Origin of the sequence: Bacillus changyiensis, from assembly GCF_027706145.1 — a bacterium.
Lineage (GTDB): Bacteria > Bacillota > Bacilli > Bacillales > Bacillaceae > Bacillus > Bacillus changyiensis.
The window spans coordinates 1-115,343 of record NZ_JAQFWW010000004.1 but is presented as its reverse complement, the minus strand read 5'-3'; the positions used below and the strand labels follow the sequence as shown (position 1 = coordinate 115,343).

General features: G+C 38.2%; 132 protein-coding genes, 3 pseudogenes and 1 riboswitch (1 of these 136 running past the window's edge). Of the genes and pseudogenes, 113 read left to right on the top strand and 22 right to left on the bottom strand.

What is annotated here, in order from left to right:
* The 16 genes from PDT38_RS13605 to PDT38_RS13530 form a co-directional block, all read left to right on the top strand.
* A protein-coding gene (locus PDT38_RS13605) for a glycoside hydrolase family 113 (protein WP_270802350.1) crosses the window boundary here: on the top strand, window positions 1-21 show its end. Its footprint begins 954 nt before the window's first position; 21 of the gene's 975 nt are visible here — the last part of the coding sequence; the start codon falls outside the window, past its left edge; the stop codon is at window positions 19-21.
* 2 nt (window positions 22-23) lie between these two features.
* Entirely contained in the window at window positions 24-986 is a 963-nt protein-coding gene (locus PDT38_RS13600) for an alpha/beta fold hydrolase (RefSeq protein WP_270802348.1), read from the top strand.
* A 40-nt stretch (window positions 987-1,026) separates the two neighbouring features.
* Window positions 1,027-1,932 (top strand): ROK family protein, encoded by a 906-nt coding sequence (locus tag PDT38_RS13595; protein ID WP_270802346.1) that lies wholly within the window; start codon window positions 1,027-1,029, stop codon window positions 1,930-1,932.
* Between the two features lie 72 nt (window positions 1,933-2,004).
* A complete protein-coding gene (locus PDT38_RS13590; protein ID WP_270802345.1) occupies window positions 2,005-3,081 on the top strand; it encodes an AI-2E family transporter in 1,077 nt (358 codons plus the stop codon).
* A gap of 333 nt (window positions 3,082-3,414) precedes the next feature.
* A complete protein-coding gene (gene alaS / locus PDT38_RS13585) occupies window positions 3,415-6,051 on the top strand; it encodes an alanine--tRNA ligase (RefSeq protein ID WP_270802344.1) in 2,637 nt (878 codons plus the stop codon).
* 82 nt (window positions 6,052-6,133) lie between these two features.
* Window positions 6,134-6,400 carry an IreB family regulatory phosphoprotein gene (locus PDT38_RS13580; RefSeq protein ID WP_172296583.1) on the top strand — a complete coding sequence of 89 codons (267 nt, stop codon included), beginning with the start codon at window positions 6,134-6,136 and terminating at the stop codon, window positions 6,398-6,400.
* A 2-nt stretch (window positions 6,401-6,402) separates the two neighbouring features.
* Entirely contained in the window at window positions 6,403-6,819 is a 417-nt protein-coding gene (ruvX, locus tag PDT38_RS13575; RefSeq protein ID WP_270802343.1) for a Holliday junction resolvase RuvX, read from the top strand.
* Window positions 6,820-6,831: 12 nt separating this feature from the next.
* A complete protein-coding gene (locus PDT38_RS13570) occupies window positions 6,832-7,113 on the top strand; it encodes a DUF1292 domain-containing protein (protein WP_172296579.1) in 282 nt (93 codons plus the stop codon).
* A 184-nt stretch (window positions 7,114-7,297) separates the two neighbouring features.
* Window positions 7,298-8,386, top strand: a complete 1,089-nt coding sequence (gene mltG / locus PDT38_RS13565; RefSeq protein WP_270802340.1) for an endolytic transglycosylase MltG — start codon at window positions 7,298-7,300, stop codon at window positions 8,384-8,386.
* Window positions 8,387-8,617: 231 nt separating this feature from the next.
* The gene (locus tag PDT38_RS13560; protein ID WP_394356281.1) at window positions 8,618-9,220 is read left to right on the top strand and encodes an O-methyltransferase; all 603 of its coding nucleotides are present in this window, start codon (window positions 8,618-8,620) and stop codon (window positions 9,218-9,220) included.
* On the top strand, window positions 9,207-10,136 hold the full coding sequence (locus PDT38_RS13555; RefSeq protein ID WP_270802337.1) for a peptidase U32 family protein: 930 nt from the start codon (window positions 9,207-9,209) through the stop codon (window positions 10,134-10,136). The genes PDT38_RS13560 and PDT38_RS13555 overlap by 14 nt, the downstream gene beginning before the upstream one ends.
* A 14-nt stretch (window positions 10,137-10,150) precedes the next feature.
* Window positions 10,151-11,419: a peptidase U32 family protein gene (locus PDT38_RS13550; protein ID WP_270802335.1), complete on the top strand. Its 1,269-nt coding sequence runs from the start codon at window positions 10,151-10,153 to the stop codon at window positions 11,417-11,419.
* A gap of 6 nt (window positions 11,420-11,425) precedes the next feature.
* Window positions 11,426-12,061: a uridine kinase gene (gene udk, locus PDT38_RS13545; protein WP_172296569.1), complete on the top strand. Its 636-nt coding sequence runs from the start codon at window positions 11,426-11,428 to the stop codon at window positions 12,059-12,061.
* A gap of 235 nt (window positions 12,062-12,296) precedes the next feature.
* A complete protein-coding gene (greA, locus tag PDT38_RS13540; protein WP_270802333.1) occupies window positions 12,297-12,773 on the top strand; it encodes a transcription elongation factor GreA in 477 nt (158 codons plus the stop codon).
* A 53-nt stretch (window positions 12,774-12,826) separates the two neighbouring features.
* On the top strand, window positions 12,827-14,581 hold the full coding sequence (locus tag PDT38_RS13535; protein ID WP_270802332.1) for a peptidoglycan D,D-transpeptidase FtsI family protein: 1,755 nt from the start codon (window positions 12,827-12,829) through the stop codon (window positions 14,579-14,581).
* 63 nt (window positions 14,582-14,644) lie between these two features.
* Window positions 14,645-15,358 carry a YrrS family protein gene (locus tag PDT38_RS13530; protein WP_270802331.1) on the top strand — a complete coding sequence of 238 codons (714 nt, stop codon included), beginning with the start codon at window positions 14,645-14,647 and terminating at the stop codon, window positions 15,356-15,358.
* A 48-nt stretch (window positions 15,359-15,406) separates the two neighbouring features.
* On the opposite strand, the gene PDT38_RS13525 is transcribed toward PDT38_RS13530, so the two are convergent.
* Complete coding sequence (locus PDT38_RS13525) at window positions 15,407-15,604, bottom strand: DUF2536 family protein (RefSeq protein ID WP_270802329.1); 198 nt, start codon at window positions 15,602-15,604, stop codon at window positions 15,407-15,409.
* Window positions 15,605-15,781: 177 nt separating this feature from the next.
* Between PDT38_RS13525 and PDT38_RS13520 the strand changes: the two genes are divergently transcribed.
* From PDT38_RS13520 to PDT38_RS13490, 7 genes are all read left to right on the top strand, one after another.
* Window positions 15,782-16,429: a class I SAM-dependent DNA methyltransferase gene (locus tag PDT38_RS13520; RefSeq protein WP_270802327.1), complete on the top strand. Its 648-nt coding sequence runs from the start codon at window positions 15,782-15,784 to the stop codon at window positions 16,427-16,429.
* 14 nt (window positions 16,430-16,443) lie between these two features.
* Window positions 16,444-17,142 carry a 5'-methylthioadenosine/S-adenosylhomocysteine nucleosidase gene (gene mtnN, locus PDT38_RS13515; RefSeq protein WP_270802325.1) on the top strand — a complete coding sequence of 233 codons (699 nt, stop codon included), beginning with the start codon at window positions 16,444-16,446 and terminating at the stop codon, window positions 17,140-17,142.
* Between the two features lie 42 nt (window positions 17,143-17,184).
* Window positions 17,185-18,108: a PLP-dependent cysteine synthase family protein gene (locus PDT38_RS13510; RefSeq protein WP_270802323.1), complete on the top strand. Its 924-nt coding sequence runs from the start codon at window positions 17,185-17,187 to the stop codon at window positions 18,106-18,108.
* A gap of 1 nt (window position 18,109) precedes the next feature.
* Complete coding sequence (locus PDT38_RS13505; RefSeq protein ID WP_270802320.1) at window positions 18,110-19,252, top strand: bifunctional cystathionine gamma-lyase/homocysteine desulfhydrase; 1,143 nt, start codon at window positions 18,110-18,112, stop codon at window positions 19,250-19,252.
* A gap of 82 nt (window positions 19,253-19,334) precedes the next feature.
* Complete coding sequence (locus tag PDT38_RS13500; RefSeq protein ID WP_270802318.1) at window positions 19,335-19,568, top strand: YrhC family protein; 234 nt, start codon at window positions 19,335-19,337, stop codon at window positions 19,566-19,568.
* A 377-nt stretch (window positions 19,569-19,945) separates the two neighbouring features.
* Window positions 19,946-20,095, top strand: a complete 150-nt coding sequence (locus PDT38_RS13495) for a YrzI family small protein (RefSeq protein WP_270802316.1) — start codon at window positions 19,946-19,948, stop codon at window positions 20,093-20,095.
* A gap of 160 nt (window positions 20,096-20,255) precedes the next feature.
* On the top strand, window positions 20,256-20,399 hold the full coding sequence (locus PDT38_RS13490) for a hypothetical protein (RefSeq protein WP_270802314.1): 144 nt from the start codon (window positions 20,256-20,258) through the stop codon (window positions 20,397-20,399).
* A gap of 185 nt (window positions 20,400-20,584) precedes the next feature.
* Here PDT38_RS13490 and PDT38_RS13485 read toward each other — a convergent pair whose 3' ends face one another.
* Window positions 20,585-20,734, bottom strand: coding sequence for a YjcZ family sporulation protein (locus tag PDT38_RS13485; protein WP_270802311.1), 150 nt, complete (start codon window positions 20,732-20,734; stop codon window positions 20,585-20,587).
* A gap of 304 nt (window positions 20,735-21,038) precedes the next feature.
* Here PDT38_RS13485 and PDT38_RS13480 point away from each other — a divergent pair, with 304 nt between their 5' ends.
* The 3 genes from PDT38_RS13480 to PDT38_RS13470 all read left to right on the top strand — a co-directional run bounded on the left by PDT38_RS13480 (window position 21,039) and on the right by PDT38_RS13470 (window position 28,058).
* The gene (locus PDT38_RS13480) at window positions 21,039-24,116 is read left to right on the top strand and encodes a S8 family peptidase (protein WP_270802309.1); all 3,078 of its coding nucleotides are present in this window, start codon (window positions 21,039-21,041) and stop codon (window positions 24,114-24,116) included.
* Window positions 24,117-24,311: 195 nt separating this feature from the next.
* Window positions 24,312-24,884, top strand: a complete 573-nt coding sequence (locus PDT38_RS13475; RefSeq protein ID WP_270802307.1) for a TetR/AcrR family transcriptional regulator — start codon at window positions 24,312-24,314, stop codon at window positions 24,882-24,884.
* Between the two features lie 57 nt (window positions 24,885-24,941).
* Window positions 24,942-28,058, top strand: a complete 3,117-nt coding sequence (locus PDT38_RS13470) for a bifunctional cytochrome P450/NADPH--P450 reductase (RefSeq protein ID WP_270802539.1) — start codon at window positions 24,942-24,944, stop codon at window positions 28,056-28,058.
* Window positions 28,059-28,082: 24 nt separating this feature from the next.
* Here the strand turns inward: PDT38_RS13470 and PDT38_RS13465 are convergent, their stop codons facing one another.
* A complete protein-coding gene (locus PDT38_RS13465; protein WP_270802305.1) occupies window positions 28,083-28,451 on the bottom strand; it encodes a YoqO family protein in 369 nt (122 codons plus the stop codon).
* Between the two features lie 511 nt (window positions 28,452-28,962).
* The gene (locus tag PDT38_RS13460; protein WP_270802304.1) at window positions 28,963-29,916 is read right to left on the bottom strand and encodes a cupin domain-containing protein; all 954 of its coding nucleotides are present in this window, start codon (window positions 29,914-29,916) and stop codon (window positions 28,963-28,965) included.
* Window positions 29,917-30,009: 93 nt separating this feature from the next.
* Here PDT38_RS13460 and PDT38_RS13455 point away from each other — a divergent pair, with 93 nt between their 5' ends.
* From PDT38_RS13455 to PDT38_RS13445, 3 genes are all read left to right on the top strand, one after another.
* Window positions 30,010-30,834, top strand: coding sequence for a uroporphyrinogen-III synthase (locus PDT38_RS13455; RefSeq protein WP_270802303.1), 825 nt, complete (start codon window positions 30,010-30,012; stop codon window positions 30,832-30,834).
* 280 nt (window positions 30,835-31,114) lie between these two features.
* Complete coding sequence (locus PDT38_RS13450; RefSeq protein WP_270802302.1) at window positions 31,115-31,417, top strand: NUDIX hydrolase; 303 nt, start codon at window positions 31,115-31,117, stop codon at window positions 31,415-31,417.
* Between the two features lie 350 nt (window positions 31,418-31,767).
* Window positions 31,768-32,142, top strand: a complete 375-nt coding sequence (locus PDT38_RS13445) for a hypothetical protein (protein ID WP_270802300.1) — start codon at window positions 31,768-31,770, stop codon at window positions 32,140-32,142.
* A gap of 124 nt (window positions 32,143-32,266) precedes the next feature.
* On the opposite strand, the gene PDT38_RS13440 is transcribed toward PDT38_RS13445, so the two are convergent.
* Window positions 32,267-32,941, bottom strand: coding sequence for a Type 1 glutamine amidotransferase-like domain-containing protein (locus PDT38_RS13440; protein WP_270802298.1), 675 nt, complete (start codon window positions 32,939-32,941; stop codon window positions 32,267-32,269).
* A 312-nt stretch (window positions 32,942-33,253) separates the two neighbouring features.
* Window positions 33,254-33,399: riboswitch (cyclic di-AMP (ydaO/yuaA leader) on the top strand.
* A 170-nt stretch (window positions 33,400-33,569) separates the two neighbouring features.
* Here PDT38_RS13440 and kdpF point away from each other — a divergent pair.
* From kdpF to kdpDN, 5 genes are read left to right on the top strand one after another with little or no spacing between them, the layout of a single operon-like run.
* The gene (gene kdpF / locus PDT38_RS19490) at window positions 33,570-33,701 is read left to right on the top strand and encodes a K(+)-transporting ATPase subunit F (protein ID WP_394356280.1); all 132 of its coding nucleotides are present in this window, start codon (window positions 33,570-33,572) and stop codon (window positions 33,699-33,701) included.
* Window positions 33,702-33,728: 27 nt separating this feature from the next.
* Window positions 33,729-35,396: a potassium-transporting ATPase subunit KdpA gene (gene kdpA / locus PDT38_RS13435; RefSeq protein ID WP_270802538.1), complete on the top strand. Its 1,668-nt coding sequence runs from the start codon at window positions 33,729-33,731 to the stop codon at window positions 35,394-35,396.
* A gap of 25 nt (window positions 35,397-35,421) precedes the next feature.
* Window positions 35,422-37,491, top strand: coding sequence for a potassium-transporting ATPase subunit KdpB (kdpB, locus tag PDT38_RS13430; RefSeq protein WP_270802296.1), 2,070 nt, complete (start codon window positions 35,422-35,424; stop codon window positions 37,489-37,491).
* A gap of 17 nt (window positions 37,492-37,508) precedes the next feature.
* On the top strand, window positions 37,509-38,072 hold the full coding sequence (kdpC, locus tag PDT38_RS13425; protein ID WP_270802294.1) for a potassium-transporting ATPase subunit KdpC: 564 nt from the start codon (window positions 37,509-37,511) through the stop codon (window positions 38,070-38,072).
* Between the two features lie 47 nt (window positions 38,073-38,119).
* Window positions 38,120-39,268: a KdpD-like non-kinase potassium sensor gene (gene kdpDN / locus PDT38_RS13420; protein WP_270802292.1), complete on the top strand. Its 1,149-nt coding sequence runs from the start codon at window positions 38,120-38,122 to the stop codon at window positions 39,266-39,268.
* 152 nt (window positions 39,269-39,420) lie between these two features.
* On the opposite strand, the gene PDT38_RS13415 is transcribed toward kdpDN, so the two are convergent.
* From PDT38_RS13415 to PDT38_RS13400, 4 genes are all read right to left on the bottom strand, one after another.
* Window positions 39,421-39,522: a YjcZ family sporulation protein gene (locus tag PDT38_RS13415; protein WP_172296523.1), complete on the bottom strand. Its 102-nt coding sequence runs from the start codon at window positions 39,520-39,522 to the stop codon at window positions 39,421-39,423.
* 581 nt (window positions 39,523-40,103) lie between these two features.
* Window positions 40,104-40,367, bottom strand: coding sequence for a hypothetical protein (locus tag PDT38_RS13410; protein ID WP_270802288.1), 264 nt, complete (start codon window positions 40,365-40,367; stop codon window positions 40,104-40,106).
* A 42-nt stretch (window positions 40,368-40,409) separates the two neighbouring features.
* On the bottom strand, window positions 40,410-40,592 hold the full coding sequence (locus PDT38_RS13405) for a hypothetical protein (RefSeq protein WP_270802287.1): 183 nt from the start codon (window positions 40,590-40,592) through the stop codon (window positions 40,410-40,412).
* Window positions 40,593-41,010: 418 nt separating this feature from the next.
* Window positions 41,011-41,298, bottom strand: coding sequence for a PLP-dependent aminotransferase family protein (locus PDT38_RS13400; protein WP_270802286.1), 288 nt, complete (start codon window positions 41,296-41,298; stop codon window positions 41,011-41,013).
* A 211-nt stretch (window positions 41,299-41,509) separates the two neighbouring features.
* On the opposite strand from PDT38_RS13400, the gene PDT38_RS13395 reads away from it, so the two are divergent.
* The 6 genes from PDT38_RS13395 to PDT38_RS13370 all read left to right on the top strand — a co-directional run bounded on the left by PDT38_RS13395 (window position 41,510) and on the right by PDT38_RS13370 (window position 45,138).
* A complete protein-coding gene (locus PDT38_RS13395; protein WP_270802285.1) occupies window positions 41,510-42,070 on the top strand; it encodes an SdpA family antimicrobial peptide system protein in 561 nt (186 codons plus the stop codon).
* Entirely contained in the window at window positions 42,055-42,987 is a 933-nt protein-coding gene (locus PDT38_RS13390; RefSeq protein ID WP_270802284.1) for a sporulation-delaying protein SdpB family protein, read from the top strand. Before PDT38_RS13395 ends, PDT38_RS13390 begins: the two co-directional genes overlap by 16 nt.
* Before the next feature lie 56 nt (window positions 42,988-43,043).
* Window positions 43,044-43,667 carry a sporulation delaying protein family toxin gene (locus PDT38_RS13385; protein WP_270802283.1) on the top strand — a complete coding sequence of 208 codons (624 nt, stop codon included), beginning with the start codon at window positions 43,044-43,046 and terminating at the stop codon, window positions 43,665-43,667.
* Window positions 43,668-43,723: 56 nt separating this feature from the next.
* On the top strand, window positions 43,724-44,113 hold the full coding sequence (locus PDT38_RS13380; protein ID WP_270802281.1) for a thiol-disulfide oxidoreductase DCC family protein: 390 nt from the start codon (window positions 43,724-43,726) through the stop codon (window positions 44,111-44,113).
* A 105-nt stretch (window positions 44,114-44,218) separates the two neighbouring features.
* Window positions 44,219-44,473: an autorepressor SdpR family transcription factor gene (locus PDT38_RS13375; RefSeq protein ID WP_270802279.1), complete on the top strand. Its 255-nt coding sequence runs from the start codon at window positions 44,219-44,221 to the stop codon at window positions 44,471-44,473.
* Between the two features lie 23 nt (window positions 44,474-44,496).
* On the top strand, window positions 44,497-45,138 hold the full coding sequence (locus PDT38_RS13370) for an SdpI family protein (protein ID WP_270802277.1): 642 nt from the start codon (window positions 44,497-44,499) through the stop codon (window positions 45,136-45,138).
* Between the two features lie 1,153 nt (window positions 45,139-46,291).
* Here the strand turns inward: PDT38_RS13370 and PDT38_RS13365 are convergent.
* Window positions 46,292-47,623, bottom strand: a complete 1,332-nt coding sequence (locus tag PDT38_RS13365) for an aminotransferase class I/II-fold pyridoxal phosphate-dependent enzyme (RefSeq protein ID WP_270802275.1) — start codon at window positions 47,621-47,623, stop codon at window positions 46,292-46,294.
* 170 nt (window positions 47,624-47,793) lie between these two features.
* Here PDT38_RS13365 and PDT38_RS13360 point away from each other — a divergent pair, with 170 nt between their 5' ends.
* The 13 genes from PDT38_RS13360 (at window position 47,794) to PDT38_RS13300 (ending at window position 61,416) form a co-directional block, all read left to right on the top strand.
* Window positions 47,794-49,056, top strand: coding sequence for an ATP-grasp domain-containing protein (locus PDT38_RS13360; protein ID WP_270802274.1), 1,263 nt, complete (start codon window positions 47,794-47,796; stop codon window positions 49,054-49,056).
* A 174-nt stretch (window positions 49,057-49,230) separates the two neighbouring features.
* Window positions 49,231-49,644: a YjdF family protein gene (locus PDT38_RS13355; protein ID WP_270802272.1), complete on the top strand. Its 414-nt coding sequence runs from the start codon at window positions 49,231-49,233 to the stop codon at window positions 49,642-49,644.
* 193 nt (window positions 49,645-49,837) lie between these two features.
* On the top strand, window positions 49,838-50,311 hold the full coding sequence (locus PDT38_RS13350; protein WP_270802270.1) for a GNAT family N-acetyltransferase: 474 nt from the start codon (window positions 49,838-49,840) through the stop codon (window positions 50,309-50,311).
* A 107-nt stretch (window positions 50,312-50,418) separates the two neighbouring features.
* Window positions 50,419-50,964: a PadR family transcriptional regulator gene (locus PDT38_RS13345; protein ID WP_270802268.1), complete on the top strand. Its 546-nt coding sequence runs from the start codon at window positions 50,419-50,421 to the stop codon at window positions 50,962-50,964.
* Window positions 50,965-51,107: 143 nt separating this feature from the next.
* Entirely contained in the window at window positions 51,108-52,268 is a 1,161-nt protein-coding gene (locus tag PDT38_RS13340) for an MFS transporter (protein ID WP_270802266.1), read from the top strand.
* A gap of 203 nt (window positions 52,269-52,471) precedes the next feature.
* Window positions 52,472-55,261 carry a sigma 54-interacting transcriptional regulator gene (locus PDT38_RS13335; protein ID WP_270802264.1) on the top strand — a complete coding sequence of 930 codons (2,790 nt, stop codon included), beginning with the start codon at window positions 52,472-52,474 and terminating at the stop codon, window positions 55,259-55,261.
* A 194-nt stretch (window positions 55,262-55,455) separates the two neighbouring features.
* Window positions 55,456-55,890, top strand: a complete 435-nt coding sequence (locus PDT38_RS13330) for a mannose/fructose/sorbose PTS transporter subunit IIA (RefSeq protein WP_270802262.1) — start codon at window positions 55,456-55,458, stop codon at window positions 55,888-55,890.
* The gene (locus PDT38_RS13325) at window positions 55,887-56,375 is read left to right on the top strand and encodes a PTS system mannose/fructose/N-acetylgalactosamine-transporter subunit IIB (RefSeq protein ID WP_270802260.1); all 489 of its coding nucleotides are present in this window, start codon (window positions 55,887-55,889) and stop codon (window positions 56,373-56,375) included. The genes PDT38_RS13330 and PDT38_RS13325 overlap by 4 nt, the downstream gene beginning before the upstream one ends.
* 15 nt (window positions 56,376-56,390) lie before the next feature.
* Window positions 56,391-57,188, top strand: a complete 798-nt coding sequence (locus PDT38_RS13320) for a PTS mannose/fructose/sorbose transporter subunit IIC (protein WP_270802259.1) — start codon at window positions 56,391-56,393, stop codon at window positions 57,186-57,188.
* A 22-nt stretch (window positions 57,189-57,210) separates the two neighbouring features.
* On the top strand, window positions 57,211-58,038 hold the full coding sequence (locus PDT38_RS13315) for a PTS system mannose/fructose/sorbose family transporter subunit IID (protein WP_270802258.1): 828 nt from the start codon (window positions 57,211-57,213) through the stop codon (window positions 58,036-58,038).
* A 342-nt stretch (window positions 58,039-58,380) separates the two neighbouring features.
* A complete protein-coding gene (locus PDT38_RS13310) occupies window positions 58,381-59,574 on the top strand; it encodes an FAD/NAD(P)-binding oxidoreductase (RefSeq protein WP_270802256.1) in 1,194 nt (397 codons plus the stop codon).
* A 25-nt stretch (window positions 59,575-59,599) separates the two neighbouring features.
* Window positions 59,600-61,024 (top strand): MBL fold metallo-hydrolase, encoded by a 1,425-nt coding sequence (locus PDT38_RS13305; protein WP_270802255.1) that lies wholly within the window; start codon window positions 59,600-59,602, stop codon window positions 61,022-61,024.
* A 119-nt stretch (window positions 61,025-61,143) separates the two neighbouring features.
* Complete coding sequence (locus PDT38_RS13300) at window positions 61,144-61,416, top strand: hypothetical protein (protein ID WP_270802254.1); 273 nt, start codon at window positions 61,144-61,146, stop codon at window positions 61,414-61,416.
* A 751-nt stretch (window positions 61,417-62,167) separates the two neighbouring features.
* On the opposite strand, the gene PDT38_RS13295 is transcribed toward PDT38_RS13300, so the two are convergent.
* Both PDT38_RS13295 and hpaB read right to left on the bottom strand, forming a co-directional pair.
* Window positions 62,168-63,538 carry an amino acid permease gene (locus PDT38_RS13295; protein WP_270802250.1) on the bottom strand — a complete coding sequence of 457 codons (1,371 nt, stop codon included), beginning with the start codon at window positions 63,536-63,538 and terminating at the stop codon, window positions 62,168-62,170.
* A 732-nt stretch (window positions 63,539-64,270) separates the two neighbouring features.
* Window positions 64,271-65,716 carry a 4-hydroxyphenylacetate 3-monooxygenase, oxygenase component gene (gene hpaB / locus PDT38_RS13290; RefSeq protein WP_270802249.1) on the bottom strand — a complete coding sequence of 482 codons (1,446 nt, stop codon included), beginning with the start codon at window positions 65,714-65,716 and terminating at the stop codon, window positions 64,271-64,273.
* 345 nt (window positions 65,717-66,061) lie between these two features.
* Here hpaB and murQ point away from each other — a divergent pair, with 345 nt between their 5' ends.
* From murQ to PDT38_RS13270, 3 genes are all read left to right on the top strand, one after another.
* Window positions 66,062-66,955 (top strand): N-acetylmuramic acid 6-phosphate etherase, encoded by an 894-nt coding sequence (murQ, locus tag PDT38_RS13285; RefSeq protein WP_270802537.1) that lies wholly within the window; start codon window positions 66,062-66,064, stop codon window positions 66,953-66,955.
* A 26-nt stretch (window positions 66,956-66,981) separates the two neighbouring features.
* Window positions 66,982-68,403: a PTS transporter subunit EIIC gene (locus tag PDT38_RS13280; protein ID WP_270802247.1), complete on the top strand. Its 1,422-nt coding sequence runs from the start codon at window positions 66,982-66,984 to the stop codon at window positions 68,401-68,403.
* A gap of 878 nt (window positions 68,404-69,281) precedes the next feature.
* Complete coding sequence (locus PDT38_RS13270) at window positions 69,282-70,121, top strand: alpha/beta hydrolase (protein WP_270802245.1); 840 nt, start codon at window positions 69,282-69,284, stop codon at window positions 70,119-70,121.
* Window positions 70,122-70,836: 715 nt separating this feature from the next.
* On the opposite strand, the gene PDT38_RS13265 is transcribed toward PDT38_RS13270, so the two are convergent.
* A complete protein-coding gene (locus tag PDT38_RS13265) occupies window positions 70,837-70,944 on the bottom strand; it encodes a YjcZ family sporulation protein (protein ID WP_172296457.1) in 108 nt (35 codons plus the stop codon).
* 545 nt (window positions 70,945-71,489) lie between these two features.
* Here PDT38_RS13265 and PDT38_RS13260 point away from each other — a divergent pair.
* The 3 genes from PDT38_RS13260 to PDT38_RS13250 all read left to right on the top strand — a co-directional run bounded on the left by PDT38_RS13260 (window position 71,490) and on the right by PDT38_RS13250 (window position 75,131).
* The gene (locus PDT38_RS13260) at window positions 71,490-72,539 is read left to right on the top strand and encodes an NAD(P)/FAD-dependent oxidoreductase (RefSeq protein ID WP_270802242.1); all 1,050 of its coding nucleotides are present in this window, start codon (window positions 71,490-71,492) and stop codon (window positions 72,537-72,539) included.
* A gap of 430 nt (window positions 72,540-72,969) precedes the next feature.
* A complete protein-coding gene (locus PDT38_RS13255) occupies window positions 72,970-74,355 on the top strand; it encodes an alkaline phosphatase (RefSeq protein WP_270802240.1) in 1,386 nt (461 codons plus the stop codon).
* Between the two features lie 68 nt (window positions 74,356-74,423).
* Complete coding sequence (locus PDT38_RS13250) at window positions 74,424-75,131, top strand: hypothetical protein (protein WP_270802238.1); 708 nt, start codon at window positions 74,424-74,426, stop codon at window positions 75,129-75,131.
* Window positions 75,132-75,379: 248 nt separating this feature from the next.
* Here PDT38_RS13250 and PDT38_RS13245 read toward each other — a convergent pair whose 3' ends face one another.
* Complete coding sequence (locus tag PDT38_RS13245) at window positions 75,380-76,207, bottom strand: MerR family transcriptional regulator (RefSeq protein ID WP_270802237.1); 828 nt, start codon at window positions 76,205-76,207, stop codon at window positions 75,380-75,382.
* Between the two features lie 92 nt (window positions 76,208-76,299).
* Between PDT38_RS13245 and PDT38_RS13240 the strand changes: the two genes are divergently transcribed.
* Complete coding sequence (locus PDT38_RS13240) at window positions 76,300-77,511, top strand: MFS transporter (RefSeq protein ID WP_270802235.1); 1,212 nt, start codon at window positions 76,300-76,302, stop codon at window positions 77,509-77,511.
* A gap of 23 nt (window positions 77,512-77,534) precedes the next feature.
* Window positions 77,535-78,059, top strand: a complete 525-nt coding sequence (locus tag PDT38_RS13235; protein WP_270802234.1) for a GNAT family N-acetyltransferase — start codon at window positions 77,535-77,537, stop codon at window positions 78,057-78,059.
* A 410-nt stretch (window positions 78,060-78,469) separates the two neighbouring features.
* Here the strand turns inward: PDT38_RS13235 and PDT38_RS13230 are convergent.
* The 5 genes and pseudogenes from PDT38_RS13230 to PDT38_RS13215 form a co-directional block, all read right to left on the bottom strand.
* Window positions 78,470-78,868 (bottom strand): annotated as a pseudogene (locus PDT38_RS13230) (sigma-70 family RNA polymerase sigma factor); the annotation flags it as partial.
* Complete coding sequence (locus tag PDT38_RS13225; RefSeq protein WP_270802232.1) at window positions 78,865-79,386, bottom strand: ImmA/IrrE family metallo-endopeptidase; 522 nt, start codon at window positions 79,384-79,386, stop codon at window positions 78,865-78,867. The gene PDT38_RS13225 and the pseudogene PDT38_RS13230, both read right to left, overlap by 4 nt.
* Before the next feature lie 102 nt (window positions 79,387-79,488).
* Window positions 79,489-79,593 (bottom strand): annotated as a pseudogene (locus PDT38_RS19485) (excalibur calcium-binding domain-containing protein); the annotation flags it as partial.
* 180 nt (window positions 79,594-79,773) lie between these two features.
* A pseudogene (locus PDT38_RS19480) lies at window positions 79,774-80,220 on the bottom strand (thermonuclease family protein); the annotation flags it as partial.
* A gap of 589 nt (window positions 80,221-80,809) precedes the next feature.
* A complete protein-coding gene (locus tag PDT38_RS13215) occupies window positions 80,810-81,181 on the bottom strand; it encodes a helix-turn-helix domain-containing protein (protein WP_270802230.1) in 372 nt (123 codons plus the stop codon).
* A 170-nt stretch (window positions 81,182-81,351) separates the two neighbouring features.
* On the opposite strand from PDT38_RS13215, the gene PDT38_RS13210 reads away from it, so the two are divergent.
* The 52 genes from PDT38_RS13210 to PDT38_RS12955 all read left to right on the top strand — a co-directional run bounded on the left by PDT38_RS13210 (window position 81,352) and on the right by PDT38_RS12955 (window position 111,994).
* The gene (locus tag PDT38_RS13210; RefSeq protein ID WP_270802228.1) at window positions 81,352-81,603 is read left to right on the top strand and encodes a helix-turn-helix transcriptional regulator; all 252 of its coding nucleotides are present in this window, start codon (window positions 81,352-81,354) and stop codon (window positions 81,601-81,603) included.
* A gap of 98 nt (window positions 81,604-81,701) precedes the next feature.
* A complete protein-coding gene (locus PDT38_RS13205) occupies window positions 81,702-81,866 on the top strand; it encodes a hypothetical protein (RefSeq protein ID WP_270802227.1) in 165 nt (54 codons plus the stop codon).
* Window positions 81,838-82,527 carry an ORF6C domain-containing protein gene (locus tag PDT38_RS13200; protein WP_270802226.1) on the top strand — a complete coding sequence of 230 codons (690 nt, stop codon included), beginning with the start codon at window positions 81,838-81,840 and terminating at the stop codon, window positions 82,525-82,527. Before PDT38_RS13205 ends, PDT38_RS13200 begins: the two co-directional genes overlap by 29 nt.
* Window positions 82,528-82,594: 67 nt before the next feature.
* A complete protein-coding gene (locus PDT38_RS13195) occupies window positions 82,595-83,155 on the top strand; it encodes a helix-turn-helix domain-containing protein (protein ID WP_270802225.1) in 561 nt (186 codons plus the stop codon).
* Complete coding sequence (locus tag PDT38_RS13190) at window positions 83,152-83,409, top strand: YqaH family protein (RefSeq protein WP_270802223.1); 258 nt, start codon at window positions 83,152-83,154, stop codon at window positions 83,407-83,409. Before PDT38_RS13195 ends, PDT38_RS13190 begins: the two co-directional genes overlap by 4 nt.
* Window positions 83,410-83,539: 130 nt before the next feature.
* Window positions 83,540-83,737 carry a YqaI family protein gene (locus tag PDT38_RS13185; RefSeq protein ID WP_270802221.1) on the top strand — a complete coding sequence of 66 codons (198 nt, stop codon included), beginning with the start codon at window positions 83,540-83,542 and terminating at the stop codon, window positions 83,735-83,737.
* Between the two features lie 103 nt (window positions 83,738-83,840).
* On the top strand, window positions 83,841-84,029 hold the full coding sequence (locus PDT38_RS13180; RefSeq protein WP_270802219.1) for a hypothetical protein: 189 nt from the start codon (window positions 83,841-83,843) through the stop codon (window positions 84,027-84,029).
* Window positions 84,029-84,979 carry a YqaJ viral recombinase family nuclease gene (locus PDT38_RS13175; RefSeq protein ID WP_270802217.1) on the top strand — a complete coding sequence of 317 codons (951 nt, stop codon included), beginning with the start codon at window positions 84,029-84,031 and terminating at the stop codon, window positions 84,977-84,979. Before PDT38_RS13180 ends, PDT38_RS13175 begins: the two co-directional genes overlap by 1 nt.
* Complete coding sequence (locus PDT38_RS13170; protein ID WP_270802215.1) at window positions 84,979-85,842, top strand: recombinase RecT; 864 nt, start codon at window positions 84,979-84,981, stop codon at window positions 85,840-85,842. The genes PDT38_RS13175 and PDT38_RS13170 overlap by 1 nt, the downstream gene beginning before the upstream one ends.
* A 185-nt stretch (window positions 85,843-86,027) precedes the next feature.
* On the top strand, window positions 86,028-86,264 hold the full coding sequence (locus tag PDT38_RS13165; RefSeq protein ID WP_172292414.1) for a DUF7667 family protein: 237 nt from the start codon (window positions 86,028-86,030) through the stop codon (window positions 86,262-86,264).
* A 48-nt stretch (window positions 86,265-86,312) separates the two neighbouring features.
* Complete coding sequence (locus PDT38_RS13160) at window positions 86,313-87,152, top strand: replication protein (RefSeq protein ID WP_270802549.1); 840 nt, start codon at window positions 86,313-86,315, stop codon at window positions 87,150-87,152.
* Window positions 87,040-87,858, top strand: coding sequence for an ATP-binding protein (locus PDT38_RS13155; protein WP_270802212.1), 819 nt, complete (start codon window positions 87,040-87,042; stop codon window positions 87,856-87,858). The genes PDT38_RS13160 and PDT38_RS13155 overlap by 113 nt, the downstream gene beginning before the upstream one ends.
* Entirely contained in the window at window positions 87,855-88,004 is a 150-nt protein-coding gene (locus PDT38_RS13150) for a hypothetical protein (protein WP_270802210.1), read from the top strand. The genes PDT38_RS13155 and PDT38_RS13150 overlap by 4 nt, the downstream gene beginning before the upstream one ends.
* Window positions 88,004-88,213: a hypothetical protein gene (locus tag PDT38_RS13145; protein WP_270802208.1), complete on the top strand. Its 210-nt coding sequence runs from the start codon at window positions 88,004-88,006 to the stop codon at window positions 88,211-88,213. The genes PDT38_RS13150 and PDT38_RS13145 overlap by 1 nt, the downstream gene beginning before the upstream one ends.
* Window positions 88,214-88,306: 93 nt before the next feature.
* On the top strand, window positions 88,307-88,732 hold the full coding sequence (locus tag PDT38_RS13140) for a RusA family crossover junction endodeoxyribonuclease (RefSeq protein ID WP_270802206.1): 426 nt from the start codon (window positions 88,307-88,309) through the stop codon (window positions 88,730-88,732).
* Between the two features lie 307 nt (window positions 88,733-89,039).
* Complete coding sequence (locus PDT38_RS13135; RefSeq protein WP_270802204.1) at window positions 89,040-89,216, top strand: hypothetical protein; 177 nt, start codon at window positions 89,040-89,042, stop codon at window positions 89,214-89,216.
* Complete coding sequence (locus PDT38_RS13130) at window positions 89,203-89,367, top strand: hypothetical protein (RefSeq protein WP_270802202.1); 165 nt, start codon at window positions 89,203-89,205, stop codon at window positions 89,365-89,367. The genes PDT38_RS13135 and PDT38_RS13130 overlap by 14 nt, the downstream gene beginning before the upstream one ends.
* Before the next feature lie 83 nt (window positions 89,368-89,450).
* Window positions 89,451-89,654 carry an XtrA/YqaO family protein gene (locus PDT38_RS13125; protein WP_270802200.1) on the top strand — a complete coding sequence of 68 codons (204 nt, stop codon included), beginning with the start codon at window positions 89,451-89,453 and terminating at the stop codon, window positions 89,652-89,654.
* A gap of 31 nt (window positions 89,655-89,685) precedes the next feature.
* A complete protein-coding gene (locus tag PDT38_RS13120; RefSeq protein WP_270802198.1) occupies window positions 89,686-89,907 on the top strand; it encodes a hypothetical protein in 222 nt (73 codons plus the stop codon).
* Window positions 89,904-90,104 carry a hypothetical protein gene (locus tag PDT38_RS13115; RefSeq protein ID WP_270802197.1) on the top strand — a complete coding sequence of 67 codons (201 nt, stop codon included), beginning with the start codon at window positions 89,904-89,906 and terminating at the stop codon, window positions 90,102-90,104. The genes PDT38_RS13120 and PDT38_RS13115 overlap by 4 nt, the downstream gene beginning before the upstream one ends.
* Before the next feature lie 197 nt (window positions 90,105-90,301).
* Entirely contained in the window at window positions 90,302-90,433 is a 132-nt protein-coding gene (locus PDT38_RS13110) for a hypothetical protein (protein WP_270802196.1), read from the top strand.
* A 160-nt stretch (window positions 90,434-90,593) separates the two neighbouring features.
* The gene (locus tag PDT38_RS13105; protein WP_270802194.1) at window positions 90,594-90,992 is read left to right on the top strand and encodes a hypothetical protein; all 399 of its coding nucleotides are present in this window, start codon (window positions 90,594-90,596) and stop codon (window positions 90,990-90,992) included.
* Window positions 90,993-91,056: 64 nt separating this feature from the next.
* Window positions 91,057-91,299, top strand: a complete 243-nt coding sequence (locus PDT38_RS13100; RefSeq protein WP_270802193.1) for a hypothetical protein — start codon at window positions 91,057-91,059, stop codon at window positions 91,297-91,299.
* Window positions 91,300-91,560: 261 nt separating this feature from the next.
* Complete coding sequence (locus tag PDT38_RS13095) at window positions 91,561-91,827, top strand: hypothetical protein (RefSeq protein ID WP_270802192.1); 267 nt, start codon at window positions 91,561-91,563, stop codon at window positions 91,825-91,827.
* A 33-nt stretch (window positions 91,828-91,860) separates the two neighbouring features.
* Window positions 91,861-92,196, top strand: a complete 336-nt coding sequence (locus tag PDT38_RS13090) for a hypothetical protein (RefSeq protein WP_270802191.1) — start codon at window positions 91,861-91,863, stop codon at window positions 92,194-92,196.
* A 91-nt stretch (window positions 92,197-92,287) separates the two neighbouring features.
* Window positions 92,288-93,046 (top strand): hypothetical protein, encoded by a 759-nt coding sequence (locus tag PDT38_RS13085; RefSeq protein ID WP_270802190.1) that lies wholly within the window; start codon window positions 92,288-92,290, stop codon window positions 93,044-93,046.
* 118 nt (window positions 93,047-93,164) lie between these two features.
* Window positions 93,165-93,293, top strand: coding sequence for a hypothetical protein (locus tag PDT38_RS13080; RefSeq protein WP_270802189.1), 129 nt, complete (start codon window positions 93,165-93,167; stop codon window positions 93,291-93,293).
* Window positions 93,294-93,305: 12 nt separating this feature from the next.
* Window positions 93,306-93,770, top strand: coding sequence for a helix-turn-helix transcriptional regulator (locus PDT38_RS13075; RefSeq protein ID WP_270802188.1), 465 nt, complete (start codon window positions 93,306-93,308; stop codon window positions 93,768-93,770).
* A 214-nt stretch (window positions 93,771-93,984) separates the two neighbouring features.
* Window positions 93,985-94,530 (top strand): terminase small subunit, encoded by a 546-nt coding sequence (locus PDT38_RS13070; protein ID WP_270802187.1) that lies wholly within the window; start codon window positions 93,985-93,987, stop codon window positions 94,528-94,530.
* Window positions 94,511-95,788 carry a PBSX family phage terminase large subunit gene (locus PDT38_RS13065; protein WP_270802534.1) on the top strand — a complete coding sequence of 426 codons (1,278 nt, stop codon included), beginning with the start codon at window positions 94,511-94,513 and terminating at the stop codon, window positions 95,786-95,788. Before PDT38_RS13070 ends, PDT38_RS13065 begins: the two co-directional genes overlap by 20 nt.
* Window positions 95,789-95,800: 12 nt before the next feature.
* Window positions 95,801-97,315 carry a phage portal protein gene (locus tag PDT38_RS13060; RefSeq protein WP_270802186.1) on the top strand — a complete coding sequence of 505 codons (1,515 nt, stop codon included), beginning with the start codon at window positions 95,801-95,803 and terminating at the stop codon, window positions 97,313-97,315.
* Window positions 97,312-98,439: a phage minor capsid protein gene (locus PDT38_RS13055; RefSeq protein ID WP_270802185.1), complete on the top strand. Its 1,128-nt coding sequence runs from the start codon at window positions 97,312-97,314 to the stop codon at window positions 98,437-98,439. Before PDT38_RS13060 ends, PDT38_RS13055 begins: the two co-directional genes overlap by 4 nt.
* Window positions 98,439-98,570 (top strand): hypothetical protein, encoded by a 132-nt coding sequence (locus PDT38_RS13050; protein WP_270802184.1) that lies wholly within the window; start codon window positions 98,439-98,441, stop codon window positions 98,568-98,570. Before PDT38_RS13055 ends, PDT38_RS13050 begins: the two co-directional genes overlap by 1 nt.
* A gap of 78 nt (window positions 98,571-98,648) precedes the next feature.
* Window positions 98,649-99,263, top strand: coding sequence for a hypothetical protein (locus tag PDT38_RS13045; RefSeq protein WP_270802183.1), 615 nt, complete (start codon window positions 98,649-98,651; stop codon window positions 99,261-99,263).
* A gap of 14 nt (window positions 99,264-99,277) precedes the next feature.
* On the top strand, window positions 99,278-100,165 hold the full coding sequence (locus PDT38_RS13040; protein WP_270802182.1) for a hypothetical protein: 888 nt from the start codon (window positions 99,278-99,280) through the stop codon (window positions 100,163-100,165).
* Between the two features lie 14 nt (window positions 100,166-100,179).
* Window positions 100,180-100,329, top strand: coding sequence for a hypothetical protein (locus PDT38_RS13035; protein WP_270802181.1), 150 nt, complete (start codon window positions 100,180-100,182; stop codon window positions 100,327-100,329).
* Window positions 100,330-100,354: 25 nt separating this feature from the next.
* Window positions 100,355-100,759 (top strand): head-tail connector protein, encoded by a 405-nt coding sequence (locus PDT38_RS13030; RefSeq protein ID WP_270802180.1) that lies wholly within the window; start codon window positions 100,355-100,357, stop codon window positions 100,757-100,759.
* On the top strand, window positions 100,752-101,099 hold the full coding sequence (locus tag PDT38_RS13025; protein ID WP_270802179.1) for a putative minor capsid protein: 348 nt from the start codon (window positions 100,752-100,754) through the stop codon (window positions 101,097-101,099). Before PDT38_RS13030 ends, PDT38_RS13025 begins: the two co-directional genes overlap by 8 nt.
* The gene (locus PDT38_RS13020) at window positions 101,096-101,446 is read left to right on the top strand and encodes a minor capsid protein (RefSeq protein WP_270802178.1); all 351 of its coding nucleotides are present in this window, start codon (window positions 101,096-101,098) and stop codon (window positions 101,444-101,446) included. The genes PDT38_RS13025 and PDT38_RS13020 overlap by 4 nt, the downstream gene beginning before the upstream one ends.
* A gap of 11 nt (window positions 101,447-101,457) precedes the next feature.
* Window positions 101,458-101,868, top strand: coding sequence for a minor capsid protein (locus PDT38_RS13015; RefSeq protein ID WP_270802177.1), 411 nt, complete (start codon window positions 101,458-101,460; stop codon window positions 101,866-101,868).
* Window positions 101,855-102,325: a phage tail tube protein gene (locus PDT38_RS13010; RefSeq protein ID WP_270802176.1), complete on the top strand. Its 471-nt coding sequence runs from the start codon at window positions 101,855-101,857 to the stop codon at window positions 102,323-102,325. Before PDT38_RS13015 ends, PDT38_RS13010 begins: the two co-directional genes overlap by 14 nt.
* A 31-nt stretch (window positions 102,326-102,356) precedes the next feature.
* Complete coding sequence (locus PDT38_RS13005) at window positions 102,357-102,749, top strand: hypothetical protein (protein WP_270802175.1); 393 nt, start codon at window positions 102,357-102,359, stop codon at window positions 102,747-102,749.
* 6 nt (window positions 102,750-102,755) lie between these two features.
* Window positions 102,756-103,385 carry a Gp15 family bacteriophage protein gene (locus tag PDT38_RS13000; protein WP_270802174.1) on the top strand — a complete coding sequence of 210 codons (630 nt, stop codon included), beginning with the start codon at window positions 102,756-102,758 and terminating at the stop codon, window positions 103,383-103,385.
* Window positions 103,385-105,955, top strand: a complete 2,571-nt coding sequence (locus tag PDT38_RS12995) for a phage tail tape measure protein (RefSeq protein WP_270802173.1) — start codon at window positions 103,385-103,387, stop codon at window positions 105,953-105,955. Before PDT38_RS13000 ends, PDT38_RS12995 begins: the two co-directional genes overlap by 1 nt.
* Window positions 105,955-106,689, top strand: a complete 735-nt coding sequence (locus tag PDT38_RS12990; protein WP_270802172.1) for a distal tail protein Dit — start codon at window positions 105,955-105,957, stop codon at window positions 106,687-106,689. Before PDT38_RS12995 ends, PDT38_RS12990 begins: the two co-directional genes overlap by 1 nt.
* A gap of 15 nt (window positions 106,690-106,704) precedes the next feature.
* Window positions 106,705-109,413, top strand: coding sequence for a phage tail spike protein (locus tag PDT38_RS12985; RefSeq protein WP_270802171.1), 2,709 nt, complete (start codon window positions 106,705-106,707; stop codon window positions 109,411-109,413).
* Window positions 109,414-109,423: 10 nt separating this feature from the next.
* A complete protein-coding gene (locus PDT38_RS12980) occupies window positions 109,424-109,912 on the top strand; it encodes a hypothetical protein (RefSeq protein ID WP_270802170.1) in 489 nt (162 codons plus the stop codon).
* Complete coding sequence (locus tag PDT38_RS12975; RefSeq protein ID WP_270802169.1) at window positions 109,890-110,186, top strand: hypothetical protein; 297 nt, start codon at window positions 109,890-109,892, stop codon at window positions 110,184-110,186. Before PDT38_RS12980 ends, PDT38_RS12975 begins: the two co-directional genes overlap by 23 nt.
* Window positions 110,186-110,371: a hypothetical protein gene (locus PDT38_RS12970; protein WP_270802168.1), complete on the top strand. Its 186-nt coding sequence runs from the start codon at window positions 110,186-110,188 to the stop codon at window positions 110,369-110,371. The genes PDT38_RS12975 and PDT38_RS12970 overlap by 1 nt, the downstream gene beginning before the upstream one ends.
* An 83-nt stretch (window positions 110,372-110,454) precedes the next feature.
* Window positions 110,455-110,724, top strand: a complete 270-nt coding sequence (locus tag PDT38_RS12965) for a hemolysin XhlA family protein (RefSeq protein ID WP_270802167.1) — start codon at window positions 110,455-110,457, stop codon at window positions 110,722-110,724.
* Window positions 110,725-110,742: 18 nt separating this feature from the next.
* Window positions 110,743-111,006, top strand: coding sequence for a phage holin (locus PDT38_RS12960; RefSeq protein ID WP_270802166.1), 264 nt, complete (start codon window positions 110,743-110,745; stop codon window positions 111,004-111,006).
* 61 nt (window positions 111,007-111,067) lie between these two features.
* Window positions 111,068-111,994, top strand: coding sequence for a peptidoglycan-binding protein (locus PDT38_RS12955; RefSeq protein ID WP_270802165.1), 927 nt, complete (start codon window positions 111,068-111,070; stop codon window positions 111,992-111,994).
* A gap of 95 nt (window positions 111,995-112,089) precedes the next feature.
* On the opposite strand, the gene PDT38_RS12950 is transcribed toward PDT38_RS12955, so the two are convergent.
* Genes PDT38_RS12950 through PDT38_RS12940 form a run of 3 tightly spaced genes read right to left on the bottom strand, consistent with a single transcriptional unit; the run spans window position 112,090 to window position 115,233 of the window.
* Window positions 112,090-112,389: a contact-dependent growth inhibition system immunity protein gene (locus PDT38_RS12950; protein ID WP_270802163.1), complete on the bottom strand. Its 300-nt coding sequence runs from the start codon at window positions 112,387-112,389 to the stop codon at window positions 112,090-112,092.
* Window positions 112,390-112,394: 5 nt separating this feature from the next.
* The gene (locus tag PDT38_RS12945; protein WP_270802162.1) at window positions 112,395-114,956 is read right to left on the bottom strand and encodes a T7SS effector LXG polymorphic toxin; all 2,562 of its coding nucleotides are present in this window, start codon (window positions 114,954-114,956) and stop codon (window positions 112,395-112,397) included.
* Complete coding sequence (locus PDT38_RS12940) at window positions 114,943-115,233, bottom strand: DUF5344 family protein (RefSeq protein WP_270802161.1); 291 nt, start codon at window positions 115,231-115,233, stop codon at window positions 114,943-114,945. Before PDT38_RS12940 ends, PDT38_RS12945 begins: the two co-directional genes overlap by 14 nt.
* Window positions 115,234-115,343 lie beyond the last annotated feature (110 nt).

Here is a 115,343-nt window from a genome sequence, read left to right as displayed (position 1 = left end):
TATCAAGCAGGAGGGGAATAGTCGTGCATATTGATATGCCACTTGAACAATTAAAAAAATACATGGGGAAAAGCATAAAGCCAAATGATTTTGATATATATTGGGAAAAGGGGCTTCGCGAGGTACGCAATTTATCGACAGAATATGAATTGATACCTGCTTCAATAAAGTCTGATGTTGCTGATTGTTATCATCTTTATTTTACTGGAACAGGAAATGCTACAATCCATGCCAAATTCGTTCGCCCCAAACAAGTAAAACCGGAATCTCCAGGGCTTGTCATGTTTCATGGGTATTCGGTTGACAGCGGTGATTGGCTTGATAAGCTGCCATATGCGGCACAGGGGATTACTGTACTTGCGATGGATTGCCGCGGCCAGGGAGGAGATTCAGAAGATACGCTTACCATTAAAGGGCCGACTTTGCGCGGTCATGTGATTCGAGGTATTGAAGACCCAAATCCAAACCAGCTCTATTATCGACACGTCTTTCTCGATACAGTGCAGTCTGTCAGGGTGTTACAGTCAATGGAACATATCCATGCAAGCCGAATTGGTGCCTGTGGAGCATCTCAGGGTGGGGGGCTTGCACTAGCATGTGCAGCTCTTGTCCCGGAAATAAAGGAAGTTGCAGCTGTGTACCCGTTTTTAAGCGATTACAGGCGTGTGTGGGAAGATATGGACATTCAACAATCAGCTTATGAAGAAATTGCTACTTATTTTAGAACACGTGATCCTAATCATGATCATGAAGATGAAGTGTTTCAGAGACTTGGATATATTGATATTCAACATCTCACACCACGTATTAAAGGACATGTTTGGTGGGCGTTAGCAATGAAAGATATGATTTGTCCACCTTCTACACAATTTGCAGCTTACAATAAAATATCTGCATCAAAAGACATGCTTCTGTTTCATGAATATGGACATGAGCACTTACCAAGTGTAGCGGACTTGATGTTTCAACAGATGAGCCGCTTGTAATACTAGCATGAGATATGAATCTAATGGGGGGTAACACACAATGAGTTATGCAGTAATTGATCTTGGCGGTACATCGATTAAATATTCAATAATGGATAAAAATGGAACGATGCTTCATTCTGGTTCAACACCAACCCCAGTTCAAGGAAGTGGCGAGACATTTTCTGCTTTAAGAACAATTGTTCAAACGTATCAAACAGAATATGATATCAAAGGGATTGCACTTAGCATTCCGGGAGCAGTTGACTGCGAAACTGGCTATGTCTATTTCGCCGGTGCAGTTAAAGATATTGAACATCACTCCGTTAAAGAAGAACTTTCAGATCTAAAGCTTCCTATAGAGCTTGATAATGATGCTAATTGTGCCGCTGCTGCGGAAAAATGGAAAGGGAACGCGCGTGGATGCCAGAACTTTGTTTGCTTAACAGTTGGAACTGGTATCGGAGGCGGTATTTTTATAAATGGTGAAATGGTTCGTGGACGAAATGGATTAGCCGGTGAATTTGGTTTAATGACGCTCCAGTTCGATGACCAGCTTCATACGGTCGTTGATCGTTACTCATTTAGCAATCTCGCTTCAGCGCGCTCTTTGACAGAAAACTTTTACAATAAAACAAAGCAAAGAGTAAACGGAATTGAATTGTTTGAGTTGGCAGCTCAAGGGGATGCTGATGCGCAAGCGGCAATCGAGTCTTTTTACAATGCTCTTGCAGTGGGGGCAGTCAATATTATTCATTCATTGGCACCAGAAAAGATCCTGATCGGCGGGGGGGTTAGTGCTCAGACGAGTGTTATTGATGAAGTGGTACAACGGGTCAAGCAGATTTGGCCAGAAGCCGTACAAACGACAGAGATTGATAGATGTTTTTTTGAAAACGAAGCGGGAAAAGTTGGTGCATTGTGTCACTATTTAAAACAGCAACAAGCAGAGGACAATCAAGATTAATCGGTTAAAAAGAAAAAAATAGAGCAAAATAATACCTCATATTCCTCAAACCATATAGAGGAGGTGAGGGTGATGCTTCAAAAACCGGTTCAGCTATTATTATGGGTGGCCATTTGCTTACTGGTTCTTTTAACAGTATACGTATTTATGATGCTTGATATATTATGGTCACCGTTCTGGCTTATCATAAAATCAATTTTTATCCCTTTGATCATCTCTATTTTTATATCTTATTTATTGCTTCCGATTACAGAGTGGTTGCATGGAAAAGGTCTCCCCAGAACGTTGAGTATTCTCATTATCTATATTCTTTTTTTCGGGGGAGTGGGCTGGGCTTTATATAAAGGAATACCGATTATCATGAAACAGTTAACAGACCTGTCTGAAGGCATTCCGATTTTTGCAGCATCATATGAAAGAATGTTGGACGAACTTCATCATCACACAGATGGTTGGCCTGATGGAATGCATAACAGAGTTGATAAGTTTGTCAATCAGATGGAAGAATTCATCGCAAATTGGGTAGAGCACGCAATTAAAAGTATCCGTTATGTTTTGGATTATCTATTGATAGCAATCGTCATCCCATTCTTGGTTTTTTACATGGTAAAGGATATTGAAACAATGAAAAAAGCTGTCTGGTATTTGACGCCCCCTTCATGGAGGAAAAAAGGCGGTGAATTCATTCGGGATGTGGATGATTCTCTTGGTGATTACATAAGAGGGCAACTGTTTGTATGTATGGCAATTGGTCTTGGAGCGAGTCTGTCTTTCTGGTTTTTTGATATTCCATATCCACTTATTCTAGGTCTTATTATAGGAGCAACAAATGTCATCCCATATTTTGGACCTGTTATTGGGGCAATTCCAGCTGTGATGATTGCTGCAGCCTTATCAACAAAACTGGTCTTGATCGTTGTGATAACCATTTTAATTTTGCAATTTATTGAAGGGAATATTCTCGGCCCGTTTGTTGTTGGAAAAAGTCTTCACATGCATCCTATCGTGATCATGTTGGGGCTGATTGCAGGCAGTGAACTGGCTGGTATTAGTGGGATGATTCTTGCAGTCCCAGTAATGGCCGTATTAAAAGTAACAGTCATCCATTTTTTAGTTGCAAGAAAAAAGCTTAATTGTGTTGAAGATTGACATTACTGTATTCGTTGTCTATAATTTCTGAGAATAGACATATACGTATCTCGATTGACGGATCCGAGTATACTGAAGCCCTGCTTTTAGAGAAAAGCTCCATTAGCGCTGAAAGAGCTTAAGCAGACGGTCAGTAGAAGCTAATCCTGAGTGCAGGCGAAATCCTGCCGTTTTTATCCGGCGTTATTTGGATTTTAAGGTGATGGGCAACATTTCTTTTGTCCATAATCAGGGTGGTACCGCGAGAGAAGTTCTCGTCCCTGTGTAAACGCATGTTTGCATAGGGCGGGAGCTTTTTTATATTGCTGTGATCATGTAAAGGAGGAAAAACAAGTGAAGACATTAACATCCGCAGAAGTGCGTCAAATGTTTTTAGATTTTTTTACAGAGAAAGGACATGCTGTAGAACCGAGTGCTTCACTCATCCCGCATGAAGATCCGTCTCTACTTTGGATTAACAGCGGGGTCGCAACATTAAAAAAATATTTTGATGGCCGCATCGTCCCGGAAAATCCGCGGATTTGTAACGCGCAAAAATCGATTCGAACAAATGATATTGAAAATGTTGGGAAAACAGCGCGCCATCATACGTTTTTTGAGATGCTTGGAAATTTTTCAATCGGTGATTATTTTAAAGAAGAAGCGATTGAGTGGGCATGGGAGTTTTTAACAGATGAAAAATGGATTGGTTTTGATCCAGAACGCCTATCTGTGACAGTCCATCCCGAAGATGATGAAGCTTACGATATGTGGGCGAAGAAAATCGGTATTCCAGAAGAACGTATTATTAGGCTAGAAGGGAATTTTTGGGATATCGGCGAAGGTCCAAGCGGTCCGAATACAGAAATTTTCTATGACCGTGGTGAGGCTTATGGAAATGATCCTGCTGATCCTGAACTTTATCCTGGTGGAGAAAATGAAAGGTATCTTGAAGTTTGGAATCTCGTTTTTTCTGAATTTAATCACAATCCTGATGGATCATACACACCACTGCCAAAGAAAAACATTGATACCGGGATGGGCCTTGAACGAATGGTTTCTGTTATTCAAGATGCCCAAACCAATTATGATACCGATTTGTTTATGCCGATAATTGAAGCAACCGAATCAATTTCTGGAGAAAAATACGGAATATCCAAAGAAAAGGATACCGCTTTTAAAGTTGTGGCCGACCATATTCGCACGGTCGCTTTTGCAGTAGGTGATGGAGCCCTCCCGTCTAACGAAGGTCGCGGATATGTCATCAGAAGACTCCTGCGCCGGGCTGTGCGTTATGCTAAAACAATTAATATTCATCGCCCATTTATGTATGAGCTTGTTCCAGTCGTGGCTGAAATTATGGCGGCATTCTACTCTGAGGTAAAAGAAAAAGCTGAATTTATCGCTAAAGTCATTAAAACAGAAGAAGAACGTTTCCATGAGACCCTTAACGAGGGCTTGGCTATTCTCTCCGAAGTCATTCAAAAAGAGAGAGCGAAAGGAAGCAGCGTCATTTCTGGTGTTGATGTTTTTAAACTTTATGATACGTATGGATTCCCTGTCGAATTGACTGAAGAATATGCTGAAGATGAAGGCATGCAAGTCGATCATGCCGGTTTTGAACATGAAATGACAAAGCAACGTGATCGAGCTCGTCAAGCTCGTCAAGATATTAGAAGCATGCAAATTCAAGGCGGTGTGCTCCGTGATCTAACGATTGAAAGTGAATTTGTCGGTTATGCAACACTTCAATCTGACACGAAAGTTGCTACAGTTCTTCAAAATGGAGAACTTGTTGAGGAGGTTCACGAAGGGAAAACAGTTCAACTTATTTTAGAAAAAACTCCGTTTTATGCTGAAAGCGGCGGTCAAATTGGTGACAAAGGTTGGGTTAAAAGCGAAGAAGTCACTGTTCGCATCACAGATGTAAAAAAAGCACCGAACGGACAACATCTCCATGAAGGGATTGTTGAAAGTGGGACGATTGCAAAAGGGATGCAAGTAGTAGCAGAAGTGACAGAACGTCTTAGACAGGATATTGTCAAAAACCATACAGCGACACACCTTTTGCACCAAGCTTTAAAAGATGTGTTAGGCGCACATGTGAACCAGGCGGGATCACTTGTGTCAGACAGCCGTCTCCGTTTTGATTTCTCTCATTTCGGACAGGTAACAAAAGAAGAGTTGGAACGAATTGAAACAAAAGTCAACGAAAAAATTTGGGAATCAATTTCGGTTGACATCGATTTGAAACCGATTGATGAAGCAAAGGCACTCGGTGCAATGGCTTTGTTCGGCGAAAAATATGGAGACATCGTTCGTGTTGTTAAAGCAGGAGATTACAGTATTGAACTATGTGGAGGATGCCATGTGAAAAACACGGCTGAAATCGGACTGTTCAAAATTATATCTGAATCAGGTATAGGTGCTGGAACACGTCGGATTGAGGCTGTAACTGGCAAAGGTGCTTATCAAGAAATGAGTTCCAAACTTGAACTGCTTGAGGATGCAGCAAACATGTTGAAAACGAATCTGAAAGAAGTTCCAAAACGGATTGAAGGATTACAAGCTGAATTGAAAAATGTGCAAAGAGAAAACGAATCTCTGCTAAGTAAGCTCGGCAATAAAGAAGCTGGAGAAATCTTGGCGAAGGTAAAAGATATAAATGGTATTCACTTGCTTGCAGAAAAAGTAAATGCGAAGGATATGAATCATCTTCGTACAATGGTTGATGAACTGAAGGTCAAGTTAGGGTCTGGTATCATTGTCCTTGGAGCTGTTCAAAATGAAAAAGTGAATATTTCTGCGGGAGTTACAAAAGATTTAATAGAAAAAGGTTTTCATGCAGGAAAACTTGTTAAACAAGTTGCCGAAGCGTGCGGTGGCGGCGGTGGCGGTCGCCCTGATATGGCGCAGGCAGGAGGAAAACAGCCTGAAAAGCTGGAAGAAGCTTTATCTTCTGCTGAAGAATGGGTGAAATCCGTTTTATAATCAGTCGAACTAGTGTAGAATGGTGATAGGAAGAATCCAGGCTAAAAGTTTGCCTGCGAATTTGGGAAAGAGGTGCAAAACGGTGAGCTCATTTGATAAGACAATGAAATTTAACTTTTCCGACGACTCAATGGAAACAAATGTGAATGAAGTGCTAATTATCGTTCATGATGCACTTCAGGAAAAAGGCTACAACCCGATCAACCAAATTGTCGGATACTTACTATCAGGTGATCCCGCTTATATTCCAAGGCATCGAGATGCACGTAATTTAATCCGGAAAATTGAAAGAGACGAAATAATCGAGGAATTGGTTAAATCGTATTTAGAACAGCATAAAGAGGCGTAAAAATGCGAATATTAGGTCTTGATTTAGGTTCAAAAACGCTCGGTGTGGCAATGAGCGATGAAATGGGTTGGACAGCACAAGGAATCGAAACCGTTAAAATCGATGAAGCCAGTGGTGATTATGGGCTGAACCGTCTTGCCCAATTAACGGAAGAATATACAATTGACAAAATTGTACTTGGGTTTCCTAAAAATATGAACGGTTCGATCGGTCCGCGGGGTGAAGCTAGCCAAAAATTTGCGGAGCTCTTGGAAAACACGTTTCACATTCCTGTCGTTCTTTGGGACGAGCGGCTGTCAACAATGGCGGCTGAAAAGATGCTGATTTCAGCTGATGTAAGCAGACAAAAACGAAAAAAAGTAATTGACAAAATGGCAGCTGTCATGATCCTTCAAGGGTATCTTGACAGCCTAAACTAACGAGGTGAAGAAATGGAACACGGAGAAAAAAATATTACGATTGTAGATGATAAAGGGAATGAACAGCTTTGTGAGGTGCTCTTTACGTTTGACAGTGATCAGTTTGATAAATCATATGTCTTGTATTATCCGGTTGAGGCCCAAGAAGACGAAGAAATTGAGATCCATGCTTCAAGCTTTGTTCCGAACGAAGACGGTGAAGACGGTGAATTAATGCCGGTTGAAACAGATGAAGAATGGGAATTAATCGAAGAGACGCTCAATACGTTTTTAGCCGACGAGGAAGACGAGTAAAATAAAAACTGCACCCCAATTGTTAGCTCCTTCTAACAAATTGGTGGTGCAGTTTTTTTATGATATAAAAATTGATTGTCTATATTCCAAAAAACCCATATTAAGAGAAGGGAGCTTTAAGAAATCTTTTGTAAATAATTGCAGAATCATGTAGTATATAGCTTGGAAGGAGAGGAAAAACTACATGTTTGCAGATCAATCTAAAAAAAAGCCACGTAAAAATAAACTGAAGCTTTGGATAGCTGTGGTGGCACTGCTCTTCATTGTTATTGCAGGTGGCTTATCCTTTTACGTGAAATCGGCACTTGAACCTGTCGATCAAAATAATAAAAAAGCCGTTAACGTTTATATTAAAGAGGGCTCATCACTTTCAAAAATTGCGGCCAAATTAAAAGAGCAACATTTAATTAAAAATGAAAAAATATTTATTGCTTATGCAAAATTTAAACATGCATCAAGGTTTCAAGCTGGAAACTTTCAGCTCAACCAAGCGATGGAACCAACTGAAATCATTGACAAACTGACAAATGCTTCAAATGTACCTGCTTTTAAACTTGTGATTCCAGAGGGGAAACAGCTTAGTCAAATTGCTGAAATTATCGCCAAACAAACCAGTTACTCTGAAGAAGAAGTGATGAAAAAACTTGATAATAAACAGTTTATCAGCAAATTAAAGCATAAGTATCCGAATCTGATCACAGGAGAAATTTTAACTAAAAAAGTGAAACATCCTTTAGAGGGATATCTCTATCCAGCAACATACCCATTTCATGATCCAAATACGACATTAGAAACGATTATTGAAACGATGGTTAAACCAACTGCTCATCTGGCAGACAAATATAAATCGCAAATGAAACACAAAAAACTGTCTGTGCATAAAACACTAACAATGGCTTCATTGATAGAAGAAGAAGCAACTGAAAAAGTAGACAGGCACAAAATTTCGAGTGTGTTTTATAATCGTTTAAGTAAAAAAATGCCACTGCAAACCGATCCGACTGTTTTATATGCAATGGGAAAACATAAAAGCCGTGTCGTTTATAAGGATCTTAAAGTAGATTCCCCTTATAATACGTACAAAAACGCAGGAATTCCACCGGGACCGATTTCTAATGCTGGAGAAACAGCCTGGGAAGCAGCTTTAAATCCTGATAAAACGGATTATATCTATTTCCTTGCTAAGAAAAATGGAGAAGTTGTTTTTACAAAAACATTAAAAGAGCATAATAAAGCTAAAGACAAATATATCACGAACAATCAGAATCATTAGCTACTAAGGAGAGTAAAAAATACTCTCCTTTTGTTAGCATATTTAAAGGTTTTGTGGTAAAATATATCGGGTTGTTTATTAGAGGAAAAGACATTCACTGCTTTAGGTAGTTCTAAAACTTCTGACCTAAAGCTCTTTTTATGAAAGGGAGGCCATCTGCCCGTGAAAATCGAATATCAAGAGCTGACCGGCTATTTGGAACAACTCATAAAGCCGAGGCCGGCAGAAGTGATGAAACTTGAGGCTTATGCGAAAGAGCACAATGTACCGATTATGGAACCGACAGGCATCGAAGTATTGTTACAGCTATTATCACTTAAAAGCCCGAAAAAAATTCTTGAGATTGGTACGGCGATTGGATATTCAGCCATTAGAATGGCGCTAAAACTCCCGCAGACGGAAATTTTCACAATCGAGCGTGATCAAGAAAGATACCAAGAAGCGATCAAAAATATTCAGGCATTTCAGCTGGAAGACAGGATCCATGTGTTCTTTGGAGATGCACTCAACGATTCCGCTGCCGTCCAATCGATGGCCCCGTATGATGCCCTGTTTATTGATGCTGCAAAAGGACAGTATCAGAAATTTTTCAATTTATATGAACAGATGCTGTCAGAAGATGCGATTATTTTCACTGATAATGTTCTGTTCAAAGGACTTGTCCCGGGAGATCATAGTCAAATTGAAAACAAACGAATTAAAAAGCTCGTTGAGAAAATAGATCTTTTTAATCATTGGCTAATGGAACATCCCGATTATGAAACAACGATTTTACCGATCGGAGATGGCTTAGCCGTTAGTAAAAAAGAGGTGAACAAATATGAAAAAGCCTGAACTACTTGTGACACCGACAACTGTTCGTGATATCAAACCTTTGGCCGAAGCCGGCGCTGACGCTTTTATAATCGGTGAACAAAAATATGGCTTACGCTTAGCAGGTGAATTTTCCAGAAACGATGTAAAAGAGGCGATTCATTTGGCCCATAAAATGGGTGCAAAAGTCTATGTTGCAATGAATGCCATTTTTCATAATGATAAAGTTTCGAAATTAAATGATTATCTGTCTTTCTTGGAGGAGGCAGGTGCTGATGCAGTTGTATTCGGTGATCCAGCCGTTTTAATGGCTGCAAGAGAATCAGCACCAAACATGAAGCTCCACTGGAACACAGAAACAACAGCAACCAACCACCATTCTTGCAATTACTGGGGAAGAAAAGGTGCAAAACGTGCAGTATTGGCAAGAGAACTGAATATGGACAGCATCATTGACATTAAAGCTCATGCTGAAGTTGAAATTGAAATTCAAGTGCATGGCATGACATGTATGTTTCAGTCAAAACGGTCATTGATCGGAAACTATTTTGAATACCAAGGGAAAGCCATGGATATAGAAGGCAAGAAAAAAGAAACAGGCATGTATCTCCATGATAAAGAACGCGGCAATAAATATCCGATCTTCGAAGATGAAAACGGCACCCACATTATGAGTCCGAATGATGTATGTATCATTGATGAACTTGAGGATTTAATTGATGGCGGAATTGATTCGTTTAAAATAGACGGCATATTAAAATCAGCAGACTATTTAACGAAAGTTACAGCAATGTATCGTGAAGCCATCGACCTATGCATCTCAAACAGAGATGCATATGAAGATAAAAAAGACCAATGGATTGAGCAGATCGAAAGCTTGCAACCCGTTAACCGCAATCTTGATACCGGGTTCTTTTTCAAAGAGACAGTATATTAAAAGGAGGGATAACCATGTCTGCAGTTCAAGATAAAATTTCCAAAATTATGAATGGAAAACGCGTCATTACAAAAAAGCCTGAACTACTTGCTCCAGCAGGCAATTTAGAAAAGTTGAAAATTGCCGTTCATTATGGAGCAGACGCTGTGTTTATCGGCGGACGTGAATATGGACTCCGTTCAAATGCAGATAATTTTTCAACAGAAGAAATGGCTGAAGGTGTTGAATTTGCAAAACAGTATGGCGCTAGAATTTATGTCACAACAAACATTTTTGCACATCAGGAAAACATCGATGGCCTTGAGGACTATTTGAAAGATTTACAAGGCGCAGGCATCTCAGGAATTATCGTTGCCGACCCGCTGATCATTGAAACATGTCGGAGAGTGGCACCGAAGCTAGAGGTTCACTTAAGCACCCAGCAATCCCTTTCAAACTGGAAGGCTGTCCAGTTCTGGAAAGAGGAAGGCTTAGAACGCGTCGTACTGGCACGGGAAACAAGTGCACTTGAAATTAGAGAAATGAAAGAAAAAGTAGATATTGAAATTGAAACTTTTATTCATGGTGCTATGTGTATTGCCTACTCAGGACGCTGTGTACTAAGCAACCATATGACAGCTAGAGACTCAAACCGCGGCGGATGCTGTCAATCATGCCGCTGGGATTATGATTTATATCAAGAAGAAGGCGAAAAATCGCTTGCACTTTATGAAGAGGAAGATGCTCCGTTTGCGATGAGTCCTAAAGATTTGAAACTGATTGAATCAATTCCGCAAATGATTGAAATGGGAATTGACAGCCTGAAAATCGAGGGACGAATGAAATCGATTCACTACATTGCAACAGTTGTTAGTGTGTACAGAAAAGTAATTGATAGCTACTGTGCAGATCCTGAAGGATTTGTGATTAAAGAAGAGTGGCTGAAAGAACTTGATAAGTGTGCGAACAGAGACACAGCACCGGCTTTCTTTGAAGGAACACCTGGTTATGAAGAGCAGATGTTCGGCACTCACGGAAAAAAAACAACGTACGATTTTGTTGGGCTTGTTCTTGATTATGATGAAGCAACCAAAATGGTGACACTCCAGCAGCGGAACTTCTTTAAAACTGGAGACGAAGTTGAATTTTTCGGTCCGGAAATCGAGAATTTCACAAGTAAAATTGAAACGATATGGGACGAAGAAGGCAATGTAATCGATGCAGCCCGCCATCCCCTGCAAATCGTCAAATTTAAAGTGAACCAAAAGATTTATCCGAGCAACATGATGAGAAAGGGGCAGTAACCGGCAATGGGGAAGAAACCGATAGTCATTGGTATAGCGGGAGGTTCAGGCTCTGGTAAAACAAGTGTCACAAGAGCTATTTATGAACAGTTTAAAGGTCACTCGATTTTAATGCTTGAACAAGATTTATATTATAAAGATCAAAGTCATCTGCCATTTGAAGAAAGGCTGAATACAAACTATGATCACCCGCTTGCATTTGATAATGACTTTTTGATTGAGCATTTAAAAGAATTGCTAGAATATCGCCCAATTGAAAAGCCGATTTATGATTATAAATTGCATACTCGTTCAGAAGAAGTCGTGCATGTTGAGCCGAAAGATGTTATTATCTTGGAAGGAATCCTTGTTCTTGAGGATGAGAGGCTTCGCGAGTTAATGGACATCAAACTTTACGTCGATACGGATGCAGACCTTCGCATCATCAGAAGAATGCTCAGGGATATCAAAGAAAGAGGCCGTTCAATTGAATCTGTTATCGAACAATACATTTCTGTCGTTCGGCCGATGCATAACCAATTTGTTGAGCCCACCAAACGTTATGCTGATATCATTATTCCCGAAGGTGGCCAAAATCGGGTTGCAATCGACTTAATGGTCACAAAAATACAAACAATTCTTGAACAAAATGCGATTTTATAATAACATAGCATAGACAAACACAACTCTGACCATATTATGTATAGAAATTGAAGGGATCTCGTGCGCCCTTCTTTAACTGTATATGCACGATTTATCGGAACCCTTCCATCCGGTACACGATTCTTTACAAATATGGGGGAGAAGAAGGGGACATAGGTTGTCCTCATTCTTGTATATTTCAGTCTATACTCTCACATACAAGTGATGAGGGACCAACTAGAAGGAGTGAAGGAACATGGCACAAGAGAAAGTTTTTCCGATGACAGAAAAAGGGAAACAAAAACTTGAAGAAGAACTAGAGTATTTGAAAACGGTTAAACGTAAAGAGGTTGTTGAACGAATCAAAGTCGCAAGAAGTTTCGGCGATCTTTCCGAAAACTCCGAGTATGATTCAGCAAAAGAAGAGCAGGCCTTTGTTGAAGGGCGTATCACAACACTTGACAATATGATTCGAAACGCAAAGATCATTGAAGATGATGGTGAGAACTCAAACATCGTTACACTCGGTAAAACCGTTACTTTTACAGAACTACCTGATGGAGAGGAAGAATCCTACACGATTGTAGGGAGTGCAGAGGCAGATCCGTTTGAAGGGAAAATTTCCAACGATTCTCCGATTGCCAAAAGCCTTCTCGGTAAACAGGCAGGAGATAAAGTGACTGTTCAAACACCTGGTGGAGAAATGCTTGTAAAAATTGTGAAAATTTCATAAAATCCGTTTAGTAACGAAGACCCTCGTCCACAATGTGGATGAGGTGTTTTTATATGAAATTACGAAAGCGAATGATATGGATATCGATTTTGATCACGTCCGCACTTTTTCTTTTACTTGTCAGACTTGCTGAAATTCAATTGTTTTTCACCGAATCATTTTCTAAATGGAATGTCAACTTAATTCAGGAAAGTGTTAAACAGCGTACAGAAGAGGTTCAAATATCTGATGGGCGAGGTGCTTTTCTAGATCGTAACGGAAAGCCCCTAACGATTAGCCAGAAACCTGCAATTGTGCTATTTCCTTTTTTGAACAAGCAACCATGGCCGATTAAGGAGGCAGCCGATATTTTAAACATGTCGGAAATGGAGATTCACCATAAACTAGAACAAGCAAAAAAACCGATCATTCTCACCAAAAATGAAAAAGGCTCGATTTCGAACATGATGCTTGAAAAAATTAATAAATTGAAATATCCCGGAATATATGGCGTATACATAGAAAAAACCAAAAAAAGCAGATTGGCTTCCCATACGATTGGGATGACAAACCAAGACCCACAACTCCTCCGCAACAAGTATCCGCACAAAAAAGATTTATCGATCTCAACGAAAATTGGCACCTTTGGTTTGGAACGGACATTTGATGAATTCTTACTTCCTGAACAAGACACAAAACTGTTGTATCATGTTGATGGATTAGGTAACCCTTTGTTTGGCATGGACGTCAAATATACTGCAGATGCAAATCCATTTTATCCATTACAAATTAAAACAACATTAGATAAGGAAATGCAAAAGTCGCTAGAACAAATTTTGGATGACCATCATTTAAAAAAGGGTGGCGCGGTTCTTCTCGATATCGAAAAAAGCAGTGTGTTGGGGATAGCTAGTAAACCTAATTTAAACATGGCATCGCAAAAAACGAGACAAAACTACATGTTGACCCCAATGTATCCGGGTTCCGTTTTTAAAACTGTCATTGCTACAGCAGCGATCGAAACTGGATTAGATCATCCTTCAAAAACATTCAACTGCAATTTGAATCTTTACGGCAAACCTGGAGAAGACAAAGGTAAACTGAATCTGGAAGAAGGTTTTGCGCAAAGTTGCAATTATACATTTACGAGCCTAGCACAGCAGTTGATGAAAAAAAATGACGCTATTATTGAGGACACCTCACGTAAACTGGGGCTAACTGAGCAAGTCGGCTGGGAAGGGTCTCTCTTTCATCAAGATGACTTTAAGCAACTTTATCATGAAGGAACCGGGGCAATCTGGGGAGATCAACACGATAAGAAAGTGAAGAAAGCGATAGCGCAAACCGCCATTGGACAAAAAAATGTTAAGCTAACTCCTTTAGAAATTGCCAATATGATGGCAACCATTGCAAGAGGTGGTGAGAAAAAACAAGTTAAAGTTGCTGATCAGATCGAATATAAAAATGGTACATTGATGGCCTCGTTTAAAGATCAAGACTTGTCTGGAGACACAATCGATCGTTATACAGCGCAAAGGCTACAAAAACTACTTAGAAAAGTTGTGACATCTCGTAAAGGGACAGGCCGACGTTTCCGTGACTTACCCTATAATGTATCTGGGAAATCAGGAACAGCGGAAACAGGTAAGCTGACAAAAGATAAAAAAAGGCTTTACCATAAGTGGTTTGCTGGTTATTTTCCGGCTGACAAACCAAAATATGCGCTTGTTGTTGTTGATATGGACACACCAGAGGGCAAGGCTGCGACAAATGCTATATTTTATGATATTGTTAAAATAGTATATAAAATTGAAAAGAACAAGACATAGAAGAATGCCTCAGGTGATGGTAAAATAAAGAGTGAGGCGTAAGGGAAAAAGGAGTGCAAAGAATTGAGCAAAACTAGGGAATCTCGATTTGAAAATCGTGATAAGCGCAGAAAAGCAAATCTTGTGCTTAACATTTTAATAGGTGTGGTATTGGTTTTAATTGTCGTCGTTGCCACCAGCCTGTTGATGAACAGCCCGAAAGAGCAAGCGCAACAGGACGACGGTTCTAAAAACGATACGAAACAAACAACAGAAGCACCTGCTTCAGATAAGAAAAATCAAACATCTGATGAAGATGTAAAAGACAAAGCAAAAACGGATTCCAGCGATAAAGAAAAAAATGACTCTGCTTCAGATGAGAAAGAAAAAAGTGATTCAGATTCAAAAAAAGATAAAGAGACAGCCTCAGATGATGAAAAAGACAAAGCAAAAGATCCGTTTGAAGGAGCCAAAATCACAGAAGGAGGCTCTAGCCCTAACGTTGAAAAAACGATTATTAATCCAGACTGGAAGCCAGTCGGTACAAAACAGAGTGGGGCACATACAGCAACATATGATTCATCATCCCAAGACTGGGCGGAAATGTTAGAAGCAATCTCATATGCAACAGGGGTTTCCAAAGACAATATGACAGTGATTTGGGTTGGAAATAATGGTACTCCTCAAGATGCAAAAGGAACAATTCAAGCGACCGACAGCGGCGAGAAATATCAGGTAGCCATTACATGGGTTGATGGTAAAGGGTGGAAGCCAACAAAGGTTGAAAAGTTGAAATGATAAAAAAGCGGCGGGTTTACGAACCAGCCGCTTTTTAATTTTTAACTATTATGCTTTAAAATGAACGACTGCACTGTACAAAACACGGTTATCAATCACTGCTGTGTGGTGAGAAACCGAATGGACCTTTAGTAAAAGTGCTTGGTTGTTTTCAATCTGTTGATTCACTTTCTTTTCAAGCTCTTCCAAAGTCATTGCTTCAAAAAACTCGATTTTATCTTTGATTAGGTCTAGTTCAAACGGCATCATCTCATCCTCCAATACTTCAAGTCAATCCTTATTAAAGCAAAGAAGTTTGTCTCTGACAAGAAGTAAACACATTTTACTACCTAAATAAAAGTTCGATATGTTATGATAAGAACTAATTGATCATTAAATTCATACTATACTTATAGGTATTATAAAGATTGGAGAGTGAAACCAGTGGGAAGAGAGTTCATTCCTTTATTTGAGAATTGGGCAGAATCCTATGATGATACAGTGGCTGGCCATGATATTCAATATCGAGAGGTATTCCGCAACTATGATAAGATTTTGAGTGATGTTGTCAAACATTCGGGCTTTAACGTTCTCGAATTTGGTGTTGGAACTGGAAATTTGACAGCGAAATTAGCCGCTGCTGAAAAACAAGTATTAGGGATTGAACCGTCAAAAACAATGAGGGAAATCGCCAAACAAAAGCTACCTGAACATGTAGTTGTTACAGATGGGGATTTTATTGATTTTCCATCACCACCGTTTTCTCCTGATACAATTGTCAGCTCATATGCTTTTCACCATTTGACAAATCAAGAAAAACGAGAAGCGATAAGGAGATATGGAAAAATCCTTAACGAGCATGGTAAAATAGTGTTTGCTGATACTGTCTTCAGGGATCACAAAGCCTTCATAGCTGCGATCGAAAATGCAAAAAAGAAAGGCTTTTATCAACTGGCAGAAGATCTTGAAACAGAACATTATCCAACGATTTCTGAAATGGAAGAGATCTTTACTTCAGAACATTTTAGGATCGCCTTTCAACAATATAATGATTTTGTCTGGGTCATGGAAGCAGTAAAAATGAAAACTTGAAGGGATGTTAACATATGAAGATCGCCATTATCGGAGCAATGGAAGAAGAAGTGACAATTCTACGAAGCCAATTAAAACAATCAAAAACAGAAGTGATAGCAAACTGTGAATTTACAAGCGGAAGCTATGAAGAAAAAGAGATTGTCTTATTGAAATCAGGCATCGGTAAAGTAAATGCTGCCATGAGTACGACGATTTTACTTGACCGCTTTAAACCGGATTATGTCATCAACACTGGATCAGCCGGAGGGTTTCATCATGCATTAAATGTCGGTGATATTGTGATTTCTACTGAAGTTCGCCACCATGATGTTGATGTTACAGCTTTTGATTATGAATATGGACAGGTCCCTCAATTACCAGCCGCTTTTCAGGCTGACAATCAATTAATCAAAATAGCTGAGGAAGAAGCTAGAGAGCTTTCACATATTCAAATTGTGAAAGGGACGATTGCTACTGGTGACTCCTTTATGAGCGATCCTGAACGAGTAGCATTCATCCGCAGTAAATTTGAAAATCTGTATGCTGTTGAAATGGAAGCAGCAGCTGTTGCACAAGTTTGCCATCAATTCACTGTTCCGTTTGTTGTGATTAGAGCACTTTCAGATATTGCTGGAAAAGAGTCGGAAGTGTCGTTTGATCAATTCCTGGAACAGGCTGCACAACATTCAACAGAACTTGTACTTCGGATGGTAAAAAAAATCAATGAATAGAGAGGGAGCTCTTCCCTTTCTTTTGAAAAGGAGGAGAAAACTTTGAATGTGATTACAGATATCACACAATTAATAGGGCAAACACCACTTTTACAACTGTTACATTTTCAAACGCCTCAAGGTGTTAACGTCTATGCAAAACTTGAAATGATGAATCCGGGTGGGAGCATTAAAGATCGGTTGGGAGACATGTTGATTTCAGATGCACTCACTTCTGGAAAGTTAACATCAGGCGGGACTGTAATTGAAGCTACGGCTGGTAATACAGGAATCGGCTTAGCGCTAACTGCCAGAAAGTACGGTCTCAACTCGATTTTTTGTGTTCCTGAACATTTTAGTATGGAAAAACAAGCGATCATGAAGGCACTAGGTGCGAAAATTGTTCATACACCAAGAAATGAAGGGATGAAAGGGGCAATTGCAAAGGCGCTTGAGCTTGAGAAAGAGATTGACAATTCCCATTGTTTTTTGCAGTTTAAAAACCAAGTAAATCCATTGGTTTACTATAAGACGCTCGCTCCTGAAATCTGGAATGATCTTGATGGCAAGGTTGATATATTTGTTGCTGGTGCCGGATCAGGTGGTACATTTGCCGGGACTGCACGGTTTTTAAAAGAAAAAAGATCGTCCATTAAAACGGTAATCGTTGAACCGGAGGGTTCAATATTAAACGGGGGAGAGCCGCATGGGCATAAAACCGAAGGGATCGGAATGGAATTCATACCTGAATATATGGATCAAAGCCATTTTGATGAGATTTATACCGTTTCCGATCAAGATGCTTTCCGTCTTGTGAAAGAGGCAGCGGAAAAAGAGGGGCTTCTAATTGGAAGTTCATCAGGTGCCGCTTTATTTGCCGCATTAAAAGAAGCTGAACATGCGAAAGAAGGCACAAATATTGTGACGATATTTCCTGACAGTAGTGACCGTTATTTAAGCAAAAAAATATATGAAGGAGGCATTTAGTATGAAACAAAAAACAAAAATGATTCATGGTGGAATCACAGGTGATGAAACAACCGGTGCTGTCTCAGTTCCCATTTATCAGGTTAGCACCTATAAACAACCAAGAGCAGGGATGCACACAGGATATGAATATTCAAGAACAGGAAACCCAACAAGAGCCGCACTGGAATCATTAATCACAGAGCTTGAAGGGGGAGCGGCAGGTTATGCGTTTAGTTCCGGAATGGCGGCCATAAGTGCGGTGATGATGCTATTTAACCATGGCGACCATGTCATTTTAACAGATGACGTATATGGTGGAACATACCGAGTCATGGCGAAAGTCTTCAACCGTATGGGCATTGAAACAACATTTTGCGATACAAGCAGTATGGATCAGATTGAAAATGCGATCAAACCAAACACAAAAGCTATTTACATTGAGACACCAACAAATCCACTTTTAAAAATTACAGATTTGCAAATGGTCTCTGAAATAACCAAAAAACATCAGCTCTTCTTTATCGTTGATAATACGTTTAATACACCATATTTTCAAAACCCGATTTCATTTGGTGCTGACATTGTTCTTCACAGTGCAACTAAATATTTGGGGGGTCACAGTGATGTCGTTGGCGGACTAGTCGTGACTGCTACTAAAGCATTAGGGGAACAGCTTCATTTTATTCAAAACTCTACAGGAGGCATTCTTGGGCCTCAGGACGCTTGGTTACTCATGAGAGGCATGAAAACATTAGCCTTAAGAATGGAAGCTCATGAGCAAAATGCTCGAAAAATTGGCCAATTTTTAGAAAGTCATAAAGCTGTACAAAAGGTGTATGACCCAGGTTCTCCGTCCCACTCCGGTCACAAGGTTGCCAAACGACAAAGCAGAGGATTTGGTGGAATGCTTTCTTTTGACATTGGGAAGGAGCAACATGTCGACCTTGTTTTAGAAAGACTAAAACTGTTTACGATAGCCGAAAGCTTAGGAGCCGTTGAAAGCTTAATCTCGGTACCCGCACGAATGACTCATGCATCGATTCCGCAAGATCGTCGTCTTGAGCTGGGGATTACTGATGGCTTGATTCGCATTTCCGTTGGGATTGAAGATATTGATGATCTCCTAGAAGACTTAAAGCAAGCATTAGCTCCGCTTGCTTGATTACCTGAATTTACATGTCCAGCAAACTGTTATGCTATGTTATTCTAAATGATATCTTATATGAATCTAAATAGGTGATCATATGCATAAGAAAAAAGTAAAAGCTTTGATGGAAGATTACAAGCAGTTTGCCTTTACACTACTCAGTGTCAGTGCTTTTTTGTATATCGGCACCATCATCCCTAATCAAGGGCTAACATTATTCCAACAATCGGTGATGATGTTTGCGACATGCATTTTTTTAGCTGGTGCTTTCTTTTGTGTGAAGCGTTCACTCAAATATAAAAAACAATTAGATAAAATGGAAGAATCATAAACAGAGAGTCTTAAGGCTTTCTGTATTTTTTTGTGTCCATTTTTTGAAAAAAAGGTTTACAAACAGGAAGTTGATGGATATACTTACAAAGTAATCAAAAAAGTAAGGAGGTTGATGAACATGAAATCGGAATTGGCTACATACACTAGACTTTGTGAATATATGTTTCATTCAACCTGTGGGAGAGATTGTGCCCTTCCTTAACCATTGCTTTTTACAAAATACGTTAGGAAGTTAGAACACAATATGCTTTCCTTCTCGCAAGATAAAGACGTCGTTTTGTTTTTGTCTGGCGGTTTTTGTTTGCACCCGCAGGTTTGTCAAATGATCTGCGGGTTGTTTATGTTTTGTAGCGAACTTTAAAGGAGGTGAGTGATATGACGATTAATTTATTCTTCTTAACACTAACGATTCAAAAAAAATTCAAAAGTCCAGAAGAGTATGAACGAGAACATCAGATTGAACAGCTGTACAATGAAATGAAAGAGCGACAGTTAAAGTATCTTTATTTGAATAGCCAACGCTAATCAAAACGAGAATGAAAGGAGAGATTGCTATGATGTATAGAAGGGAACTACTGGCACATTATACACAGGAGAAAGATCAAGTATAGTTATTTCTTAAATAGGTCCATCCTTCAATGATCTGCATATGAATATTAAAAACATAAGAGAGGGATGCAGATTCATGATGAAAGATCACAGAATGTCTTTTATCGGTCATGGTTATTCATCTATGCCACATTCTTTTAAGCATGGTTATGGTAATCCATATCGCCGACAAAGAATTGAAAGAACTCGACGAGCCGGTTTGTGGTTGCCTTATTGGTAATTCAGTAGGAATCCCTGACCGCTTTCTACATGAAAAAGGAACAGAAAACGTCGTTTTCTGTTCCTTTTCGGATTAGATGCGAGCAAATCCTCAGCAAAGCGCCGTTAAAGACAAGATTTAGCCTCCTACGGAAAAAGAGAAATCAATCTCGTTATGAGCAGCAATGACAGGATAAGATTTCCTAATTAGTACACCCAGCATGCGCCTACAATGATCAAGAGAATGAAAAGAACGACGATTAGCGCGAATCCACCGCCATAGCCAACTCCGCCGCCATAACCGTATCCACCGCCATAACCGCAGCAGCGACCTGGATATCCAAAACCGAAGCCCATAAAAAAAGCACCACCTTTTTAAAGTTAAATTTCCATACATCCTATGCATTTATAAGAAAAATTGATAGGGCGGATAGATCACTTCACGAAAAAAGATCTTCCAGTTTGCCGCGCCCTGCCCATTCACTTTCTGTTATATATACACGATACATAGGTACAAATGACCGTCTGGCACTATGAATTCTAATAGCCCTATTAGTACATATGTTGGCTTTTAACAGAAAACTATTCCAATAAGTTGATAATCATGGTTTAATATTAGCAAAGTGAATATGTTTAACTAAATTTGGCGGAGGTGTGCCATATGGAAAAAAGAAAGGTTTGTGTTTTCTTTGTTTTCATCCTCATGTTTACACTTGTATTTGGACAGTTTCCCGCTGTAAAGGCCATGGCGGCAGAAAACCAATCATCTTTTGAAGAAACGACACTAACAAACAGTTCACCAGTGAATACAGTATTTAAAAATCAAGAAAAAGAACATTGGTATAAAATAGAGCCTCAACAAAAGGAAATCGCAAATTACACACACTTTCGCATCAAACTCCAATCAGAAAAAGAGCTGACTATCTCGATTTATTCCAGCATAGATCATGCTGTTAAAGGCCATACATTTGGTCGGTATATCGGTTATTCCTATTCAAAGCATCCCGCAGTCATTGACTTTCCAATCGCCTGGAAAGGTCCCTACTATATTAAGATTGAAAATAATCAAGAAGAAACTCTACAACATCAAGACATTCCATACACCATCAGTTATCAAGGCGTCACCCTTTCACCATCAGACCAACAGGAAGAAGAATTAAGCACACCAGAAAAGACAAGCTTCAAACATTTGAGCATAATCAGAGATCATTTATTTAAAAAAACTGATAAAGGAAACAAATGGTCTTCCGTATATGATAAAGCTGCTCCCTTCATAGGTTCTAAATTGCTGTCTAAACAATCAATCCGGAATACGGTGTCTAGCGATTTAGTTCAATTGAAATCGCTGTTTGCTGATATCGCAAAAAACGGACAGGCGAGTCAATACACGATAACAAAAGAGGACCAAAAAGCGATCCATCGCCTTCATAAAACAGTACGTGCTGCCGTTCCTCAATCACTCAAAAAGCAAATGGATCAAATCATAAAAGATATTAAAATTGAAGATTTGGCAGGTAGCAAAGTGTCAACAGTACTAGAAAGAGCAGGTCTTACAGAAAGTCTGAAAATCGCAGCAAAAAATCGCTATATTGTGAAATTAAAAGATAACAAAAGATTGCATTCTTTCAAAGCAAAAGTGAAATCTTTTGGGGCTGGCACTGTCGACTCCCTCTCAAAAAGTAAAATGTTTAAAAATATGTATGTGGTGGAGATGGATCAACATCATACAAACGGCTATCACACAGCCGCTACTGGTAAAATATCGAGGTTGCCTGAGGTGGAATTTATCGAACCAGTTCGGCAGTATCATGCGTTATCAGCTGATGTTCAGTATCCTTATCAATGGTCACTTAAAAATAGTAGCAAGCCTATAGATATTCAATTTGAAAAACTTCAGAAACTTCTGGTCAACAAACCGCTTCAAGATACAGTGATTGCTGTTGTTGACACAGGTGTTGACCATACACTTCAAGATTTAAGTGACAGTGTCGAACAAGAATCCGGATTTAATTATATTAGCCGTAATGGGGATGCAATGGATGATAACGGACATGGCACACATGTTTCCGGGATTATCGCAGCTGCTGCTGATAATCATTATTCAATGGCTGGAATTAATCCGCATGCGAAAATTCTCCCTGTGAAAGTTTTGGATCGTTCAGGGGAAGGAGATACTGAAAAAATCGCCTACGGGATTATCTATGCTGTCGATCACGGGGCAAAAGTCATTAATCTAAGTCTTGGCGGGCCGTACAGCAGGGTGATTGAATATGCTTTGAAATACGCAGAAAGCAAAAATGTGACGGTGATTACTGCAAGTGGAAATGAGGGCGCTTCAGAACTCTCCTATCCCGCATCTTCAAAATATACGATTTCAGTTGGAGCAACCAATCAACTAGCCCTTGTCTCAGACTATTCCAACTATGGTAAAGGGCTTGACCTGGTCGCGCCAGGAAGTGATATTCCAAGCCTTGTTCCTGATGGCAATGTCGTTTATATGAGTGGAACATCAATGGCAGCACCGCACGTTTCTGCTGTCGCCGGGCTTCTCATTTCACAACATCCGTCATTAAAACCGAACCAGGTAGCAAAGATTTTAAAGGAAACAACTGCTGATGTCACATTTAATGAAGAGGATAATCCTTATCGTGATGACATTGATTTTGATGGAGAACCCGACAAACAAGTACCTGGATATCATATCATTTCTGGCTGGGGCAAACTCAATGCATTCTATGCGTTTAGTGTCTTTGAACTCAACTTGAAAGTCAACCCTGTGTTAAATCACCAATCAGCCGTTACGGGTACGGCTAAAAGTGGTTCAACTGTGAAAGTAATCAGCGGAAATAAAACATTAGGTGTAGGCAAAGCAGGGAACTCTGGAACGTTTAAAGTGAACATCCCGGTACAGCAAACAAATCAAGTTCTCCATGTGTTGGCTTCAGGCGGTCAGGCGGAAGCTACACTCAGAGTCGTTGTTGAAAAAGCACCGCAAAAACCATCAGTGAAACGCGTCACTAACAAAGATAATTATGTGACAGGCAAAACGTTACCAGGTTATACAGTTCAGATTAAAGATCAATCCAAAAAAATCATTGCGACCGGAAAAGCTGATTCTTCAGGTATATTTAAAGTAAAAGTCAAGAAACAAACAGAGTATACGGTTTTATATGTTTCTGCTTCTGCAGATGTTTACAGGGAAAGCGGCGATGTCAAAGTCATAGTGGCTGACGCTATTCCACCAAGTGCACCAAAAATTCATTCAGTCACTGATAAAAGTAAGGTCATCACAGGTAAAACGGAAGCCAACGCGTTAGTTATAGCAAAAGTAAAAGGGAAAACAATTTGTACTGGTAAAGCAAATGGCAAAGGTGAATTTCGTCTGAAAGTCAGCAAACAAAAAGCAGGAACAACAATTACAGTGACAGCAAAAGATAGAGCAGGAAATATCAGCAAAGCGGCGAAAACGACCGTAAAAGACAAAACACCGCCTTCTGCACCAAAGGCTTATACCGTCACTAATAAAAGCACCACTGTAAAAGGAAAAGCTGAAGCAAATGCCAATATAAGGATCAAAGTTGGTAAAAAAACAATTGGCACTGGTAGAGTGAATAAAAAAGGCCAATATGTTGTTAAAATCAAAAAACAAAAGCCAAAAACTGTTTTGACAGTTATCGCAATTGACAAAGCTGGAAATGCGAGCAAAGCGAGCCAAGTCAAGGTCAAAAAAGCAAAATAGGTTTAGCAGAGGGAGCTGTCTTAAAGCAGCTCTTTTTTTGATGGCTGATTTAAATAAGCAATAATGCCTATGAACCAACATAATGAAAATTTCCTGATTTTACTTTTTTGCTTTTTTAAAAAAGGTTTTTTAAAAGTGGCTGTCAAATTAAAAACGGAATGAACGTTCATTCCGTTCCGAAGGAGGTTACTTTTAATGCCCGAAACCAAATATGACAAAATCATTGATGCTTCACTCGCCCTGTTCGCAGAGCGCGGTTTTGATGCAACAACGATTCCGATGATTGCTGAGAAGGCAAATGTCGGAGCCGGGACGATTTACCGCTATTTTGATAGCAAAGAAGATCTTGTGAATGTGCTATTTCAACAAAGTGTCAAGCGCTTCATGAAAAAATTAAAAAAAGGGTATCCGGCACAATCAGGATGTGTTTACGAACAATTTCAGCACATTTTTCGCAGTCTATTCAAGTTTTCTCAGGAAAATGTTGATGCGCTCTATTTTTTAGAAATTGATAAAACCGCGCATTATTTAACAGAGAAAAGCCGCGAAGTTCTCAATGAACTATTGAATTTTATCTATTTATTTTTTGAAAAAGGGAAACAGGCAAACATGATTCGTTCACTGCCTTCCCATATTTTGAGCGCTATTGTCTTCGGTATCTTTGTGAATATTCAAAAGCTCGTAAGGGCTGGGGAAATCCAAATTCCCTGTGAGTTAATTGAAGAAATTGAAGAGAGTTCTTGGAATGCCATTAAGCGTCATGGATGACATAGTGTTTTTTAAAAGAAAGGATGATTTGAAGTGAATCAACTAAGCGAAATTCCTATGCCAAAAACATACGGGCCGCTTGGGAATCTTCCATTGCTTGACAAAGGGAAACCTACTCAGTCCTTATGGAAAATTGCAGCTGAGATGGGACCGATTTTTCAATTTAAGTTTTCTGGCACTGATGTCGTATTTATTTCTAACTGTGAATTAGCTAGTGAGGTTTGTGATGAATCTCGATTTGCAAAAAACTTATCTAAAGGACTTCAGAAAGTTCGGGCTTTTGCAGGTGATGGTTTATTCACTAGTTGGACAGAAGAGCCAAACTGGCGGAAAGCACACAACATTCTGTTGCCAAGCTTTAGCCAAAGAGCGATGAAAGGCTACCATTCGTTGATGCTTGATATTGCCATGCAGCTCATCCAAAAATGGTCTCGGTTAAATGAGAACGAGAGTATTGATGTGCCTGAAGACATGACCCGACTCACATTGGACACGATCGGTTTGTGCGGTTTTAATTACCGTTTTAACAGTTTTTATCGAGAAAAGATGCATCCTTTCATCATCAGTATGGTACGTGGTTTAAATGAGTCGATGCGACAAATGAAACGTCTGGCTTTGCAAGATCAGCTGATGTTCAAAACAAGGCGGAATTTTAACCGTGATATTGAGCTGATGTTTTCTTATGTTGATCAGATTATTGCTGAGCGCAAACAAAACGCCGACAAAACCGGGAATGATCTGCTCTCTCTGATGCTGCATGCAAAAGATCCTGAAACAGGAGAAAAACTTGATGACAAAAACATTCGCTATCAAATGATTACTTTCTTAATTGCAGGACATGAAACAACGAGCGGTTTGTTATCCTTTGCACTCTATCTTTTGCTGAAGCATCCCGATATTTTAAAAAAAGCGTATGATGAAGCCGATCGCGTCCTGACAGATCTTCAACCTTCTTATCAACAGGTAAAGCAGTTGAAATACATTCGAATGATCTTAAACGAATCATTAAGACTGTGGCCGACAGCTCCAGGTTTTTCACTCTATGCCAAAGAAGAAACCGTGATCGGTGGGAAATATTTGATTCCTAAAGGACAAAACGTGACGGTTTTAGCTCCGGTTTTGCATCGGGATCAGAGCGTTTGGGGAAAAGATGTCGAAGCATTCCGTCCTGAGCGGTTTGAGCAGATGGAAAACATTCCGCCGCATGCCTACAAACCGTTCGGAAATGGTCAGAGGGCCTGTATTGGTATGCAATTTGCTCTTCATGAAGCAACAATGGTACTCGGTCTGATTTTTCAACACTTTGAGCTTAACGATTATTCAAATTACCAACTCAAAGTCAAAGAGTCATTAACGATCAAGCCAGAAGGATTTACGATGCGGGTGAAACCGAGAAACAAAAAGGTACAAAGTAAGCAAACAGAAGAACGCAGATCACAACAGATGGAAAAACATGCCCATGGAACACCACTTCTCGTTCTCTACGGATCAAACCTTGGAACCGCTGAAAGCCTTGCGGGAGAGATTGCCGACCAAGCGAATGTTCAAGGATATAAATGCAAGGTGGCTGCTCTTGACAAATGTATAGGAAAGATGCCGCAAGAGGGGGCGGTGATTGTGATCACCTCTTCTTATAATGGGAATCCCCCTGACAATGCACGTGAATTTGTAAATTGGCTTGAACAGGAACAAAAAGAAAATTTGAACGGTATTCAATATGCTGTATTCGGATGTGGAAATCGTAACTGGGCAAGTACTTATCAGCGGATTCCCCGTCTGATAGACAGCCTTTTTGAAAAAAAAGGTGCGACAAGGCTGCAAATGCTCGGAGAAGGTGATGTAAACGCTGACTTTGAGCATCAGTTTGAAACGTGGCGAAACAGTTTATGGTCAAATTTGCGGGAGATATTCTCATTACATGAACATGACCAAGCAAAATTAGACAGACACTCTCTATCGATTGAGTGGATCAATGCAACACCCGCCTCACCGCTTGCACAAACTTACGATGCTTTCACAGCCCAAGTATTAACAAACCGTGAACTTCAGCAAGAAAAGAGCGGAAGAAGTACCCGTCATATTGAAGTATCTTTGCCTGAAGGAATCAAATTTTCTGAAGGTGATCATCTCGGTGTCTTGCCAAAAAATAGTCCTAAGCTGATGAACCGAGTGCTTAGGCGTTTCGAATTAAGTGGAAATGAACAAATCCAGATTAATAGTAGCCGCGATGTTTCTCATTTACCTTTAAACCAACCGGTCGATCTCATCAATCTGTTTGAAAACTGTGTTGAGTTGCAAGAACCTGCAACAAGAGTACAAATACGGGCATTAGCTGTTCATACAACATGTCCACCCCATAAACGAGAATTGGAAGAACTGTTAAACGATCAAACTTATCAAGAGATTGTCTTGACCAAGCGCTTATCAATGCTTGATTTGCTAGAACAATACCCGGCTTGTGAACTGCCATTTGCCCGTTTTCTCGCACTTTTACCATCACTTAAGCCAAGATATTATTCTATTTCAAGCTCACCACGGCAAAATCAGCGGCAAGCAAGTATTACTGTTGCCGTTGTCAACGGTCCAGCATTGAGTGGGCACGGTCATTATGATGGAGTTGCCTCAAACTATCTGGCGATGCTTTCTTCTGGAGACAGCGTGACTTGCTTTATTCACCAGTCTCAGTTTGGTTTTCAACTACCTAAAGATTTTGAAACACCGATTATTATGGTTGGACCGGGAACAGGGATTGCTCCATTCCGTGGCTTTCTTCAGGCACGGCTCAACCAAAAACAAGCGGGGGCAAGTCTTGGTGAAGCTCACCTTTACTTTGGTTGTCGACATCCTAAACAGGACTATCTCTATCAAGATGAATTGGAAAAGGCGGTACAAGATGGGATTGTGCATCTGCACACAGCTTTTTCTCGTCTTGAAGATCGTCCGAAAGCATATGTCCAAGATCTGATGAAGGAAGATGAAGAAAGACTTATCGATTTGCTCTGCAATGGTGCATATCTCTACGTTTGCGGTGATGCCAATCAGATGGCCCCTGACGTTGAGAAAGTGCTTCGAGATGCTTATCAAACCATCTTTAAAACAGATGAGGTTGAAGCAGAAAACTGGTTGAATAAACTGCAAACAGACATGCGTTATGTGAAAGATGTATGGAGCTAAAAAGCACAAAGAGACATTCTTATATTAAGATGTCTCTTTCTTTACATTCTCCAGCTTGTTATTTATGTATGATATCGGAATGGATATTAAGATCAACACGAATAAAATATAAACGATTTTAGCTAGGGTTTCCCAACCGTTGAGAAAGGTAAAACTTGAAATGAATTTCTGGCCTTCCATGATCACAAATGCCAGTAAAAACGCTGAAATAACAACCGTAATCCCTTTTAAGACAAGTACATGTACAGTATCTTTTTTAATCAAATCCCACAAGTACAACAAAATAAAAACAAAACTTGCTATGGACATGAGATCACTTACAAAGTTGTCCGTTAAAAATATGTTCAATAAGACAGAGGACAAAAATCCATAAAGACCAATTTTTTCAATCAACAGTATCCCCCCCTCATGATTATAGGCAGGTATAAGGGAAAAAGCCAGCATGGTATACTGCATGTCTTACTTGGAAAAAGAAGGATTATCGAGGGGGAACAACCATACTGGCTTTGATTTATGTATCGGCATTTTATAAAGAAAGTTTAGCTTAGCAACAATCCATTTTTTATTCAAATATTTACGGAAAATGACTCGAATGTCTAAAATGCCAACTAAACAGAAGACTACTTTAATTTATCAAAATGTCAAATCATTCAAAAGGTCGTCTATCATTTGGTGAAAAGCCTAGAATTAGGGTTAAATATTGGATATCTTCAAAATCGTTGTAGTACGCCAGCCACGGAAAGCTTGATCAAAAATTGCTTGGTGCAGTCAAGTATGGGCTCTCTACTCTGTCCATATAACCCCAATGCCTTTCAAGCACGAGCCGAAAACAAGTCTATACTATTGAAGCAAAAAAAGCAGGAAGACAGGCTACTCTTTTCGAACTTCCTGCAAAACTGTTTGACTACTTTTCTTCATAAAGTTGAAATTGAATATCCAATGTGCGCAAATATGTGTGCAGACCCGCATCTTGAATGGGAATAATATAAGCTGGTTCATCTGATTCATTATGATGGGAGTGCCATAAGCCAGGTGGTGTAATAAAGGCTTTACCAGTTACCCAGTCTATTTTTTGCGGATTGATGATCTCTTTTGTAATCGGATCAATTTGATTTCCAACAAGTGTATACGTACCGGGTGCCGCATGTGCTACAAAGTCGAGAGCTACTGATTTATGGCTATGAGGAGCTTGCTTGGAGCCTGGTGGAACGATGCCAAACATAGCCCAAAGCACATGTGTGATCGTTAATGTTTGGTCAAAGATCTCATTGTTTAATAGAACGGAAATACGATTACGAAAACGGGCATTAGGGGATTCAGCTACTTCAGTCAATTTGGCTTTTGCTTTTTCAGCGTTGTAAAGGGTCGGTTTGAAGCGTGCTTTAGCAGGTTTCACTCCTAAATAATGAAGGAGTGGCGAATCTGTAATATAATAGATTGCTGCATCTTTTTCTGCGGTATGACGGCTATTTGAATTAGCGGGCAATGTTAAAAAATCGCCTTTTTTCCAATGAATTGTTTCCCCGTCTACTTCAGTCACACCACGACCTTCGATCATGTAATATAATTCACTTGTTGCTTGTGGTTCAGTTTTGATCGTATCACCAGAGCGAATGTTAATAAATTGAGCAAGTAATGAAGGGCTTGTTGCCGGATAGTCTGTTTTAAGTTCTTTAGAGATGTCTAATGAAATGATCCGTGTATGGCCTGATTGATATAATTCGGGACCAAACTCTTTCATTGGCACCGGATTGATCACACCGCTACCAATCGGATCACTAGCAGTGGTATACTCGAGAAAACGAGCATGTTTTAGCCAATGTGCTGCTTGAGTATCAACGTGTGATTGACTTGTCATGAAAGAAAACCTCCTGTCATATTTTGATAACTTTATCGTATCTCATATGGAATATGTTAGCAATATTCAAATTGAATGAAAGAGGGGCTGTTTATGGGAAAAGGATTAAATGGTAAACGGATTGTCATTGGCGCATCACGAAAACTCGAAGATATGTGTACACTTATTAAAAAACAAGGGGGAACCCCGATTGTTCGCTCATTACAAGGAACTGTATTTTTAGCAGAAAAACAAGTCGGTCCTGATTTACAGGCATTTGTTGAAAAAGGTGCAGACTGGGTGATGTTTACGACTGGAGTTGGCACAGAAGCACTTGTTAGTCTTGCTGAGAAACTCGGAATGAGAAACCGTTTTATACAAGTGATCAGCGAAGCAAAAGCGGCAGCAAGAGGCTACAAAACAATCGCTGCTCTAAAGAAGCTTGGCATCACTCCGGAAGCAATAGATGAAGATGGGACGACAAAAGGGCTGATAAAGTCACTTGAGCCGTATGATTTAACAGGGAAACGGGTTATGGTACAGCTTCATGGTGAAAATGCCCCAGATTTGCTCACTTTTTTAAAGGCGAAAGGTGCAACTGTAGTCCCACTTCTCCCCTATCAGCATGTCGCTCCAAATCAAGAAACCGTTGCCTTATTGTGTCAAGAATTACAGAACCATGAAGTGGATGCGGTTTGCTTCACAACAGCTATTCAAGTTCGCTCACTTTTCAATTTTGCCCGTGAAAAAGAAATCGCTCCGCACATTGTTCAATCTTTTCATGAACAAGTTTTACCTGTCGCAGTCGGAAAGGTGACGGCAGAAGCATTAAAAGAGGTAGGCATCAACGAGATTGTCACGCCTCAGCTTGAACGAATGGGCGCAATGATTGTTGAACTGAGCCGGTATTATGAAAAAGAGAGGAACACAATCATATAAAAAAAGAAGAACTACTTCTGCAATTCATTGAGATTTTTTCAAAAGTTACTTTCCACCATAAAGTATCGCTTCCTTTTTGTGGTTCGCATCTCTATGACATTTATGCGGAAAGGTGATGTTAGTTGAAAAATGTAAAAAAAGTTCATAGACCGTTTGGTGTTTACGGTGTCACTTTGAAAAATGGCAAATGATTAGTCATACAATCTTCCAGGTGGAAGTTTAGAAGTTAATGAAGATTTAAACCAAGCTATAATGAGAGAATGAAAAGAAGAAACCGGCTATGATATTAAAATTAAAGCTTGTATCGGTATTTCGGATTTTATCTTACCTTGGTCATGGGATGATTCTGATTAATACTCAGCATATTTGTGCTTTTTATAGTGTTGTTATTTGCTCAGGGAATCTAGAGTCTCATCCGTTACAATTTAGTGGACAAGATTCTAACAGAGCTAAATGGGTAGAGCTTAACGATTTAAATATTCAAAACTTATCTCTTTTAGTATTAAAAATAGTAGATTATATGACAAAAAATCATTTTAATCCTCAAAGTATATACTATAAAGAATGGACGGTATATGTTTGATAAAGTTAAGACAACAACATCAATCCCAATGATAAATTTCATTGGGGTTCTAATTTCAATGATAAAACAAAAATATACGGTATAATAACTATAAATGCAATAGGATAATACATGATATGTTTGCGTCTTTAAGTATAATAAGCACAATAGCTGTGGGTGTCTTTTTAGTTTGTGGTGTTATATTTCTGTTTAAAAAACGGGGTAAAAAAGCACTTATGCATTTTGGGTTTATGTTGGTTTCTTTATGTTTTTTGGTAATATTTACCTTCACTTCTTATAGTGACGAAATAACTACTTAAATATCAAATGTGGAAGTATCAGGAATCCCTGAATCTGAAGAATTGATTCATTTGAAACTTCATGATGCGAAATATAACAAACCAAAAGGTATTGTCACGATAACATGTAAAACGAATATACAAGATCGAACAAAGATAGAATTCCGTTTATATGAAAAGTTAGAAGAGAAGAAGTTTATAGGCGAAGCTACTGTTAAGGACGGGAAAGTAAGTCTCAAAGTGAGAGATAGTGATTTAATTAAAAATGGGAAGTTTGAAATTGGAGCATCTATTAAAGTCAATGAGAAAGACAATGTAACGTTTAAAAAGAGATATGGTGATGAGCAAGAAATCGAAAATAACATTGAAATTGAAGGTGGCTCGGTCTCTTCAGTTGATGATGGAGGATATGTTGTCCATTTTGATCATCTTGGAAAAACGAAATAACGAATGGTTAAAAGAAAGAAAAATGAAACAATCATCCAAAGTCATGGAAGATCAGTATGCGGTCAATCTAATAGTGCTTAAACATTATAAAATAGCTGGTTAATGAGTAGTCATGATGTCCTGCTCATTTGTTAATAAAGTCCCCGTCTTTGATCATAACAGAGTTTCTGTCTCTTTTATAAACATAGGCGGGCTTATCGCCAATCATATGCAAACGCTGACCGCACATCAAAACACCTGTTTCTTCAGGTAAAGCAATAACCGGGGTTTTATACATTTCCAAATACTTTTGAATCAATGAATCATGATTATGTTGATAATGACACCATATCGAATATTCCCCAACAAGCCCTAAGCCTTTAAAACAGTTCAATCCTACAGTATTGTGGTCCATGTGTGAACATGTCATGATATTTTTGCCAAAGATAATGGCACCTGCACTCCCACCATAAACGACACCGCCATGTTCAGTATACCTGTTCAAAATCTCGATAAAATCGGTGTTAATCAGCTGGTTTAATAATTGAAAAGTATTTCCTCCACCAATGTATATCGATGAAAACCCCTCTACATCTTGAATGTTTCGATCATCCAAATTCGTCCACATCGTGATGTTTTTGATGCCTAATCGATTAAAAAGGCTACTGATCCACTCGTAACAATCATCAAATCGTGATGCATGCATTGCAACTGGTATATATAATAAAGGCTTTTTTCTGTCAATTTCTTCTGTAAAACGCTGATCTAGTTTTTGGGTTTGATCGGCATCTCCGCCACCAGAAAGAAATAACTTTTTCATAGAACCTCCAAACGATCCTGTTACGTTATCACTATGACATGATATTCGCATCATACCACCTTCTTTTAACATTTTCTAGTTAAAAATTTTTTATAGTCAAATATCGATTTTATCCGACGTTATTCACCATAACAAATGTGTATTATTATGAGAAAAAGTAAGATATTTAAAGATAATAGAAGTAAATAACAAATAAAGTTCACTAAAACAACAATAATAGGTTAATATCATAAAATCCGATTATTTTTCGAACTTTACATGATTATTTAACGAGCGTATTATAGTTCTCATCATCAAAACTGAATGAATTTTCCATTTGAATCGCTGAATTCCAGTTAGGAAACGGGGGAACCATTTTTTGTGGCCTGAGCCGCTAGGGGTGAATCCTTTTTTAGGTAAGGTGACTCTTCCCACCTGAATCCGACAGCTAACCTCGTAAGCGTTTGAAGAGAACCCAAATACGTGCAAAAAGCATGGTTTCTTTAACTATGCCAAAAAAAGCCGTAAGAGGTTTGTTCTCTTACGGTTTTTTTTCGTGCTCAAAAACAGAGGAGGCGAACAAAATGTTAGATATTGTCATGTTGGTAATTATCTCATTTTTAACGGCAATACTACTTCTATTGGTGAAATGGTCGGAAAAAGTGACCCGTTAAGCAAAATTGACTTTGAAAGGATGAGTGACATGATTCTACTGGGAGTAGTCGTCATCGTTATGTTTATTTACTTAACCTATGCTTTATTAAATCCAGAAAAATTTTAGTTTTAAAGATTGGGGGATTAGAAGATGATAGCATTTCTGTCTATCTGTATGATTTTGCTCATCGTGTTGTTGATAGCTAAACCAATGGGGCTATACATAGCTAAAGTATTTGATTATGCCCCATCTAAACTTGATCGGGTCTATCTTCCGATGGAACGTTTTTTTTATCGAATTGGCGGTGTAAAAGGAGAAAATCAATCATGGAAAAAATACGCTACAACTTTAATCTTAACAAACATGGTGATGATCTGTATCGTCTATCTCGTCTTTCGTTTACAAGGAATATTGCCTTTAAATCCAACAAATGTACCGGGGATGGAGCCGACGCTAGCCTTTAATACAGCAATCAGTTTTATGACGAATACGAACCTACAGCATTACAGTGGTGAAAGTGGTCTTTCACTTTTATCACAAATGATTGCCATTATCTACTTAATGTTTGCTGCACCTGGAACAGCATTAGCAACAGCTATTGCGATGATTCGAGGACTTGCTGGAAAACCGTTTGGTAACTTTTTTGTCGATCTGATTCGTGGGATCACTCGAATTTTATTGCCATTATCCGTAATTGCGGCTCTTGTGTTTGTCGGCTTAGGTGTCCCGCAAACAATTGATGCCACTGTTACGGCACACACGATAAGCGGTCAAGACCAATCGATTTTACGAGGACCTGTTGCATCCTTTTTATCTATAAAAGAGCTAGGAAATAATGGTGGGGGATATTTTGGTGTTAACTCTGCCCATCCCTATGAAAACCCGAACATCTGGAGTAATGCCGTCCAAATATTATTAATGTTGCTTGTTACGATTTCTCTGCCATTTACATACGGAAAAATGGTCGGTAATCGAAAACAAGGTCGCATTCTGTTTGTTTCTGCCGGCTTATTATTTGTCCTTATTGCAGGTGCAGCCTTTATGACAGAATCAAACGGTAACCCTGTGATCAATCAACTAGGAATTCACCAGGATACAGGCAGTATGGAAGGAAAAGAAGTACGTTTTGGAACCTTGCATTCCGCATTATATGCAATGGTTACTACCGCAAGTGAGACAGGTGCAGTTAATACAATGCATGATACCCTTTCACCTTTAACAGGCTTGCTGACATTGCTCAATATGATGCTGAATACAGTGTTTGGCGGGATTGGTGCCGGGTTTATGAACATGCTTTTATATGCGATGGTTGCCGTCTTTCTTTCTGGATTAATGGTTGGAAGAACACCGGAGTTTTTAGGAAAGAAAATAGAAGGAAAAGAAATGAAGTTAATTGCGCTCACTTTGTTGATTCATCCTTTATTAATTTTAGGAGCATCAGCACTTGCCATGTTTACGCAAGTTGGTCGTGAAGCGATCTCAAACCCAGGTTTTCATGGGATCAGCCAAGTTTTATATGAGTATACATCATCCGCAGCAAATAATGGTTCTGGATTTGAAGGATTGGGAGATGCAACACCGTTCTGGAATATTTCAACAGGTATTGTGATGATGATCGGTCGATATTTCTCAATTGTTACACTGTTGGCTGTCGCAGGGTCCTTACTGAAGAAACAAACTGTGCCAGAAACGACCGGGACTTTCCGAACAGATTCAAGTCTGTTTGGTGCGATTTTTATTACCGCGATCTTGATTGTTGGGGCTCTAACGTTTTTCCCTGTTCTTGTTTTAGGACCGGCCGCAGAGTACTTAACATTATAACCTTGCAGAAAAGGAGGCTTTATCAATGAATGATTTACATGCTAATCCGCAAGTTACTCCGGATTCAGGAGTGAAATCAACTCAAACACTTAATGAAACGATCATAAAAGATGCGATAAAGAATGCTTTTTTAAAACTAGATCCGCGAATGATGGTTAAAAATCCGATTATGTTTGTCGTAGAAGTCGGATTTATCATAACGGTTTTGCTTTCCATTTTTCCGCAATTCTTTGGCAGTACAACGGTCCCTTGGTTTAACCCAACAGTCTCGGTTATTTTACTGTTTACTGTCTTATTTGCCAACTTTGCCGAAGCGCTTGCTGAGGGAAGAGGAAAAGCGCAAGCCGGCGCATTAAAGCAAACGAAAAAAGGTGTATGGGCGAATAAAGTCGCCAATGGGAAAACAGAAAAAGTCTCAGCTGAAGACTTGCGAAAAGGAGACATTGTCATTGTCTCTCAAGGAGAAATGATTCCTGGTGATGGTGAAGTGATCGGGGGTCTTGCATCAGTTGACGAGTCGGCGATTACGGGTGAATCAGCACCAGTCATTAAAGAAGCTGGAGGTGACTTTAGCTCTGTCACAGGCGGAACTCGAGTTGTCAGTGATTCCATCAAGGTGAAAATTACAAGTGACCCAGGAGAAACTTTTCTCGACCAAATGATCGCTTTAGTTGAAGGAGCAGAAAGACAAAAAACACCGAACGAAATTGCTTTGAATACGGTTCTAACAAGTTTAACGATCATTTTTCTTATCGTTGTGGTAACACTTCCAGTTTTTACTGGCTACCTCGGGTTTCAAATTGACCCGGCTGTGTTAATTGCCCTTTTGGTTTGTCTGATTCCAACAACGATTGGTGGTCTTTTGTCAGCTATTGGGATTGCGGGAATGGATCGTGTGACCCGCTTTAATGTGTTGGCTATGTCAGGGAAAGCCGTAGAAGCTGCTGGTGATATTAACACAATCATTCTTGATAAAACAGGAACCATTACTTTTGGAAATCGGATGGCCAGCGAATTTGTACCAGTCGGTCAAGAAACGCTTCAATCTGTTGGTGAATATGCAGCACTTAGTTCGGTTCGTGATGAAACACCAGAAGGAAGATCTGTCATTGAACTTGCAGGAAAAAAAGCGATCCAGTATCATTCCTCAGCCGCTGAAGAGGGAGAGTTTATTGAGTTCAAAGCAGAAACAAGAATGAGTGGAGTCGATCTGCCAGATGGAAGGAAAGTTCGAAAAGGCGCGGTCGATGCTGTGAAAAAATGGGTCGAACAAAATGGTGGAACGATTCCGGCAGATCTTGATCAACAAAGTGAACGAATTTCAAAAGAGGGAGGGACACCGCTGGCTGTTGCAGTTAACAATCAAGTTTTCGGTTTGATTTATTTGAAAGACACTGTCAAACCAGGGATGAGAGAACGGTTTGCAGAGCTTCGAAAAATGGGGATTAAAACGATCATGTGTACAGGGGATAACCCATTAACAGCAGCGACCATTGCCAAAGAAGCTGGTGTCGATGACTTTATTGCAGAAAGTAAGCCGGAAGACAAAATTAATGTGATCAAACGTGAGCAAGCAGCAGGCAAGCTTGTCGCCATGACAGGAGATGGTACGAATGATGCACCAGCATTGGCACAAGCGGACGTAGGGCTTGCCATGAATAGTGGAACAACAGCTGCCAAAGAAGCGGCAAATATGGTAGATCTCGACTCTAACCCAACGAAAATCATCGAAGTGGTCTCAATCGGAAAACAGTTGTTAATGACCCGCGGTGCTTTAACAACGTTTAGTATTGCAAATGATATTGCTAAATACTTTGCGATTATTCCTGCAATGTTTATGCTGGAGATCCCTGAAATGAAATCGTTGAATATTATGGGACTGGCATCACCTGTTTCAGCCATTTTGTCGGCATTGATTTTTAATGCGGTCATTATCCCGTTACTTGTTCCGTTAGCAATGAAAGGTGTCACATATAAACCGCTGAGTTCCAATGCTTTGCTGTTTCGCAATGTCCTGATTTATGGAGTTGGCGGGATGATCGTTCCATTTGTTGGAATAAAACTAATTGATATGATCGTTCAAATCATTGTTTAAGGAGGGTATATATTATAATGAAAGAACTAGGTACAATCATGAGAGTTAGTTTGCTTTTAATGATCGTTTGCGGTCTTGCTTATCCATTGGCACTCACTGGTATCTCTCAAGTGGTCATGCCTGACAATTCCAATGGGAGCCTTGTTTATAACAAAAAAGGAGAGGTTGTCGGTTCTAAATTAATCGGTCAGTCGTTTACGGAGCCACGCTTTTTTCATGGCAGGGAATCAAGCATCAACTACGATGCTTCTGGATCTGGTTCGCCAAATGAGGCACCATCAAACCCCAATTTTCTAAAAAGGGTCAAAATAGCAATGCAAAAATGGGAAAAAGACAACCCCGATGTTTCTGCAAAGCAATTGCCAGATGATGTCCTGACGAACTCTGCTTCTGGATTGGATCCTGATATTACACCTGACAGTGCACGAGTACAAATTCCAAGAATCAGCCGATTGACAGGATTGACACAAAAAGAACTTAAACATTTAGTTGATCAACGTACTGAAAAAGCTTCTCTTTTCAATGAAGCACGTGTTAATGTATTGCTCCTCAATATAGATTTGCAAGAGAAGTTAAAGTAAAACACTGCCCCAATGGATATTGGGGCGATCAAATGGAGATGTTAGCCATGCGAAAAAATAACTATCGACGAAAAAAACCAGAAGAGATTTTAGCAGAAATCGAACAGTTAAAAAGAGGACACTGGACCATTTATATCGGTTCAGCTCCAGGTGTAGGGAAGACATATCGAATGCTGCAAGAAGCCCATGATGTAAAACGTGAAGGTATTGATGTGGTCATCGGCTTAATTGAAACCCACAATCGGAAAGACACAGCTGCATTAATAAGGGATTTAGAGATCATTCCCATGAAGAAAATTGACTACAAAGGAAAACAACTTGAAGAAATGGACGTCAATGCTATCATGACACGGAAACCCGACCTTGTCATTGTTGATGAACTTGCACACACAAACATGCCTGGATCAAAAAACGAAAAACGTTACATGGATGTCGAGGATATTTTGAAAGAAGGTATTAATGTTTTGTCAGCGGTCAATATTCAACATGTTGAAAGTGTCCATGATATCGTTCAACATGTCACCGGTGTTAAAGTACGAGAGCGAATCCCTGACCGCATCTTAGATCTTGCCAATGAAGTCATCCTTATCGATGTGACACCAGAAACACTGCAAAAGCGCTTAAAGGACGGAAAAGTGTATGAAAAACATAAAATACAGCAGGCATTAACTCACTTTTTCACTAAAAATAATCTAGCTGCACTAAGAGAACTTGCCTTGCGTGAAGTTGCCGATGATGTTGACGATAGGTTGGAACGTATAAACGGGCTAAATGGAAACTCGCGGCCAAGGGGGACAAACGAGAAAATCCTCGTTTGTGTCCAGCACGGAAAAAATGCTGAAAAATTGATTCGTCGTGGATGGAGAATTGCCAGTCGGCTGAAGGCTGACTTGTTTGTCTTAACCGTATCGCGTAAAACAAAAGAAAAAATGACAGCGGCTGAAAGAAATAAAATCAAACAATGGAAACGGCTTTGTGCTCAACTTGAAGCTGAATTTATTTTCAAACTCGCTAGAAGCCGCTATATCTCAGATACCATTACTGTTATAGCCAAACAAAAAAGTATTACACAGATCGTTTTAGGACAATCTGCTCGTTCAAGATGGGAAGAAATTAGAAAAGGGTCAATTGTCAATACGATTATGCGTCAAACAGATGGTATTGATATTCACATTGTTGCTGATGATAAAATATAGATCAGTGGAGGAGGTTGGCTTTTGAGGTTGAAACGTCAGTCAGAATAGAAGCTGGAAGTTTTGTAACGAACAGCTTTATTCTGATAACTAACGTTTCATTTGTAAATAGACACAGCTCTTACTACCCTATCATTGTGGATTTAAGTCACGCCTTAGTAGACGCCACCACCATAACCCCAAGAAGCACCAACAATGATTAATAGGATAAACAGAACAACAATTAAGGCAAATCCTGTTCCATAACCTCCGCTCATCGTGTTCACCTCCTCTTAGTCAGAACTGGTTTATACTATGTTTATAAAAAGGGTTTGGTTTACACATTTGCGGATCAAGAAATTGAATCAATAAAATGGGCTTTTCCTGAATGATTAAATGTTTAACAAATATTGAAACTGCTGATAGGTGTTGCTTTGTTGAAGATGCATGCGGAACAAATCCCCACCCCAATTTCTTGTTCCATTCATTTTATATCATTTGAAGATGTGCGTGGCAATCATTCAAATTTTTCATCATTAGTGATTGTAGCACCTCGTTCACTTTATCATTAACTGTTTAACAGTTTTATCTCGGTTGAAGAGGTGGAACTTCAAATCGTTGATGGTTTGGATCAATAAATTTCAACATCACCCGGATATGCATCTGCATGACAATGAATTGAATAGTTGTGACTTTGGAGTTGTAGCATTTTAACTTGCTAATCATTCCTTCGTGAGTTGATAGATGCTCAGCCATCAGGCCAAGATCAATAGCAGGAAAAATCATATATTTTCCATTGTGCAAATCAATAACTAAAAAAGGCAGCCGCCGCTGCCTCTCAACATATGAATATAGATGTTTATCCAGGGATATTAGTAGGATATGGCCAGTTATTCATAGGGCTTTGCATCGGCATGTTCATATTCATGTTCATATCATTGTCCAGATGTTTTTTGTGCATTCCCATATACAATGCTTCTACATGTTGCACATGCTCAAAATATTTCTGATAAAAATGGATGTGTTTGGCTGGATCGACATACTCATATTTTTTGGCTAGTAATCCGTAAAGATTGGCTTGCATTAAATGATGCTCAAGCTGGCTTGACATTTTGTGTGGCATTAGATGACCTCCTAACCATTAATCAATATCAGCGTATGTCGGTCAGTCATTCGCCGTGTCGTCAAAACCGCCTATTTTTTTTACCTTTTTTTCAATCGAATCTACTTTTTGATTTAAATCCTCTAGCATTTTGATCACCTTATCTAGTTTTTCTGTTCCCATTTCTTTATAAATGATATCGCGATTGTGATGTGGGAAGTAAAAAGAAGGATAATAATAATACAAATGATACACCTCCTAACTAAGCTGTTTTTCACTGAATATAAAGGAGAAGAGCATTGAGACCAATTCGGGAGTTTTTATAGGAAGAATCATATATGTGGAGCTAAAAACTATAAAAAAAGTCTTACAGCTATTTCATCTTTAAGTGGGGAAAATACTATTTCAAACATATTTAAAGGCACAGCTGACAAGCAAATAAAAAATAAGGTTGAAAGACTATTAAATACACAAAAAAATAAACAGAAGACCAGAAAAGGTACTATACTTCTTGCAAAAAAGTCACCCTTTGATCTATGCATATTGTGAGGTGAAGACATTATGCATGCTTTGTAATAACTTTTTTGAAGTCATCCCATTCCGGTCCAATTGTGAAATAGCTGTTGAGATGTCAAATCTTTTGTCCCAATGGACAAGTGTACCTCTAGATTTTTTCTTTCGTCAGTTCAACAGCCGCCTGATAAATTGTATCAAACAGCGTTTTGATGTCCGACTCCTCAATACATGAAAAAGCAATTCGTAAATCGCTGTCATTGATCGCGATTGTCCCGATTCCATATTGAGCTAACAGATGATTTCTCAGCTCTTCTGCATGAACATGATGAAGTCTTAAACACATAAAATAACCTGAATTAAAGGGATAGTGATCCCATTGGTCATGATACTTTGTTTCCTCGGTGAGCACGTCTTTTACTTTTTTTGCTCTATTCAATAAAATATTGATAATTTCTCATTCTATTCTTTTTTAGTGGTGGCTTCTTTTAGGCTAAGTAAAAATCCTTTCGGAGAATATATTTTTCGATGCTTGAATTTAGTGGCTAAACTCCATTTGCACTTTTTTGTTATATATGTTAGGATCCTCTATAAGGTAAAAATATGAAAAAAATACAATTTAAGCAAAAGGGATTTTAGAGCTACAAAAGGTGGTGTTTGTAATTTCAGGTATGAAAAGATCAAATAGTTATATATTTACCTTATTTATTTCTTCCGCGGTATTATTTATAATCTTTTTCTTCTCACTACTCAATGCACTTCCGCAGAATGTATTAAATGCATCGAACACAAAAAATGTGATGCTGAAAATATTTCCACAAGGGTGGTCATTTTTTAGTAAGTCTCCACGAGCAGAAGAATTTTTAATTTTAGATACTCAAGGAAATTTAGCAGTGGATTGGCCTAATAATAGTATGAAAAACTTATTTGGAATTGATAGGCATGGTAGAGCACAAGGAATAGAAGCTGGTGTATTGGCATTTCAGGCGAATAAAGATTTATGGAAAAAATGTGAAGGGAATATAAATAAATGTGTCGAGGAATCAGACAATATAGTACAAATGGAGAATCCCTCTCCTAATCCTACATTGTGTGGACGGTACACCATTATAAGAAGAAAACCTGTTCCTTGGGCTTGGGCAAATATAACATCACCTTCAGATCAACCATCTTCATTTGTGGAGGTTGAAGTGAAATGTTCAATAGATTAAGTAATTTTATCTATAATAGTTCACTAACCAGTAATCCATGGACTAATGTTTATGGATTGGCTAGAACAATTATTGCTTTATCTACTTTGATCACTTTATTAGTAAATGACATTTACACATTCTTTCGTCCATTGGCCGGTGTTAGTGAATATCCTAATTGTAGTGTTTACTCTATTAGTATTTTTTGTATGGCGCCACAAAATTACCTTCCTCTTATAAAGTGGATTGTAATTATATTAATAGCAGTCATTGCTTCAGGCTGGAGACCTCGATATACAGGACTCATCCATTGGTGGATTGCAACATCCTTACAAAATACAGGGGCATCACTTGATGGTGGTGAAGAAGTAGCTGCTGCTATAACATTTTTGCTCATTCCTATAACTCTATTAGATAATCGAAAATGGCATTGGCAAAAAAAACAATATAACAATTCTATTCTAGAGGTTAATTGCAGGATAATTTCAAATGTATTTCTGTACGGCATTAAGGCTCAAATGTCGATTATTTATTTTAATGCTGCGATTGTTCGCTTAAAGAATCCTGAGTGGATTGATGGTACTGCTATTTATTATTACTTTAACAATCCGATGCTAGGTTTAAATGAAACACTATTAACATTACTTAATCCAATATTAACTTCACCAGCAGTGTTTTTCGTTACTTGGGCGACTACAATAGTTGAAATAATATTAGGTGCTGCTATTTTAGCTCCAATAAAGTACTATAAAATTTATTTTTATATAGGAGTAGTTTTGCATATGGGAATAGCCACCTTATTAGGATTATATAGTTTCTCAGCAATTATGATAGCTGGCTTAATTCTTTCTTTTCAATCCACTGAAAATGAGTACCATTTGTTTAGAAAAGTAATAAATAAAATCAGTGAAAAAAATGTAAAGACAAAGTCAGCATAATTATCTTTGTTTTAAACCAACTTATCCCCAAATATTTTGAAAGGAGCTGCTTTGTTGTGAAAAAAATTTTAGCCTCATTAATGGCTCTGATATTTGTGTTTGGTTTGTCATCTGCAAACCTTATAACAACTAAAGCGAAGGTTAATGAAAACCATACTAATTACTCCGGCGAAGAATTATTTAAAGGATTATTTTTAGGACAGGGAGAAGTTGCAAAACGTATTCCTGAACTTCCCGAAAAAAAAGAAATAAACACTAAAGAAGCTAAAGACTTCGGAAATGAACTTACTGAAATGATAAAGAAAAAAGATGAAAAATATTTTGATGAATTGAAAGAATCAGTATATGCTAATAATCCAAAAAAGATAAGCAATATGTTAGAAAAAGGTGCCAATCTAATTACCTCAGTGATTCCCGAGATGGATGGATATAATATTAAAAAGAAGCCTAATCCAGATGAAGCAACTGGACAGTGCGTTGTATGGACACTAGGAGTTGTAGTTGTTTATTATGCGGGAGCTGCAGTTCAAGTCGCTGGTGTAGCTGCTTATGTTCTAGAAGCAGGTGTATACCTCACCACAGCAACAGTTCAAACTCAATATACGGCTTCAGCTTCTGATACGGATGTTAATAGTCTAACGAAAGAAGTATTTGTAAAGAGTATTGTGGAAAATTTATAGACTGTTTTAAATTTTAGGGGAAAGTTGGTTTAAATAAATTTTAAGGAAGTGTATAAATGAGGAAAAAGTTATATTTAACAGTTCTATATGATTCTTGGTGTCCATTATGTAAGAGAACAAGTAAAATTATTCGTTATTTAGATGTCTTCAATCTGATCAATTTAACTAGTTTTAGAGAAAAAAAGGAAAAAATACTTTCTCCAATTTCAGTAGATTTATTTGAAAAAAAAATGTACAGTATCAATGCGCAAAATAAGATTTATTCTGGTTACGATACTATTCTACAAATCGTTGTAAGAACTCCATTAATTATAATATATCCTTTTATGTATTTGATGAAAATAACTAAAATAGGGTATATCCTTTATGGATTAATTGCTAGAAACCGAAAAGTAATTTGTAAAGAAAGTTGTTGTCACATTCCAAATTGTTCTGAAACACCATAGATGATATTACCTCTATGTAATTTAGGGGGTGTTAATATATATTGGATAATATTTAGAAAATTTTCTAAATGTCTAAATAATATTGATATGAGCTGGTGATTAAAAGTGAATGATTTATTTAGGGCTTTGTCAGACCCTATTCGTAGAAAGATACTTGATTTCCTTAAAGATAAGGACATGACTGCTGGAGAAATATCTCACCACTTTAATATTAGTAAACCCAGTATTTCTTATCATTTGACGATTTTAAAGAATGCTAAATTGATTGAAGGAGAAAAAAAAGGACAACATATCTATTATTCATTAAACACAACAGTATTTCAGGATGCGATCCTTTGGTTACTAAAGCTCCAAAATTAACAGTTATCAAGGAGTGAATCGGAATGAAAAAAGATTTCTTACCAACTGGTGTTATTTTAGTAAGTATAATAGTAGGGATTATTGCGTTTCCGGGCTTACCACATGAATTACCCATTCACTGGTCAAACGGTGAACCTGATAAATATACTAATAAAACATTGGCTATTTTGTTAATACCTATTCTAATGTTGATATCGAATTTTTTGGCGCTATTTTTTTTAAAAACAAAACAAGTAAATGGGAATTATGATAATATGACTATATTGAATAAAATCAATATGGTGATGCTGAGTTTATTGTTTGTCATACACTTGGTCATCATTGCTTTTGGCTTAGGTTTCGAGTTTAATATTCACTTTCTTATCGGAGCTTTACTTGGACTTTTTATCATCATTGTGGCTAATTTCATGCAAAAAACAAAACCTAATTATGCTTATGGATTGAGGACACCATGGACATTAAAAGATGAAAGAGTGTGGAAACAGGCAAACCGTTTTGGAGCAAAGATGTTTGTTGTCATTGGCTTTCTAATAATAGGATTATCTTTTGTGATACCTCAGTATATAACAATAGTTATAATTGGTTTGTTATTGGGAGGTGTATTAATAGCGGTTTATGCTTCATATTTAATCTATAAAAAACTAAATACTGATAGTGATCAGTGAGTGTGGGATAAGTTGGATTTTTCTCACATTTGGAAAAGGTGCTGTCCAGTAAGTCGATTTTTGGCTATTGGACGCTCTTTTCATAAGATTTTTTTCAAAGTTGTGATTTAGTTTTTGGAGGGAGGGGGGTACCCCTCATATACCTAATGAAGTTGTTCAAAAGAGGAGTGATTATGGTTAATCTCTTTTTCTACTTCATATTGACGATACTGATTGTAAATAACCATTGTAATTTTGCCCATACTGATATCAAGGGCGCTACATGTTTCATTTATTCCTCTCCTTTTTAGCCAACCATAGAAGCCTTCACATGACCTTATCGATTCCATTTTCTTATACACGATCTCCGAGGAGCCAACATACTAAACTGATTCATATAAGGGGGTGAAGTTGGTCTGTTTATAGTGCGGACTCTAAATGGTCTCAGAGACTGTTCGACCTTTCTTCACTGCTACTATAAAAAATAGTAGCACAAACCGTGGCCTTGGTCTGTGCTACTAATATTAGTATGTTTCCAAAGAGTTTATAGCGTGGTAATAAAAAACCGCGCTTCTGGGCAGGATAAAGTTTGTTTTCCGACCACTTCATCTCACAATAGATGGAGGTATACTATTGTGAAGGTAAAGAAAGCCTGAAACGAATGTAGAAGAAAGTCAAACATGACTTCAAGGAAGACGCCATTTCCAATAGAATATCGGATTAAAAAACTGGACCAGTATCTAATCGGATAGTGTGGATATTTTGTATTAGCAGTACGAAATCAATCTTTAGAGAGATTGGACCCTGGACCCGAAGAAAGCTTCGCATGTGTCTATGGAAGAACTGAAAGAACCCAGAGACTAAAGTGCGAAATCTCATCAGGCTAGGAGTACCAAAAGGGCGTACTTACGAACGGGGCATAGAAGGAAAGGCTACTGGCGTATCTCGAAAAGTCCAAAATTAAACAAAACCCTCGGAAACTCTTATTGGAGTATCCAAAGGTTGAAAAGTCTACAAGATCGTTAAAGAATTTTGCGTCATTCATTTTAATTGGACAGCAGTATAACGAACTTTACTGCTTGTTTCAAATCAAAAAAAGTCTACCCTTTTCGTTCATGATATACCGGGTTTCTTATACTTTTTGCTTTGGGGTTAGTACCTTAACTTATCTCTTTCATATAGAGTCATTTCCAGCTAGAATTTGAGGGAAGTGCTTTTCTTTCGTCAGTTCAACAGCCGCCTGATAAATTGTATCAAACAGCGTTTTGATGTCCGACTCCTCAATACATGAAAAAGCAATTCGTAAATCGCTGTCATTGATCGCGATTGTCCCGATCCCATATTGAGCTAACAGATGATTTCTCAGCTCTTCTGCATGAACATGATGAAGTCTTAAACACATAAAATAACCTGAATTAAAGGGATAGTGATCCCATTGGTCATGATACTTTGTTTCCTCGGTGAGCACGTCTTTTACTTTTTTTGCTCTATTCAATAAAATATTGAACTTATCTGTTTTTTCCTTTTGGAAAGATGTATGTTTTAACGCGTTCAGCACGATCGTTTGAGAGGGGTGTGCTCCGCTTGAAATCGTTGATCTGATGATGCCAAGCACTTTTTTCTCAAGAGCCTCATTCACATCTCGATCCAAATTTGGAAAAGTTAAAAAGCCTACTCGTAAACCCCAAACAAATTCTTCTTTTGTAGCGCCATCCAATTTGACTGCAAATACATTTGGATGAATATGGACGATTTTAGAAAAAATCGATTCTTTCATGGAATCTTCATAGAATAGACCAAAATAGGCATCGTCAACAATCACAAGCAATTTTTTACCTGCAGCAGCTTGTGTTCGTAAAACATCGGCAAGTTGATTAGCCTCTTCCTCAGTAGGTGTATAACCGGTTGGGTTGTTAGGGAAATTGAGCAATATGATTAATTTTTCATCAGCTGATTTTTCAATCGTTTCAGCTAATCCTTTAATATTAAATTGCTTGTTTTCGTTGAAAAACGGGAAGTAAGCAAATTGAGCATCTCTTCTAGTCTCAAATGTTAATTTATAGTTTCCCCACAGTTTATCAGGGACGATGACTGTATCATGACTATCACAAAACAGATCGGCTACAATACTCAATCCATGGGTGATAGCATGAGTCACAATGGGAAGATGAATATCTTGTTCCGCTAACGAACTGTTATCCTGGATTAATTTATTTTTCCATTCCTGTCTTAGCTCCATTTTTCCACCGGGAGGTGCGTATGGAAAGACATCAGTCGGTTTTAGATTCAGCTGTTCACTTACCCCTTTCAAGTGCATCGGTTCCCCATGCTCTGTCGCAATGCCGATCGTAGCGTTCATTTTGTAAGCTTTCTCTTTTGCTTCTGCCGCTTGCGTTAGAATTCCTTTCGGGAAAAAAATCTTTTTGCCTAGATTTGATAATAAACTGAATACAAATGGGTTTTTCTTTTGAATGGTTTCATTTAATTCTGCAGCTAGTTTGTTCATTTGAACCTCCTTTTGTTATTTGCATTTATCGTCTAAAATGGTATATTTTCAATATAGTTAAATATTTTAGCATAAAAAGGATGGTTTTGCTATGCGCATTTTGTGTGACATAAGGGCTAGTGTGCTGGTTTGACTAGTTTGAAAATAGGAAGAAAAGGAGTTTGTTTGTTATGAAGTGTGAAACCAAAACGATTTTATACATGAACTTGAGATCTCATCCTGTCGAAAGGGTCGAACCACTTAAACAAGCAAGAAAATTAGGTTTGAGAGTGGTGTTGTTGGCTGATAAAAAACCTGATATAGACCTTTCATTAATCGATGATTTCATTTTATCCAACACCTACTGTCAAGAAACAGTCTTAAAAGATGTGCTAAAATACCATGAAAAACATCCGATCTCAGGTGTATTGACATGGTCTGATAAGGATGTGGAGCTCGTTTCCTATATAACCAATCAATTAGGATTACCTGGTCCACGTGCCAGTGCTGCAAAAAATGCAAGAAATAAATATCTCATGCGAAAGTCATGGGAACATGTACCAGGTCTCTCACCAAAATTTATGAGAGTGACATCCTTTGAAGAACTAAAATCGGCTGCAAAAAAACTAACTTTTCCGTTTATTTTCAAACCGGTTGGAGCTTCTGGTAGTAAATCGATATTAAAAATTGAATCTATGGATCAACTGGAAAAAGCCTATCAACAAATGCTGAACTTAACATCACCAGACAAAGATAAAATATATTCATATTTTCCAAACGAATACATTGCAGAGGAATATTTGGCCGGCCCAGAAGTAACAGTAGACGGTCTTGTTCAACATGGAAAAGTGTATATTGCAGGAGTGACTGATAAACATGTAACACCAGACTACTCACTGGAATATTTCGCACAGTTTCCTTCTGCAAAACCGCAAGCGGTGATTCGTGAAATTGAAAAGAAGGCTGAGCAAGCCGTCAAGGCACTTGGGCTTAACGATAGTGCATTCCACCTAGAGTGTAGAGTTACAACAAACGGAGTCAAAATGATAGAATGTGCCGCAAGACCTGGAGGCGGTTATATTGCATCACATTTAATTAAAATGGCTACAGATCACTCTTTTCAAGCAGAAGTGATCAAAATGGCAGTCGGTGAAACAGTCTGTTTCGATCAGTTAAGAGACTATAAAAGATTTGCAGGAATGATTATTCTTTTACCCGAAAAAGAAGGTTTGATTACATCTATTCAAGGTGTCATTCAGGCTTTGGAAACCGATTGTGTTACTACATATATTCCTGTCAAACAGGTTGGCGATCAAGTAAAACGACCACCGAAAGATTTTTCAAGTTATTATGGGGTCATCCTTGGGGAATCCAATGATGCGGAAAAGTTGGAGAATGCTTTATTTAAAGCTAAAGATACAATTTGTTTTACAGTGAATAAGGACCATGTTTAAAAGAGTTCGATTTATTATTCTTTTCTTTCATGAAAAGATTTGTTAAAATTTACATTGAAGAAGAATGAAAAAACACAATCCGGTTGGTAGTCCGGATGCATTTTTAAATGTCAGTAACCTTCCCCTCCTCGGGATGTCCATCATTCTTTAGTCATTTTAGAGGAGGGAATTGTTATGAAATTAACAATTTACTATGATGGTCAATTTTGGATAGGAATTATTGAAGTTGTAGAAAACGGGAAATTAAAGGCATATCGTCATATGTTTGGTCATGAGCCCAATGATGAGCAAGTCATCGATTTTATTCATCATCAGCTGTTACAAATCATCTCTCAGTCTGAACAAGAAGGAATGACGATAAAAACAAGATCTAAAAAGAAAATCAACCCAAAAAGATTACAGCGGAAAATTTCTAAAGAAATGAAGAACACCGGTGTATCAACAAAGGCTCAACTAGCTATAAAACAGGAATATGAAGCCAAGAAGGAACAGAAAAAGAAACACAATAAACAACTGCGAGAAAAAATCAAAGAACAAAAATATTTATTGAGAAAACAAAAAGCTAAAGCAAAGCATAGGGGAAAATAGCAACAATTAGAGCTTTTAAACGAGTGCGAGTGTTTTTCTCATTTTACAGTGGAGAAGAACCGTTTGCTGAAGTTTTAAATCCTCTATTTACCTTTTGGGAAAATTGGATTATATATAATTTGAATATGTCCATTAGATTTCAAAAAGCAGAATATATTATAAGAGAAGCGTTTTGGGATGTATATAAACCTAGGTGATTGTAGTTGTAGGTCATATTATTTACTCGAAAGCAAAAGTGGTTCATGATGATGGTGAGTTTGACATTTTATGTATGGGGCCTTTGGCTGTCTTGCCCTCATATCAAGGAAACGGCATTGGCAGTTTGCTTATGAATGATTCGATTGAAGCTGCAAAAGCTTTAGGTCATCGAGGAATCGTTATTTTTGGAAACCCCAACTACTACCATCGCTTTGGTTTTGAAAATGCAATGAAATACAATATTCAAACAGCTGAGGGGACCAATCTTGAAGAATTCATGGTTTTAGAGTTGTATGAAGGTTCTCTTACAGGAATTCACGGAAAATTTTATGCAGATTCCGTTTTTTCAGTAGATCAAGAGGAATTGGCGAATTTTGAAAAGCAATTCTCTAATCTCTGCAATTGGATAATGAGGGAAGCCTACACGGCTTCTCTTTTTTATTACAATCATGACTTGAACTCAAAATAACACATTCGGTTTTTGTTTAGACCCTTTACAATTTGTTAAGAGAACATTACGATTAAAGAAACATTACAAATTTAAGATGATACATAAAGATTGAACGGAGTGATAAAATGACAATTGTAATGGTTCTAGGTTTGTTGTTAAAGTATGGTCCAATGTCTGGTTATGAAATTCAGCAGAAAATGCAATCTGCTCAAACAGATAAGTGGGCATATGTTCAGCCAGCCTCGATTTATCATGCTCTAAAAAAACTTGATAAAGATGAATTGGTAACCCTGCAGACATTAGAGCAGACGGGGAATCGTACAAGAGCCATTTACTCCATCACTTCAAAAGGAAAAGAAGAATTTCATAGAATGTTGATTCATTCATTTAAAAAAGAATCGGTTGTTTTTCCAACCCCATTATATACGGTCCTAACATTTATGGATGAAGCACCTCTTGAAGAAATCATTGAAGCCTTAACTGTTCAGCAGCAGGCGATTCAAAGTATTTATGATGAAATGGTGGAAGGACAAAGAAAAAAAGAGGAAGTTGGTGAAATTCCGAAAAACGTCATGTTTATCTTCAAAAACATGTATGATCAATGTGATTTACAATTGAAATTTTTAGAGGAATTGAAACAGGACTTATTAAAAGATCAATCAAAACATTAAACGATATTTCCACCACCGTCTGATTATGACGGTGGTTTTTTATTTAAAAGCTTTACTTTATTTTATATTCAATATATAATACTTATATATTAATACTAAACATTTAGTATTAAATATTAAATAAACAGGAGAGGGAACGGTTGATGAAATCACTGTATTCATCCAAAAAACGAGTACTTAGTGTTGTGATGGTTGCAATTTTTACAGATATGTTGATGTATGGTTTAGTGGTGCCATTTTTGCCTATCTATGCAGAAGCATTGGGAGCGAGCCAATCAAAGATCGGACTTTTATTTGCAAGTTATGCTATTGCTTTATTGATATCAACACCAATTTTTGGGGCTTTAGCAGATCGAATTGGCAGAAAGAAACTATTGGTTTTTGGGCTTGTAAGTCTTGCTATGACGACAATGGTTTATGCACTTGCAGTAAATTTTTGGGTTTTGGTTCTTGCTCGTTTTCTACAAGGTGTAGCAGCATCTATTCCTTGGACAGCTGGTCTGTCACTACTAGCTGAGAATTTTCCTCGAGAAGAGCGTGGGAAAGCAATGGGAACTGCAATGTCAAGTCAAGCAGGCGGGGTATTGCTAGGACCGCTGATTGGTGGCTGGCTATACGAATGGGGAGGATATCAAGCGCCATTCTTCGTAGCTGTGGGAATTGCCCTTATTGCTGCCATACTAAGTATCGTTTTTTTGAGGAGTGTAAATGATTCTAGGGCAGAAAACTTTTCTTCACCTTTTCATGTTTTGCGTAGAAAACAGGTACTGATGATAGTCGGTGTTGCAGTCATTGGGTCAGCAGTGTTTGCAAGTATTGAGCCAACACTACCTATCCACTTATATGAACATTTGAATCTAAGTCCTGGAGTGATAGGTACGATGTTTATTGTTGTCACTTTAGCTTATGGTTTGTCGGCTCCTTTAATTGGGGCGTTCTCAACAAAATTTGGGTATGTGAAAACGATGATGGTAGGTGTTATTTTAGTAGCCGTTACTTTACCATTGAATGCACTCCCAACTCAATTATGGTTACAAATCGTTACTCTTGCCATGTTAGGTATCAGTCTAGGCGTTGTGTTAACACCTGCGCTTCCGAAATTAGCTGAGATTTCTGATCAAGTAGGTGTTGTTTCCCAAGGTGTTACATTTGCTGTTTATAACACCGGTTACTCATTTGGCATGATGATGGGGCCACTTTTGGCAAGTGGGATAGCTGGGAGTTTCGGTTTGAAAATGGCTTATCTGATATTAAGCGTTATATTCCTTATCTATTTAATTCCCTTAAATAGACTAAAGTCCTGATCATTTAGCAAGTCAACCGGAGTTTACCGGTTGGCTTTTTTACGCTTGGAAGTTAACTTGAAAAGCTTACAACTGGCATGTATGATTAAACAAACTATTATTATTTTAAAAGTTTCTGAAAAAAGGGTCTTAGGAGTGATATTTTAAAGAAGACTTGATCTTTAAATTTGAAGCATCATGATCACTGGCGAAGGGTGACAGATATGAAAAGAATTGAAAAAATTTATCAGCAATTATTTCATAATTTTAATGAAATGAGCTTAGATCAACTTTTAAAGATACAAGGAAATACAGCACAGGAAATCGCTGATCAATTGGAAATGGAGCGCTCGAATGTCAGCTTTGAATTAAACAATCTTGTTCGTTCCAAAAAAGTAATGAAGATTAAAACGTTCCCGGTTCGTTATATCCCTGTAGAAATAGTGGAAAGCGCGTTTAACCAAAAATGGAATAACAAATTGATGGAAGTAAATGAACTGCAAGAGCTGCTTGGTCAGCAAAAAAGAGTGAATCAAACCATTTCTACAAATCCGCTGGAATTAATGATCGGAGCAAAAGGGAGCTTAAAGAAAGCAGTATCTCAAGCGAAAGCAGCTGTTTTTTATCCTCCACATGGTTTACATATGCTACTTTTAGGACCAACGGGTTCAGGTAAGTCCCTTTTTGCAAACCGCATTTATCAGTTTGCCATTTATTCGAAAATATTAAAGTCAGGTGCTCCGTTTATCACATTTAATTGTGCGGATTACTATAACAATCCTCAGCTCTTGCTATCCCAATTATTTGGACATAAAAAAGGGACATTCACAGGTGCCAATGATGATAAAGCTGGTTTAGTTGAGCATGCCAATGAAGGTATTCTTTTTATGGATGAAATACATCGTCTTCCCCCTGAAGGACAAGAAATGCTATTTTACTTTATTGATAGCGGTATGTACAATCGATTAGGTGAAACAGAACATAAAAGAACAGCAAAAGTATTATTTATTTGTGCTACAACAGAAAACCCAAGCTCTGTCTTACTTAAAACATTTTTGCGAAGGATTCCGATGACAATCCACATACCTTCACTTGAAGAAAGATCTCTCAAAGAAAAAATTCAGTTGACTACTTTTTTATTAGGAAAAGAAGCCGAGCGATTACAGAAAAATTTAAATGTGCATATTGATGTCTATAATGCTTTAATTCATTCTGCAAAGCTTGGGAATGTAGGACAGTTGAAATCAAATGTACAATTAGTTTGTGCACATGGATTTTTGAATAACCTCGATAGAGAGGATGTTGTAGAATTAACGGTTCGAGATCTTCCAGATGAAATGAAGCAAGAATGGATCTCAAGTAGCAAAAATATTGAAAGAAGCAAAATGATTTCTGAATATGTAAATATTACAACCATTATCTCGCCAATTATAGAAGATGAAACAACAAAAATTGATGATGAGCTTTCATTTAATTTGTACAATTTAATAGAGGAAAAAGTAGAAATATTGAACAAAGAAGGCTTAACAAAACAGGAAATCAACCAATATATTTTAACTGATATTCATTTGCATGTCAGAAGTTTTTTCAATCAGAAAGCTTACCATAACTATCATTTATTAAAATTTGTTGAAGATGATGTCATCCAGCTGACAAAACAATTAAAAGAAGTGGCTGAGCAAGAATTAAATTGCAAATTTGATCGTAGATTTATCTATTTTTTAAGTATGCATATTGATGCTTTTTTAAAGCGCGGAAAGCATATTGATGTTTTAAATACGCAAGAGACTGATGAAATCCGTCATACTCATGTGAAAGAATATCAGGTAGCAATGATATTCAAGGATCAAATTCAAAGTTATTTTAAATTGATTGTTCCAGAAGTTGAAGTGATCTATTTCACGATGTTGATTCATTCAATCAAATCATTAGAAGAGACCAAAAGAGTTGGCATTGTTGTGGCTACACATGGAAATAGCACAGCAAATTCAATGGTTGAAGTAGCAACTGAACTTTTAGGACATACACCGATTGTAGCAGTTGATATGCCTCTTACTGTTTCTCCATCAGAAATCATCGACTGTTTAACAACAAAGATTAAGCAGGTAGACGAAGGAGAAGGTGTTTTAATGCTTGTTGATATGGGATCTCTTGCTATGCTTGAAAGTAAGCTTCAACAAAAAACAGGTATCAATATAAAGACAATTAGTCATGTTACAACGTCAATGGTACTGGATGCCGTCAGGAAAGTGAATTACCTTAATTTAAATTTACATGCCATATATGATTCGGTAAAAAAAGATTTTGTAGAATTATTAGTTAGGCAGCCGATATCGACCGGCAAAAAGAAGGCTTTGGTGTCAATTTGTACGACTGGAAGCGGCACTGCAAAAAAACTGGAAGACATCTTAACAACCATCACTCAGAAAGCGACCGATGATTCAATAAAAATCATGACTGTATCTTCTATTAAACTAGCCAATCGGATAAAAGAAATTGAAAAAGAATATGAAATCCTTGCCACAGTAGGGACGAAAAATCCAAAGATCAGTGCGCCGCATATATCTTTAGAAGTGTTAATTGAAGGTGAAGGCGAAAAAGTGATTCAACAAGCCATCACAACAGGTGATACTTCTAAGCTTTACGGATTAAATAGTCAACACATAATTGTTAGGGAGCTTTGCGAGGATAACTTGAAGAAGTATTTAGTGTTTTTAAATCCTTATCATATTATAGAGATTTTAATAGAGTGGTTGGAAGTAGTGCAAGACGAATTAGAGGTCAGTTTAAATAACTCAACGATGATCAAAGTCATCATGCATACGGCTTTTGCTTTTGAAAGAGTGATTAAGCAGAACCCGATCGCTTTTACTGAAGAAGAAGAAATAAATGATAAATTTTTAAAAGCCTATAAGATCACAGAGAAAACACTAAAACCTTATGAGGAAAAGCTTGGACTAAATATTAGCAATGATGAAAAACGCTTTATCGCAACAATATTCGCTGAAGAATGACGATGACCTGTTTTAAAAACAATATATGAAATTGAACCTGTATTAAAAGAGTGTCCATTTTAATACAGGTTCTTTTTTTTATTTGAAAGTGTTTCAAGAAAAAAGAAATCAGCTCCTGCAAACCGTCAAAACAATTTGTTGGCACGAAACTTGCATTATAAATGGATGAATAAAAAGAAAGGAGCAAACATGAGATGATTTCAGTCATTATTAGTGGTCATGGACATTTTCCCACAGCATTAAAAGAGTCTTCTGGAATGATATTCGGTGAAGAAGACAGCCTATTGGCAGTACCGTTTTTTAAAGGAGAAGGGGTTCAAACATTACAAGAAAAATTTGATGAGACACTAAAGTTAATTCCAAAAGAAAGTGAAGTGCTTTTTTTAGTCGACATTTATGGAGGAACACCATATAATGCGGCTGCTCCATATATTTTGAAAGGTCAAAAAATGGATATGGCTACTGGAGTTAACTTGCCGATTTTACTTGAAGTATTAAGTTTAAGAGAACATTTGTCACTGAAAGAATTGCTGAATAAATTAAAAAAAGTGAGTCAAGAAAGCTTCCAAATATGCAGTGAACACTTAAAGAAAGTAACAACAAAAGAAAGAAAGGATGAATTACTATGAAAATTGTGTTAGCAAGAATAGATGATCGTTTTATTCATGGCCAAGTATTAACAAGGTGGATTAAAATCCATCAAGCTGACCGCATCATCATCGTTTCTGATGATGTTGCTCAAGATGAAATGAGGAAAACGTTGATTCTCTCTGTTGCACCTTCAAATGTGAAAGCCAGTGCAGTCTCTATTTCGAAAATGGCAAAAGCATTTCATAGTCCGCGGTATCAAGACACAACAGCGATGCTGCTCTTTGAAAATCCACAAGATATTGTTTCTCTTATTGAAGCAGGTGTCCCTATTGAAATAGTCAATGTTGGGGGAATGCGCTTTGAGAATAACCGTAAGCAAATTACAAAATCAGTCAGTGTGACAGAAAAACATATGACTGCGTTTGAAAAATTAGCTGAATTAGGTGTCAAATTAGAATTGCGGCAGCTGCCTTCAGATTCCAGTGAAGACTTTATTCAAATTTTAAGAAATGTAACAAAATAATAAGGAGGAGCCAAAATGTCTTCAATACAAATTATTTTGTTGTTAATCATTGCAGCAATTACAGGGATAGGAAGTGTGTTGGATGAAGGACAAACACACCGTCCATTGATTGCTTGTACATTAGTAGGTTTGGTACTCGGAGATTTAAAGACAGGTATTATTCTAGGGGGAACACTGGAACTGATGGCGTTGGGCTGGATGAATGTGGGATTAGCGATGGCGCCCGATACAGCGATTGCCTCTGTTATTTCAACAATTTTGGTGATTACCGCTGACCAAGGAATTGGTGAAGGAATTGCTGTTGCTGTTGCTTTGGCAGCTGCAGGACAAGCCCTAACTATTTTTGTTCGTACCATCACTGTATTTTTAATTCACCGGGCTGATCAATATGCCAAGGATGGAAATCTGCGAGGAATTGAAATCATGCATATAACAGCGATGGTTTTTCAGGCTTTGCGGGTGATGATTCCAACATTAATTGTAGCCTTAATTAGTGTTAGTGCCGTTCAGGCCTTCTTAGGAAATATTCCTGATGTCATTACAAAAGGTTTGCAAGTGGGCGGAGGAATCATTGTTGTTGTAGGGTATGCCATGGTCATTAATATGATGAATATCCCCTATTTAAAGCCATTTTTCTATATTGGTTTTCTGTTAGCTGCATTTACCGATTTCAATTTAGTAGGTTTTGGTGCACTTGGTCTCTGTCTTGCCCTTTTATATCAACAGGTGATGCAAAAAAATCAAGGACAACAAGCCGTACCAGCAACTGCAGGTCACAATACACTTGATGATGACGATGATCTTGATGCTTAAATCATAAGGAGGGTTGATAAGAATGGAACCAGAAAAAAGATTAACAAAAAAAGAGATTTTTAGTATGTTTATTCGTTCGAACTTTTTACTCGGATCATTTAACTTTGAACGTGTACAGGCTCTAGGCTATTGTTATGTCATGATCCCGGCTATTAAAAAATTGTATGGTCCAGGAGCACAAAGAAGTGAAGCACTCAAACGCCATCTCGAATGGTTCAACACTCATCCGTGGTTAACAGCACCGATTTTTGGTGTTACAGCTGCCATGGAAGAACAGATGGCGAATAAGAAAAAAATTGATGGCAAAGCGATTAGCGGGATGAAAATTGGTTTAATGGGGCCATTGGCCGGTGTTGGAGACCCTATTTTCTGGGGAACGCTTCGCCCTGTATTAGCAGCTTTAGGAGCATCTCTTGCTTTAGGAGGAAATATCGCTGGACCTTTGCTCTTCTTTTTCCTTATTAATGCGATCAGATTAAGTACAAAATATTTCGGTTTAAAGTATGGTTATGTTAAAGGAATGGAAATTTTGCAAGACTTAGTCGGCAATAAAATTCAAAAATTAACGGAGGGTGCATCCATACTAGGATTATTTGTGATGGGAGCTCTTGTTTCAAAATGGACAACAATTAATATTCCAATTGTTGTTTCCAGGATTAAAAATGATGCTGGAAAAGTTGATGTCCAAACATTGCAAAATGTCCTAGATAGTATCATGCCGGGGATATTACCATTAGGGTTAACATTATTGGTTGCATGGATGTTGCGTAAAGGAGTTAACCCTCTCCTCATTATTTTAGGTATCTTTATTTTAGGTATTCTTGGCTACTGGAGTGGGTTTTTAGCATAAGAAAGCAAGAGTTGATGATGATAAGCGTGAATTCACACAAGAATTCACGCTTTTTTCCCTTGCTATGGTGATAAAACGTTTAAGACACAATCAGATGATGGAGGCGCAAATACCCCTTCAGAATGTTTGTTAGAAATTCCAATAAATATGATATAAAAGACTATTATTGGAAACCATTAAAAAAAGCTGTTAATAGTGGTTTCTTTGGAATGTAGACAACCTTTTTCCTATTTACTGTAAAGTAATTATATGGTAATGTAATAGTGGTAATCAGGGAGACACCCTGCTTCGTCAGTCCAACTCTTTTACGGTCATTTATGCGTTTCTAGAGGAGGTTTTGAGATGAAGAGACATTATAAAGTTTTAATTGTTGGAGGAGGTACGGCTGGAATTACAGTAGGTGCGCGGCTTTTACGAAAATTAAAAGCTTTACGTGGAGAGATTGCTATAATCGACCCCAGCGATCACCATGATTATCAACCTCTTTGGACTTTAGCTGGAGCAGGAGTTGTAGAAAAAACAAAAGCACGGCGAGATATGAGCTCAGTCATACCAAATGGGGCAGACTGGATTAAAAAAACCGTTCAATCGTTTGACCCTGAAAATAACAGGCTTACAACATCAGATCAGAATCGACTTACATATGATTACTTAGTCGTAGCTCCTGGTATTCAACTGAACTGGGAGGGTGTAAAAGGTTTAACAGAAACATTAGGCAAACATCAAGTTTGCAGCAATTATTCCTATGAACACGTTGATTATACATGGCAGACAATTCGAAACTTTAAAGGCGGGAATGCTATTTTTACTCATCCTAATACACCTGTTAAGTGTGGGGGAGCTCCGCAAAAGATTATGTATTTAGCAGAAGAAGCATTCGCGAGAGCGGGGATTAGAAGTCAAACAAATGTTATTTTTCAATCAGCGAATCAGGCGATTTTTGATGTACCTAAATATCGGAACGTTTTAGAGAAAGTCCTGCAACGAAAGAACATTCAGACGGACTTCCGCAGACACCTTGTGGAAGTTGATGGTGAGAAAAAAGAGGCGATTTTTGAAGATTTAGAAACTGGAAAACTGATTTCGCGTTCATTTGATATGCTCCATGTTTGTCCACCTATGGAGGCACCAACATTTATTAAAAATAGTTTGCTAGCTGATCATTCAGGCTACATCAATGTTGATAAACATACACTTCAACATGTTCACTATTCAAATATCTTTGGTCTTGGTGATGCAAGTCATTTACCAACTTCTAAAACAGGTGCAGCGATTCGAAAACAAGCTCCTGTAGTAGCAGAAAACATCGTCTCTTTAATGAGGGGGCGTCCTTTAAGTGCAAAATATGATGGATATACTTCATGTCCTGTCGTGACAGGCTACAACAAGGTCGTACTGGCCGAGTTTGATTATGATAAACGGCCGAGAGAAACGATGCCATTTAATCAAGCGGTTGAACGCCGAAGCATGTATTTTTTGAAAAAAAACCTACTGCCGATTATTTATTGGAAAGGTATGTTAAAAGGAATCATGTAAAAAAACACGAAAGAAGGATCATGATATGCTACTAAAATATTTTTATGATGAGAAACTTGCTCAAGCTTCTTATATGATAGGATGTCAAGCAACAAAAGAGGCTGTGGTCATAGATCCAGCTCGAAATATCACACCCTATATAAAAGAAGCTAAAAGAAATGGGTTGAAAATTGTTGGAGCTTTAGAAACGCATATTCATGCCGATTTTGTATCAGGAGCCAGGGAACTTGCAGTTACGCAAAAATCTTGTCTATATATATCAGATGAAGGAAATGAAAATTGGAAGTATGAAAATATTGATCACCTTCGACACAATCTATTAAAAGACGGTGATGAATTTCTGATCGGTCGGTTGACTTTTCGGGTATTGCATACGCCTGGGCATACCCCGGAGAGTATTTCATTTCTGTTAACAGATGGCGGTGATCAAGCAGATCAGCCAATTGGGATCTTTACAGGAGACTTTGTGTTTGTAGGGGATGTTGGGCGTCCAGATTTATTAGAGAAAGTGGCAGGTGCACAAGGTACAGCTGAAAAAGGTGCCTATCAGATGTTTGAATCTTTGAAAAGGTTTAGAGAACTTCCCGATTATTTACAAGTATGGCCGGGGCATGGAGCAGGAAGTGCCTGTGGAAAATCTCTTGGAGCCATACCCTCTTCCACCGTTGGATATGAGAAAAGGTTTAATTGGGCTTTACAGCACACAAACTGCGATGTATTTGTAAACGCTTTACTAGACGGTCAGCCTGAACCACCTAAATACTTTGCGATCATGAAACGTGTCAATAAAGTAGGAACACATTTGTTAGGTGATTTACCTGAGATAAAAACAATGACCGAAATCGCGCTGTTAGAAGAAAGAATTCGAAACGGTGTACAAGTCATTGATACTCGCGAGTCTGCACAGTTTGCCCAAGAACATATTGAGGGTACAATCAATATACCGTTTGGCAGCTCATTTGTGAACTGGACAGGTTGGCTTGTCGACTATGAACGGCCTCTGGATTTACTGGCAAAACCGGAAGAGATTAATGAGATAAAAGAAACGCTTTATTCTATTGGTATTGATCACATTAATTATTATATGAATGTTGATAAGGCAATTGCAGCGGCATCAAGATGTGAATCATATCAAAACATTCCTCCTCAAGAAATAGATGCAATCATGAAAGAAAAGAACGCCCAGCTTCTCGATGTTCGGAACTTAAGCGAATGGAACGAAGGGCATATTGAAGGGGCAAAGCATATGATGCTTGGCACGATTGCTAATCGCATTGATGAAATAGCTCTTCAATGTCCAGTGATTGTTCAATGTGGATCTGGTATTCGTTCGGCTATAGGAGCAAGCTTGCTACAAGCAAACGGAATAAAAGATGTCTATAATATGTCAGGCGGGTATGCTCAATGGAAAAAAGACGTTCAACATAAAAATGTAACTTCGGAAGGCTAGAGGTTTTACCTCAGCCTTTTTTATATTCAATTATTCAATTAAATTAGCAATTTCCTCTTAAACTTTGACTACGGATTGCCGATGATATATATGTTTAAGAAAATGAGGGGGAACTTGCATTGAAAAAGAATTTACGTTGGTTAAAGTTTATGATAATGCTAATCATTATTGGCACCATGGTTAAAATGATTAATGTTTATTTTGACCATTTAAATATCCTGCTACATAACATTTTTCTTTATTTACTATTAGCATCTCTATTATGTATCTTTCTAGGTGTCATCAATCCAAAGCGTTTTGGTTTATTCAAAAAGAAAAGTAGAGTAACCGGTGGCTTAGGATATGCTCTCATCGCAATTGTTTTTTTTATTTTGTTTGGTATGACAATTTAAGATCAATTGTTAAAAATCCACTAAACGTGGGTTTTTTGTTTTTTGTGTTGCAAGGAATGCTTGATATGCTGTTAGCTCCTCAATTTCAGTGTGCTCAAATCGTTTTAAAACAAAAATAGACTTCATCAAAATATGCACCACCTGAGAAAATCATGTTTCGTAGTCTACCTTCTTCTACGAAGTTGAGTTTTTGATAAAGGGCTGAACATGCTTGATTGAATGAGTAGATACAAGTTGTTATATTAGTATGGTTAAAATCATATCTTGTCTATAGTCTTTGTCTCTGAAATTCTAGAAAAATAAAATGTTCCATTTGTAAGATCACAGTCAACTGTACTAAATGGGCATGTCTTGTACATGGGTGGTTGGTCCAACGCCAGTTATTGACCGTTTATTTGAACATAAAGATGTAGAAAGATTATGGTACAAGTTCATTGCAGCAGAGTGGTTCAGACACTAACAGAAGCATCTAGAAAAGGGCAGAACCAGGCGAAAAGGTAAGGTATTGAAGCAGATAGCAAGCTGGAATATACCGAAGGGGGGATTTTTTATTTGGCTTAAAATCATACCGCCAATCTCGATGAAATCACTTTTTTCCAAAGCAAGATCAAGCGGAATTCTCCTAAATCCGGGGAGCATCTATGCCAATCCTATGCACCGCAAAACAGGAATTTATAAATTAAGTTTGATGATTAAAGAGTTAGCAAACTAAAAAAGGCTAATGAAAAATCGTTAGCCTTTTTTAGGAAAGTCATGCATGTTTTTTTATTTTGAGCTTGTAAATGATAACTAATAATATAAACCATACAGGAGTTATAAATAAAGAAACACGAGTATCTTCCGCTAGTGCCAATACAACAAGAATAAATGCTAGGAAAGCAAGAATTAAGTAGTTGGAAAATGGATAAAACGGTAACTTAAATTTATTCACTTTCGCTAAATCTGGTCTTGTTTTCCGATATTTCAAATGGCAGATCACAGTAATTCCCCATATATAAATGAAACAAACGGTAGAAATACTTGTAATAAGCGTAAAGACTGCTTCTGGCATGATATAGTTCAAACAAACACCGATTAAAATAACGATAGTTGAAAAGAACAGAGCATTGCTTGGTACTTTATGCGAAGTCAGTTTCGCCATGGCCGCAGGTGCATTTTGATCTTTGGCGAGTGAGTAGACCATTCGGCTCGTACTAAAAACAGCGCTGTTACAGGCTGAAGCCGCTGATGTTAACACAACAAAATTAATAATGCTTGCTGCGGCAATAATCCCAACTGCGGCAAAAACTTGAACGAACGGGCTTTCACTCGGATTGATCGCATCCCACGGATAGATACTCATAATGACAACTAGAGCGCCAATATAAAAAAGTAAAACCCGAACAGGGATATTGTTGATTGCTTTTGGAATGACTCTTTCCGGATCTTCAGTTTCACCTGCAGTAAGTCCAACAAGTTCGATGCCAACAAAGGCAAAGACAACCATCTGGAAAGACAGAATAAAGCCATGTAAACCGTTTGGAAACATGCCGCCATGATTCCAAAGATTTGTGAAACTGGATGTACCAGAATCAGTAGAAAAGCCTTTTATAATCATAAAAATCCCGATTACAATTAGCGCCAATATTGCAATAACTTTAATTAAAGCAAACCAAAATTCCATTTCTCCAAACAGTTTTACAGTTGCCAAATTCATTAATAACAAAATAACCAGGGCAATTAAACCAGGTATCCATTGTGGTACATGAGGAAACCAATACTGAGTATATAGTCCAACTGCTGTCAAGTCAGCCATCGCAATTGAAATCCAGCAAAACCAATATGTCCATCCTGTGATAAACCCAGCCATATCACCTAAATAATCGCTGACAAAGTCAACGAAAGAGTGGTATTCCAAATTAGTTAAGAGCAATTCACCGAGTGAGCGCATAATTAAAAAGCAAATAACCCCAGTAATCATGTAAGCAAATAAAATAGATGGTCCTGCTAAATGGATCGATTTTCCCGATCCGAGAAATAATCCTGTCCCAATAGCACCACCAATAGCAATTAACTGTACGTGTCTGTTTTTAAGACCTCGCTGTAATTTTTGTTCTTGATTTTGAGTATGATCGTCTGTCACTTCGAATATGCCTCCATTGAAAATTTGTTAGTTTGTCAGCTCATTTAAGACGCTAGGCTCTCACTAATTTTATGTATAAAATTGATTATAACACCAAATAGGAAATAGAGGCTAGGTTTATTTCATCACACCAGCCTCTTGTTTAACCAATATATCTTAGCTTTGGTCTATTTTTCCCTCTCTATTCAGCGCTTTTTTCTAATTTTGTATGATTGACGCATTTGTGGCTTTTTTGAAAACTTTTGTTTTGTAGTCTTGCTTTTTATTAAGGTTAAGTTTGAAGTATCTTCATATAACGATAGCACTTGATGGTTAGGAACTGTTATTACTGAGACATATTTAGGGTGAACAGAAAAAGGATGATACAAACATATAAATAGTAGCATTTAAACAAATATCAATATATTGAAAAAGGTAAACTAACAATTTAAAAGTAGATTGAGCAAAACAGCAGGTGTTTGTGAGCATATATAGGGAATGTACTACTTTTATGATATTTTAGACAATGATTGCCGGAATGGTTCATTTTTTTATAGACACACTGTCAAGAGTATGTAATATTGAGAGCTGGTCTGTGTTCATGTCTCTTTGTTGGTTTTATTTTGTACAACAAAAAGGATTGAAAACGTTTTATTAGGCAGAATGAAGGCAATGTAAAAAGAAAAATATCCAGCCCATTTTTAGATCGTTAATCATCCAAAAAGGGCATTTGTGTTTTGGATCAATCTAAGTTTATTTTTCTATATTTAAAAATTCCTGAACAGTCTTCACTTGTTTATCTGTTGGATAGGAGTCATATAGTCGGCTTGCCAAACGAATGGGATCTCCAAAGAAATACCTTTCATATTGAGTTTGCCTTGTACCGAAAGCGCTCATCGTGAGATCCCATGCTAAGCGAAAAATTTTCACTCGATCTACGCCAATTGTATTGGTTCCTTGGAGATAATGGTTAAGGTCCTCCTTAAGATCAGAATCAAAAGCGTTTTCGGTCGGTAATGTAACGATTCCACTAGCGCCAATTAATTGGATGATCTCTGTAAAACGGGGATATATTTTTGGAAAGACTGTACTTATCACTTTAAGAGGAATTAAACTTGGACGCATATATCCCCATTCATCTAGAGTCGCATCATTTTCTGCCTTTTCCAAAAGTGCTTTAATTGTTTCGAGGCCGATGATGATTTCTGACAGTTTTTCTTGGATATGTTGGTATTCAGACACATTAATCGTATCGACAAGAAGTTGAGCGATTCCTAAAAGAAATTCGGTTTTGACAATTTGTCTTGTGACGACTTGATGAATTGTGAATGCATGGAAAGAACTTTGGGCGACAAAGTCATTGGCAGCCTCTACATGATTATAAAAAAATACTCTTTCCCATGGAACTAATACATGATCAAAGACAACAATGGAATCCATTTCTTCATATCGTGAAGCAAGGGGGTGATTAAAGGTAGATTCACTTAAAACAAACGATTCCCTACAAATGAATTTTACACCTTTCGTATTAGAGGGGATTGAAAAAGCAAAAGCTTCATCCTGATCAAGATAAGACCTTGGAGCTGAAAAAATTAAAATTTCATCTGTTAAACCGCCTTGAGTAGCGAGAAGACGAGCCCCTTGAATAACGATTCCTTCTTTATTTCTCTCAATAACTTTTGCGGATATTGGCTGTTCTGTTTGCAATAAATTGATTTGTGATCGATTTAACTGTGGCGTAATAAATGTATGGGTAAATGAAAGGTCTTGTTTCATCGCTTGATCGTACAGTGCACGAATATGTTCTGGAAAGCAATTTTCCCGATTATTTAAAAGTGAGGCTGAAGATGCAAAGCTCATGATGGCTGTATTCATGTAATCAGGACTTCTTCCCATCAATCCATGTGTATGTCTTGCCCAATGTTCAATCATTGTTCTTCGTTTTATTAAATCTTCCTTTGTTTTGGGCTGTAAGTAAGATAAGCCAATAGGCTCCGTTTTTCCCGAGGGAAGAAAAGTCATTTCATTAATCAAGTTTTCGTTCATTTGTAAATCATAAAGAGTACTCTTTGTTTTAAGCAGGCCTTTAAATGCATAGTGTTCAGAAATAGGGCCTTCGATTTTTTTTCCATCAAACCAAATGTCATTTTGAAGCTGGTTTATTCGGTTAATAAATTCTTTTCCACTAATAATCCCCAAGATAATCGCTCCTTCTGCGGTAACGGTCGGCACTAATAATATATTAGTGATATTCCATACCTGTTCAAAAAGTTTGTTTTGGATGAGCCTGTTTTCATGATACTTCTAAAACTAAGTTGACATTGTTCGTTCAATCGCTACTTCTATCTTCATGAACGGAATCATATCTTAAACATAAAGAATCCCCAATGGAGAGACATCATTTTAAATGGTATAGACAACTAGTGGTATGATACTCTATACTAGTGTTAGCGCTTTCAATGAAGGCCCATTTGACTATAAAGTTTATTAAATTTTAGGGTATATCGATTGAAAGAAGCCATTAATTTTAAAAAAACAAGGGTGATGATGATGTTTGAGAATTTAACAACAGAAACTCGTAATGAAAAAACGATGAATGTAGACGAAATGTCAACAATCGAATTATTAACAGTTATGAATGAAGAGGATGAAAATGTTGCAAAAGCAGTGAAACAACAGTTACCACAAATTGCAAAAGCAGTTGAAGCCATCATAGCCGCAAAAAAGAAAGGGGGACGTTTAATTTATATAGGTGCTGGAACGAGTGGTCGTATTGGTTTATTAGATGCTGTTGAATGTCCTCCAACGTTCGGGACAAACCCGGAAGAAGTCATCGGATTAATTGCTGGCGGAGAAAAAGCGTTTATTAAAGCAGTAGAAGGTGCTGAAGATCGTAAAGAATTAGGTGTTGATGATTTGAAAAACATTCATTTATCAGATCAAGATATTGTAGTCGGTCTCGCAGCAAGTGGGAGAACACCATATGTAATCGGTGGTTTAGAATATGCTAACTCAATAGGAGCGTCAACAGTTGGAGTCTGTTGCAACAAAGATACAGTCATCGGAAAAATCGCAAACATTTCAATTGAGGTTGTAAATGGACCGGAAGTATTAACAGGCTCAACACGCTTAAAATCAGGAACATCACAAAAATTAATTTGCAACATGCTTTCAACAGCTTCAATGATAGGCATTGGAAAAGTGTATGGGAATTTAATGGTAGATTTGAAGCTGACAAATAAAAAACTAGTAGAACGGGCAAAACGGATTGTGATGGAAGCGACATCTTGTGATTATGAAACAGCAGAGTGTTACTTATTAAAAGCTGACAACAAACCAAAAGTTGCAATTGTCATGATCCTAGCAGGTCTTACGAAAGAAGAAGCGGTTCAAAAATTAGCAGAAACACAAGGATTTGTTCGCCGATCCATAAAATAAACAAACGCTATTTAGGAGGAGAGGTTATGAGTAAATATAAAAACTTAGCTCATCAAATATTGGAAGCGGTTGGCGGAGCGGAAAATATTGCTTCATACACAAACTGTATGACACGTCTTCGTTTAACTCCAGTAAATCGTAGTTTAATAAATGAAGAAACTTTAAAAAAAATTGATGGAGTTCTTGGGATAGTTGATCATGAAACATATCAAATTATCCTTGGACCGGGTGTTGTGACAAAGGTAGCTGAGCAAGTAGGCCTTATATTGGCAGAGGGGACAGGGACATCTAGTCAATCAGTAACTCTTTCTGCAGAAAAGTTGCAAGAAAAAGGGGCTGATATAAAAGCCGAATTAAAGAAAAAGAACAACACACCACTTAAAAATGTCTTGAGAAAAATTGGAAACATTTTCATTCCTCTTATTCCCGCATTTGTTGGGGCAGGATTAATTGCAGGTATCGGGTCTATTTTATCAAATAATATTACTGCAGGTCATTTAAACGGAGATACATGGAACCAGTACGTCACCATATTATCTGTTATTAAAAATGCGATTTTCCTCTATTTGGTTATTTATGTCGGTATTTATGCAGCAAAAGAGTTTGGAGCGACACCAGCACTCGGTGGAGTCATTGGTGGAACAACACTTTTAACAGGGATGATGCCAGAAGCTCCGATTCAAAATATCTTTACTGGACAACCATTAATGAATGGGCAAGGTGGAGTCATTGGCGTATTATTAGCGGTCTGGATTTTAGCACTGTTAGAAAAGCAATTACGTAAAGTGATCCCTGACGCAATTGATATAATTGTGACACCTACCATTATATTACTTATTGTCGGTTTAATCACAATTTTCTTGATCATGCCTTTTGCCGGATTTGTTTCACATCATTTAATTGGTTCGATTGAATGGGTGTTAGCTCGTGGCGGTGTCTTTGCCGGATTTGTCCTTGGCGCAACATTCTTGCCACTTGTCATGTTAGGATTACACCAAGTATTAATCCCCATCCATATGGAGATGATTCATACATCAGGAATGACACAATTGCTTCCAATTCTTGCAATGGCAGGGGCAGGACAAGTTGGAGCGGCTATTGCCTTATGGATACGCTGCCGAAAAAATAAATCTTTAACAAATATGATCAAAGGTGCACTTCCTGTAGGTATTCTTGGAATTGGTGAACCATTAATTTATGGGGTAACTTTACCATTAGGTCGTCCATTTATAACAGCATGTATCGGTGGCGGTATTGGCGGAGCAGCAATTGGATTATTTAGCCAAGTTGGAGCGATGGCGATCGGACCATCTGGTGTGGCCTTAATTCCACTTATTCAAGGTGGAATCTGGAAATATATCATTGGTCTAGTTGTAGGTTATGTTGGTGGCTTTATCACAACATACTTTTTCGGTGTACCGAAAGAAGCAATGATGAGACAAGAATAATTTAAACTCTCTTACAAGTGTTGAGAGACAAGGCCCTTTTAGTACAGGGCCTTTCATTATTTATTTGAAGTATACTTGGCATTCGGTTGTTTATAAGAAAAACAGGCTTCTGGACATTCAATGATGGAAAAAAGTATCATCATTCTCGTCTCGCCCCTATTAAAACGTCTGTTTGCGAGTTTCCAAAATAGGGATATTTTCTTCTTCACTATACTCTGAAATAGTCTTACAATTTAAGGATATGCAAATGGCGGACAGAGTTTTGAATTTTACATCCTTCGTTTTTAACATCGATAAATTAACACTTGTTACCCGAACTTTTTTCGATCATTCATTTAATGACACCTTCCGTTTGGCCATTATCCTGTCTAATCGAACAATTATTTTCTAACTTAACTGAGATCCCAAGCTTTAAAATATAGGCTTTCCCATCATAACAAGTGAACCACGTAAATAACCGGATAACAATTTCCTCTATATATAGATTAAATAATCCGCCAATTATACTGATAACAAGCTTTAGAAAGCCGAAATATAAAATAAATTTGCTGAAAATTGTAAATATAGAAACGATCTTAATGTCGTTGATTTTGCCATCCTCCTTTTCATTTTGATGCAAAATTTCTATTTTTAAATTTTCATAGATTAGATAACAGAAAGGTGAATCGTTTTTCCTGTCCTCAAGCATTTTCAAACTGAATAGAAGTAGTTGTATAATGAAAGGAATAATAATTTAAGGTTAAGAGAAAGGGGAGTGAATTTGTTGGAACTGCCAAAATCTCTTTTAAAGGTGCTAGGGAGCACAAACATGTCGTGTTTTTTGATATAGATGACGCAGACTCCAAAACAACATGGCTAAAGAAGAAAGGTGTTTTAAATTGAGACGAATAATCAAATGGGCAGCATTAGTTACAATATTGCTAGGTTTATTCGGATGTACGGCAGATAAGGATAAGGAAGAGGAAACGGAAAATATTCATTATGCAAAAGATGACAAACAAGTATTAGATATTTATACACCACAGACGGCTAACAAAGAAAAACATCCTGTTCTCATCTACATTCATGGAGGGGGATGGACGGGCGGAGATAAGAGCAATGTTGCATCAAAGCCGGCGTTTTTTACAGAAAACGGCTATGTTTTCGTATCTGTAAATTATCGACTGCATCCAGATGCTCAGTATAATGATATGGCCTATGATGTTGCTAAGGCAATTAAATGGGTGATGGACCATGCAGATGACTATCAAATGGATCAAACAAAAATAAATGTCATGGGGCATTCTGCTGGAGGGCATCTGGCAGGCTTAATTGCCACAGATCCAAGATATTTACATCGTGTTGGTCTTGTACCCGCATCACTTCAGTCGATTGTTGTATTAGATGGGCCTATGAATATGAAGCAATTCATCGAAGCGATTCCGTCTTATAAAAAGGTGTTTGGCACCAATCAAAAGGTGTGGACAGAAGCATCACCGCTTACCTATATGAACAATTCAAACTTGCCTCCGGCTTTTATGGTTACGCGCTGGGAAAATCCTTCTGTCTATCAATTTGCCAGAACTTTAAACAAGGCAAGAGGATCTGATTTTGTTTATCAAGTCAAAAATTTATCTCATAGTGATTTAAATAAGATGTTCGGTTCTCCAGATGCACCAAAAGAAGCGCAGGATATGACAAAAGCGGTTATGACGTTTTTAAAGAAGAAAAATAAATAAGCTTGAAAGGGCTGGTAGCACCGGCCCTGTAATATGTTGTTGAGTTAACTTTTTGTTTGTAGTTTTGGAAGGTTTATTGAGGTTCAGTGGAGTTATAATGTATGCAGTGAACAATCTTAATAAAATGATTGAAGTTGATTTCTGAATTTTCATTTAATATATTGGGTTATATTCAGGTTTTTCGTCACTTTAATCTCATGTTAGAACAGCTCAAAAACAATTTTGCAATAAATAGAGAAAGAATACTAGTTTTAGATGAGCGCTTAAAAAGTGTGTAAGTACATACATAAAGGAGAAAAGGGCAATGAAGGAAGGAACTGCATATGGCCTCACATGAATCTCCCTCCGTGCAGAAAAGAGAGATTTCATTCTTTTCATTCAATCGATTTTTCAACCCACTAGTTTTTCGACACGAAAAGATATTTTCCTTTCTTAGTTTTACATTTGTTTGAGACAGACAGTCTTTGATATGACTTGGAGGTTTTACGGCTCGCTGTGATCTAGATGGTACACTAACAGATGCACTCAAATAGAAAAAATGACACTTAAGGAGCAGCAGACAGGCCTAAAGAGTCATGACTCACGCTATTGTTAAGTGTTGTCACCTTATTCTTAAACTCGTGATTAATTGTTCTGATTCGGTGATGAATAGATTTTTAATATGACATAAAAATATGAAAAAGACAGACTACTAAGGTAGTCTGCCTCTAACCAATTAGTAGAAACCACCGCCGAAACCACCGACGTAAGAAGTACCAACGATGATTAAAAGGATAAACAGGACAACAATTAGTGCAAAACCTGCTCCATATCCACCACTCATTTGATCCACCTCCTCTTTTCAGGGGCTTATATAGTTTATGGTAATTCCATATAAATGGTTGGACAGTTACTCCCCAATTTTATAATAGGGCACCCAAATTTGAGTGCCCTTGGAGGTAAAAACATGGTAACAGAGGAGATAGTTTAGTTTATGTTGTAGATATCAAATTGAAATGGACAACAGTGGATGTTTAGATTAACAATGACAAAAATGGTAATGAAATTAATATTGATTGATAAAGAGACTGATAGAAAGCTATTTTTGTGAAAAAAATAATGAAATTCTGTGGAACAAGATTAGATGTTATAATTGAAGAACTTTTTCAAAAATAGAGAATCCTCCCAATCAATCACGATGTTCATAATGTTTTTCAAGACGTCATGCGGTTATCTTTTCGTAGACTTTTCATCTTTGACAAGCAGATTTACCGAAACATAATTCTTAAAATTGATTGTCAAAGAGAAGAAATCAAAGTACACTAAATGATAATGATAATCATTTACAACGATGTTTTTGATCATGATATATATGAGGAGTGAAGAGATATGAGTAGGAATGAAGTGTATGATGTGACTGTTATCGGCGGAGGACCGGCTGGATTATATTCCGCTTTCTACAGCGGACTGAGGGGTATGAAAACAAAGATTATTGAATATCAGCCGATGTTGGGCGGAAAGGTTCATGTTTATCCGGAAAAAATGATTTGGGATATCGGGGGGCAAACGCCGATTCCGGGAGCCAAGTTGATTGAACAGATGGTGGAGCAGGGGTTAACATTTCATCCTGAAGTGCTACTAAATGAAATAGTAGAGTCGATCGCCCGCAATCAAGAAGGGCTGTTCGAATTACATACGGCTACCTCGGGCGTGCATCTGTCTAGGACAGTCATCGCTGCTGTAGGCGGTGGTATCCTCAATCCACAAAAGCTTCAGATTGAAGGAGCAGAGCGTTTTGAAGTGTCCAATCTGAATTATACGGTGAAGTCACTGCAGAATTTTAAAAATAAAACGGTTATCATCTCAGGTGGAGGAAATTCGGCTGTTGATTGGGCCAACGAGCTCGAGCCTGTGGCAAAGAAGGTCTACCTTGCCTACCGCAAAGCAGAACTCAGCGGGCATGAGGCTCAGGTAGATCAGCTTCTGAATAGTTCGATAAGCTGCTTCTTCCATACTGAGATTACCAAGCTGATCGCATCAGATCATCATGAGGTGATTGAATGTGTGGAGCTGACGAACTCTCAAACCGGTGAAGTGACGGTGCTACATGTGGATGAGGTCATGATTAACCACGGATATGAACGTGACAAATCATTGCTAGAAAACAGTCGACTGGATATTAACCGAGTTGATGACTATTTTATCGCGGGTACCGCCAACTCCCAAACTTCCGTGCCCGGGCTGTATGCGGCTGGAGATATTCTGCATTACGAAGGGAAGCTGCACCTAATCGCCGGAGCATTTCAAGATGCAGCTAATGCAGTCAACAGCGCCAAGCGCTTTATTGAGCCTGAAGCCAGAAAGAGCGCGATCGTGTCATCACATAACGAGGTTTTCAAAGAGCGCAACCGCGAGCTTGTAGAAAAGTTGTGCAAATAAAAAGGGCTTTCACCGGCGCTTATTTTTAGAGGAAGGAACGTCATTTGTTCATGTATTCAACTTTTTATACGAATGACACACCTTTCATGTAGCATACGATGAAAGAACTCATTATTACGACTTGCTATCCCTTTTCTCTCAATATTTTGGTCCAAGCACATCAATGATTGACGGGAAATCCATGTCTAAAAAAGCAACAGTTAGAACTTGATTCGCATAAAAAGCCGATCTCCATAAAAAAGGAAGTCGGCTTTATCTATTAGAACCAAGAAAAAAAGTGCGTGATCCGTGATCTTAGGAAAATACTATTTCATCTGGCTCGTGTCTACCTTGTAAATCCAATCTTTAAAATCGATTAACACTAGCTTAACACTTTAAAAATATAATGGGGATGTCAATGAGATTCATATATTGTGAGGAGGTTATCTAGTTGAAGAAATTTTCAAAGAAGTTATTACCTATCGCGGTTTTATCATCGATTGTGTTCAGCAGCTTAGCCAGCGGTAGTGTGCCTGAAGCCAGCGCCAAAGAAAAGAAAAAGGGGAACCAACACGAAATTAAAAATGTCATCGTTTTAATTGGTGATGGTATGGGTGTGTCATATACGTCTGCTTATCGATACTTCAAGAACAATAAAAAGACAAAGGTGAAACCTACGGCTTTTGATCGATATCTTGTCGGTCAGCAAACAACTTACCCAGATGATCCTGAGCAAAATGTGACAGATTCTGCAGCTGCGGCAACAGCCATGTCTGCAGGAATTAAAACATATAATAATGCGATTGCGGTAGATAATGACGGATCAGAGGTCAAAACGGTTCTGGAAGCTGCCAAAGAAAAAGGAAAATCAACTGGACTTGTGGCCACTTCAGAAATTACTCACGCCACTCCGGCCTCTTTCGGTTCACACGACCACAGCCGAAAAAATATGAACTCGATTGCCGATGATTATTTTGATGAAATGGTAAAAGGCAAGCATAAAATTGATGTCCTTCTAGGCGGAGGAAAAAGCAATTTTGACCGTAAGGATCGCAATTTGATCAAGGAATTTAAAAAAGCGGGATACAGCTATGTAGATAACCGTAAAGACATGCTGAAAAACAAAAAAGGCAAAATGCTCGGCCTATTTGCTGACGGCGGTCTACCTAAAAAAATTGACCGTACGAAGGATACTCCTTCTTTAAAAGATATGACAAACACAGCCATAAAAAAATTAAGCAAGGATAAAGACGGATTCTTCCTTATGGTTGAAGGAAGCCAAATTGATTGGGCTGGACATGACAACGATATTGTCGGCGCAATGAGTGAAATGGATGACTTCGAACAAGCCTATAAAGCGGCGATTAAGTTTGCAAAAAAAGACAAGCATACATTAGTTGTCGCAACCGCTGACCATTCAACCGGCGGATTCTCCATTGGTTCTGACGGTGTCTACAACTGGTTTGGTGAACCGATTAAAGCAGCAAAGCGTACGCCTGACTTTATGGCAGAAAAAATCGCCGGCGGTGCTGATGTTAAAAAAACATTAAAGAAATATATTAACCAAAAGAAGTTAGCCTTAACAGCATCAGAAATTCAATCAGTAGAAGAAGCAGCCAAATCAAAGAAAGTACAAGACATCGACAATGCGATTGAAGACATTTTCAACAAACGCTCTCACACAGGTTGGACAACAGGCGGACATACAGGTGAAGATGTTCCTGTGTATGCATACGGACCGTCCAGTGAGACATTTGCCGGGCAAATTGATAATACTGAAATCGCAAAAAATGTTTTCAAGGCCTTACAATACAAAATTAAGATTAAAGATAAGTAAGAGAATACAAGGTATCCCGTTGCTTGTATGAAGTAACGGGCTCTCTTTTTTGAATGGAGGGGATCAAGATGAGAAAGGCTTTTTTTATCTTATTTTCAATCATGATAATTGCCGGCTGTTCAGCACACACTGGCAATAACAATACAGGAGGCGGCCAGACAGTAGAATCCAAAACGCAGAATGCTCCAACTCAAGTAAACAGTAAACAAAATGAATACCAGCCTAATCCACAAGTGACAGATGATAGGTCATTGCAAGAGGTCAATCAAACATTTGCTGATGACAAAGGGGAAGCCGTTTTAAAAGATATAAAAAACGTCAACAAAACATATGATATAGGGCCAATAGAATTAACCATCAGAAAAATGAAGTTGATTCACCTTCGCCCGGATTACAGCATGATTGATTATTTTCACGTGTTAACACATGATGAAGAGTTTGATTTTGTTAAGGCTTTCGTTGAAATCAAAAACAAGTCTTCTGAGAAAGTAAGTTTTGCACCAATTGCATTGCTGAAAACAAACAGTGGTGAAACATTTGATTGGAAAAAGGATATTTACCTTGAAGAGTTAAATGGAGAATTAGAAGGAAGCGCTGCAAAAGCCGGAAATCTTGGCTTTATTGTGAACGCAACAAGCGGACATGTGCATCACAAGGAAACAGAAGATAGCAAGAAAACAAAGGATATAAAGTGGATCGAGATCACAACGAGCGACGTTTTTGACAAAAACCATAAGAAAATCAGTGCTCATCAAAAAATTAAAATTGAGTTTTAATGATGGCCTCCCCCATATGTTATGAGGGTTTTTTAGAGACTGAGGGGCGAGGCCAGCTTTCCGAGACACATAGCTCTGCGAGATTCCACGCTCCTTCGTGGTCGCTGCTGAATGTTCTCTTTCTTTCAATTAAGTTAAACTGGTTGACGATGATTTCTTGTTTTTTTGATTTTTGGACATCATAAGGCTGATTTTCTCTCAAAAAGTAAAAGTACGTAGTTACAAAAACCCGCATCAAACATTTTTGGCTATAAAACCATTTCTTCAACTTGGAGGAGAATTTTCGTAATTTGATTTTCTGCTCTATCGACCATCACCTCATCAAGCATATATTCCTCATATGCATACTCACCTATCTGCATCCCATTCTGTTTAATAAATTGAATCATTCTATTGTATGTATCTTTAACATCTTCATCCTTTTGGTATCCAACTGCATACAGACCTTTAGGTCTCACATAATAGTTTATCTTATTTATTCCTTCTTTTACTTTTATATAAAAGTGATTGTAATTATAGAAGTCTTTTTTAAGCATTTGTTCCCGTGCGAAGATTCCGCCGACAGGATACCCCTCATCCAATTCATGAGACTCTGCATAGTGAATGAGTTCTGAAATGGCTGCAATGTATTTTCGTTCTGGTAAATCTAATGTATTTCTGCTTATCATGAATTTTTCTTCATTTAAATACTGAAAGGAAACTGAGGAGAAATCAGTTTCTAACGCTTGTTCAGTTAAGGCTACTTTCGTCTCGATGATCTTTTGCAAATGCTTCAGCTTTTTAATTTTGTTGTCAATTTCAGCTGACTTTTCTTTGAGAAGCGGAACGATCCTGTCTGGTGTTTGGTCTTTTAAGAGGGACTTGATTGCTTTTAATGGGACACCAACCTCTTTAAACAAATTGATAACCTGAAAAAGTTCAAACTGATTATAGGAATAATACCGATAACCATTCTGTTGTTTTATTTCTGGAGAAAATAGACCAATCTCGTCATAGTGAAACAGAGTTTGTTTTTTTACGCGGCATAGTTTGGCAAACTCACCTGTGGTGAAATATTTTTTTAAGTCTTCGCTCATAAAAATCTCCTTGACTATACGGTAACAATATACTTTATGATTTTATTGTACTTGAAAGAACTTTGACCTGCAAAAAAAAGGATAGGTAATAGATGAAAAAATCAATTAAAGAACAAAAAACAGTATTCATTATATTGTTAAGTAACATTTTCATAGTTTTTCTTGGCATCGGTTTAATTATTCCGGTTATGCCTACTTTTATGAATACCATGAATTTATCCGGCAGCACTATGGGTTATCTTGTTGCAGTTTTTGCTATTTCCCAGCTAATAATATCACCTTTTGCGGGAAGATGGGTTGACCGTTTCGGGAGAAAAAAACTGATTGTCCTCGGTTTGCTGATCTTTAGTATTTCAGAGTTGATTTTCGGCCTAGGAACCCATGTTCAATTTTTTTATTTGTCGAGGATATTAGGGGGCATAAGCGCTGCTTTTATCATGCCGGCCGTAACGGCGTATGTAGCAGATATGACAACCCTAGAGGAAAGATCAAAGGCTATGGGATACGTTTCTGCGGCGATTAGCACTGGCTTTATTATAGGGCCTGGGGCTGGAGGGTTTATATCCAGCTATGGCATTCGTGTGCCGTTCTTTTTTGCAGCCGCCTTAGCATTCTTGGTTGCTATCTCTTCTGTTTTTATATTAAAAGAGTCATTGACGAAAAAAGAACGCGAACAACTCTTGTCAAATACAAAGGAACTCCATTTCTTCAAAGACTTAAAAAAATCAATTCATCCAGTCTATTTCATTGCATTTATGATCGTCTTTGTATTGGCTTTCGGCCTATCAGCCTATGAAACGGTATTCAGCTTGTTTTCTGATCATAAATTCGGCTTCACACCAAAGGATATCGCAACCATTATTACGATTAGTTCAATCGTTGCTGTCATTATTCAAGTTTTATTATTCGGGAAATTGGTCAACAAATTCGGAGAGAAAAAGATCATTCAGCTTTGCTTAATCACCGGTGCGGTCCTAGCTTTCGTGTCTACCGTTATGTCAGGGTTTTTAGCCGTTTTGCTTGTGACATGTTTTATTTTTCTAGCGTTTGATTTGCTGCGCCCGGCCTTAACAACGTTTTTATCCAAAGTTGCCGGTAACCACCAAGGTTTTGTTGCAGGCATGAACTCTTCTTACACTAGCTTAGGGAATATTTTTGGCCCGGCTCTGGGAGGTATTCTGTTTGATCTTAACATTCATTACCCTTTCCTGTTTGCAGGTATCATTATGATTGTCGGCCTAAGTCTTACAATGATTTGGAAAGAAAAAACGAATGAGGTTACAACCTTGAATGAACAGCTTTAAATTTTAGAGGTGTGGGAGGTAACATGATCTTAATAAGAAAAGCCAAAGCGTCAGACGCTGATTCAATTGCCAATGTTCATGTGGAAAGTTGGAAAACCACATATCAAGGAGTATTGCCTGATGACACGTTATCTAGGCTCTCTGTCAAAAATCAGGCAGAACTTTGGAGAACTTCATTAAGTGATTCTCAACACGAAGATATTGTCTATGTTGCAGAAGAAACCGACGGTAAAATGATAGGCTTTGCTTCCGGAGGTCCAAATCGTGATCCTCTCAGCAAATATAAGGGTGAAGTTTCCGCACTTTATCTATTGTTACAGTATCAGAGAAAAGGAATCGGCTCTCAATTAATGAAGGCGATTGTAGAGGAGCTTGTAAAGAAAAACATAAAATCGTTAATGGTATGGGTTTTAGCCGGTAATCCATCGATAAATTTTTATAAAAAATTAGGTGGAAGACAGAGCACAACAAAACAAATACAAATCGGTGAAGATGATTTCAAAGCCATTGCCATTGGCTGGACGGATATAAATAGTTTTTTGTTATAAAATGATCTTTGCGTTATGATATGCTCCTCTAAAAGTAGACAGATGAAATAAAAAAATCTGTTTGTCTTGAGGGGGTTTTTTTCATGGCTGGAAAATGGTGGGGGGCTATTGTTGAAATCAAGAGCATTGATATAGGATGGAGACTATTTTGAAGGGTTAAAACAGAGCCAAGGCAAGATTAATGGAATTGTTCATAGTGCTTGTTTAGCAGGAGAGGGTAGTCAGACCATTGTTAATAAAAAGCTTGGTTTAAAAATAGGTAATTGCCGGTCACCGATCATATGGCTTTAAAAGATTGAGTATGCAATACGACGTCTAAATCAATAGTGGGTTATGGAAACCTTTTCACTTTTTTGAGGGGCAAGTGAAATGAAGTAGAAAAAAGCCGGAATTTTAGACCGGCTTATACATCACTTCCCTTTCGCCTTCTTCCGTTTCTCCTTCTCAGCCCGATAAAATTCATGAAACATCTTCATCAACGCGCGCTTCTCAATTCGGGACACATAGCTCCGCGAAATCCCGAGTTCTTTCGCGATTTCGCGCTGTGTTTTCTCTTTCTTCAAATCAAGGCCAAATCTGCCGACGATGACTTCTTTTTCTCTGCCGTCCAAGATGTCGATGTATTTTTTGACTTTTTCAAGCTCCATGTTGAGCTGGATGGTGTCGATGACGTCTTCGTTTTCCGATTTTAAGACATCAATAAGGCTGATTTCATTTCCTTCTTTATCTTGCCCGATTGGATCATGAAGGGAAACGTCTTTTTTCGTTTTTTTCAAGGCTCGGAGGTGCATTAGTATTTCGTTATTCATTTCGTAACGGGAGTGCATCTTTGGTTATTTATTTTCTTAAAAAAAGCATATTCGAATTGTTTTCTTTGATACATTTCCAGTCTACATGATGCGAAAGGATATGTCACATTAAATGTATCCCCGATAAGTTTGATTGCTTCTGATTTCAATTGCGGGATTTTGATTTTATTGAGCATGAAAGTAGGGATGCAAAAATGGTATGAGAAATACTTTGCTTGGTTCTCTAGATATTGATGCCAAGAAAGAGGCATGATTTTTTCATCATTAATATGTCTAAGGTCATGACAAACCTCATGTGAGAAGTCTATCCATTGTTCTTTTCGATTTTTTCTGCAATCTAAGGATATGGTATACATACCATAAAACCGCAATGCAAAACTGGTGTTAGAATTATAAACAATAAGTATATCTAGAGCCGAGGCAATACGCTCGATATTTAACTGTTCTGGTCTTGAAATATTTATTTTTTTGTACAAGTTTTCTATCCAATCCTCTAAATGACTATTTGTATATATCAACACAGTTCCCCTCCTTGTAAACTCTAAAAACTGCTTTAGCTTAACGATTAGGAGTATATGTTCGTTTTTGTAAGTTTGAGAAAAGCCCATTTCTGGGCTTCATTAATTTCGCTCACAGGCGTAATTATCATGATCTCGATCCATTTTAGATTGATATGCAGGATGAGAACTTGGGACACCATGTGGATATTTTTTTCTCAACTCAGTACAATTAGCAAAGGATTCTGTACCACCTGATGCTGGAACTGACGCAGATGAACTCGAACTATTTTTATTGGAAGGTGATGATTTTTTGTTTGTATTTGGATTATTGTTTGTACTTGATTTTTTATTTGAAGTTGAATTCTTACTTGAACTTGATTTCTTGGATTCATGTGACTTGTTAGATACACATCCATTAAATCCTTTTTCAGTGACATAGTTAGATTTACTCCAAATAGCGCTTTGCTTGTTCTTAGCGTTTTTTTCATCCTCTTTAAATTGGTCTAAGTATTTTGTATTTGGAGGATACACGTAGGCTACTCTTGCAAGACCTTCTTTTAACAGTTTTTCTTGAACTGATTTTCCATCTACATAAACATAAGCTAGTAATCTTCCATATTTATCAGTTCGATCGCCTTTATCAAACTCTAATTCTAGTTTGCCCCCGTTGACTAGATCTTGATTTCTTTTAGAGGCATCTTTTCCATATGGCTGCACACAAGAATTTGGTTTTTTTGTTTCTGGAGTATCAACTAGTAAATATCGGACTGTTTTTTCTTGTCCTTTATATTTAACTTTTATTGTATCTCCATCAATCGCTTTAACTAATGTCACAGCCTCGAGTTTTTTATTTGTGGTTTTATCTTTAGACTTTTCCTGTTTTTTAGGTTTACCCGTTTCATCTTTTTCTTTCTTAGCATCTTTTGATGATTCGTTTGTTTCTTTCCTGTTTTTTTGTTCCTGAACTGCAGAAGTCGAAGCAGTTTTGGTATTTTGATTCAATTGAGAATTTTGTTCATCTGGTGTTGTTACTCCAACCAAAATGAAAAAAAGGAGAGCGATAAGGGCATATCCTAGTCCACCAGTGACCTTTTTTTGTTTTTTAAATAAGTCAAAACGTCTCGGATTGACCACACCTAAAACTATGAATACTAAAGAAACAAGAAATAAAAAGATAAAAATGGTATTTAAATGGGTAAAAAGAAATTTAGTAATATTAATGATGACACCAATTACTAATAAAAGCACCACTACTCCCAAACAGCCTGATTTTTTTTCCAAGTCAAATTCCCCCTTATTTTTCTAAACATATATATAATCGGACAAAAAAACCAATTTTTCAAGAGGGAAATTCCATTTTTGTAAGAAATTAAGCCAATAAAAAAGAAAACCACTTGGAAAGTGATCTTCTTTGGATGCTTTACAAGGCTACATTAAGCTATTATTTCTTTTTGATATCTCCGGGCTTACGTCCAGACTTTAATTGCTCAGCAATAATCCTTTGTGCTGCTTCTAATATTGAATCGGTCACTTTTCCATCAGCAGCTGCAATTAGTGTGTCAGGATCCTCTAAAATTTTTAATGCTTCTTCTTTGTATATCTTATCTGTGGCTTCATTAGACTCACCTTTTAACAAAAAATCTATTGAAACATCTAAAATACTTGAAATTGAAACCAAGGTTTTATGGTCTGGTTCCCTGTTTCCTAATTCGTATGCTGTATAAGCAGGTCTTGTAATTCCAAGCTTATCAGCCATATATTGTTGTGTAAGTTTTTTTCTTTCACGGGTTTTACGTAGGTTCTCTGAAAACACTTATTTTCACCTGCCTATTCTATATTCATTTTAACGTAACAATTAGTTACATATAAGTAAGTGTAACGATATGAAACTTTTTGTGTTTATTAGTGTTGACAAAGTAACTAAATGATACTATTATAAAAGTAACGATTCGTTACTAAACGCTTTAGGGAAGAGGTGATTAGATGAGAGTTTGGTTAAAGAAATATCGTGAAGACAAAGGTTTAATTCAGCAAGAAGTTGCTGACGCATCAAAAATTGAAAGAGCTTACTATACCATGATTGAAAATGGATGCAGAAAACCTAGCGTTTTAGTGGCGAAGAGAATTGGAAAAACACTTGATTTTGATTGGACTCTTTTTTTTGAAGATGAACGTAACGATATGAAACATTTAGGGAGGGGCGATATTACACCTCAACAAAATTCATACCAATGAGTTTTTCGAAAATGCCTGTTAGCTAAAGGATTAGTTTTTTGGTGTTTTATTAAAAAGATTTTTATATTCCAAACATATTAAAAGGAGGAAGTATAACCATGAAAATCACTGTTACTAAAGGACCTTGTTTTAAACAGGCGGAGGCCAACGCATATGGATATTTACTTAGCATCCTTGTTCAACGTATGGAAGAACATCAAAAAAAAGTTGCTAAGGAACAAGAGGAGGCAAATCGTGAATCAAATCCAAACATTCAAAAATGAAATATTTGAAGTTGCTGCCAAAGTCGTAAACGACCAAATTTTATTTGATGTTGAAAGAGTCGCGAAATCACTAGGAATTGTTGATATTAAAAACGGCATCAAATATGTCAGATGGAATCGTGTAAATAGTTATCTTCCTAAAGTTTCGCCACAAGTGGCGAAAGGCGATTTCATCCCTGAACCACTAGTTTATAAGCTAGCATTCAAAGCTAAAAATGAAGTGGCAGAGCAATTTCAAGATTGGCTAGCGATCGAAGTCATCCCGACCATAAGAAAAACAGGCCAATATGGAGGCCCGAGAATTTTATCTGAAAGAGAACAGCGAATCGAATCTCTTAAACTCTTACTTGAAACATCACAACGCCAAGATGAGATGCAAAAAGCCTTGGACAATCATGAAAATAAGCTGATTGAGTTGAACACAAAAGTGGATGAACAAATCACACTTGACCACGGAGAACAGCGCCGGCTTCAAAAAGGCGTTGCACGCCGAGTCTATTCTTTCACGGATGACAAAACACAAGCGGCCAGGCTTTTTAAGGAATTGTATCGTGAAATCAAAGACCGGTTTGGGGTTGCTAGCTATAAAGATTTGAAGCGTAAGGAGCTGTTCACCGCGATCAAATATATAGAAAGTTGGATTCCTCGTAAGGTTTCTTAAAACCTTTGCGAGTCCCCCTATTAATAAATATTACCAATGAAAATCCAATAATTCAGGAGGCGAACAAATGTCGAACAATCCATATAATCTAGCGAATTTATACAAGATTCTCCATATGGAGAGAAAGAAAGCTTGTTTAACCCAATTTCAAATGGGGAGGTTGCTTGGAAAAAAGGATCAATCGTATGTCTCAAACGTTGAAAATGGTCTGATTACATTAACGCCTGATCTTTGTATTAAGTGGTTTAAAGCATGTGAAGCCTATGAACATATTGATCTTGTACATTATCTTTTCAAACTCCATCCTGTGGCAGCGGCTCCAATAGATCCGGCTTTAAATGAGAGTGTGAGTACCGCAGTCATCAATATGGTTCATCAGTTAGAAGAAGCCTTACAAGCAACCAAACATTTAGCCCAATGGGTGGCGAAGGATCGTCCGGGACGTACTGAGGAGTTGCCAATGAATGAGATCAAGCAGATTTTTGATTTAATTCCAGCCAATAAAACATTGATCTACTCGTTATCTAGAAGCCATGGTCTCAACATGAAAGAATTAGCTGATAGGTGGACTAAGAAAGCGTTGGTGGATCAAGTGGCGATGAGAAAAAAGGAGGCGGTATTAGCATGAATACTCATGACTTTTTCAAAGATGATATCCCACGAGTGAAACGGAAAATAGAATCAGCTGAGGATTTGTCAACCATGCTTTTAGAGGCATTGAGAGATAGTGATTATGAAGAGGCGATAAGTTTAGCCGGAAGCATCAAAGTGTTAACTGAGGACATCAGCCGTCTAGCAAACAAATGGAAGTTGTATCAAACAGCTGTGAAGATGCAACAAAGAGGCGTCAATATAGCAGTCATACCGAGGTATGTCAATTGATGGTTCATTTTGTTCATAAACCAGTCAAAGCGTTAGAAGTTCGGGCATGGTGTGCAAGAATACGAAACTATCCAGAGTTACATATCTTATGGGACGAAAGAGCAGCCAATTACAGAAAGGAGCGCTTCAAATGATGATTGAAAATCCAATGGTTTTAAACAACTGGCATGACAAACTCACAGAGCCTGAAACAAAAAAGGATTTTTTTGGAGATGAAGTGATGCCGACAGATGATTATGCCATTGATTGTGGAGAAGTGATTTTAATAGAGAACTTGGAAAGATACTTAAAGGAGCAACTTGGGTTTGAATTTTCTACAGGTAAATAAAAAAAGAGCCCACAAGGGATGGTGGGCCAAAAATCAAAAAAATAAAAATAACGATGATAGTAGTCTATCAAACGATTTTTAAATAATCAAGGAGGTTTTTAATATGGCAAAAGCAATCACAGCACAATTTAGCGAGAGACCTGATGATCAAGACCGGCTGACACAGGTTGGAGGTTCTATCTTTATCGATAAGCGTGGGAAGGTTCTATTTCGTTTTCCCTCTATGGATGCTTATCGAGAATGGCAAAAGCTAGGCATAGAAGCCTATAAAAGAAAGGTTGGAATGAACTAATGCAAGCCGAGGTTTTTGCGGTCACTAGTGATATGAGTCATCATGAATGGCTTGAAGAAAGGAGGAAAGGGATTGGCGGTTCAGATGCATCTGTGATTTTAGGGTTAAACAAATGGAAAACACCGTTTGAATTGTGGTTAGACAAGACAGGGCAAGTTCCGGTTGATGACTCTCAAAGTGAGGCAGCTTACTTTGGTTCCATGCTTGAAGACATTGTCGCAAAAGAGTTTGAGGTGCGTTCAGGCAAAAAGGTTCGACGCAAAAATCAGATGCTAAAGCATCCTAACCATGATTTTATCATCGCAAATGTTGATCGAATGGTTGTTGGCGAAAAAGCGATCCTTGAGTGTAAAACAACGTCTGCTTACAACTTGAAAGAATGGGAGAATGACGAGATACCTGACAGTTATATCATTCAAGTTCAACATTATCTTGGCGTACTTGGCCCCGACTATAAAAAAGCTTATTTTGCGGTCTTGATTGGTGGAAATAAGTTTGTTTGGAAAGAGATTGAGCGTGATGAAGAGCTCATTAACATGATTTTCACCGCAGAGGTTGAGTTTTGGCATGACAAGGTATTAGGTGGTAAAGCTCCAGCACTAGACGGCTCAAGTGCAGCTGAAGAATATCTGAAACAACGTTACTCCAAGACAGAAGAAAACAAGGTCATTGATCTGACAGCTGCAAATCGTAAACGCATTCAGCAGTATTTACAGCTGAAAGAACAGATCGCCGAACTACAAACGCAAGCCAAGGAACTAGAAAACCAAATCAAACACGAAATGAAAGAAGCTGAATATGGCTTTGTCGGAAACTATCAAACAAGTTGGAAGCCAGTTGTTTCAAACAGAGTAGATACGAAGAAGCTGAAAGAACAGTTTCCAGATATCTATGAAAAAGTGAGTAAAAAGTCCCGTTTTAGACGTTTCGGAATTAAGGAGGTTAGCTAATGGCTACAAATCAATCGATAAAAAATAACATCCAAAAGAAACAGCATCATGCACCTGCACAACAACAAGGAACCACAATGAAAGGTTTACTGTCCTCGCCATCTGTGATCAAGCGTTTTGAAGAAGTCTTAGGGAAAAGGGCAACACAGTTTACAGCGTCCATTCTAAGCTTATACAACAACGAAAAGATGTTACAGAAGGCAGAACCTATGACCGTTATTTCTTCAGCTATGGTGGCGGCTACGCTCGATTTACCAATAGACAAAAATTTAGGTTATGCCTGGATTGTCCCGTATGGAGGAAAAGCGCAATTTCAGCTTGGTTACAAAGGCTATATCCAGCTGGCTTTACGGACAGGACAGTATAAGTATATCAACTGTATTCCGGTTCACGAAGGCGAATTGCAAAAGTGGAATCCATTGACCGAAGAAATTGAGATTGATTTTGATAAACGTGAATCAGATGCAGTAGTCGGTTATGCGGCTTATTTTGAACTATTAAACGGCTTTAGAAAAACGATCTATTGGACAAAAGCACAAGTCGAGAAGCATAAAACAAAATTCAGTAAGTCAAATTTCGGGTGGGGGAAGGATTGGGATGCCATGGCACTCAAAACCGTTTTAAAAGCGATTCTGAGCAAGTGGGGGATTCTCTCTGTAGAAATGCAAACGGCAGTTATTGAAGAGGATGAGACAAGAGAACGTAAAGACATTACCGAAGAGGCAGAAGCAGCGGAAATCATAGAATCTGAGTCTGAACCAGAAGCAAAAGAAGAAGAACCAGAGAAGCCAAGTGCATTAGATCCCGACCCATTTGACGGCAAGCCCGTAGATATCAAAGAAAATGACCTTCCGTTTGATTAAGGTTTTCACAAGAAAGGCGGTGTCAGAGGATGAGGGACAAAATCGCCCGTAAATGGTCGAGGATGTCACAGAAACAGCAAGAAAGAATTGAGAATATCACGGCCGTCATTCTTGCGGCTCTCCTATACGGATGGCATGTGTTAATAGGTTATCTAATCATTTCACTTTGAAGGGAGAAACGTTATATGTGGGGAGTACATCAAAGATTAGCAGAATTATGGAACATTCAGAGCAACCAAAGGGCACTGACTGAGGAAGAAATGAGCGAATTTAAAATCTGTCTGGATGCAAACATGCACAAGTGTCGTAAGGTAGCCGCCTTGAAAAACTTGTCGCTGCTTGCATCCATGACAAATGATAATGACTGGCAGCACGAGCTATGCAACCAGATCGAGGAATTATATGCGGATTTCCACTCATAAAGAACGCAAGGTATTCATTTAAAAATTACTCAAAAGGAGGCCAGGGCTTTGAGCGGTTGGATTAAGCTTCACAGGAAAATTAAAGAAAATCCTATTTTTGCAAACTCGGATATGTTCAAGCTTTGGGCACTTTGCTTAATCAAAGCAACTCACAAAGAACATGATCAATTGGTAGGTAATCAGATGGTTAAACTGTTGCCGGGTGAATTTTTAACGGGCCGTCATGAACTGGCCTCCGAGTTTAACGAGGGTGTAAAACCGTCTGAAAAAGTCTCATCTTCTACCGTCTGGCGTTACATTAGAAACTTCGAAAAGTGGCAAATGTTGAACATCAAATCAGGGAACAAATTCAGCGTCATATCAATAACAAACTGGTCAGAGTATCAACAAAGTGAACAACAAGTGAACAGCAACTGCACAGCAAATGAACAGCAAGTGAACACAAACAAGAATGTAAAGAATGATAAGAATGTAAAGAATAATAATAAACGTTTGGTTTTTGATGAAAAACAAATGCAGCTTGCCGAGCTTCTTTGGAAACATGTCCAAGTGAACGCCCCTGACATGAAAAAACCAAACCTAGATAAATGGGCTAATACAATCCGACTGATGATGGAACGTGACGGAAGAACAGGAAAGGACATTCAAGAAATGATCTTGTGGTCTACTAAACACGAATTCTGGTACAAAAATATTTTAAGTGCTGATAAGTTGCGAAAGCAATATGCCAGATTAGCAGTTCAGAAGACTGAGGAAGAGAGGAAGGAATGGAGAAATGGGAACCAACAATCGTACGGACAAAGCTTTAGAGAAAATACTGGAAAAGCTTCGGGAAAGGTCAGCCCAATCTTCGGTGGTAGAGTCGGACGCCTCAGAAAAAAAGGGTGAATATGACTGTCCCACTTGTAAAGATGAATTGGGTTATCTGGAAAACCGGGACGGCATTGAGGTGTGGGTACGCTGTAAATGTGTTGAGTGGCGTCGAATTAGGAAATTGATGAATTCAAGTGACATAACTGCAGAGTTTGAGAAATTGCAATTCAAGAATTTTTTTACGGAAGGGAAACATGATCTGATCGTTGAGGCTTACGATTGTGCCGTTGATTACTATAGGAATTTCGATAGCATCAAGAACAAACGAAAAAACAGCATCACCCTTCTAGGACAGCCGGGATCAGGGAAAACGCATTTACTCACAGCCATATCAAATAAATTAATCAAATCGAAAAACGTGCCGGTTCAATATTTTCCCTATGTCGAGGGTTTCAATGATCTGAAAGATGATTTTGAAAAGCTGGAAGAAAAACTTCAACGCATGAAAGAGGTCGATGTCCTTTTTATAGACGATCTATTCAAGCCTTTGAAGGGTAAACCTAGGGCAACCGATTGGCAGGTGGAACAGACATATTCAGTCATCAATTATCGTTATCTGAATCATAAGCCGATTCTTATTTCAAGTGAATTGGATATCGAGCAGCTTGTACAAATAGACGAAGCACTCGGTACACGGATTTATGAAATGTGTGAAGACTATATAGTGATCATCAAGGGTGACCGGATGAAATTAAATCATAGATTAGGAGATTGGAAATGAAAAGCTATCAAATCATTCCATTGATGCCAGGAGTATATGAATTGTCACCGAGGGAGCAAGGGAAAGGCAAAGACCTGACACCAGTTATAAAAATGCTAGAAGAGAAAATGCGAGAAATGAAAAAAACAATAAAGGAGAGCGCCTAATGGGTGTGTATATCATGCTTGATCACTGCAATTTTGATTGGCAGCCGGACGAAGTTGAAAAAATTGAATCTTACTGGCAGGGCGGTTTACCCATTGAAAGAATTGCAAAGATCGTGAAACGGCCAGTGAAAGAAGTCTTTCTCTTACTCTATGATCGTGCGGAATTGGGGCATATCAGGGAAAGAGAAGGCGGGATATTCGGTGCTTGAGCAAATAAAAGCTGCATTTGAGATCTTATTTCTGGCCGGATACAGAGAAAAACAGATTCAGCAATGGATTGAGGATGATGGGAGGTAGGGAGAATGATCACCCTTAACATACCCGTTACACCAATGGGAGCCGTTCGAATGACTGGGCGTGGCAAATTCGTAAATAAAAATGCTCAACGATACTTAGCTTATAAAGATTTCATCAAGTGGGAAGTAAAGAAGCAGATGAAAAAAGCACCTTTTGAATCGGGAGCTCTCCATGTAGATATAACTTTCGTTATGCCGATTCCTAAAAGTTGGTCAAAGAAAAAACAGCAGCAATCCATCAATACGCTGCATACCAAAAAGCCAGACATCGACAATCTTATAAAAGGCGTGTTCGATGCTCTAAATAAAATTGCTTGGAATGATGATAACCAAGTTTCAGAAGTGACGGCTTGTAAAAAGTACGGTGAAAAGCCAGGAATTGAAGTTCAGATCACAAGGGCGACAGAAGAATGGGAACAGCTAAGCGTCTGATTATACGCTTTAAAAACGATTACGGGCGCACTGTGGGGTATAACACCCTTTGGAGGAATTGGTAGTCTAATAGAGTTAAAACGTCGCTACGGCTTTTTAAACAAAGATTTAGAGTATATCGAAATCGAGGGCGTTGAATATGATCTCGACAAGGTAAGGGCAGCACTCAAAAGAAAAGGTTATCAGTGACAATTAACTTTCCGTGAAAATGCAAGTAAACAACGAAGAGGTAGATAAAATCTAGGTTCTGAATGTCGATTTTTGACGGAATATGACGAAAAGAAAACGATGTTTTAAGGGGGTAAGCATGACTAGGCGCGTTATTCAGTGGATAGCAACAAACTATGATTCTGAAAATCTACAAGTGATTACCGTTTTTGAAGAAGGTTTAAATAAGCAAGCTGCTAAATGTCAAACACCGTTTTGTAGAAGGCATGGTGTGCTTTACAAAAACAGAGGGGGAAACCATTATGAGTTCAAGTAGAAACTGGAGATTGCCGGGGGAAGTCAAAGTTTGGAGGATGACGGAGAGAGAACGTCAAGCATACATCAAAAAGCATCCAATCATCTACAAAGAGGATCTAAAACCGTCACCAGCTTTTACAATGGAAAATTGGGACTATAGACTCTATTAAAAATAAAAAAGCACAGAAGCAGTTGCCTCCGTGCTCTTGATATGAACTAGGTACTTCTATCATAGCACAGAGGGGGCTGTCAGGTGAACAAACCTAAAGAAATTTCTATCAATGATGATCTCACATTCTCAGGGAAGATTGAGCCGAACAAGCTTATGGTACTGATCGTGGACGGCTCAGCAGGGACAGTTAAGACAACCGATGTCCCATTCCATGGACAATTGACTATTGAAACAGTCAACGGAAAATTCAAACGTTTAGATCATAAAATCGGATTCAAATTATAGCAGGGGATTTCCCTGTATGGGGAGGAACAAAATGAGAACGATCAAGTCAATCACTTTTCATTCAGATACTTATGTTGTGGGCGAAGCATACAAGCCGCCAAGTTTCACAGACGGGGCAACGGTAATAGGTATTAGAGATAATCGAAACGCTTTTCGACATAACGACGGAGGTTTTGAGGTTCGTTTTGATACAGGGGATATATTAAGGATTCACTCAAATGATGTAGTTGTTCATTTGGAGGCAGTGGAATGAGTATCAAATTAGATAAAAATATCATACGGCAAGCGTTGATAGGGAAAGTCCCCTCCGAATTAAAGGGTGCCGAGGAAGAAATAAAAGAGTTAAAGAGTCTGTGTTTATGGTCTATTAGACGGCTTCATCAAACATACAAAGATTTTGCTTATGATGAATACGAAAAAATAACAGGTGATAGTCCTGAAAGACTTTGATTTTTGGGATATAACGCCATAGTGTTCAGTCGTAGTTGAAAAGGATTAATGACACTTCGAATTATGAATGTCCTTTTACAGATTGGTATGAAGATACAAGATAGTGGTTAAGGGAAAAATCTCGTAAAGCAGGATACGAAAAACTATTAAGGATTGCAATTACTACTGAATGATAAAGAAGACGGAGGATTGTGAAAATGGATAGATTACAAGAGATAAAATATAAATATATGTATTGGGAATACGATTTTAATTTGAATAAGGAAGATATCAATTGGCTTATTGAGCAAGCCGAAAAGGTTGAACGATATGAAAAAGTAAAGCATTAAAAAGGATTGCTTACTGTGAATTTGAGGGATGGTCAAGTAGTGAGGTTTTAGGGAAAGTTACAGATTTTGCAAACAAGACACTAAAAGAGTAATACGCTTTTCGAACAAAAAGCAACATATTGTTCAGTCGTAGTTGCAAAAATAGCGGAGGAGTGAAGAAATGAAAATCACAGTTAACGAACAAACTCAACGCTTTTACTTAGCATTTAAAAGATGGGTACCAGTAATCGGGCATGAAATAAAGATAGGAAAATATAGATTCTGTGCCATTCCATTGAATGGACATATCAATATCACTGAAGTCAATTCTGGTTGTAAAGCCTTCGTTATACCAATGAATGTCGCTAATATGCGAGAAACGGAATCCAAAGAAGGCACAATGAATTTCTTATATAGAGTCGGTGAATCGTTAAAACGTTTTATTAGGGCCGAAGAAAATTTTGATGAAAAAATTGAGAAGATGAAAAAATTAGCTTTCAAACGACTTGGTAAGATGCCATCAATTGAAGATGTTAATACTGATTGGATATTTGAAGATGAGAGTGAAGTATTAAATTAATCCGAAGAAAAAGCAATACAGTTTTCAGTCGTAGTTGACTCAAATAGCGAAGGAGTGAAAAATGATGTTCCTAATACAAACTAGAAAAGAAAACAATTTTAGAGGTGTTGAAGACATTATTGACAGTCATGGTAATGCAAAAGACTGGAGTAACTACCAACACCAATTTAAAGATATAGAGAAAGCCAAAAAAGAATGTGAACTGATGATTTCAACGGGGCAATATAAAGCGAGAAATATAAGAATTGTAGAGGTTGTATGTACTTTTGATTCTGAGATAAAGGTTAGTTCACATAGTAAACGGTAATACGCATTTTCGCACAAATTACGCCAAGTTGTTGTAGTTGACATAAGGAGCCACATAGAAAGGATGATTTGAAAATGGGAACGGATGTTAAGAAGATGGAAACCAAACGCCAGAAACTGATCAAAAAGGCAATCTCTTTTCACGTTCTTGGACATGGACCAGATTTGAAAAAATGACGAACGAGCAGATCGAGAATCATATATTCATGATCGAAGAAACATTCAGGATGGCCTTTGATGAAGACGATGGGGAGGAAGAAATATGAAATATTATGAAATCCATGAACCTTATTACGCTTTGATTGCAGCAGAAGATGAGAAGAAGGCAGCTGAGGTGTATGTTGATTTCGTTGCCGATGATGATGGGAATTTAAAGAACGAAGTTAAAGAGGTTTGTGCAAGATATGCGCTTGGAACTTTTGTTGGTTCTGTTGCAAAGACAAATCCTCACTTTACATTAGGCAAGGTTGCAACAGATTTTGTAGATAGAAAAAATGGTTACTTGTTAATTGATAGTAGCCTGGCGTGATCACTTGAAAAGTATAGGTTAAGATACGGAGTGATGGCAATCAAAGAATTAAAGGTTATAAAAGGGGTGTTGATTGTTCTTGGCGGTGGCTTCTTCACAGGCTATCTGTGGGTGTATAAACCCGAAATTGCGGAATACTCGCTGATCATAGGCATTACGATGAGTGCTGTGATCATGACAGCCGTTGATAACTGGTTCTTTAAAACAATTTTCTTTCTCTTGTGTGGAAGCTGCCTTATTCTTTATGTTGATCGATTTATTGATGATTTTAAGCAATTCATTACGATGTTATTAATTATGGTTCCTATGGCTTCTGCGATGTTTTTGCATGTTGCAGAGGAAGAGGTTAAGGAAAAAGGGGATATTTAAAACAGCATTAGCATGCAATTGTTCGGTTAATTGAAACCCATCTCTATTTTAATCGTAAATATGTAGTTATAAGATAGGGAGGGTTTCTCATATGAACTTAAATATAGAATTATATAAGTTTAAAGAAGAGATAGAGAGTGAAGGGAGTCTTGCAAATATTTTTTGGCACTCTCCTTTTTTAGACACAGAAAAGAAAAAAAGAAAGAAAAAAATATTTCTTTGGTTTTTTATATGTTCAGGGATTTATTTTTTTCTTGACCTAATTGTTATGATCTATTTATATAGTTATTTAGGAGATATAATCACTACAATTGTTATAAGTTTTTTTAGTTTTTTGCCTATATTCTTGTTTTTGGGAATATCAGTTGGAAAATTTTATAAAGTAGTTGGATGTAAGAGATATTATAATTTGAGATATAAATTATGCTATGGAAAACTTAAAGAGCTGTTGCAAAAAAGTTCAATTTCCACTAGTGATATAGAGGAATACGTATTACCTATATTAGAAACTAAAGGATCAGATTCTAATAAAGAATCATATTCCTTTAAGTCTTTTTTTAAAGCTGTAATTCCTGGTATCATTGTGGGGATAATTGTAGCTCTTTTTAGTTTTATGATTATGAATACATCTAAGGCAAGTCAAGATGAACTTTATTTTTTTGTTAAAGCGTGGGTCTGTGCATCCTTTGCATTATTGTATGTAGGTTTGGTTGTTTTTAAGATGCTCAAGTCGTTTGATTTTATTAGTGATGTTAAAGGATATAAATTAGTTAAAAGTCTTCTTTATGATTATTTATCAGCGAAAAATCAGACACTTCAAAAGTATAAAACGTATAAGAGGAAATTCTGATTTTAAAATAATAGTATAAGTTAAGTCCAAGACGGAAAGCCTGCGGACACTGAACTTACAGTAATTATGCTGTTTGTTTGGTGTCCGTTTTTTATTTCTCTTGATAAGGAGGAACAACATGAGACAAACCAAACACAAGTTTCAGAAAAAGCCAGAGAAGCTCACTAGTCGCGATTTAAATTACTTGATGGATACAAACAAGCCCACCTACAAAAGAGCCAAAGGCGGGGCATTCAGACAACGATAAGGAGGATTAATCATGAATAAAAAAGAGATTGAAAACATTTTAAAAAACTATCGCTGGATGATGAACAGTATTGAAGTTTTACGAGAATCTTTAAAGGATGCTGGAGAAGGTATGACGGCACAATATGGCGTTGAAGCGTCACTACCGAAGCCAGAGGGGACTACAAGCGATCCTGTTTATAAAGAGACTGTCAGACGTGCGAAACGATTTAATAAGATTAAGATTTATGAAGAGAAAGTTAGAATGCTGCAGGAACGAATCAACCGTATTACTGATGAGCGAGAAAGTGAGGTTCTTTACTGGCTGCTAGAAGGTAAAAGTTATCGTTGGATTGCTCAACATATGGAACTTTCCTATTCTCATATCAAGCGTATTCGTGATTCATTAATAGATCAGCTTTCCAGTGAATCAAATGGCACAAATGGCACAAAAGAAACAGACGAAACAAATTTTACGAACTTAAAATCTGTAGTGTAAAATGGAAGGCAGGACGGGGAGGCAGATAATCCCCGGGTTTCCACAACACAAAATATAGTGACACATGCGGTTCTGCAATGATGCGGAGTCGCTTTTTTATGTTTGCTGTGATTTGCGTCCGGTGAGACTTGGAAAAACAATTGAATAACGCCAAGCACGGGCGTGGCTCAGAGTCAATATAAAAATGATCATCCTGGGAGGCGGTGAGGATGTAATGAGTAAATTGACACCAAAACAAGAGTTATTTATTCAGGAGTACATGAAGGATTTAAACGCTACTCAAGCAGCTAAAAGGGCAGGATACAGCGAAAGAACGGCTTACCGGACAGGCGCTGATCTCCTCAAGAAACCTCAAATTGTTGCGCGTATAGAGAAAATGAAAGCTGACAGAGCCAAAAGAAATCAAATCGATGCTGATTGGGTGCTGCAAAATTTCATCAAAGTCGCTCAAATGTCTATGAAAGCCGAACCTGTCATGACGTTTGACTATGAATCAAAGGGAATGGTTGAGACAGGAGAATATCAATTTGATTCAACAGGAGCGAATAAAGCGTTAGAGAATATTGGCAAACATATAGGTTTCTTTGATAACAAACATAAATTAACGGCTGCTCACATTGAAAAAATCAAAGCTGAAACCGATCTGACGAAAGAGCGTATTAAGCTGCTGAAAGGTGACAAGGGTGATACAGCGCTTATTGCGAATGTTGCCGAGCTCTTTAAAGCAATCCAAAAAGGAAATGGCACAAATGGAGATTGATTTTTCATCTAAGCAGCAGGACATTATAACACGACCATTTGATCATACATTAGAGGCTAATGAAGGGACTCCACGGTCGGGAAAAACGACTGCGGGACATTTTCGTTATGCACTTTATTTGAGCCTGACACCAGATGAAAATCATTTAATCGTTGCTTACAACCAAGAACAAGCATACCGGTTATTTATTGATGGTGACGGTACAGGACTGAAACATCAATTTGGTCAGCTAGCAAAGGTTAAGCATGATGAACTAGGCGACCATTTAGAAATACAGACACCAATTGGGACAAAGAAAGTCTATTATAAGGGAGGTGGTAAGGCTGACAGCGTAAAAGCCATTACAGGTATGTCCCTTGGTTCCGTCGTCTTTTGTGAAATCAATTTGTTACACATGGACATGATTCAGGAGTGTTTCCGACGAACCTTTGCGGCCAAAATGCGCTATCACTTAGCCGATCTTAACCCACCTGCACCGAATCATCCAGTGATTAAAGAGGTATTTGAAGTTCAAAATACACGTTGGCAGCACTGGACAATCCACGACAACCCGATTTTGACCGAAGACCGTAAACAGGAGATTTACAATACTCTTGTTAAAAATCCATATTTGTTTAAGCGAGACTGGTTGGGGCAACGGGTAAACCCTCAGGGCGTTATATACGGAATGCTAGACCTAGATAAACATACAGAAAAAACACTGCTTGGAAAGCCTTACGAAATGTTTTTCACTGCTGACGGTGGTCAATCTGATGCGACAAGTGTTTCATGTAATATCATCACGCGGTATAGAAACAAATTCAAACTCAATCGTGTTGCTCATTACTACCATTCAGGGGCAGAGACAGGGCAAGTAAAGGCTATGAGTGAATATGCAAAGGAAATCAGGGAGTTTGTTCGTTATTGCGTGGATAAATACGAAATGAGATACCACAATTTTTTTGTTGACCCTGCATGTAAATCGCTAAGGGAAGAATTACGGATTGTTAGTCTTGAGACCAGAACAGCAGATAATAACGCTAAAGATTTAAAGGGAAGCTCCAAAGGTATCGAAGTTGGAATTGAACGGGCGCAAAACGTCATAACCAATGGTCAATTTTATCTGGTGGATGATGATAAATACGATCATTACTATTTCATCAAAGAGGCTGGACTTTATTGCAGGGATGATAACGGTAAGCCAATTGATAAAGATAACCACAGCATGGACGAGTTTAGATATGCTGTGAACTACTTCTATAAACGATATGTAATATAGGGCGGTGACACAATGTTCCAAAGCCTAATTGCTAAGATAAAGGCGGTGATGCTGAAAATGGGGCTTATCAGTAATATTAAGTCAGTCTCGGATGTTAAGGATTTTCCTGTAAACGATGAGTTTTACAGATACATTGAAAATGTCTGGCTGCCTTTATATCAAGGCTACTTAGAGACATATAAAGATGAAAATTTTCACAAACTCGAATATACGACCATCGGTCGCGGTAGGAAAACCCGACATATGGAGACGTTAGGAATGGCTAAAGTGGCAAGTGAGGAAATGGCCCGTCTGATCTTCAATGAGAAATGTAAACTTAATATTTCAAATGAAGATTTAGCAGAAGAAATAAATGGGATCTTGAAGAACAACAATTTTTATAAAATGTTCCAAGATCACCTTGAGTATATGTTTGCTCTCGGTGGAATGGTGATGAAAGTATATGTGGAACTTGATCGTTTAGGAAATAAACAAATAAAGATTGGATTTGTAACGGCGGATTGTTTTATCCCGTTATCTTACTCTAATGATAGGGTGAATGAAGGGCTTTTTATTAGTACATCTCGAAAAGGTAAGAAGTTTTATACTCTTCTCGAATGGAATCAATGGGAAGGGCAAAAATATGTTGTTAGAAATCAACTTTTTCAATCTGACAACGAAAATGAACTAGGAATCGAAGTTCCTCTATCGATACTATATGAGAACCTAGCACCTGAAACCGTGTTTACAAAGCTAAAGCGGCCAACATTTGTTTATATCAAACCTAATATAGCGAATAATATCGATCTCCAAAGTCCTTTGGGGATTTCTTTATTTGCAAACGCAATAAGTAACATTAAAGCGATAGATACGGTTTATGACAGTTTTCTAAGAGAATTCAGGCTTGGAAAAAAGAGAATTATAGTTCCAGCAACTGCAGTTCGTACTCATGTTGATCGTGAAACACAAGCAATGACGCGTTATTTTGATGAAAACGATGAAGTTTACGAGGCTTTTGATTTTGATTCTGTTGATAATCAAAAGATCGTCGAAAATGATATTTCACTTCGAGTCAATGAACATATTGCAGCCATACAAACCGAATTAGATTTGTTTTCAGCTAAGATAGGATTTAGCCCCGGAACATTTACATTTGACGGTAAAGGGCTTAAAACAGCAACAGAGGTTGTCAGTGAGAATAGCAAAACTTATAAGTCTAAAAACAGTCATGAAACAATCATCGAGGAAAGTTTAAAACAACTGGTCAAAACAATCTGTGAAGTAGCTGAAACCTATGGAGTCTTTAAAATCCAAAAGGAATATGAGGTATCAGTTGATTTTGATGATTCTATTGTTGAGGATCGGGATTCTGACTCGAATTACTGGCTTAAGCTGCAGAACAACGGAAATATTCCAAAATGGATGGCACTTCAAAACATCCTTAAAGTTTCAGAAGAGGAAGCAAAAGCGATCATAAAGGATGCACAGGCAGAGCAAGCGAACGAACTGCCAGACATTGATGAACAATTTGGTGGTGGTGCTTCATGACACGCTTGAACAGGAATCAATTAGAACAAATGACATGGCCGATTGCCAAGATTTATACAGAGATTCAAACAGAAATTCTAGAGGGTATCGCAACAGCATTGGCAGAGGATCAGGGCGCTCTAGAGGACGATGCGAATGCATGGCATGCGATGAAACTTGAACAGATTGGGCCACTTAGAAAGCAGGCTATCAAGATCATAGCAAGAAAAAGTGGCTTAAAAACATCAAAGGTGACTGAAATCTTGTTAAATGTGGGATTGGCGGCTATTGATTCAAACGAATCTTTGTTAAAAAGAGCCTTGAAAGCAGGAGCCCCTCTTATAGAAGCCCCGAAGCCAAGAGATGACCCGGCAATCTGGCGCGTTTTAGAATCGTTTGAGCGTCAATCATCAAGTATTTTCAACATGATCAATTCAAGCATGCTAAACAATAGTGAGCAAGTATATCGGGACATTTTGACGAAGGCGACAGCTGATGTCATCACCGGAATGAAAACGCCACAGGAGGCGTTGCGTCGTACAATGGGTAGTTGGGCAGAACGGGGGATTCCAACCCTGATCAAAAGAAACGGTGACCGTATGTATGCGGAAGAATACGCTTCACAAGTCATGCGAACCATGGGCAACCGGGTAGCGAATGACATGCAGGATTCACGCTTTGATAGTTGGGGCGTTGATCTTGTTGAAATCAGTTCACATGAAGGTGCACGACCAAACTGTGCGCCATATCAAGGGCAGATATACAGTAGAAGTGGTAATGATCCGAATTATCCGGCTTTATCCGATACAAGTATAGGCGAGCCTGATGGTTTGTTTGGCATTAACTGCGGTCATTTTCAATATCCGTACATTCCCGGCGTCTCAACACAACGCTATCACCCTGTAGACGAAGAAAAGAATGAAGAGGTATACGAAGACAGCCAAAAACAGCGGCAGTTTGAACGATTCATAAGAAAAGGTAAGCGCGAACTGGCTGTTTTTGAAAAACTTAATGATGAAGTAGGTATAAAACGTGCACAAACCAAGATTTCAAGACGGCAAGCACAGCTAAGGGAATTTATTGACGAGACAGGAAGAACAAGACGAAGGGATAGAGAACAGATTTACTTTAAGGGGGTGTCATAGTGTTTATTTCACGAAAGGAATATAAAGAATTAGAAAATAGAGTTGCTCTATTAGAGATCACTGTTAAGCGATTGGTTGATGAACTTGAAATTTTAAAAGAGGAAAACAAACAGCCTTCCTATTTAGGATAAGGCTTTTTTTATTGCCCGTTTATCTGGGGTGGGCGTTAAAGAAAACAGAAGTATTTTACCCATTCGGGAGGTTATAACATGGATCATTTTTTAAAATTAGATCTTCAATTTTTCGCAGAAAGTGGCGAAAATGTAGGATCAGAAAATAATACCGATCCGACGGCAAATTCGGAAGGCCAAACAGAACATACTGACACTTCCAATCAGGAAGAACCTAAACCTTTTACCCAAGAAGATGTGAACAATATCGCAGCTAAGGAAGCGAAAAAAGCGCAAGAAAAACTATTAAAGCAACTTGGTGTTGATGACTTCAAGAGTGCAAAAGAGGGGCTTTCTAAGCTGAAAGAATGGCAGGATTCACAAAAAACAGAGGCTGAGAAGCAGTCAGAGCAGTTGAAAGAGTTTGAGACTCAAAACCAAACGCTCGCAAGTGAAAACGAAAGCCTTAAAGCTCAAATTGCGGCCGTGGGAGCCGGAGTACAAACGGATGCTGTGCAGGATGTTGTCACGCTTGCGAAGCCCCTTGTATCTGACGAGGTGGACATGAATGCAGCGATTGAAAAGGTACTCGAAAAATACCCGCATTTTAAGGGTGGCGCAACAGATGAAGAGCCACCTGTTTACACAACGGGAACGCATCATAAACACTCAAAATTAGATTCGTTTGCTAGTGCATTACTAGGTAAACAATAAGGAGGATTTAAAACATGGCTAATGCTATTAACTATGCTGAAAAATATTCAAGTGAATTAGATCAAGTATTGACTCAATCAATGCTTACAACTGAATTAGAAACGTCAAACGTAAACTGGATGGGAGCACGCACGTTTCATGTTCCAACGGTTTCATTGACAGGCTACAAAAATCATTCACGTAACGGCGGCTTTAATCGTGGTGATGTTACAACAACTAACGAACCATACACATTGGGATTTGATCGTGATGTTGAATTCTTTGTTGATCAAATGGATGTTGATGAATCAAATCAAGCAGCAAGCGCTGCCAATATTACACGGACATTCTTAACGGAACATGCAGGACCTGAGGTTGATGCTTATCGGTTTTCTAAGATAGCAACGAAAGCGATTGAAGGAAAGCGAGCAACAGCTGAAAACATTACAAATGATTCTGTATATACGGCTCTTAAACGTGATATTCTCAAGGTTCGTAAATATGGCCCGGGAAACTTAGTTTGCTACTTGTCTAGTGTAGCGATGGACGCTTTGGAACGTTCATCAGAGTTTAACCGTCAAATTCAGGTTCAGAACCAAGGAACAGCAATTGAAACGCGTGTGACAAGTCTTGACGGAGTTCGTTTAGTTGAGGTTTGGGACGCCAACCGTTTTTATTCCTCTTTTGATTTTACAACAGGTTTCAAAAGTGCCCCAGGTTCCTTTTCTCTAAACTGGATTATCGTCTACAAAGGTGCGATCGTTGCGAAAGCAAAACTAAATACGGTCTATCTATTCCAACCAGGACAGCACACACAAGGTGACGGATATCTTTATCAAAACCGTATGTATCATGATCTATTCGTCATGAAAAACAAAGCTGACGGTGTGATTGTGTCTCATGTAGCACCGGCAAAAGCATAAACGGAGGAGATAGAATGGCAATCCTAAAGAAAGAAAATGTGATGTTGAGAGAGGAAGAAGCAGGTAAAATCAATGAATTAAAACTAGAAGGTTACGAGGAAGTAACAGAAGCCGAGTTACGAACTGAAAAAGGCACAAATAAAAAGAAAGATGAGAAGGTCTAGGAACCTTTGAAAGGGGCGGTTCATATTGCCTTATATAACGTTAGATTACTATAACAATGATTATAAAGGTACTCAAGCGCCAGTAGACGATATCGAAAAATACATTGAAAGAGCAAGCGATGTTATTGATCAAGTGACAGGGTATAAGCTGTATGGAAAAAATCTCAGCAACTTACCACCGTTGATGCAAGACTTAGTAAAAAAAGCAACTGCCGCACAGGTTGAATTTTATGTGATAAAGGGTGGGGATGCTTCAGTAAATGCCGGGACTGACGACTTGACAAGTGTTAGTGTCGGCTCTTTCAGTTATTCGGAAGGTACTTCAAGTGGGGGCGGCTCAAATCGAGATGAAAAACGGGTAAGTCCGTCCACGCTTGCTTTTCTGAAAGGAACAGGGCTTTTATATGGTGGGGTGTGTGCTCGTGGCTAGACCGATCCCCGAAAGACTTTTGATTCATTCCATTATCTATCAAAAATATCTTGGAAGCGATGATGGGTGGAATGGTGGTTCAGGTTCTTATGATGAGCCTGTTCATATCGAAAAGGTAAGAGTTGAACCGATTAGCACTTTGATTCGAAATCAAGTTCGAGATGAGACAGAAGGAGAATCCGTAATATTGATAGACCGGACAAATTCAAAGCCGTACATGAGGCTGAAAGAACGTTCAAAGGTGACGTTTGATGGACAAGAATATGAAGTGAATAAAATGAAAGAGCATTATGATGAAAGTCCAAATATGCCTCATCATTACGAGGTGATTCTAAAATGATCAAGTTTAAGGTCAAAACGGAAATGAAAGGTGTGGATAAGAAACTTTCAAAATATCATCAAGCAGCACAGCCTTTACTTTCTTCTGAAGTCCTAAAAGATTCAAACAACTATGCGCCACAGGATACAGGGAATTTAATCGCTAGTTCTCAACGTAGTTCTGACTTTGAAAAAGGAAAACTGATTTGGGATACGAAATACGCGAGAAAGCTTTATTACAATCCACAATATCACTTTTCAAAGGATAAAAATCCGAATGCTCAGGGCCTATGGTTTGAGGCTGCAAGATCAAGTTTTTTTGATAGATGGATAAATGTACTTGAAGCGCTTAAAAAACGGCATATATAGGGGGTGGGTAATTGAATTTTTTGGAGCGTATAAAACAATATATTGAGACAAATGTTTTATCTGGTCAGACATTGAATGTCGGCCCATTGAAAAATGGAAATAGCATTTCAATTCGTCCTACACCTGGTTCTCAACCTGTTAAAAGTCTTGATTTGGGGAGAAATTACACTTTTCCTTTTCAAATATTGGTCAGACATAAAGAATCCAGAACCGGATATAAAACATGTCAAGAAATTGCAGACAAACTGGATGCTTTAACAAATGGAGCTGTCACGAGTCATGACGGCTCTTTTGATTTTATTAAATGTGATCTATACACAACCCCGAACTGGGTTGAACGAACACCAGATGGCGATATTTATACCGCACTTTTTCAGGCGGAAATTTATATAAAAGGAGTGAGTGAGGTTGGCTCAAAATGATGGTTTATTAATCCAATCACAACATAAATTTTTTCTCAACATCACACCGGGTGTTGAAAAACCGACGTATGAAAGGTTAGCGCGTGGTTTTAGTTCCTTTGAACCTAGTATGAACGAGGAAACCGATCAAACAAAGTATTTAGATGGTGGCGGTCTTGGAACCACAACTGTTATGGGTGGACAAGTCACTTTCACTTTTGAAGGTCATCGCTATTTCGGTGATGTTGTACAAGACTGGCTTTTTAGTAAATTCATCAAAATTGGTACGGAACGAGAAACCACGATGAAATGGGAACAGCCAAACGGTGTTGTTCTAGAAGGGCCATGTACGATTGCAACGATTGAAGGCCCGGGCGGAGAAGCTGGAGAAAAAGGTGAAATCAGTGTAGAAATTCATTTCAACGGAACACCGATAGAAACAGCAGCATCTGTCACACCTTCAAAACCTAAAGTATAGCTAGACAGTTCAATAAAGGGGGAATGACAATATGTCAGTAATCAAAATCAATTTAGACCAACCAACACAGGAATTTGAGATCGGTGGTAAAACATATACACTCTATTACGATGATGAAAGCATGCAAAATCAATTAACCCAAATGCGGAAGTTTTACGAGCATGCCAAAAAAGCTGATGAGATTACATTTGAAAATATGTCAGATGAAGATCAGAAAAAAACTCAAGAGGAATCAATCCAAGTTGTGAAGCAGACGATTGACACGTTTTTTGGTGAAGGTTCTTTTGTAGAGATTTACGAGACTGCCGGGAAATCTATGCTGATTCTCTTTACGGTGATTGAAGAAATCGGAAAGTTTATTTATAGCAAAACGTCAGGAGAGCATAACGAAAAGCGCGCAACATACACGAAAAAGAAGAAGTGATAAACAATGAAGCTGACAGACTCTTTTGACGATGTGATCGTTTTAAACGGCAAAGAAATCCCGATTGACGTTTCTTTTGACGTTGTTTTGCGAGCTTTTGAATTGGGCGAAGATAAAGCATTCCAAGATGTTGAGAAATGGGACATTATGGCTGAGATGTTTACCTCAAACGATGAAGATTATGAGCAAATGGAGCCTCACGAAAAGATCATTTTCGTGCAAGCTGTTCTAGAAAACTTTATCAAAGAAGACGAGGAACAAGAGGAAAAACAACAAGGATCATCATACCAAGAAAAATATTATGACTTCGTTCAGGACGCTGATTTCATATATGCGTCTTTTTTGTTTGATTACAATATTGATCTCATCGAACAACAAGGACGGCTACATTGGAGAAAATTTCAGGCTCTTTTAAACGGCCTGAGCGAGAAAACGAAGTTCCGTGAAGTCGTCGGTATCCGAACGCAAAAAATCACTCGTGACATGTCACGGAAGCAAGTCGAAAACTTGAGAAGGCTCAAACGAGTTTACGCATTGAAGGCGAAGACGGCAGAAGAAGTTGCCGCACAGATTCAAGCCATGGACAGTAAAGCCAATTCTGTGGCGGGCAAGTTGAGGCAGAAAGGGGGCGCATAATGGCAGACGGAAAGGTTGTCATTGACTCCATATTTAACGGAAAGCCCGCCGAAAAAGGGATTTCAAGCTTCCAAAAGAGATTACAGAGCGCCGGAGCAAGCATGAAAGCTGCTGGAACATCAATGTCGAAATATATAACGGCCCCAATCGTGGCATTTGGTGGAGCTGCCATGGCATCTGCCTATAAGCTCGATCAAGCGACTAAAAACATCCGAGCAGGAACGGGAGCAACAGGAAAAGCATTAGCTGGACTTCGCAAAAGTTTTGACAATGTGTTTGCTAAAGTGCCAGAGGATGCCGATACCGTTTCAAATGCTCTCGCTGATATTAATACACGAACTGGATTGACTGGGAAGCCTCTTGAAAAGCTGACAAAGCAGTTTCTTGATCTGAGTCGCATCACCGGACAGGATGTGTCGACATCAATCGCCCAAATCACACGATTATTCGGTGACTGGGGCATCAAATCGAAGGATACAGGCAAAACCATGGATTACCTGTGGAAAGTCAGTCAGACAACAGGTATTGGCGTTGATCAATTAAGTACGAAACTTGTTCAATTTGGTGCACCATTACGTCAGATCGGTTTCAGCTTTGAGGAAAGTGCGGCTCTTATGGGTAAATGGGAAAAAGAAGGAGTCAATATGGAATTGGTCATGGGCGGACTACGGGTAGCGCTAGGAAAGATGGCCAAAGCCGGAAAAGACCCACAAAAAGAGTTTCCTAAAATCATTAAGCAGATCAAAGGAGCAGGCTCTGCCGGAGAAGCAAACGCCATCGCCTTGGAACACTTTGGAGCAAGAGCCGGAGCAGATATGGCGGCGGCTATTCGTGAAGGGCGTTTTGAAATAGACGATCTCATGAAAACACTTGGCTCATCGAAAGAAACCATTGGAAAGGCAGCGAAAGATACGGAAACATTGGGCGATAAATTCAATATCTTGAAAAATAATACGATGCTAGCTATTGAACCTATCGGAAAAATTCTATTAGACGTTGCAAATGAAATGATTCCGCCTTTATTAGATGCTCTAAGAAGGGCAGCTGAATGGTTCAGGAATTTAAGTAAACCAGTTCAAACGGCCATTGTAGTAGCTGGAGGATTTGCAGCGGCTCTCGGGCCTATGCTTATCGTAATAGGTAAAATTGCAACAGGAATTGGCCCAGCAATTACTGCTATAAAAAAGATGGGAACTGTCTTCAAAACTGTTAGCATGCTCTTTATGTCAAACCCGATATTAATAGCAGTTGCAGCCATAGCCGCAGCTGCTTATTTGATTATCCAAAATTGGGAGCCTATTTCCGAGTTTTTCAAGAATCTGTGGGAAGGTATCGTTTTAATGGCTAAAACCATTTGGGGCGGGTTGACAGCGTATTTCTCTTTCATTTTCAATCTATATAAAACGATATTCGAAACGGTATGGAATGTGATAAAAGCTATCGGGGAGTCCATTTGGAACGTTATTGTCGCGGTTGCCAAAACCATTTGGGACGGTCTCAAGGCTTATTTTTCATTCGTTTTAAACCTTTATAAGACCATTTTTGAAACGGTATGGCATGCTATTAAAACAGTGGTCACAACCATTTGGGATACGATTATTGCTGTTGGGGAAACGGTGTGGAATGGCTTGAAAAGCTTTTTCACGACACTTTTCAACACACTGAAAAGTTTCTTCTCGAAAACATGGAATCGCATTAAGTCAGCTGTCATTTCCATTTGGAACGGAATCATTTCAACCGGAAAAAGCGTATGGAATGGTTTGAAAAGTTTTTTGACAACTCTCATTAATTCAATAAAACAGTCTTTCTCGAGAGTGTGGAACGGCATAAAAAGCACGGTCACAACGATATGGAATAAAATCTCTTCCACTACAAAAAGTATCTGGAATAACATTAAAGGTTTTTTCTCAAACACACTAGGCAATATGTGGAGGACAGTAAAAGAAAAATTTCAAAACATGGTTCGTTCTGTTGGCGAAAAGATGAATGCCGTTAAGAGTAAAATCAAAACCATTTGGGATAAGGTCATGACGTTCTTTAAAAAAATCGACCTATTCAAGATCGGAAAAGACATCATTAATGGTTTGATTAAAGGTATCGGCGGAATGGCGGACGCTCTTTGGAAAAAGGCAAAGGAAATTGCAGACGGCGTTGTAACAAAATTCAAAGAAATCCTTCATATTGCTTCACCTTCAAAGGTCATGAAGAAAATCGGTAAATGGACAGGCGAAGGTATGGAAATTGGTATGGATGACAGTGTGAAAGGCATAGACAAAGCATCTGAGCAACTAGCGAACGCAGCTGTTCCGGATATACCAGATTTAAAAGGGATTGCTTCAAGCGTCTTGAATGTGCCTGCTATTACACCGAATCCAATCCATACAACTGGAATCATGAAGGCCATTCAGAACCTTGCTGATGCTGTATTAAATCAACCCGTTGAAGTTGAGATAGAAGGAATTCAAACAAACTTAAATATTAATGATCGGAAATTTGCCGAGGTTACAAATGAAGCTATAACTAAAGCTCAAAAAAGGCAATCATTTAGAGATAAACGGAGGTATAAATAATGTCTTTTACCTTCAATGGTATATCAAAGGATTTTGTACACGTCACAATTGAGACAGAGCGCCCTATATGGGCGCCAGTTGAAAGAGAGATAGTAGAAATTCCAGGACGGCAGGGTGCTTATTTGAGGCGTACCAAGACGAAACCGCGGATTCTTGCTGTTAACATAGTAATCAAAGGTGTTAGCGACTTACAAAAGGCAAAGGAAGAGATAGCGGACTGGTTGATCACGGATGAGCCAGAAGCTTTAATTTTTCCAGACGAACCCGACCGGACATATTACGGCATGATAGACGGAGAAGGACAACTTGCGGAATTATTCAAATTCGGAAAAGCCACAGTCAATTTTATTTGCCCTGATCCATACAAATATGGTTTGGAACACTCTTTCGAGATCGGTAATCCACCAGACCCTATAGGACATGTCCAAAGTGCTGGGTCGGCTCCAACTTATCCAATTGTCGAGTGTACATTTGCAGAGCCAGCAGATCAATATGAAATACAGCTTTTGAATGATGATGAAAGTGTAAAAGCGTTCGTACTGTTGAATTTTGATTTCATTGCAGGTGATCAGCTGATTCTAGATTTCGCTAACCGATCAGCAACACTAAACGGTGAAGATAAAAAAACGGCCTATCATCATACTTCTGATTTCTTCAAGATACCGCCGAAAAGAGATACATTAATAAGAGTAACGCAACCGAGTACGATACGATTTACCGATAAATATAAGTAAAAGGCAGGTGATGACATGGCGGATTTATGGATATTAGATAAAGAGGACAATTTACTAGCGATCTTATCCAGCCAAGCCGAAAGCGCCTGCATTTTTTGGAATGCAATGTTCAGGGAAGAATTAAACCAAGGTTCAACATTTTCATTTACATGCGATGCAACGCATCCAGATAGTCAACATGTGACTAAGTTAAACCAGGTCGTCTTTAAAGACAAAGACGGCTTTTTTCGTCTCTTTAAAATTAGAGAAGTAGACAGTGGAAACGGGGAAGAAGGAGCAGAAAAAACGGCACAATGCGAACCAGCCGAAATGGAATTACTTGAATGGATTATTGATGATGTTCGCCCATATAAGACAACCCAAAAGGATGTTCTTGATCGTGCATTAGCAGGTACTAGATGGACAGGAAACGTTACGGCTGATTTAGGTATTAACTCAACCCATTTCTATCATATTAGCGCATATGAGGCGATTAAAGACATCATCAAAGTGTGGGGCGGAGAACTGAAATTTACCGTTACATTCGACACGAAAAATAATAATGTCATTGAACGTGTTGTTAACATCATTCAACGTAGGGGTTCGGATGATGGTGGTCGTTTCGAAGTCGGTTACAACATTGAAAGCATTCATGTAACCGAAATGGCCTATCCTGTTTCGGCTCTCTATGGATGGGGTGCCAGTGTCGAAACACAAGGGGGCAATTCTCGATATATTAATTTTGCAGATGTTGAGTGGAAAGTCTCTAATGGTGATCCTGTCGATAAACCAAAGGGTCAAAAATGGGTTGAGTTCCCTCCAGCTAAAGAGAGATACGGACATAAAAAGACAGATGGTACGATTATAAATGCCTTTGGCAAATGGCAAGATGAAAACATCGAAGATCCAAAAGAGCTACTACAAAAGACTTTTGAATATCTCGTTCATACAGCATCAAACACACAGACAAATTACGCTTTAGAAGTCTTTTTATTAGATGAACCTGTTTCATTGGGAGACACCCGCCTTGCGATTGATCGAACGGTTTCTGAACCTATCAAATTTTTTGGTCGGGTTATTGTCTTAGAATACGATATTTCAGACCCAGAAGGTACAGCTAAAGTCGAAATGGGACAATTTCTAGAAGTTTATGAGCCTGATAAACGGCTTGATGAGATCGAAGAAAAAATAAGAGACATTGAGCAGGAGAAAGGCAACACGATTGTTACGGACGATAGCTTTCCAGACAAAAAGCCACCAATGCCCCAAAATGTCGAGGTGAAGGGGCTATTTTCAAAAGTAGCACTCTCATGGGATTTTGAGCCGTATTCATATATTGCAAAATATGAGGTTTACGGATCTCAGATGAAGGATTTTACACCGGATATCACGAATAGATCTAATCTTTTATGGGCTGGTAAAGAGGGCGGAACAGTGCATGAAGTGGAAGTCAATCAGCTTTGGTATTATCGAATTCGTGCCGTTAACACTCACGGAACGGCAAGTGATTTTACTGCTCAATATTCGGCAGCCACCGTGCGCATCGGGACTAACCATATTGAAGATTTAGCGATAACAAACACTAAAATCGGCAAAGCAGCCATTGATACGTTAAATGTGGCAGATGGAGCTATTACAAACGCAAAAATCAATAGTTTAATTGCGGATAAGATTAAAGGTGGCATTTTATCGGGTGTTATTGTCCGGAGTGATAATGAAAGCGGCGACACAATTGAATTGAAGGACGGTGCACTCACTTCTATATTAGATGGTAAAACCATGATAAAAATGTCCAATTACAACTTATATTTTTATGATTCAGGCACAGACGCATCCTCACCTAAGTATGATGAAGTTGGAACAATATCTAATTCATGGGGTGGCTCTAATTCTTCAAGAAGAGGTTTTTCGATAAATGGAACAAAAGATTATTTAAGTTTTGGGAAGAATACAGGCGCGGGTAGTGGTAAGTATTCATCTTTTTTAGATAGTGATTTTGGAGATAGAACTACCGTATTAGGCGGAGCTGTAAACGAATCAGGAAAGTGGAACGGGAGCCTTGAATTAAGATCAGCCTTTCAGGCTAACTGGGGTAATGGCAATGGCTCGAACACATACGTCCCTAAAATTTTCTTAGATAACTACAATGACTCTAGAGGAACAAAATGGGCAAATTGTGCTATCTATACAGGTAGAGGTCCAGATGCTCCCAACGACTCAGATGAAAGATTTGGTTTTGAAGTCTGGCAGTACCTAGGGCACGGTTCAGAGGCAAAGCAACTTCTCAAAATAGACAAGTCAAGTTCAGACGGCCATTATATGGGGTTTTGGGGAGATACCGCATTTTTACCCTATAACACAGTATTAGAAGCGGGGAATGATATAAAAATTTCTACCCATGGACTAGGTGTAACGGTCAGTAGTGCTGTTGAAGATAGCAGGGGGGCTCTGAATTACAACGCTGTTTTACGTATCCATTATTGGAATGACTTTTTCATAAATCAGGGTAGTGGGAGCACTGCATATGGTGACGGAACTCTTGATATTGGATCGAATATAGAAAATCTATTTTGGGCTGTGGCTGTGCCTTATGGTTCTTATTCTGACTGTGTAACGGTAGGGATCAGCAGCATGGCAGCCGGTGATCATTTCATTAAATTCAGGGTACGGGGATCAGGCGCAGTAAATGTGGAAAACAAAACACTTTCGCGTTTAATGATTGCTTATCTTTATGAACCGAAGTAGGAGGGGTTTCGTGGTTAATACGATTAATTTGAGAGGTCGTCAACTAAAAACTAAAGGCTGTAAAGCTGATTTAAACGGCAATCAGGTTGTCATTAGTAATTTTGATCTCACATTAGATGGCAGTGCCCACAGTATGGAATCAGTAGGTTTTGACCTTAAAGGTGATCGTACAAAAAGGATTTTATATAAGCTCTACGTCATACAAGCTAACAATCAAAGCCTTTCTTATCATTTGGCAAGGATTGAACTAGATGCGAACGGGTTTGATTTTTTTATCCCTCCAGATAACGCCATATACTTGTTTTCAGAGATTTATGTTGAGAAAGACGGCACAATTGCGGGAGTGATCTATAATTCGACCGATGAAGCGCCATATTCAACAAATGAGGATCTCAAAAAGTTGCCTCCGCAATTTAACATCAGGATTGATGAAGGCATTTATGAAAGAGAGGATTCAAAAAAGGAGCGTGTAATTGATGTTCAAGATCCTAGAACCTGAGAACATTAAAGCAGGCGAATCGCAAGAAACGATTTATGAAAAGCTAACCAGGCAAAACATTACATTACAAAAAGCTATGGTTAGCCAAGTATTAAATGACGGTAACGCCGTGCCTGTCTATGAATTGTTTTGTGATTGCTGGGAGAACGGTACAATAACCACGATTCAATTAAAAAAGGCTTTATCTAACGGGCTGATCACCCAAAGCGACTATGACAAAATCACAGCATCTCCACGAGGGAATGCAATTTCAGATGAAACGGAGCAACTATAATGGAAAAAAAGAAACTAACATATGAGGAATTAGAAGAACAACTCAGGTTCACTCAAATAAAGTGTGAATCTTATAAACAAGAGCTTACAGCAGCTTACGATACGTTAACCAACGTTCAAACGATGTTTAAGCTACTAGATTCAGATTATAAGAAACTACAGGAAGAACAACAGCTATTAAAATAAATTAAACCAAAAGCGGCAAAATAGGCGGCTTTTTTATTTTGCCTCGAAAGGGGTGAAAGCGATGTAGAACAGGAGGTTAGGGGATGTCACAAACAAATGAAATAGATGTGTTTCAAAAAGAGATCACAGAGATAAAGGGTAATCATAAAGCCTTGGAGCAGCGTGTCAGCACTTTGGAGAGAACAACAGAACGACACGATCAACAGATTATATCTATCAATGAAAAACTGAACAAAATTGAAGAAAACACGACTTGGATTAAGCGTAGCATCACGGGCGCAATCATTACGGCGATCAGTACTGGTGTAATCGGTGGAACGATTGCATTATTTTATAATCTTTTGCAGAAATAAGAAGGAGGAAAACATAATATGAAAAACGTTGACAAAGGCACAGTCATTCGGACGGTGCTTCTTTTTATTGCATTGGTAAACCAGACTTTGATGATGTTCGGAAAGGGTGCTTTGCCAATTAGTGAAGACCAAGTCAATACACTGGCAGATGCTTTATATTTGGTAGGTTCTACAGTGTTTACGATCGTTACGGCAGTTGTGGCTTGGTATAAAAACAACTATGTGACTAGCAAAGGTAAACAACAAAAAGAAGTGTTAAAACAAAACGGATTAACAAAATGAGAGGGCTGCCGGTTGGCAGTCTCTTTTAATTGTTAAAAATAAAAAATAGAGGTGTTTTACAATGGCGGTATCATTACAAACATTGATTGATCGTTCTGTTCGGAACATGGGATCTGGAATCCATCCAGTTGTAAAAGAAACAGCAATCGAAGTCATTAAAAGATCTTATAAAGAGGGTATTTATGTACAGATGACATCCGGCTATCGCTCTTTTGCGGAACAAAATAAATTGTATGCGAAAGGACGTACTGCATCAGGGAAGATTGTAACTAACGCAAAAGCCGGACAATCCAACCACAATTACGGTTTAGCAGTAGATTATGTTTTATTATCCTCAGATGGCAAAACAGCGATCTGGACTGTTAATTCCAAATGGAAAAGAGTCGCTCAAATCGCAAAGGCATTAGGATTCGCATGGGGAGGGGATTGGAACAGCTTTAAAGATTACCCACATTTAGAAATGATGGGCGGTTTAACTTTGGCGCAGCTACAGGCTGGTAAACGTCCAGTCCTCGTATCGAAAGTAAACAGCACAACACCTGCCATTCCTAAACCAACTAAAAAGCAGTCATCAAAGAAATCATCTTCCAGTGGTGGTCGTGCGATTGTTAGAACGATTCAAAATACATTAAATAAACGATATAAGCTTAGTATTAAAGTAGATGGTTATCAAGGGCCTGAAACATACAAAGCCTTGCTTAAGGGCTTCCAGAGCGAACTAAATAAGCAATTTCATGCAGGTCTTGTCGTAGATGGGGAGTGGGGACCGAAAACTCGTGCGGCTGTCGTAAATGTGTGCAGGGGAGCGAAAGGAAATATCACTTGGATTCTTCAAGCGTTGTTGATCTGTAAGGGATATGATGTGAATGGTCTTGATTCTATCTTTGGTCATGGACTTGAGAAAGCTGTAAGAGCTTTTCAAAAGGCAAGTGGTCTGGCTGTGGATGGGATTGCTGGAAGGGCTACTTGGACAAGGGTGTTTGTATAATTAGAAGTTTTAATGAAGTAATAAAAAGGCCCTTCTCATATAAAATGTACCCTTTGTAAAGGACTTTATAATTGAGAAGAGCCTCTTATTAAATGTTACAAACATTCAATATTATTTTTTATTTTTTCAGTAACTTGTTTAAGCCATGTTAATGGAGTTACTTCATAGGCTGGGAAATATACTCCATCTGCTGCTTCCTCTATAAAATTGTTCTTGTCTTCATCCGAAAAATTGCTGTTTATAAAGTTTGTTAGTGCAATTACATCATCTTCTTGCTCCTTTTTAGATGCATACCCTAGATATTCTTCAAGTGCTATCTCGTAGGACTCTATATCTTGGTGGAAAATGCCACCTAGAAATTGAAAAACAGGATCTGAAACTCTTATTTCAATCATATTTATCACCTCGTTGGGTAGCCTGTTAAGATAAAACTACCTCCACTATTTTTCTTCAAGACAATTTTAGCATTTGTCATATTAATTACATTATGTGATCCTTTAGCAACTCCTCTACCTAATACTTCTGTTCCTTTATAAGGGAGTATAAGTGGTTTATTAATATTACTGTTGTTTAGCCATTTTTGTATTTCATTTTTATTTTTTATTAAAACATCGTGTGCTACTTTTTCTGCAGCAGCTCTATCTTTAAAAGTTGATGATCCAAAAATTCTGGGGTCTTCTTTTAAACGTTTAAGTAACTCTTCGTCTGTTTTTCCAACATGTCTTTCTATAAGATGGCCACCTTTGGCTTCGTGAGCTAATAACCCACCCCCTGGTGCTAATGGACTGCTGTCACTTGGATCAACCTTCTTAGTCGGCTCGTGCTTCTTCGGCTTAGAAGACTCATGAGGATGCTTTCCAGAAACGGTTCCAGCATCTTTATTAGACTCGTGAGGCTTATCCACCTTGTGAACAGGCTCGTGTGGTTTTGATTTTGGTTGGTGCGGAGTTTTGGGATCTCCGTCACCATGCTTGCCTTTTTGAACCTTCTTGCCTTCGGGTTTTTCGGTAACTTTTCCAGTGCTTTTCGTTGCTTCTTTATTCTTCTCGACCTTATGAATCGACTCATGTGACTTCGGTTTTTGTTTATGTGGAACTTTAGGTTCTCCGCCATGTCCGCCTTTCGGAGTCTTCTTAATGCCGTGCCCACCATGAGCTTTTCCGCCTTTAGCACCATTATAAGCATCTTTTACTTTCTTGATAAACTGAATTGCTTTATCTTCTAATCCTTTTATGCTAAATACATATAAAGGGATGCCCTCTAACTGCATCTTTGGAACTAAAGGTTTTTTTGCTTTTTTAATCTTTGAAGTCGCTTTTTTAGAGATATTAGCGCCTTTTTCTAGCTTTGAGGCTTTTCCTCCTAAACTGCCTGCTTTTCCTACTCTTGTTGCGGAACTTTCCCAAGTATATACAATCGCCGCTAAATATGTAACGTAATGTGCCCTTGTGTAAGCATTACCATGTACCATTTTCTTATCCCATGTATTTCGAATTTCCTCAGATACACTTTGAATATAGCCTGGTGCTTTTTGCGCTACAGACCAAGTATCCCTTAGTACCTGCTCTGGTCCCGAACTATGATATAAATAACTACTAAATTCACCAATATGCCAACCAAGGTCAAATGCGCTTTGACCGACATCCTTCACAAAGTCATATGCAGCACCAACAACACCTTTCCCTGCCCTGTATACAGTACCTAAATGTTTTTCCCCTGCTTCATCTACTTGTTTACCTATTTTGTCTAGTTCTTTTTTACCCCTATATGCATATATTATTGAGTTGACTAAAGAGGCTACCTTAACCTTTTCTATTTTTTCTTCTATATTGGCAAAAAAGCTTGTGCTACTATCGTAGGCTTTTTTACCTAGTTCAACTGTATCCTGACCAACTTTCTTCCCGAATTCATATGAACTAATAGATGCGTTTTTAATCTCTTCACCAACGCTTCCTAAAACAGCCTTCGAACCTGCTGCAAAGTTTTTTCCAGCCTCTACTGTATTTTGAACTCCTTGTCCAATCATATCTCCTGTTTTATTTAGAGTTCCTAAAAATGGATGATCCCAGAACTCCTTATCTTCTTTAATTTCTGTGAAACGCTCCTGTTGTTCAGTTGTGAGGTTATCGTACCCAATCTCTGTCGCAACTTCAAGAAACTCGTCATCATCAGAAACACTTTTAAGTTTAATCTGCAGTTCTCTGATTCTTTCTCTCTCTTTTTCAATTCTTTCTTTCTCTTTTTCTACTTCTAATTGGTATTCTTTCGACTGGATATATGCAGTTGCGTAGTTTTCCAACGCTTTTGATGTTTGATAGACCTTACTTGCGTGAAATCTCTTCAAACTAAAATTCATTGGTTCAGTGCTTTTTCCGTTGCTTGTTGCGTCTATCAATCCTTTATATTTTTCTTGCACTACATCTTCCATACTTTTTGTCTTTTGGTAATCAGTTGTTAGAGAATGATCAAGTTCGTTGACGGCATCGATCGTGTCCGTCCGTGTTTTTTGTGCTTTGGACATATTCTCATGATAGTTTTTTTCGGTCCACTTATCCAAATGTATAATATCTCTGACGCTGTCGATAATGCCGTCCATTTCCGATTTAAGTGAAGAGACAACTTGATCGGCTGTTTTATCGGCATTTTCAAGCTCCTGACTTAAAAAAGATAATTCTACGTATAAGTCTTCCAACTTTTTATTTTTAACCGCATAAGAAATGGTTTCAAAGAAAACAATTCTTTCTTTTGCAAGTAGTAACCAACTGTCCACAATTTCAGCTTGTCCACTAAAGAAATTTTTCATGTTCGTCGCGGCTTTCCCTTGAAAATCGTCTAATTTTGTCATTCGAAGAAAAGCATCTTTTAGTGTTTGAAGCTGTTCTTCAAAATTTTCATATTGCTTTTTTCGTTTGTCTGCGGCATCAATTAAAGAGTTTGCTTCAAAAACTTTATTTGAACTCATCTATGATCCTCCCAATGGCTTTTCTAGCAAGTTCAAGATCCTTTTCTTTCAGTAAGTTACAGTTGTTTTTTACATCTTTGATGTTTTTATGAACGTTTTTTTTGTATTCATCAAGCATGTTATGAGTCTTTTGTTCTCGGCTTTGAAACTTAGCCGTATAAGATAAGTTGTTTTTGCCGCAAGAACCCGGAGGCTCTGCCAGTTGTAGAGCTTCTAGGGCTTGTTTGACAGTTTTGAGTTCTTTTATGAAAGTATCTTGTACAAACTTAATAGTCATTTAGATCGAGCCCCTAATAATTTATTAATTGAGTTGATCGTCTTGGTCAGTTCGTCATTCTTTTTTTCTCCGTGATGAAGTAGATCATTTGCAGCTACGGCTAATCTTCC

Coding starts and splice junctions, on each gene's coding strand:
- PDT38_RS13595 (WP_270802346.1), top strand. CDS start 1,027: ATGAGTTATGCAGTAATTGATCTTGGCGGTACATCGATTAAATATTCA.
- PDT38_RS13590 (WP_270802345.1), top strand. CDS start 2,005: ATGCTTCAAAAACCGGTTCAGCTATTATTATGGGTGGCCATTTGCTTA.
- ruvX (WP_270802343.1), top strand. CDS start 6,403: ATGCGAATATTAGGTCTTGATTTAGGTTCAAAAACGCTCGGTGTGGCA.
- PDT38_RS13570 (WP_172296579.1), top strand. CDS start 6,832: ATGGAACACGGAGAAAAAAATATTACGATTGTAGATGATAAAGGGAAT.
- mltG (WP_270802340.1), top strand. CDS start 7,298: ATGTTTGCAGATCAATCTAAAAAAAAGCCACGTAAAAATAAACTGAAG.
- PDT38_RS13560 (WP_394356281.1), top strand. CDS start 8,618: ATGAAACTTGAGGCTTATGCGAAAGAGCACAATGTACCGATTATGGAA.
- PDT38_RS13555 (WP_270802337.1), top strand. CDS start 9,207: ATGAAAAAGCCTGAACTACTTGTGACACCGACAACTGTTCGTGATATC.
- PDT38_RS13550 (WP_270802335.1), top strand. CDS start 10,151: ATGTCTGCAGTTCAAGATAAAATTTCCAAAATTATGAATGGAAAACGC.
- udk (WP_172296569.1), top strand. CDS start 11,426: ATGGGGAAGAAACCGATAGTCATTGGTATAGCGGGAGGTTCAGGCTCT.
- greA (WP_270802333.1), top strand. CDS start 12,297: ATGGCACAAGAGAAAGTTTTTCCGATGACAGAAAAAGGGAAACAAAAA.
- PDT38_RS13535 (WP_270802332.1), top strand. CDS start 12,827: ATGAAATTACGAAAGCGAATGATATGGATATCGATTTTGATCACGTCC.
- PDT38_RS13525 (WP_270802329.1), bottom strand. CDS start 15,604: ATGCCGTTTGAACTAGACCTAATCAAAGATAAAATCGAGTTTTTTGAA.
- mtnN (WP_270802325.1), top strand. CDS start 16,444: ATGAAGATCGCCATTATCGGAGCAATGGAAGAAGAAGTGACAATTCTA.
- PDT38_RS13505 (WP_270802320.1), top strand. CDS start 18,110: ATGAAACAAAAAACAAAAATGATTCATGGTGGAATCACAGGTGATGAA.
- PDT38_RS13500 (WP_270802318.1), top strand. CDS start 19,335: ATGCATAAGAAAAAAGTAAAAGCTTTGATGGAAGATTACAAGCAGTTT.
- PDT38_RS13495 (WP_270802316.1), top strand. CDS start 19,946: ATGACGATTAATTTATTCTTCTTAACACTAACGATTCAAAAAAAATTC.
- PDT38_RS13490 (WP_270802314.1), top strand. CDS start 20,256: ATGATGAAAGATCACAGAATGTCTTTTATCGGTCATGGTTATTCATCT.
- PDT38_RS13485 (WP_270802311.1), bottom strand. CDS start 20,734: ATGGGCTTCGGTTTTGGATATCCAGGTCGCTGCTGCGGTTATGGCGGT.
- PDT38_RS13480 (WP_270802309.1), top strand. CDS start 21,039: ATGGAAAAAAGAAAGGTTTGTGTTTTCTTTGTTTTCATCCTCATGTTT.
- PDT38_RS13475 (WP_270802307.1), top strand. CDS start 24,312: ATGCCCGAAACCAAATATGACAAAATCATTGATGCTTCACTCGCCCTG.
- PDT38_RS13470 (WP_270802539.1), top strand. CDS start 24,942: ATGCCAAAAACATACGGGCCGCTTGGGAATCTTCCATTGCTTGACAAA.
- PDT38_RS13460 (WP_270802304.1), bottom strand. CDS start 29,916: ATGACAAGTCAATCACACGTTGATACTCAAGCAGCACATTGGCTAAAA.
- PDT38_RS13455 (WP_270802303.1), top strand. CDS start 30,010: ATGGGAAAAGGATTAAATGGTAAACGGATTGTCATTGGCGCATCACGA.
- PDT38_RS13450 (WP_270802302.1), top strand. CDS start 31,115: ATGATATTAAAATTAAAGCTTGTATCGGTATTTCGGATTTTATCTTAC.
- PDT38_RS13440 (WP_270802298.1), bottom strand. CDS start 32,941: ATGAAAAAGTTATTTCTTTCTGGTGGCGGAGATGCCGATCAAACCCAA.
- kdpF (WP_394356280.1), top strand. CDS start 33,570: ATGGTCGGAAAAAGTGACCCGTTAAGCAAAATTGACTTTGAAAGGATG.
- kdpB (WP_270802296.1), top strand. CDS start 35,422: ATGAATGATTTACATGCTAATCCGCAAGTTACTCCGGATTCAGGAGTG.
- kdpC (WP_270802294.1), top strand. CDS start 37,509: ATGAAAGAACTAGGTACAATCATGAGAGTTAGTTTGCTTTTAATGATC.
- kdpDN (WP_270802292.1), top strand. CDS start 38,120: ATGCGAAAAAATAACTATCGACGAAAAAAACCAGAAGAGATTTTAGCA.
- PDT38_RS13415 (WP_172296523.1), bottom strand. CDS start 39,522: ATGAGCGGAGGTTATGGAACAGGATTTGCCTTAATTGTTGTTCTGTTT.
- PDT38_RS13410 (WP_270802288.1), bottom strand. CDS start 40,367: ATGCCACACAAAATGTCAAGCCAGCTTGAGCATCATTTAATGCAAGCC.
- PDT38_RS13390 (WP_270802284.1), top strand. CDS start 42,055: ATGTTCAATAGATTAAGTAATTTTATCTATAATAGTTCACTAACCAGT.
- PDT38_RS13380 (WP_270802281.1), top strand. CDS start 43,724: ATGAGGAAAAAGTTATATTTAACAGTTCTATATGATTCTTGGTGTCCA.
- PDT38_RS13370 (WP_270802277.1), top strand. CDS start 44,497: ATGAAAAAAGATTTCTTACCAACTGGTGTTATTTTAGTAAGTATAATA.
- PDT38_RS13365 (WP_270802275.1), bottom strand. CDS start 47,623: ATGAACAAACTAGCTGCAGAATTAAATGAAACCATTCAAAAGAAAAAC.
- PDT38_RS13360 (WP_270802274.1), top strand. CDS start 47,794: ATGAAGTGTGAAACCAAAACGATTTTATACATGAACTTGAGATCTCAT.
- PDT38_RS13355 (WP_270802272.1), top strand. CDS start 49,231: ATGAAATTAACAATTTACTATGATGGTCAATTTTGGATAGGAATTATT.
- PDT38_RS13345 (WP_270802268.1), top strand. CDS start 50,419: ATGACAATTGTAATGGTTCTAGGTTTGTTGTTAAAGTATGGTCCAATG.
- PDT38_RS13340 (WP_270802266.1), top strand. CDS start 51,108: ATGAAATCACTGTATTCATCCAAAAAACGAGTACTTAGTGTTGTGATG.
- PDT38_RS13335 (WP_270802264.1), top strand. CDS start 52,472: ATGAAAAGAATTGAAAAAATTTATCAGCAATTATTTCATAATTTTAAT.
- PDT38_RS13330 (WP_270802262.1), top strand. CDS start 55,456: ATGATTTCAGTCATTATTAGTGGTCATGGACATTTTCCCACAGCATTA.
- PDT38_RS13325 (WP_270802260.1), top strand. CDS start 55,887: ATGAAAATTGTGTTAGCAAGAATAGATGATCGTTTTATTCATGGCCAA.
- PDT38_RS13320 (WP_270802259.1), top strand. CDS start 56,391: ATGTCTTCAATACAAATTATTTTGTTGTTAATCATTGCAGCAATTACA.
- PDT38_RS13315 (WP_270802258.1), top strand. CDS start 57,211: ATGGAACCAGAAAAAAGATTAACAAAAAAAGAGATTTTTAGTATGTTT.
- PDT38_RS13310 (WP_270802256.1), top strand. CDS start 58,381: ATGAAGAGACATTATAAAGTTTTAATTGTTGGAGGAGGTACGGCTGGA.
- PDT38_RS13305 (WP_270802255.1), top strand. CDS start 59,600: ATGCTACTAAAATATTTTTATGATGAGAAACTTGCTCAAGCTTCTTAT.
- murQ (WP_270802537.1), top strand. CDS start 66,062: ATGATGATGTTTGAGAATTTAACAACAGAAACTCGTAATGAAAAAACG.
- PDT38_RS13280 (WP_270802247.1), top strand. CDS start 66,982: ATGAGTAAATATAAAAACTTAGCTCATCAAATATTGGAAGCGGTTGGC.
- PDT38_RS13265 (WP_172296457.1), bottom strand. CDS start 70,944: ATGAGTGGTGGATATGGAGCAGGTTTTGCACTAATTGTTGTCCTGTTT.
- PDT38_RS13260 (WP_270802242.1), top strand. CDS start 71,490: ATGAGTAGGAATGAAGTGTATGATGTGACTGTTATCGGCGGAGGACCG.
- PDT38_RS13250 (WP_270802238.1), top strand. CDS start 74,424: ATGAGAAAGGCTTTTTTTATCTTATTTTCAATCATGATAATTGCCGGC.
- PDT38_RS13245 (WP_270802237.1), bottom strand. CDS start 76,207: ATGAGCGAAGACTTAAAAAAATATTTCACCACAGGTGAGTTTGCCAAA.
- PDT38_RS13240 (WP_270802235.1), top strand. CDS start 76,300: ATGAAAAAATCAATTAAAGAACAAAAAACAGTATTCATTATATTGTTA.
- PDT38_RS13235 (WP_270802234.1), top strand. CDS start 77,535: ATGATCTTAATAAGAAAAGCCAAAGCGTCAGACGCTGATTCAATTGCC.
- PDT38_RS13210 (WP_270802228.1), top strand. CDS start 81,352: ATGAGAGTTTGGTTAAAGAAATATCGTGAAGACAAAGGTTTAATTCAG.
- PDT38_RS13205 (WP_270802227.1), top strand. CDS start 81,702: ATGAAAATCACTGTTACTAAAGGACCTTGTTTTAAACAGGCGGAGGCC.
- PDT38_RS13195 (WP_270802225.1), top strand. CDS start 82,595: ATGTCGAACAATCCATATAATCTAGCGAATTTATACAAGATTCTCCAT.
- PDT38_RS13190 (WP_270802223.1), top strand. CDS start 83,152: ATGAATACTCATGACTTTTTCAAAGATGATATCCCACGAGTGAAACGG.
- PDT38_RS13185 (WP_270802221.1), top strand. CDS start 83,540: ATGATGATTGAAAATCCAATGGTTTTAAACAACTGGCATGACAAACTC.
- PDT38_RS13180 (WP_270802219.1), top strand. CDS start 83,841: ATGGCAAAAGCAATCACAGCACAATTTAGCGAGAGACCTGATGATCAA.
- PDT38_RS13175 (WP_270802217.1), top strand. CDS start 84,029: ATGCAAGCCGAGGTTTTTGCGGTCACTAGTGATATGAGTCATCATGAA.
- PDT38_RS13170 (WP_270802215.1), top strand. CDS start 84,979: ATGGCTACAAATCAATCGATAAAAAATAACATCCAAAAGAAACAGCAT.
- PDT38_RS13165 (WP_172292414.1), top strand. CDS start 86,028: ATGTGGGGAGTACATCAAAGATTAGCAGAATTATGGAACATTCAGAGC.
- PDT38_RS13155 (WP_270802212.1), top strand. CDS start 87,040: ATGGGAACCAACAATCGTACGGACAAAGCTTTAGAGAAAATACTGGAA.
- PDT38_RS13150 (WP_270802210.1), top strand. CDS start 87,855: ATGAAAAGCTATCAAATCATTCCATTGATGCCAGGAGTATATGAATTG.
- PDT38_RS13145 (WP_270802208.1), top strand. CDS start 88,004: ATGGGTGTGTATATCATGCTTGATCACTGCAATTTTGATTGGCAGCCG.
- PDT38_RS13140 (WP_270802206.1), top strand. CDS start 88,307: ATGATCACCCTTAACATACCCGTTACACCAATGGGAGCCGTTCGAATG.
- PDT38_RS13135 (WP_270802204.1), top strand. CDS start 89,040: ATGACTAGGCGCGTTATTCAGTGGATAGCAACAAACTATGATTCTGAA.
- PDT38_RS13130 (WP_270802202.1), top strand. CDS start 89,203: ATGAGTTCAAGTAGAAACTGGAGATTGCCGGGGGAAGTCAAAGTTTGG.
- PDT38_RS13120 (WP_270802198.1), top strand. CDS start 89,686: ATGAGAACGATCAAGTCAATCACTTTTCATTCAGATACTTATGTTGTG.
- PDT38_RS13115 (WP_270802197.1), top strand. CDS start 89,904: ATGAGTATCAAATTAGATAAAAATATCATACGGCAAGCGTTGATAGGG.
- PDT38_RS13110 (WP_270802196.1), top strand. CDS start 90,302: ATGGATAGATTACAAGAGATAAAATATAAATATATGTATTGGGAATAC.
- PDT38_RS13105 (WP_270802194.1), top strand. CDS start 90,594: ATGAAAATCACAGTTAACGAACAAACTCAACGCTTTTACTTAGCATTT.
- PDT38_RS13100 (WP_270802193.1), top strand. CDS start 91,057: ATGTTCCTAATACAAACTAGAAAAGAAAACAATTTTAGAGGTGTTGAA.
- PDT38_RS13095 (WP_270802192.1), top strand. CDS start 91,561: ATGAAATATTATGAAATCCATGAACCTTATTACGCTTTGATTGCAGCA.
- PDT38_RS13090 (WP_270802191.1), top strand. CDS start 91,861: ATGGCAATCAAAGAATTAAAGGTTATAAAAGGGGTGTTGATTGTTCTT.
- PDT38_RS13085 (WP_270802190.1), top strand. CDS start 92,288: ATGAACTTAAATATAGAATTATATAAGTTTAAAGAAGAGATAGAGAGT.
- PDT38_RS13080 (WP_270802189.1), top strand. CDS start 93,165: ATGAGACAAACCAAACACAAGTTTCAGAAAAAGCCAGAGAAGCTCACT.
- PDT38_RS13075 (WP_270802188.1), top strand. CDS start 93,306: ATGAATAAAAAAGAGATTGAAAACATTTTAAAAAACTATCGCTGGATG.
- PDT38_RS13070 (WP_270802187.1), top strand. CDS start 93,985: ATGAGTAAATTGACACCAAAACAAGAGTTATTTATTCAGGAGTACATG.
- PDT38_RS13065 (WP_270802534.1), top strand. CDS start 94,511: ATGGCACAAATGGAGATTGATTTTTCATCTAAGCAGCAGGACATTATA.
- PDT38_RS13060 (WP_270802186.1), top strand. CDS start 95,801: ATGTTCCAAAGCCTAATTGCTAAGATAAAGGCGGTGATGCTGAAAATG.
- PDT38_RS13055 (WP_270802185.1), top strand. CDS start 97,312: ATGACACGCTTGAACAGGAATCAATTAGAACAAATGACATGGCCGATT.
- PDT38_RS13045 (WP_270802183.1), top strand. CDS start 98,649: ATGGATCATTTTTTAAAATTAGATCTTCAATTTTTCGCAGAAAGTGGC.
- PDT38_RS13040 (WP_270802182.1), top strand. CDS start 99,278: ATGGCTAATGCTATTAACTATGCTGAAAAATATTCAAGTGAATTAGAT.
- PDT38_RS13035 (WP_270802181.1), top strand. CDS start 100,180: ATGGCAATCCTAAAGAAAGAAAATGTGATGTTGAGAGAGGAAGAAGCA.
- PDT38_RS13020 (WP_270802178.1), top strand. CDS start 101,096: ATGATCAAGTTTAAGGTCAAAACGGAAATGAAAGGTGTGGATAAGAAA.
- PDT38_RS13005 (WP_270802175.1), top strand. CDS start 102,357: ATGTCAGTAATCAAAATCAATTTAGACCAACCAACACAGGAATTTGAG.
- PDT38_RS13000 (WP_270802174.1), top strand. CDS start 102,756: ATGAAGCTGACAGACTCTTTTGACGATGTGATCGTTTTAAACGGCAAA.
- PDT38_RS12995 (WP_270802173.1), top strand. CDS start 103,385: ATGGCAGACGGAAAGGTTGTCATTGACTCCATATTTAACGGAAAGCCC.
- PDT38_RS12990 (WP_270802172.1), top strand. CDS start 105,955: ATGTCTTTTACCTTCAATGGTATATCAAAGGATTTTGTACACGTCACA.
- PDT38_RS12985 (WP_270802171.1), top strand. CDS start 106,705: ATGGCGGATTTATGGATATTAGATAAAGAGGACAATTTACTAGCGATC.
- PDT38_RS12975 (WP_270802169.1), top strand. CDS start 109,890: ATGTTCAAGATCCTAGAACCTGAGAACATTAAAGCAGGCGAATCGCAA.
- PDT38_RS12970 (WP_270802168.1), top strand. CDS start 110,186: ATGGAAAAAAAGAAACTAACATATGAGGAATTAGAAGAACAACTCAGG.
- PDT38_RS12965 (WP_270802167.1), top strand. CDS start 110,455: ATGTCACAAACAAATGAAATAGATGTGTTTCAAAAAGAGATCACAGAG.
- PDT38_RS12960 (WP_270802166.1), top strand. CDS start 110,743: ATGAAAAACGTTGACAAAGGCACAGTCATTCGGACGGTGCTTCTTTTT.
- PDT38_RS12955 (WP_270802165.1), top strand. CDS start 111,068: ATGGCGGTATCATTACAAACATTGATTGATCGTTCTGTTCGGAACATG.
- PDT38_RS12950 (WP_270802163.1), bottom strand. CDS start 112,389: ATGATTGAAATAAGAGTTTCAGATCCTGTTTTTCAATTTCTAGGTGGC.
- PDT38_RS12945 (WP_270802162.1), bottom strand. CDS start 114,956: ATGAGTTCAAATAAAGTTTTTGAAGCAAACTCTTTAATTGATGCCGCA.
- PDT38_RS12940 (WP_270802161.1), bottom strand. CDS start 115,233: ATGACTATTAAGTTTGTACAAGATACTTTCATAAAAGAACTCAAAACT.